101 protein-coding genes and 2 tRNA genes (2 of these 103 cut by a window edge) are annotated in these 115343 nt (G+C 63.9%); 73 read left to right on the top strand and 30 right to left on the bottom strand.

Annotated elements, in window-relative coordinates; genetic code table 11:
* The 5 genes from F2P46_RS04750 to F2P46_RS04730 all read right to left on the bottom strand — a co-directional run.
* A protein-coding gene (locus tag F2P46_RS04750) for an SDR family oxidoreductase (protein ID WP_166885704.1) crosses the window boundary here: on the bottom strand, positions 1-469 show its 5' portion. 200 nt of this gene lie to the left of the window's left edge; the window shows 469 of its 669 coding nt (coding positions 1-469); the start codon lies at positions 467-469; its stop codon lies off the left edge, out of view.
* Between the two features lie 127 nt (positions 470-596).
* Positions 597-1796 (bottom strand): acetyl-CoA C-acyltransferase, encoded by a 1200-nt coding sequence (locus tag F2P46_RS04745; RefSeq protein ID WP_166885702.1) that lies wholly within the window; start codon positions 1794-1796, stop codon positions 597-599.
* Positions 1789-3615 carry a bifunctional isocitrate dehydrogenase kinase/phosphatase gene (aceK, locus tag F2P46_RS04740; protein ID WP_166885700.1) on the bottom strand — a complete coding sequence of 609 codons (1827 nt, stop codon included), beginning with the start codon at positions 3613-3615 and terminating at the stop codon, positions 1789-1791. Before aceK ends, F2P46_RS04745 begins: the two co-directional genes overlap by 8 nt.
* Positions 3616-3757: 142 nt before the next feature.
* Positions 3758-4942 carry an isovaleryl-CoA dehydrogenase gene (locus tag F2P46_RS04735; protein WP_166885698.1) on the bottom strand — a complete coding sequence of 395 codons (1185 nt, stop codon included), beginning with the start codon at positions 4940-4942 and terminating at the stop codon, positions 3758-3760.
* A gap of 84 nt (positions 4943-5026) precedes the next feature.
* Positions 5027-5419 (bottom strand): MerR family DNA-binding transcriptional regulator, encoded by a 393-nt coding sequence (locus tag F2P46_RS04730; RefSeq protein ID WP_166885847.1) that lies wholly within the window; start codon positions 5417-5419, stop codon positions 5027-5029.
* A gap of 147 nt (positions 5420-5566) precedes the next feature.
* On the opposite strand from F2P46_RS04730, the gene F2P46_RS04725 reads away from it, so the two are divergent.
* The 3 genes from F2P46_RS04725 to F2P46_RS04715 all read left to right on the top strand — a co-directional run bounded on the left by F2P46_RS04725 (position 5567) and on the right by F2P46_RS04715 (position 7788).
* Entirely contained in the window at positions 5567-6619 is a 1053-nt protein-coding gene (locus tag F2P46_RS04725) for an MBL fold metallo-hydrolase (RefSeq protein WP_166885696.1), read from the top strand.
* A 256-nt stretch (positions 6620-6875) separates the two neighbouring features.
* The gene (locus tag F2P46_RS04720; RefSeq protein ID WP_166885694.1) at positions 6876-7283 is read left to right on the top strand and encodes a hypothetical protein; all 408 of its coding nucleotides are present in this window, start codon (positions 6876-6878) and stop codon (positions 7281-7283) included.
* A 334-nt stretch (positions 7284-7617) separates the two neighbouring features.
* Entirely contained in the window at positions 7618-7788 is a 171-nt protein-coding gene (locus F2P46_RS04715; RefSeq protein WP_166874768.1) for a hypothetical protein, read from the top strand.
* Positions 7789-7900: 112 nt separating this feature from the next.
* On the opposite strand, the gene F2P46_RS04710 is transcribed toward F2P46_RS04715, so the two are convergent.
* From F2P46_RS04710 to F2P46_RS04695, 4 genes are all read right to left on the bottom strand, one after another.
* Entirely contained in the window at positions 7901-8506 is a 606-nt protein-coding gene (locus F2P46_RS04710) for a UbiX family flavin prenyltransferase (protein WP_166885692.1), read from the bottom strand.
* Complete coding sequence (gene grxD, locus F2P46_RS04705; protein ID WP_166885690.1) at positions 8499-8810, bottom strand: Grx4 family monothiol glutaredoxin; 312 nt, start codon at positions 8808-8810, stop codon at positions 8499-8501. Before grxD ends, F2P46_RS04710 begins: the two co-directional genes overlap by 8 nt.
* A 131-nt stretch (positions 8811-8941) precedes the next feature.
* Positions 8942-9400 carry a GNAT family N-acetyltransferase gene (locus tag F2P46_RS04700; RefSeq protein ID WP_166885688.1) on the bottom strand — a complete coding sequence of 153 codons (459 nt, stop codon included), beginning with the start codon at positions 9398-9400 and terminating at the stop codon, positions 8942-8944.
* A gap of 7 nt (positions 9401-9407) precedes the next feature.
* Complete coding sequence (locus tag F2P46_RS04695; RefSeq protein ID WP_166885686.1) at positions 9408-11759, bottom strand: Tex family protein; 2352 nt, start codon at positions 11757-11759, stop codon at positions 9408-9410.
* A 160-nt stretch (positions 11760-11919) separates the two neighbouring features.
* Between F2P46_RS04695 and F2P46_RS04690 the strand changes: the two genes are divergently transcribed.
* Entirely contained in the window at positions 11920-12924 is a 1005-nt protein-coding gene (locus F2P46_RS04690) for a serine hydrolase domain-containing protein (protein ID WP_166885684.1), read from the top strand.
* Positions 12925-12975: 51 nt separating this feature from the next.
* Here F2P46_RS04690 and F2P46_RS04685 read toward each other — a convergent pair whose 3' ends face one another.
* Positions 12976-13569 carry a hypothetical protein gene (locus tag F2P46_RS04685; RefSeq protein ID WP_166885682.1) on the bottom strand — a complete coding sequence of 198 codons (594 nt, stop codon included), beginning with the start codon at positions 13567-13569 and terminating at the stop codon, positions 12976-12978.
* An 85-nt stretch (positions 13570-13654) separates the two neighbouring features.
* A complete protein-coding gene (locus tag F2P46_RS04680) occupies positions 13655-14257 on the bottom strand; it encodes a YegJ family protein (RefSeq protein WP_166885680.1) in 603 nt (200 codons plus the stop codon).
* Positions 14258-14423: 166 nt separating this feature from the next.
* Here F2P46_RS04680 and F2P46_RS04675 point away from each other — a divergent pair, with 166 nt between their 5' ends.
* The 32 genes from F2P46_RS04675 to F2P46_RS04520 all read left to right on the top strand — a co-directional run bounded on the left by F2P46_RS04675 (position 14424) and on the right by F2P46_RS04520 (position 46629).
* The gene (locus tag F2P46_RS04675) at positions 14424-17534 is read left to right on the top strand and encodes a DEAD/DEAH box helicase (RefSeq protein ID WP_166885678.1); all 3111 of its coding nucleotides are present in this window, start codon (positions 14424-14426) and stop codon (positions 17532-17534) included.
* 251 nt (positions 17535-17785) lie between these two features.
* The gene (locus F2P46_RS04670; RefSeq protein ID WP_229509060.1) at positions 17786-18967 is read left to right on the top strand and encodes a PAS domain-containing sensor histidine kinase; all 1182 of its coding nucleotides are present in this window, start codon (positions 17786-17788) and stop codon (positions 18965-18967) included.
* A gap of 44 nt (positions 18968-19011) precedes the next feature.
* Positions 19012-19695 (top strand): response regulator transcription factor, encoded by a 684-nt coding sequence (locus F2P46_RS04665; RefSeq protein WP_126074850.1) that lies wholly within the window; start codon positions 19012-19014, stop codon positions 19693-19695.
* A gap of 196 nt (positions 19696-19891) precedes the next feature.
* Entirely contained in the window at positions 19892-20593 is a 702-nt protein-coding gene (locus F2P46_RS04660; protein WP_166885676.1) for a transposase, read from the top strand.
* A 220-nt stretch (positions 20594-20813) separates the two neighbouring features.
* The gene (locus F2P46_RS04655; RefSeq protein WP_166885674.1) at positions 20814-25562 is read left to right on the top strand and encodes a glutamate synthase-related protein; all 4749 of its coding nucleotides are present in this window, start codon (positions 20814-20816) and stop codon (positions 25560-25562) included.
* 57 nt (positions 25563-25619) lie between these two features.
* A complete protein-coding gene (locus tag F2P46_RS04650) occupies positions 25620-27083 on the top strand; it encodes a glutamate synthase subunit beta (RefSeq protein ID WP_166885673.1) in 1464 nt (487 codons plus the stop codon).
* A 385-nt stretch (positions 27084-27468) separates the two neighbouring features.
* Entirely contained in the window at positions 27469-28272 is an 804-nt protein-coding gene (locus F2P46_RS04645; protein WP_166885671.1) for an ABC transporter ATP-binding protein, read from the top strand.
* Positions 28269-29048 carry a lipid asymmetry maintenance ABC transporter permease subunit MlaE gene (gene mlaE / locus F2P46_RS04640; protein ID WP_166885669.1) on the top strand — a complete coding sequence of 260 codons (780 nt, stop codon included), beginning with the start codon at positions 28269-28271 and terminating at the stop codon, positions 29046-29048. The genes F2P46_RS04645 and mlaE overlap by 4 nt, the downstream gene beginning before the upstream one ends.
* Before the next feature lie 51 nt (positions 29049-29099).
* A complete protein-coding gene (gene mlaD, locus F2P46_RS04635; protein ID WP_166885667.1) occupies positions 29100-29567 on the top strand; it encodes an outer membrane lipid asymmetry maintenance protein MlaD in 468 nt (155 codons plus the stop codon).
* A gap of 5 nt (positions 29568-29572) precedes the next feature.
* On the top strand, positions 29573-30481 hold the full coding sequence (locus F2P46_RS04630; RefSeq protein WP_166885665.1) for a VacJ family lipoprotein: 909 nt from the start codon (positions 29573-29575) through the stop codon (positions 30479-30481).
* Positions 30482-30550: 69 nt separating this feature from the next.
* On the top strand, positions 30551-31189 hold the full coding sequence (locus F2P46_RS04625) for a phospholipid-binding protein MlaC (protein WP_166885663.1): 639 nt from the start codon (positions 30551-30553) through the stop codon (positions 31187-31189).
* 1 nt (position 31190) lies between these two features.
* Complete coding sequence (locus F2P46_RS04620; RefSeq protein WP_166885661.1) at positions 31191-31487, top strand: lipid asymmetry maintenance protein MlaB; 297 nt, start codon at positions 31191-31193, stop codon at positions 31485-31487.
* A 149-nt stretch (positions 31488-31636) separates the two neighbouring features.
* The gene (locus tag F2P46_RS04615; protein ID WP_166885659.1) at positions 31637-32566 is read left to right on the top strand and encodes an ABC transporter ATP-binding protein; all 930 of its coding nucleotides are present in this window, start codon (positions 31637-31639) and stop codon (positions 32564-32566) included.
* On the top strand, positions 32563-33327 hold the full coding sequence (locus F2P46_RS04610) for an ABC transporter permease (RefSeq protein ID WP_166885658.1): 765 nt from the start codon (positions 32563-32565) through the stop codon (positions 33325-33327). Before F2P46_RS04615 ends, F2P46_RS04610 begins: the two co-directional genes overlap by 4 nt.
* 25 nt (positions 33328-33352) lie before the next feature.
* On the top strand, positions 33353-33589 hold the full coding sequence (locus tag F2P46_RS04605; RefSeq protein WP_166874824.1) for a BolA family protein: 237 nt from the start codon (positions 33353-33355) through the stop codon (positions 33587-33589).
* A gap of 14 nt (positions 33590-33603) precedes the next feature.
* Positions 33604-34854, top strand: a complete 1251-nt coding sequence (gene murA, locus F2P46_RS04600; RefSeq protein WP_166885656.1) for a UDP-N-acetylglucosamine 1-carboxyvinyltransferase — start codon at positions 33604-33606, stop codon at positions 34852-34854.
* A 10-nt stretch (positions 34855-34864) separates the two neighbouring features.
* Positions 34865-35539, top strand: coding sequence for an ATP phosphoribosyltransferase (gene hisG, locus F2P46_RS04595; protein ID WP_166874830.1), 675 nt, complete (start codon positions 34865-34867; stop codon positions 35537-35539).
* A gap of 19 nt (positions 35540-35558) precedes the next feature.
* Positions 35559-36881: a histidinol dehydrogenase gene (hisD, locus tag F2P46_RS04590; RefSeq protein ID WP_166885654.1), complete on the top strand. Its 1323-nt coding sequence runs from the start codon at positions 35559-35561 to the stop codon at positions 36879-36881.
* Positions 36878-37693, top strand: coding sequence for a site-specific DNA-methyltransferase (locus tag F2P46_RS04585; RefSeq protein ID WP_166885652.1), 816 nt, complete (start codon positions 36878-36880; stop codon positions 37691-37693). The genes hisD and F2P46_RS04585 overlap by 4 nt, the downstream gene beginning before the upstream one ends.
* 95 nt (positions 37694-37788) lie before the next feature.
* Positions 37789-38883 carry a histidinol-phosphate transaminase gene (gene hisC / locus F2P46_RS04580; protein ID WP_166885650.1) on the top strand — a complete coding sequence of 365 codons (1095 nt, stop codon included), beginning with the start codon at positions 37789-37791 and terminating at the stop codon, positions 38881-38883.
* Positions 38884-38895: 12 nt separating this feature from the next.
* Complete coding sequence (gene hisB, locus F2P46_RS04575) at positions 38896-39495, top strand: imidazoleglycerol-phosphate dehydratase HisB (protein ID WP_166885648.1); 600 nt, start codon at positions 38896-38898, stop codon at positions 39493-39495.
* Positions 39496-39606: 111 nt separating this feature from the next.
* Positions 39607-40245, top strand: a complete 639-nt coding sequence (gene hisH, locus F2P46_RS04570) for an imidazole glycerol phosphate synthase subunit HisH (protein WP_166885646.1) — start codon at positions 39607-39609, stop codon at positions 40243-40245.
* 46 nt (positions 40246-40291) lie between these two features.
* Positions 40292-41068, top strand: a complete 777-nt coding sequence (gene hisA / locus F2P46_RS04565) for a 1-(5-phosphoribosyl)-5-[(5-phosphoribosylamino)methylideneamino]imidazole-4-carboxamide isomerase (RefSeq protein WP_166885644.1) — start codon at positions 40292-40294, stop codon at positions 41066-41068.
* Positions 41069-41084: 16 nt separating this feature from the next.
* Complete coding sequence (hisF, locus tag F2P46_RS04560; protein WP_166885642.1) at positions 41085-41846, top strand: imidazole glycerol phosphate synthase subunit HisF; 762 nt, start codon at positions 41085-41087, stop codon at positions 41844-41846.
* 2 nt (positions 41847-41848) lie between these two features.
* Positions 41849-42295 (top strand): phosphoribosyl-AMP cyclohydrolase, encoded by a 447-nt coding sequence (gene hisI, locus F2P46_RS04555; protein WP_166885640.1) that lies wholly within the window; start codon positions 41849-41851, stop codon positions 42293-42295.
* Positions 42292-42630 carry a phosphoribosyl-ATP diphosphatase gene (locus tag F2P46_RS04550; RefSeq protein ID WP_166885639.1) on the top strand — a complete coding sequence of 113 codons (339 nt, stop codon included), beginning with the start codon at positions 42292-42294 and terminating at the stop codon, positions 42628-42630. The genes hisI and F2P46_RS04550 overlap by 4 nt, the downstream gene beginning before the upstream one ends.
* A 34-nt stretch (positions 42631-42664) precedes the next feature.
* Positions 42665-43036: a histidine triad nucleotide-binding protein gene (locus F2P46_RS04545; protein WP_166885637.1), complete on the top strand. Its 372-nt coding sequence runs from the start codon at positions 42665-42667 to the stop codon at positions 43034-43036.
* Positions 43037-43124: 88 nt separating this feature from the next.
* Positions 43125-43346, top strand: a complete 222-nt coding sequence (gene tatA / locus F2P46_RS04540) for a Sec-independent protein translocase subunit TatA (protein ID WP_166885635.1) — start codon at positions 43125-43127, stop codon at positions 43344-43346.
* A gap of 48 nt (positions 43347-43394) precedes the next feature.
* Entirely contained in the window at positions 43395-43880 is a 486-nt protein-coding gene (gene tatB, locus F2P46_RS04535) for a Sec-independent protein translocase protein TatB (protein ID WP_166885633.1), read from the top strand.
* Positions 43881-43898: 18 nt separating this feature from the next.
* Positions 43899-44654: a twin-arginine translocase subunit TatC gene (gene tatC, locus F2P46_RS04530; RefSeq protein ID WP_166885631.1), complete on the top strand. Its 756-nt coding sequence runs from the start codon at positions 43899-43901 to the stop codon at positions 44652-44654.
* Between the two features lie 38 nt (positions 44655-44692).
* On the top strand, positions 44693-45649 hold the full coding sequence (locus F2P46_RS04525) for a hypothetical protein (protein WP_166885629.1): 957 nt from the start codon (positions 44693-44695) through the stop codon (positions 45647-45649).
* 2 nt (positions 45650-45651) lie between these two features.
* Positions 45652-46629: a hypothetical protein gene (locus tag F2P46_RS04520; protein WP_166885628.1), complete on the top strand. Its 978-nt coding sequence runs from the start codon at positions 45652-45654 to the stop codon at positions 46627-46629.
* 94 nt (positions 46630-46723) lie between these two features.
* Here F2P46_RS04520 and F2P46_RS04515 read toward each other — a convergent pair whose 3' ends face one another.
* The 3 genes from F2P46_RS04515 to F2P46_RS04505 form a co-directional block, all read right to left on the bottom strand.
* Positions 46724-47371, bottom strand: coding sequence for a hypothetical protein (locus tag F2P46_RS04515; RefSeq protein ID WP_166885626.1), 648 nt, complete (start codon positions 47369-47371; stop codon positions 46724-46726).
* A 48-nt stretch (positions 47372-47419) separates the two neighbouring features.
* On the bottom strand, positions 47420-47977 hold the full coding sequence (locus F2P46_RS04510) for a hypothetical protein (RefSeq protein WP_166885624.1): 558 nt from the start codon (positions 47975-47977) through the stop codon (positions 47420-47422).
* 154 nt (positions 47978-48131) lie between these two features.
* Positions 48132-49865 carry a PHB depolymerase family esterase gene (locus tag F2P46_RS04505; RefSeq protein ID WP_166885622.1) on the bottom strand — a complete coding sequence of 578 codons (1734 nt, stop codon included), beginning with the start codon at positions 49863-49865 and terminating at the stop codon, positions 48132-48134.
* A 279-nt stretch (positions 49866-50144) separates the two neighbouring features.
* On the opposite strand from F2P46_RS04505, the gene F2P46_RS04500 reads away from it, so the two are divergent.
* Both F2P46_RS04500 and F2P46_RS04495 read left to right on the top strand, forming a co-directional pair.
* On the top strand, positions 50145-50630 hold the full coding sequence (locus F2P46_RS04500; protein ID WP_166885620.1) for a hypothetical protein: 486 nt from the start codon (positions 50145-50147) through the stop codon (positions 50628-50630).
* Positions 50623-51186 (top strand): DinB family protein, encoded by a 564-nt coding sequence (locus tag F2P46_RS04495; protein WP_368737878.1) that lies wholly within the window; start codon positions 50623-50625, stop codon positions 51184-51186. The genes F2P46_RS04500 and F2P46_RS04495 overlap by 8 nt, the downstream gene beginning before the upstream one ends.
* Here the strand turns inward: F2P46_RS04495 and F2P46_RS04490 are convergent.
* Positions 51140-51793 carry a hypothetical protein gene (locus tag F2P46_RS04490; RefSeq protein WP_166885618.1) on the bottom strand — a complete coding sequence of 218 codons (654 nt, stop codon included), beginning with the start codon at positions 51791-51793 and terminating at the stop codon, positions 51140-51142. The genes F2P46_RS04495 and F2P46_RS04490 overlap by 47 nt on opposite strands.
* Before the next feature lie 222 nt (positions 51794-52015).
* Here F2P46_RS04490 and F2P46_RS04485 point away from each other — a divergent pair, with 222 nt between their 5' ends.
* The 3 genes from F2P46_RS04485 to F2P46_RS04475 are packed head-to-tail and all read left to right on the top strand — an operon-like array spanning position 52016 to position 53563.
* Positions 52016-52267: an AbrB/MazE/SpoVT family DNA-binding domain-containing protein gene (locus F2P46_RS04485; protein ID WP_166885615.1), complete on the top strand. Its 252-nt coding sequence runs from the start codon at positions 52016-52018 to the stop codon at positions 52265-52267.
* Positions 52267-52632: a type II toxin-antitoxin system PemK/MazF family toxin gene (locus F2P46_RS04480; RefSeq protein ID WP_166885613.1), complete on the top strand. Its 366-nt coding sequence runs from the start codon at positions 52267-52269 to the stop codon at positions 52630-52632. Before F2P46_RS04485 ends, F2P46_RS04480 begins: the two co-directional genes overlap by 1 nt.
* A 19-nt stretch (positions 52633-52651) precedes the next feature.
* A complete protein-coding gene (locus tag F2P46_RS04475) occupies positions 52652-53563 on the top strand; it encodes a hypothetical protein (RefSeq protein WP_166885611.1) in 912 nt (303 codons plus the stop codon).
* Between the two features lie 42 nt (positions 53564-53605).
* On the opposite strand, the gene F2P46_RS04470 is transcribed toward F2P46_RS04475, so the two are convergent.
* The 5 genes from F2P46_RS04470 to F2P46_RS04450 form a co-directional block, all read right to left on the bottom strand.
* Positions 53606-54394 (bottom strand): alpha/beta hydrolase, encoded by a 789-nt coding sequence (locus tag F2P46_RS04470; protein WP_166885610.1) that lies wholly within the window; start codon positions 54392-54394, stop codon positions 53606-53608.
* A 10-nt stretch (positions 54395-54404) separates the two neighbouring features.
* Positions 54405-56309 carry a DUF885 domain-containing protein gene (locus F2P46_RS04465; protein WP_166885608.1) on the bottom strand — a complete coding sequence of 635 codons (1905 nt, stop codon included), beginning with the start codon at positions 56307-56309 and terminating at the stop codon, positions 54405-54407.
* Positions 56310-56421: 112 nt separating this feature from the next.
* Entirely contained in the window at positions 56422-56940 is a 519-nt protein-coding gene (locus F2P46_RS04460) for a hypothetical protein (RefSeq protein WP_229509058.1), read from the bottom strand.
* Between the two features lie 90 nt (positions 56941-57030).
* A complete protein-coding gene (locus F2P46_RS04455; protein ID WP_166885606.1) occupies positions 57031-61161 on the bottom strand; it encodes a DEAD/DEAH box helicase in 4131 nt (1376 codons plus the stop codon).
* A gap of 20 nt (positions 61162-61181) precedes the next feature.
* Positions 61182-63155 carry a prolyl oligopeptidase family serine peptidase gene (locus F2P46_RS04450; RefSeq protein ID WP_166885604.1) on the bottom strand — a complete coding sequence of 658 codons (1974 nt, stop codon included), beginning with the start codon at positions 63153-63155 and terminating at the stop codon, positions 61182-61184.
* A gap of 140 nt (positions 63156-63295) precedes the next feature.
* Here F2P46_RS04450 and hemE point away from each other — a divergent pair, with 140 nt between their 5' ends.
* Complete coding sequence (hemE, locus tag F2P46_RS04445; RefSeq protein WP_166885602.1) at positions 63296-64381, top strand: uroporphyrinogen decarboxylase; 1086 nt, start codon at positions 63296-63298, stop codon at positions 64379-64381.
* A 750-nt stretch (positions 64382-65131) separates the two neighbouring features.
* Complete coding sequence (locus F2P46_RS04440; RefSeq protein WP_166885840.1) at positions 65132-67153, top strand: primosomal protein N'; 2022 nt, start codon at positions 65132-65134, stop codon at positions 67151-67153.
* A 285-nt stretch (positions 67154-67438) separates the two neighbouring features.
* On the opposite strand, the gene F2P46_RS04435 is transcribed toward F2P46_RS04440, so the two are convergent.
* Entirely contained in the window at positions 67439-68362 is a 924-nt protein-coding gene (locus tag F2P46_RS04435; RefSeq protein ID WP_166885600.1) for an ArgP/LysG family DNA-binding transcriptional regulator, read from the bottom strand.
* Positions 68363-68533: 171 nt separating this feature from the next.
* Here F2P46_RS04435 and F2P46_RS04430 point away from each other — a divergent pair, with 171 nt between their 5' ends.
* Positions 68534-69976, top strand: a complete 1443-nt coding sequence (locus tag F2P46_RS04430) for a dihydrolipoyl dehydrogenase (RefSeq protein WP_166885598.1) — start codon at positions 68534-68536, stop codon at positions 69974-69976.
* Positions 69977-70019: 43 nt separating this feature from the next.
* Here the strand turns inward: F2P46_RS04430 and F2P46_RS04425 are convergent, their stop codons facing one another.
* Positions 70020-70505 carry an SRPBCC family protein gene (locus F2P46_RS04425; RefSeq protein WP_166885596.1) on the bottom strand — a complete coding sequence of 162 codons (486 nt, stop codon included), beginning with the start codon at positions 70503-70505 and terminating at the stop codon, positions 70020-70022.
* A gap of 143 nt (positions 70506-70648) precedes the next feature.
* On the opposite strand from F2P46_RS04425, the gene F2P46_RS04420 reads away from it, so the two are divergent.
* The gene (locus F2P46_RS04420; protein WP_166885595.1) at positions 70649-71185 is read left to right on the top strand and encodes a DUF1003 domain-containing protein; all 537 of its coding nucleotides are present in this window, start codon (positions 70649-70651) and stop codon (positions 71183-71185) included.
* On the opposite strand, the gene F2P46_RS04415 is transcribed toward F2P46_RS04420, so the two are convergent.
* A complete protein-coding gene (locus tag F2P46_RS04415) occupies positions 71182-72102 on the bottom strand; it encodes a LysR family transcriptional regulator (protein ID WP_166885593.1) in 921 nt (306 codons plus the stop codon). The two genes, F2P46_RS04420 and F2P46_RS04415, sit on opposite strands and share 4 nt — an antisense overlap.
* Before the next feature lie 100 nt (positions 72103-72202).
* On the opposite strand from F2P46_RS04415, the gene F2P46_RS04410 reads away from it, so the two are divergent.
* The 20 genes from F2P46_RS04410 (at position 72203) to F2P46_RS04315 (ending at position 99717) form a co-directional block, all read left to right on the top strand.
* On the top strand, positions 72203-73195 hold the full coding sequence (locus F2P46_RS04410) for a zinc-binding alcohol dehydrogenase family protein (RefSeq protein ID WP_166885591.1): 993 nt from the start codon (positions 72203-72205) through the stop codon (positions 73193-73195).
* Between the two features lie 90 nt (positions 73196-73285).
* Complete coding sequence (locus tag F2P46_RS04405; protein ID WP_166885589.1) at positions 73286-75346, top strand: UvrD-helicase domain-containing protein; 2061 nt, start codon at positions 73286-73288, stop codon at positions 75344-75346.
* Positions 75347-75521: 175 nt separating this feature from the next.
* A complete protein-coding gene (locus F2P46_RS38530) occupies positions 75522-75656 on the top strand; it encodes a hypothetical protein (protein ID WP_306667671.1) in 135 nt (44 codons plus the stop codon).
* Between the two features lie 167 nt (positions 75657-75823).
* Positions 75824-78265 carry an Ig-like domain-containing protein gene (locus F2P46_RS04395; RefSeq protein ID WP_166885587.1) on the top strand — a complete coding sequence of 814 codons (2442 nt, stop codon included), beginning with the start codon at positions 75824-75826 and terminating at the stop codon, positions 78263-78265.
* Between the two features lie 265 nt (positions 78266-78530).
* The gene (locus F2P46_RS04390) at positions 78531-81092 is read left to right on the top strand and encodes an Ig-like domain-containing protein (RefSeq protein ID WP_166885584.1); all 2562 of its coding nucleotides are present in this window, start codon (positions 78531-78533) and stop codon (positions 81090-81092) included.
* A 255-nt stretch (positions 81093-81347) separates the two neighbouring features.
* Positions 81348-82988, top strand: coding sequence for a DUF4214 domain-containing protein (locus F2P46_RS04385; protein WP_166885583.1), 1641 nt, complete (start codon positions 81348-81350; stop codon positions 82986-82988).
* A 59-nt stretch (positions 82989-83047) separates the two neighbouring features.
* Positions 83048-83926 carry a DUF4214 domain-containing protein gene (locus tag F2P46_RS04380; protein ID WP_166885581.1) on the top strand — a complete coding sequence of 293 codons (879 nt, stop codon included), beginning with the start codon at positions 83048-83050 and terminating at the stop codon, positions 83924-83926.
* A 239-nt stretch (positions 83927-84165) separates the two neighbouring features.
* The gene (locus F2P46_RS04375) at positions 84166-84369 is read left to right on the top strand and encodes a SlyX family protein (RefSeq protein WP_166881904.1); all 204 of its coding nucleotides are present in this window, start codon (positions 84166-84168) and stop codon (positions 84367-84369) included.
* Between the two features lie 156 nt (positions 84370-84525).
* Positions 84526-86664 carry a M3 family metallopeptidase gene (locus tag F2P46_RS04370; protein ID WP_229509054.1) on the top strand — a complete coding sequence of 713 codons (2139 nt, stop codon included), beginning with the start codon at positions 84526-84528 and terminating at the stop codon, positions 86662-86664.
* A 123-nt stretch (positions 86665-86787) separates the two neighbouring features.
* Positions 86788-88923, top strand: coding sequence for a M3 family metallopeptidase (locus F2P46_RS04365; RefSeq protein ID WP_166885578.1), 2136 nt, complete (start codon positions 86788-86790; stop codon positions 88921-88923).
* 105 nt (positions 88924-89028) lie between these two features.
* Complete coding sequence (locus F2P46_RS04360; protein ID WP_166885576.1) at positions 89029-90060, top strand: hypothetical protein; 1032 nt, start codon at positions 89029-89031, stop codon at positions 90058-90060.
* 61 nt (positions 90061-90121) lie between these two features.
* The gene (locus F2P46_RS04355) at positions 90122-91399 is read left to right on the top strand and encodes a tetratricopeptide repeat protein (protein WP_166885575.1); all 1278 of its coding nucleotides are present in this window, start codon (positions 90122-90124) and stop codon (positions 91397-91399) included.
* 25 nt (positions 91400-91424) lie between these two features.
* Positions 91425-91919, top strand: coding sequence for a hypothetical protein (locus tag F2P46_RS04350; protein ID WP_166885573.1), 495 nt, complete (start codon positions 91425-91427; stop codon positions 91917-91919).
* Positions 91920-91941: 22 nt separating this feature from the next.
* Entirely contained in the window at positions 91942-92598 is a 657-nt protein-coding gene (locus F2P46_RS04345; protein ID WP_166885571.1) for a hypothetical protein, read from the top strand.
* Positions 92599-92704: 106 nt separating this feature from the next.
* Complete coding sequence (locus F2P46_RS04340; RefSeq protein WP_166885570.1) at positions 92705-93130, top strand: hypothetical protein; 426 nt, start codon at positions 92705-92707, stop codon at positions 93128-93130.
* A gap of 31 nt (positions 93131-93161) precedes the next feature.
* Positions 93162-93533, top strand: a complete 372-nt coding sequence (locus tag F2P46_RS04335) for a DUF2493 domain-containing protein (protein WP_166885568.1) — start codon at positions 93162-93164, stop codon at positions 93531-93533.
* A 97-nt stretch (positions 93534-93630) separates the two neighbouring features.
* The gene (locus tag F2P46_RS04330) at positions 93631-93846 is read left to right on the top strand and encodes a VF530 family DNA-binding protein (RefSeq protein WP_166885566.1); all 216 of its coding nucleotides are present in this window, start codon (positions 93631-93633) and stop codon (positions 93844-93846) included.
* A gap of 7 nt (positions 93847-93853) precedes the next feature.
* Entirely contained in the window at positions 93854-94234 is a 381-nt protein-coding gene (locus F2P46_RS04325; protein WP_229509052.1) for a DUF4404 family protein, read from the top strand.
* Between the two features lie 237 nt (positions 94235-94471).
* On the top strand, positions 94472-96676 hold the full coding sequence (locus F2P46_RS04320) for a YgiQ family radical SAM protein (RefSeq protein WP_229476768.1): 2205 nt from the start codon (positions 94472-94474) through the stop codon (positions 96674-96676).
* Positions 96677-96894: 218 nt separating this feature from the next.
* The gene (locus F2P46_RS04315) at positions 96895-99717 is read left to right on the top strand and encodes an EAL domain-containing protein (protein WP_166885560.1); all 2823 of its coding nucleotides are present in this window, start codon (positions 96895-96897) and stop codon (positions 99715-99717) included.
* Here F2P46_RS04315 and F2P46_RS04310 read toward each other — a convergent pair.
* On the bottom strand, positions 99710-100828 hold the full coding sequence (locus F2P46_RS04310) for an AI-2E family transporter (protein ID WP_166885558.1): 1119 nt from the start codon (positions 100826-100828) through the stop codon (positions 99710-99712). The two genes, F2P46_RS04315 and F2P46_RS04310, sit on opposite strands and share 8 nt — an antisense overlap.
* On the bottom strand, positions 100825-101307 hold the full coding sequence (locus F2P46_RS04305) for a cyclic nucleotide-binding domain-containing protein (protein ID WP_166885557.1): 483 nt from the start codon (positions 101305-101307) through the stop codon (positions 100825-100827). The genes F2P46_RS04310 and F2P46_RS04305 overlap by 4 nt, the downstream gene beginning before the upstream one ends.
* A gap of 261 nt (positions 101308-101568) precedes the next feature.
* On the opposite strand from F2P46_RS04305, the gene F2P46_RS04300 reads away from it, so the two are divergent.
* Positions 101569-102717, top strand: coding sequence for a GGDEF domain-containing protein (locus tag F2P46_RS04300; protein WP_166885555.1), 1149 nt, complete (start codon positions 101569-101571; stop codon positions 102715-102717).
* Here the strand turns inward: F2P46_RS04300 and F2P46_RS04295 are convergent.
* The 5 genes from F2P46_RS04295 to F2P46_RS04275 all read right to left on the bottom strand — a co-directional run bounded on the left by F2P46_RS04295 (position 102714) and on the right by F2P46_RS04275 (position 107020).
* Positions 102714-103361 carry an ATP-binding cassette domain-containing protein gene (locus F2P46_RS04295; RefSeq protein ID WP_166885553.1) on the bottom strand — a complete coding sequence of 216 codons (648 nt, stop codon included), beginning with the start codon at positions 103359-103361 and terminating at the stop codon, positions 102714-102716. The two genes, F2P46_RS04300 and F2P46_RS04295, sit on opposite strands and share 4 nt — an antisense overlap.
* Positions 103352-104437: a hypothetical protein gene (locus tag F2P46_RS04290; RefSeq protein WP_166885551.1), complete on the bottom strand. Its 1086-nt coding sequence runs from the start codon at positions 104435-104437 to the stop codon at positions 103352-103354. Before F2P46_RS04290 ends, F2P46_RS04295 begins: the two co-directional genes overlap by 10 nt.
* Positions 104438-104514: 77 nt before the next feature.
* Positions 104515-104591, bottom strand: a tRNA-Asp gene (locus F2P46_RS04285).
* A 48-nt stretch (positions 104592-104639) separates the two neighbouring features.
* A tRNA-Val gene (locus tag F2P46_RS04280) sits at positions 104640-104715 on the bottom strand.
* A gap of 172 nt (positions 104716-104887) precedes the next feature.
* Positions 104888-107020 carry a S9 family peptidase gene (locus tag F2P46_RS04275; protein WP_368737877.1) on the bottom strand — a complete coding sequence of 711 codons (2133 nt, stop codon included), beginning with the start codon at positions 107018-107020 and terminating at the stop codon, positions 104888-104890.
* A gap of 102 nt (positions 107021-107122) precedes the next feature.
* Here F2P46_RS04275 and F2P46_RS04270 point away from each other — a divergent pair, with 102 nt between their 5' ends.
* The 7 genes from F2P46_RS04270 to F2P46_RS04245 form a co-directional block, all read left to right on the top strand.
* A complete protein-coding gene (locus F2P46_RS04270) occupies positions 107123-108427 on the top strand; it encodes a glycerate kinase (RefSeq protein WP_166885549.1) in 1305 nt (434 codons plus the stop codon).
* Between the two features lie 57 nt (positions 108428-108484).
* The gene (locus tag F2P46_RS04265) at positions 108485-109075 is read left to right on the top strand and encodes an alpha/beta fold hydrolase (RefSeq protein WP_229509050.1); all 591 of its coding nucleotides are present in this window, start codon (positions 108485-108487) and stop codon (positions 109073-109075) included.
* A complete protein-coding gene (locus F2P46_RS37475) occupies positions 109020-109340 on the top strand; it encodes an alpha/beta fold hydrolase (protein ID WP_229509048.1) in 321 nt (106 codons plus the stop codon). The genes F2P46_RS04265 and F2P46_RS37475 overlap by 56 nt, the downstream gene beginning before the upstream one ends.
* 85 nt (positions 109341-109425) lie before the next feature.
* Positions 109426-110283: a helix-turn-helix domain-containing protein gene (locus F2P46_RS04260; protein WP_166885546.1), complete on the top strand. Its 858-nt coding sequence runs from the start codon at positions 109426-109428 to the stop codon at positions 110281-110283.
* 216 nt (positions 110284-110499) lie between these two features.
* Positions 110500-112719: a TonB-dependent receptor gene (locus tag F2P46_RS04255; protein ID WP_166885544.1), complete on the top strand. Its 2220-nt coding sequence runs from the start codon at positions 110500-110502 to the stop codon at positions 112717-112719.
* Between the two features lie 180 nt (positions 112720-112899).
* Positions 112900-113811, top strand: coding sequence for a transposase (locus F2P46_RS04250; protein WP_166885542.1), 912 nt, complete (start codon positions 112900-112902; stop codon positions 113809-113811).
* Positions 113812-114597: 786 nt separating this feature from the next.
* On the top strand, positions 114598-115343 hold the 5' portion of the coding sequence (locus F2P46_RS04245; protein ID WP_166885540.1) for a S8 family serine peptidase. Its footprint extends 1075 nt past the window's final position; only the first 746 of its 1821 coding nucleotides appear in the window; its start codon is at positions 114598-114600; its stop codon lies off the right edge, out of view.

Below are 115343 nucleotides of genomic sequence, written 5' to 3'. Positions count from 1 at the left end.
CGACCAGCACCGAATTCAAGGCCGCCTTGCTGGCGCGGTACAGGGTGCCGGAGGCGCTGCCGCGCGCGCCCATCGAGGCCATGCGCGAGGAGATCACGGCCAGCTTGCCGCGCGCCTCGGCCACCATGGGGGCGATCACGGGCAGCAGGCGCAGGGCGGCCAGCACGTTGGTGTGCATGACGGTGTCGAAGTCGTCCTGGGTGGGAAAGCCGTCGTGGCGCGGGCCGTACACGCCGGCGTTGAGAATGGCGGTGTCGAGCAGTTCGCCGTCCAGGTTCCAGCCCAGGGCGGCGATGGAGTCGGCGCTGGTGACGTCGAGCTGGTACGGGTGTGCGCCGATGGCGCCCAAGGCAGCGCAGTCGTCACTGTTGCGGGCGGTGGCGATCACGCGCCAGCCGTCGGCCAGGTACTGGCGCACCAGTTCGCGGCCGATGCCGGGCGAGGCGCCGATGATGAGTGCAGTTGGCATAATTCCTTCTTGGCTGATAACCCTGGCGCCGTCGTCCCCGCGAAGGCGGGGACCCAAGTTCGCGCTGAAGCCACTGGCTAAGCGGCTCACTTGGGTTCCCGCCTTCGCGGGAACGACGGTGGTGGGGTTACATCATCTCAAACGCCATCGCCGTCGCTTCGCCGCCGCCGATGCACAGCGAGGCCACGCCGCGCTTGCCGCCGGTTTTCTTCAGCGCGCCGAGCAGGGTGACGATGATGCGCGCGCCCGACGCGCCGATCGGGTGGCCCAGCGCACAGGCGCCGCCGTGGATGTTGACCTTCTCGTGCGGGATGTTCAACTCGTGCATCGCCGCCATCGGCACCGCTGCAAACGCTTCGTTGATCTCGTACAGGTCCACTTGCGCCGGCGTCCAGCCGGTCTTGGCGAACAGCTTTTGCAGCGCGCCGATCGGGGCGGTGGTAAACAGGTTCGGTTCCTGCGCAAAGGTGGCGTGGGCGACGATGCGGGCGATCGGGGTCAATCCGAGTTCGCGCGCTTTCGATTCGCGCATCAGCACCAGGGCCGCCGCGCCATCGTTGATCGACGACGACGAAGCGGCGGTGATGGTACCGTCCTTTTTGAAAGCGGGCTTCAAGGCCGGGATTTTATCGAGCTTGGCCTTGGCCGGGCCTTCATCCTTGTCGATCACCGAGTCGCCCGCGCGCGTGGTCACGGTAACAGGCGCGATTTCCCACTTGAAGTAGCCTTCGTTGTTGGCTTCCTGCGCGCGCTTGACCGAGGCGATCGCAAACGCGTCCTGCGCTTCGCGCGTGAACGCATACTTGGCCACGCATTCTTCGGCAAAGGTGCCCATGGAACGGCCTTCGCCGGTTTTCTCGTTGCGCGAGTAGGCGTCTTCCAGGCCGTCGTACATCATGTGATCGAACATCATGCCGTGGCCGATGCGGTAGCCGCCGCGCGCCTTCGGAATCAGGTAGGGCGCATTGGTCATCGATTCCATGCCGCCGGCGACGACGATGTCGGCGCTGCCCGCGAGCAGGCTGTCATGCGCGAAAATGGCCGCTTGCATGGCCGAGCCGCACATCTTCGACAGGGTCACCGCGCCGGCGGACAAGGGCAAGCCGCCCTTGATGGCCGCCTGGCGCGCCGGAGCCTGGCCCTGGCCGGCCATCAGGCAGTTGCCGAAGTAAACGTGTTCGACCAGCTTGGCGTCAACGCCGGAACGCTCGACGGCGGCGGCGATGGCCACGGCGCCCAGGTCGCTGGCGGACTTGGAGGAAAAATCGCCCTGGAACGCGCCCATGGGTGTGCGGGCCGCGCCGACGATAACGACTGGATCATTCATTGTGTAAGTTCTCCAAATAGGACGGGGTATACACCGCCGGATTATCGGCGGCACTCTGGTTGCAAAAGCGGATTTGCTGCGGATACGGGAACACGTCTTCGATATGGCCGTCCATGATGCGCTGCTTGCGCGACTGCCAGAAATCCCTGGTCAACAGATCCGCGTGGTGCTTCATGAAATACAGGCGGATTTTTGCGTTACCCAGCAAAAATGCGCCGAACTGCTCGGGAAACACATCGTGCTTGCCGATCGAGTACCACGGCTCGGCCGACATTTCATCTTCTTCGTTGCGCGGTTCCGGGATATTCCGGAAATTGCAGTCGGTGATATATTCGATTTCGTCGTAATCGTAAAACACCACCCGGCCGTGGCGCGTCACGCCGAAGTTTTTGTACAGCATATCGCCGGGGAAGATATTCGCCGCCACCAGTTCCTTGATGGCGTTGCCGTATTCGAGCACGCCGTGTTCGATCAGCGCATCGTTGCCGGCCACTTCCGCCTGGTTCAGGAAGATATTGAGCGGCACCATGCGCCGTTCGATGTACAGGTGGCGGATGATGATGCGGTCGCCTTCATACTCGACCAGCGAGGGCGCGTGGTGCATCAGCTCGGCGATCAGTTCTTCCGAAAAGCGTTCCAATGGAAAGGCCACGTTCGAATATTCGAGCGTGTCGGCCATGCGGCCCACGCGGTCGTGGTTCTTGACCAGCAGGTATTTTTCCTTGATCTGGGCGCGCGTGGTTTCTTTCGGCGCCGGGAAGAAATCCTTGATCACCTTGAACACGTACGGGAACGAGGGCAGCGCGAACACCAGCATCACCAGGCCCTTGATGCCGGGCGCGATTTCGAAGCGGTCGGCGGTGTGTTTCAGGTGCTGCAGGTAATCGCGGTAGAACAGCGTCTTGCCCTGCTTTTGCAGGCCGAGGATGGTGTAGATCTCGCTCCGGGGTTTACGCGGCAGCAGGCTGCGCAGGAATTGCACGTAGGCCGAGGGCACTTCCATGTCCACCAGGAAGTAGGCGCGCGTAAACGAAAACAGGATCGTGATCTGTTCATGGTCGAACAGCACCGTGTCGAGGATCAGCTCGCCGTGACGGTTGTGCAGGATCGGCACGATGAACGGATATTCGCGGTTGCCGTTGATGCCCTTGCCGACGATGTAGGCGCCCTTGTTGCGGAAGAACAGGCTCGACAGCACCTGGATCTGGTGGTTCGGCTCGAGCGCTTCGCCGCCGAAGATGAGCTTGAGGCGCCCTTCGACCAGCGCGATGTCGCGGTCAAGGTTGGCGAACTTGCAGTTCAGCTGGAAATTGGTGACGATGCGCTTGAGCGCGAAGCGCAGGCCGTCCTTGGCCGGGTAGTACACGCGGTAGGTCGGCAGCAGCTCGTCGGTTTCAATGTACTCGGTGGACACCACCGGGCGCACGAAAATGAAATCGTTGTGGAAATAGGTACGGTGCAGAATGTTGCAGCAGACCGAGTTGAAGAAGGTTTCGGCCAGTTCGGGCTGCTTGTGGCCGGACAGCATGCCGATGTAGTGCAGTTTGAGTTCGCGCCAGACTTCGTCGGTCAGTTCGCCGTTATCGTATTCATCTTCGAGGATTTGCACGCATTCCTGCACGCGCTGGTCGTAGAAACCGATGCGCTCGCGCGCCGCCTGCTGGGCGGTGGCCCAGGAACCGGTTTCGAAATGGCGCTTGGCGACCTGGCTGGTCTGGCGGAACAGGCGGTAGTGCTTGTCGAAACCGTCGAGGATGGTGCGGGCGATGTCGAAAGCAATCTGCGAAGACAGCAGCTTGGGGAACGCAACTTGTGTCATCTGGCTTCTCGATCAGTCGGCTTGTGGGAAGACTATTCTATACGCCTTGCCTTCGTCGTTCCCGCCGAGTGCCGCCTTGGCGCGGGAACGACGGTTTTTCGTTTAGCGGTTCTTATCACCGCGCGACCTTTGCAATAAAGACTTACTTCGTCTCGGCAAACAACTCCCGCCCGATCAGCATGCGGCGGATTTCGCTGGTGCCAGCGCCGATTTCGTAGAGCTTCGCATCGCGCCAAAGACGTCCGACCGGATACTCGTTGATATAACCATTGCCACCCAGGGTCTGGATCGCTTCACCCGCCATCCAGGTCGCTTTTTCGGCGCTGTACAAAATCGCTCCCGCCGCATCCTTGCGCAGGTTGCGGATCGCTTCAGGCGTCTTGGCGCGGTCGCAGGCCTGGCCCACGGCATACACATACGCCTTGCACGCCATCATGGTCGAATACATATCGGCCAGTTTGCCCTGCATGAGCTGGAATTCGCCGATCGGCTGGCCGAACTGCTTGCGGTCGTGCACGTACGGCACTACCGCGTCCATGCACGCCGCCATGATGCCGAGCGGCCCGCCCGAGAGCACGGTGCGCTCGAAATCGAGGCCCGACATCAACACATTGACGCCCTTGCCCAAGCCACCGAGCACGTTTTCAAGCGGCACTTCGCAATCCTGGAACACCAGTTCGCCCGTGTGCGAGCCGCGCATGCCCAGCTTGTCGAGCTTTTGCGCGATCGAAAAACCCTTGTAGCCTTTTTCGATGATGAAGGCCGTCATGCCGCGCGGGCCGGCTTCCAGGTCGTTCTTGGCGTACACCACCAGCACGTCGGCGTCCGGGCCGTTGGTGATCCACATCTTGGTGCCGTTGAGCACCCAGCGGTCGCCTTTGAAATCGGCGCGCAGCTTCATGCTGACCACGTCCGAACCGGCATTCGGCTCGGACATGGCCAGTGCGCCGATGTATTCGCCGGAAATGAGCTTCGGCAGGTACTTCAGCTTCTGTTCTTCGCTGCCGTTGCGCTTGATCTGGTTGACGCACAGATTCGAGTGGGCGCCGTACGACAGGCCGACCGAGGCCGACGCGCGCGAGATTTCTTCCATCGCCACGATGTGCGCCAGGTAACCCATCTGGGCGCCGCCGTACTGCTCGTCGACAGTGATGCCCAGCACGCCCAGATCGCCCATCTTGCGCCACAGGTCCATCGGGAACTGGTCGCTGCGGTCGATTTCCGCCGCGCGGGGAGCGATCTCTACCGCGGCGAATTGTTGGACTGCTTCGCGCAGCGCGGCGATGTCTTCGCCATGGTCAAAGGTCAAGCCTGGAAGATGCAGCATTTGTCGTCCTCGCGGGGGTCGGAATGGGAAGAGTTCATCATACGCATGTTTGACGTTAACGTAAACGTCAAGCAGCGAGGCTGTTTACGCATTCGCCGTTTGTTCGGCCAGCATGCGGCGGCATTCCTCTTCATGGGCGGCAATTTCGGCCAGGGCCATGTCGATATCCTCGCGCTGGCGCTCGAGCGTTTCGCGCTGGTGGGCCAGCACGCCGAGGAAGCGGTTCATCTGCGCCGCGGTATCCTTGGGCGACTCGTACATGTCGACGATGCTCTTAATTTCCGACAAGGTCAGGCCGAGGCGCTTGCCGCGCAGGGTCAGCTTCAGATGGGTGCGGTCGCGCGCCGTGTAGACCCGGTTGCGCCCGCCCACGCCTTCGCGGCTGGGGCGCAGCAGACCCTGGTCTTCGTAGAAGCGGATGGCGCGCGCGGTAATGTCGAATTCGCGCGCCAGTTCGGCGATGGTGTAAGTACGTATGGACATCAGTGGCTCGGAGCTATTCTCAGGCGGCGGGTGGAAGGGGCCGCGCGCAATCGCTTAGAATTGGGGCGCAGCTTGCCGTTTACGTCAACGTCAACCTATTGTAGCGTGCCTGCCGTCCTCCTGAACACGAAAGAATGCGCCATGAATGCTCTCGAATCCGCGCTGTCCTACCCCTGCGGCGACGCCCTGCCCGCGCCCGGCGGCATGATGAGCCTGGCCGACGGCGTGCGCTGGCTGCGCATGCCGCTGCCGTTCGCGCTCGACCATATCAACCTGTGGCTGCTGGAAGACGAGCGCGACGCACGCAGCGGATTTACCGCCATCGATTGCGGCGTGGCCACGGACGCCACCCGCGCCGCCTGGGAGCAGGTATTCGCCGACGGCATGCGGGGCGCCCCGCTGCTGCGCGTGCTGGCCACCCATTGCCATCCGGACCATGTGGGGCTGGCCGACTGGCTGTGCACGCGCTTCGGCGCGCCTTTGTGGATGAGCACGGGCGAATACGGCTTCGCGCGCATGATGTCGGCGGCCCTGCCGGGCGTCGATGGCACGGCGGCGATTCCCCATTTCGAGCGGCACGGCCTGGTTGACGCGGCCCTGCGCGCGCAACTGGGCGAGCGCCGCAGTTATTATCCGACCCTGGTGCCGGCCGTGCCGGCCGCGTACACGCGCATCCAGGACGGGCAGCGCATCGCCATTGGCGGGCGCGACTGGCGCATGATCGCCGGCTTCGGCCATTCGCCCGAACATGCGGCTCTGTATTGCGAAGCCTTGAACGTGCTCATTTCGGGCGACATGGTGCTGCCGCGCATTTCGACCAATGTGTCGGTGTTCGCGGTCGAGCCGGAAGGCAATCCGCTGCAACAGTATCTCGATTCGCTCGCCCGCTTCGACGGCTTGCCGGCCGCTACACTGGTGCTGCCCTCGCACGGACGGCCGTTCACCGGCTTGCACACGCGTATTGCGCAGTTGCGCGCGCATCATGCAGCGCGCCTGGCCGAGGTGGTGCAGGCTTGCCGCACGCCGGCCTCGGCCGCCGACATGGTCCCGCTCATGTTCTGCCGTCCGCTCGACGCCCACCAGCTCACCTTTGCGCTGGGCGAGGCGCTGGCCCATTTGCACAAGCTCTGGTACGACGGTGTCTTGCGCCGCAGCCATGATGACGACGGCATCCTGCGCTTCCATCTGATCTAAGCCAAACCATCGGTTCGTGCGCGGGGGTGGCGCGGCGACGCTGCGCCTACACTGGTTTTTCCGACCAGTGACGGCCGATCAAGCGCGCCAGCCTGCTTAAAATTGCTGAAGAATTAACATTTCATCGTGGTTTGCGGTAATGCCGCGAGGGTGTACAATTCCCGCTTGATTGTTACATTGAAAACGTAGCTTGTCACAATTGGTCTCAACCGTGAAGAGACTGACTTTCATGCCGTTGCATGAAATAGTGCCACCCATGAATTCATCCAACGAACGCGAAAGCTTTAGTGAGCGCCTGCAGCAGGCACTGAAGAACGCCCACTACTCCCCCGACAGCCCCACCCGCCTGGCGCGGGAATTTAACATTCGCTTCGATGGACGGCCCATTACTGTGCATGCTGCCCGGAAATGGCTTGTTGGGGAGGCGATTCCCACCCAAGAGAAGCTGCGCATGATCGCGCAATGGTTGGGCGTGCCTGCGGAATGGTTACGCTTTGGCGGGGACGAAAGCGCCTCGGCAAATAGCGACAGCGCGGCCGGCTTGTCGCGTTTCGAGTCCGCCGATGTGAAATTAATTGCAGATTTACAGAGACTTGACGAACATCATCGTCAAATTGCACGCGAATTCATTCGCATGCTTGTACGCATTAATTACCAAAAGTAGTGATTTGGCACGAATATCGGCATTTTTTGTGTTGATATAAACCGAACTATTTTTACGCCAAGCACCCCAATATCGGCGGTTGCTTGCTCGCGCGCGCCTTCTGCGTCACATCAACGTCCAATCACGGCCCTGTCTTCTGCAAATTCGACGGGGCTTTATGATTTGTCATGGCGAAGCCATAAAATTCATGCACAATGGTCAGACCGTGACGAAGTTTCCCGGTTGCAAGGAATTGATATTGTGCCGCACAAACAGGGCATAGTGGATCATAATCACAACAGACATTGCAGTCTTGTCATCCCGTTATGCAACACGTCGAGGACCCAGCCGTCTTATGAAAAGTAACTACAGCAACACCGCGCAACTCAAGGACCTGATGACTGTTCCCCCGATGACTGCCGCGCAGCACGCAGAAGTCATGCGCAAGCGCATCGCCCATCGGCGGATGGTCGAGGAAGCAAAGGAACTGAAAAAGGCCGACAGCTGGCAGTTCGACAAGCGCTGATCGCGGCAAGCGCGCCAGGGCGGCGCCGGCACAGCTGGCGCGCTCGCTTGCCTGTCCGCTCGTTACGAAGATCATTGCCGCAGACCGCGGCGTAGCAGGGCGCCGGAGCGCCTCAGGTGTTCCGGGTGTCCATTCCCGGCTTCATGCCGGCCCAGCGCGGCGCCAGCGTGTGCGCCACGCCAAACAGGTCCATCACCCGCGCCACCGTATGATCGACCATGGCGTCGATGCTCTCCGGCTTGTGATAAAAGCTCGGCAGCGGTGGAAAGATCACTCCCCCCATTTCCGTCACCGCCGTCATATTGCGCAGGTGCGCCAAGTTGAACGGCGTTTCGCGCACCATCAGCACCAGCCGGCGGCGCTCCTTGAGCACCACGTCGGCCGCGCGCGCGATCAGGTTGTCGGACAGGCCCAGGGCCACGGAGGCCAGGGTTTTCATCGAGCAGGGGGCGATGATCATGCCATCGGACTGGAACGAGCCGCTGGCGATCGACGCGCCGACATCGCGGTTCTTGTGGACGACATGGGCCAGCGCCTCGACCTCGCGGCGCTGCATGCCCAGTTCCTGGTGCAGGGTCAGGACGGCGGCGTCAGAGACGATCAGATGCGTCTCGATGCCCGGCGTGGCGGCCAGTTGCTGGACCAGGCGCACGCCATACACGGCGCCGGTGGCGCCGGTGATGGCGACAACCAGGCGCTGCGGGGGAGAATCAGGCATCGAGCAGGGTTTTGAGTTCGCCCGACTCGAACATTTCGTTCATGATGTCGGAGCCGCCGATGAATTCGCCCTTGACGTAGAGCTGGGGAATGGTTGGCCAGTTCGAATAGTCCTTGATACCCTGGCGCACTTCCGGATCTTCCAGCACATTGACGGTGGCGATATTCTCGACGCCGCAGGCTTTCAGGATCTGGATGGCGCGGCCGGAAAAGCCGCATTGCGGGAACTGGGCGGTTCCTTTCATGAACAGCACCACAGGGGTGGCGGTTACGGTGTCTTTGATCCAGGTTTTTACGTCGCTCATGGCTTGCCTCGGTGGGAAATAGGTTAGATACCGTCATTTTATAAGAAAACGGCGGGGGATGGACGTTTGGGGGCTGGCGGCGTTGGGAGTAGGGAGGAAATAGTCAATTTGGGGTAGGCCGAAAGGAGGCGCTATTCCTCGCCCAGCAATTTACCCAGGCAAACCGCATCATCGCGCCCCACATACTTACCGTAGTTGGGAATCGTGCGGTAGCCGTGTTTTTCATAGAACGCCACCGCGCGCGTATTGACCTTGCGCGTTTCCAGCCACAGTTCCCGGTAGCCGAATCCGTGCGCCGACTGCTCCACGTGCGCCAGCAAGGCGGCGCCCGCGCCCCTGGTGCCGGGCCGCGCGAACATGCGCTTGACCTCGCCCACATCCCCGTCCAGCGGCCGCAACGCCGCGCAGCCGAGCAACTGCCCGGCCTCGCCCTTGGCCACCACGAACAGCGACCTCGCCACGCGTGCATCGTCGGCCGAAAACGAGGCCTTGCCGCTGTCGCCCGTAATCGCCGCCAGCGCCGCCGACAGTTCCTCGACCAGCACCCGCGCATCAAGGCTGTCCGGGTCGCAGGCGCTCATGGCGATCATGGCGGCGTTATCCGCGCAGCTTGGCGAACGCCGCCGCCATGCTGCCGCCGGCCGGCGCCGCTGCGCGCTCCTGCTTCTGCTGATGCTGCGCCAGGCGCTTGCCGTCGGTGCGGTCGCCCCGCTGCTCGGGCTTGGAGCCGGCCTGCGGCGCGCTGTCGGTCAGGCGCATGGTCAGGGCGATGCGCTTGCGCTTCTCGTCCACTTCCAGCACCTTCACGCGCACCACCTGGCCGGCCTTGACTACCGAGTGCGGGTCCTTCACGAAGGTGTTCGACAGCGCCGAAATATGCACCAGTCCATCCTGGTGCACGCCGATGTCGACAAACGCGCCGAAGGCCGCCACGTTGGTGACCACGCCCTCCAGAATCATGTCCGGGCGCAGGTCGCGGATTTCTTCCACGCCTTCCTTGAAGGTGGCGGTGGTGAACTCGGGGCGCGGATCGCGGCCCGGCTTTTCCAGCTCCTTGAGGATGTCGGTAATGGTCGGCACGCCGAATTTTTCATCCGCGTATTTGGCCGGATTGAGCGTCTTCAGAAGCGAGGCGTCGCCGATGACGGACTTCATCTCCTTCTTGATATCGGCCAGGATCTTTTCGACCAGCGGATACGATTCCGGGTGCACCGCCGAGGCGTCGAGCGGATTGGCGCCGCCCATCACGCGCAGGAAGCCGGCCGCCTGCTCAAACGTTTTGTCGCCCAGGCGCGGCACCGCTTTCAGGTCCGCGCGCGAGGTGAACGCGCCCTTCAGGTCGCGGTAGGTGACGATGGCCTGCGCCACGCTCGACGACAAACCGGATACGCGCGCCAGCAGCGGCGCCGAGGCGGTGTTGACGTCCACCCCGACCGCATTGACGCAATCTTCGACGACGGCGTCGAGCGAGCGCGCCAACTGGGTCTGGCTCACGTCGTGCTGGTACTGGCCCACGCCGATCGACTTGGGATCGATCTTCACCAGTTCGGCCAGCGGATCTTGCAGGCGGCGCGCGATCGACACCGCGCCGCGCAGCGACACGTCCATGTCGGGCAGCTCGCGCGAGGCGAATTCGGAGGCCGAGTACACCGACGCACCGGCTTCCGACACCACGATCTTGGTCAGCTTGAGTTCCGCGCGCTGCTTGATCAGGTCCTGCGCCAGCTTGTCGGTTTCGCGCGAGGCGGTGCCGTTGCCGATCGAGATCAAGGACACATTGTGTTTCGCGGCCAGCGCGCCGAGCACGTGCAGCGAGCCGTCCCAGTCGTTGCGCGGCTGGTGCGGATAGATGACGGCGGTGTCGACCACCTTGCCGGTGGCGTCGACCACCGCCACCTTGACGCCGGTGCGCAGGCCGGGGTCCAGCCCCATGGTGGCGCGCGGGCCGGCCGGCGCGGCCAGCAGCAGCGCTTTCAGGTTCAATGCGAACACGTTGATGGCATCGAGTTCGGCGCGCTCGCGCAGGGCGCCCATCAGCTCCGTCTCAAGGTGCATGAAGCTTTTCACGCGCCAGGTCCAGCGCGCCGTGTCGGCCAGCCACTTGTCGGCCGGGCGGCCCTGGTTCTTGATGCCGAAGCGCGCGGCGATGCGGCCTTCGCACGGGTTGTGCGGCGCGTCCCACTTCGGCTTTTCGGCTTCGGTGTCGAGCCGCAGGACGACGTCGAGAATGCCTTCGCGGCGCCCGCGCAACAGGGCCAGCGCGCGGTGCGACGGGACCGTCGAAATGGTTTCGGAATAGTCGAAGTAATCGGCGAATTTTTCGCCTTCATCCTGCTTGCCCTCGACCACTTTGGACTCGACGATGCCGTGTTCCTGCACGTATTCGCGCAGCGACTGCAACAGCGTCGCGTCTTCGGCGAAGCGCTCCATCAGGATCTGGCGCGCGCCGTCCAGCGCGGCCTTGGTGTCGGCCACGCCGGGGTTGTTGCCATCGTCGCTGGTGAAGGCCTCGCGCAGGTAGTTGGCCGCTTCTTCTTCGGGGGCGATGGTCGGGTCGCCCAGCAAGCCTTCGGCCAGGGGCGCCAGGCCCGCCTCAATCGCGATCTGCGCCTTGGTGCGGCGTTTCTGCTTGTACGGCAGGTACAGGTCTTCCAGGCGCGTCTTGTCTTCGGCGTGGGTGACGGCGTCGAGCAGGGCCGGCGTCATCTTGTTTTGTTCGGTGATCGACGAGATGATCGCGGCGCGCCGGTCTTCCAGCTCGCGCAGGTAGCGCAGGCGCTCTTCCAGCAGGCGCAACTGGATATCGTCCAGTCCGCCGGTCGCTTCCTTGCGGTAACGCGCGATAAAGGGAACGGTGGCGCCCTCGTCGAGCAGGGCAATGGCGGCGGCAACCTGGACAGGCTTGGCGGCAAGTTCAATGGCGAGACGTTGTTCGATAGTTGGGAGCATGGGGAACATCCTGATGAGTCAAGCACGGAATGATACGCAATCGCGGCGAATGCGCCAGTCTTGACAGTGCCTGGACGGTGTGTACGGCGAGCGCCGTCCTGGCTGTTTAAAAGCGGACAGTGTACATTGCCTCGGTCCTGTTGATTAGCATAAAAAAACGATGGAAAAATTGCGCCAGTATTTTCTTGAACTTCAATCGACATTACCGGCCGAGGGACCGGGTTTCAGTGCTGCCGTGCTGCAAGATAACGCGGTGACATGCGAGCTGCATCACGGCATGGCGTCGCTGGAACTGGCGGTGCCGCTGTCGGGAAAGTCGGCGTATTATCTGGCGTCGGAATCGAAGCAGTTTACGGCGGCCTGCATGCTGGCGCTGGTGCGCGCCGGGCGGATCGGCCTTGATGACGATGTGTGCATCCACTTGCCGGAACTTGCGCGAATGGAACAGGCGTTTTCCTTGCGCTCGCTGCTCAATCACACCAGCGGCATTCCCGATTATTTTCAGTTCTTGCAGTGCCAGCTGGGACGGCACGAGGCCGATTATTTCAACAATGCCTTGATTCTAAAAATGATCGCCGGGTTTGAGTCGCTTGCTTTTCCGAGCGGTACACAACATGGTTACAGCAACAGTAACTATATCTTGCTGGCGGCACTGATCGAGCGCCTGAGCGGCTACTCCGCAGCGCGCTTCGCACGCGAGACCTTGTTCCAGCCACTCGGTATCGAGCGCATGGGCTTTGACGATGACCGCAGCAATGTGATCATGCACCGCGTGCTCAGTTATGAGGCGGATGCGGCGCGCCCGCACGGAGTCAAACAGCATCTCGGCAACGCCAATACCGTGGGCGATGGCGGCGTGTATGCCAGCACCGATGAACTGGTGCTGTGGGAACGCGCATGGCATCGCCAGTGGGACGATAGCGGGAGTCTGTTGCAGGCGATGCTGCAGCCATCGCCGCTGGCCGATGGCACGGTGCCGCCGTATCGTTTTGGACTGGAGATCATCGAGCACGATGGCGCCCCTGTGGTGTTTCACAGTGGCGCGTTATGGGGATTTCATACCCTGCTGATGCGGCTGCCGGCGCGGCGTATGTCGGTGATCTTCCTGGCCAATTGCGACAGCGCCGAACCGGATAGGGAGCGGATGCTGGCGGCGCTTGGCTGATGTTCCCCCGCTCGCAAAGCTCCGGGGTGTCCGCCATGACAGCAACCGACCTTACATCGACGGCGGCTCACGAACGATCGCCGTGTCGGGACGGTCGACTCTGAACTTCGTTTCATCCTTTAACATGATCGCCTCAATCTCCAGGGCTTTGCCGCTGCGGTCTTTTACGCTATACCGGTAAGTAAAAAATTGGCGGGAACCGCCTTCGTAGTGCGCTTCCGGTGCGGATTCATTCAGGATGGCGCGAAGCTCTTGCTTCAGCTCGGGTTTCAAATACCAGATGTTCTCGTTATCAGGATTTTTCAACATGGTATTGACAGCGTTCTGCGCGTCACGCCGTGCTTTGAACACCCGTTTGCGTCCGTCTTCCGCGCAATAAGCAAAGAGCGCCGCCGCGCAAACGACAAACACGCAAAGGGCGCCGAATTTGCGCTGATAGCCCAGGGCGAAAGCACGGATGAAAAGGGTAATCACGCTTCCCGCGGCAAGCAGCACGCCGAATTGAGGCACCGGGATAATACCTAACAATATGGAATAGCCGCCCGACCATGCAATATTCATGTCGATGATGAGGAAGCCTGCAATGAACACAGCCGGCGTCATTGCCGCCGACAGTGCCATTTGCCGCTTGAATAGTTCAGCCATACGCATGCTCAAGTCAATTCCCTTGGCTTAAGCACGCGGGCTTTCTGCCAATACCAGGGGGCCCACCAGACAATAAGGGCTCAGATCAGCACTCAAAACCATACTGTTCACGATATTGCTTGACCACATTCTTCGGCATCGTCGGGAACAGGGCGCAGACGGTGTAGCTGCCTTTCTGCTTGCCGTTCACTGCATAACCCCAATCCGAAATATCGGAACGCTTGAAGGTGATTTCTTCGCCGTTTTCGACGCTTTCGACGATCTGCGGATCATTCGAGATGGTGCCGGTAAAGCCGGTTTTGGTCTGTTTGAACGGCATCACCCACATATGTTCGCTGCCATTTTCATCGGTGATTTTTACCTTGAGGCGGAACATATCGGCGCCTGCCGGTGGTTTGGCGTAGGTAGCCAGAAAGGTATCGAGCGAGCCTTGCGCTTTGGCGATAGCCGCAGCCATCGCCGGACTTTCATCCTTGGCCATGACCACGCGGTCGCCGATCTGGGCGTTGGCGGTGGCGGTAAACAACAGCAGGGCGAGGACGGCGGACAGTTTCATCATTTCTCCAGAAGGGGGGCGAGTGCGGCGACGATCACCGTGCGACTCGAAAGTTGCCATATTATCCATATTGTAAATAAATAGCAATATTCGAGTCATGCCGGCATCGGCATCGGGAATGCGGCGCCGCATTTTGCACCCGCGCTTACCCTTGCCGCATGAACGCCGTCGCACGCGCCCTGAGCGCGCATAAACCCGCCCCCTGCGTGTGAAAGAGAACAGAACACAAGCGTCTTTATGTCGGATAATATCGGGTGTTATCGTCTTCGATATTGCCCTTACAGAACACATGCACACGATGGATTTAACGCGCGACGAACCCCGCGAAGGACGCCCTGCCACCGCTGCGCCGCACGCCACCCCGGCGTCGGCCCTGCCGGCGCCGATCGCCAGCTGGCTGCAACGGGTCGAGGCCGCCGCCCACCCGCAGCCCAAGCTCGACCTGGAGGTCAAGGATCCCAAAGTCGCCCAGTACAAGTTCGTCTATGTTTTGGCGCCGACCAGCGGCGGGCGCCATGTGGCCCTGTGCCTGTGCAAGGCACGCCTGCGCCCGAACGGCGAAGTGGCCGCCGCCAGCCCGGTCAGCGAAGTGTTTTCCCTGCTCTCGGCCCCGCCCGCCTACCTGGAAGGCGACGATGAAGACCTGGTGCGTTTCTTCATCGCCATGCGCAGCGGCGCCGCCTCCCAGGGCGGCAGCGCGACCGAGCCGAAAGGCAAGGTCGGCGCCATCCTGCTGCAAATGTTGCTGGAACAAGACAAACTGCTGTGGGCGAATTCCTGGGCCGACATGGCCAACGGCCTGATCTATCCACTGCAGGCCGGTCCCGTGCGCGAAGCCAACCTGGTCTGGCGCGAGGAAGGCCGCACCGCGCGCCTCGGCTGGCAAGTCCAGCCCGCCAGCGGCGCGACCCATACCGCCGCCGACCAGATCGACTACATGCTGCCGACCGATCCGCCGTGGTACATCGACAACCTGTCTTGCGGCGCGCTCGCGCTCAACCGGGGCGGGGTCGACATTTCCCTGGCCGACTTGCAGGCGCTGGTGGCGCAAGCCCCGGCCCTGAGCGGCAACGATAAGAAGCGGGTGTCGCAACTCTTGCTGGCCCACGGCTTGCAGCAACTCATGCCGCTGCCGCAGCCGCTGACCCAGCGCCTGCGCGACGACGTCAAGCCGCGTCCGCACTTGCTGCTCGACAGTGTGCCGCTGGCCGATGGCGCGCACCAGCGCTGGCACGATTACGCCGTGCTCTCTTTCGACTACGACGGCGAGCGCGTGGCCTTCGATCCGGCCCAGCGCGTGGTGCGCCAGGTGGGCGACGTGACCGAAGTCATCGCCCGCGATAGCGCGGCCGAGGCCGCCGCACTGGAAGAACTCACCGCCCTCGGTTTCCGCAAGCCCGGCACGCCGCCGCTCAACGCCCTGGCCGGCGCCCAGCAACTGGAAAGCCAGGCGCACTGGCTGCGTTTTGCCGAAGGCGACCTGGCCGGCCTGGTCGACGCTGGCTGGCATGTGCAGAAATCCAACAAATACCGCTACGATGTCGTCGCCGTCGAAGACTGGTACGCCGAGATCGACGAGCCGGTCGAAGCGGGCAATGCCTGGTTCGAGCTGGAGCTGGGCATCGTGGTCAACCAGAAACGCGTGCCGCTCTTGCCGGTGCTGGTGCAACTGATCCGCAGCGCCCCGAGCGACTTCGATCCCGAGGTGCTGGCCGCCCACGCCGACGCCGACCAGATGCTGGCCACCTTGCCGGACGGCCTGCGCGTGGCGCTGCCCTGGGGGCGCTTGAAGCCAATTCTCAACACGCTCGGTGAACTTTACTTCAGTGACAAGATCAAAACCAAGGTCAGGCTTTCGACCCTGGATGCGGGCCGTCTCGAAGAACTGGCGCGCGGAACCGCTTTGCGCTGGTTCGGCGGCGAGCAGTTGCGCGAAACCGGCCGCAAGCTGAGCTTGTTCGGTTCGGTGCAAAAAGTGGCGCCCCCGGCAGGGCTGCAGGCCACCTTGCGCGACTACCAGGCAGATGGCCTGGCGTGGATGCAATTTTTGCGCGAGTACGACCTGGCTGGCATCCTGGCTGATGACATGGGCCTGGGCAAGACGGTGCAAACCCTGGCCCATATCTTGATCGAAAAAGAAGCCGGCCGCCTGACCCATCCGGCGCTGGTCATCGCGCCCACCAGCCTGATGACCAACTGGCAGGACGAGGCGGCCCGCTTCGCGCCCGACCTGCGCGTGCTGCTGCTGCAAGGCAAGGAGCGCCTGGAACAGTTCGACAAGATCGACGAAGTCGACCTGGTCCTGACCACCTACGCCCTGTTGCCGCGCGATGAAGAAAAGCTGCGCGAGCACGAGTTCCACCTCGTCATCCTCGACGAGTCGCACTACATCAAGAACAACCGCTCCAAGGCGGCCCAGAGCGCCGGCCTGCTCAAGTCGCGCCACCGCCTGTGCCTGACCGGCACGCCGCTCGAAAACCACCTGGGCGAGCTGTGGTCGCAATTCCATTTCTTGCTGCCGGGCTTGCTGGGCGATGAAAAAACCTTCAACAGCCAGTTCCGCCACCCGATCGAGCGCCAGGACGACCCGCTGCGGCGCGCGCTGCTGAACCGCCGCATCCGGCCTTTCCTGCTGCGCCGTACCAAGGATAATGTCGCCAAAGAACTGCCGCCGAAGACAGAAATGGTGCGCAAGGTGGAATTGTCGGGCGCCCAGCGCGACCTGTACGAAACCGTGCGCCTGGCGATGGACAAGAAAGTGCGCGACGAGATCGACAAAAAAGGCGTGGCGCGCAGCCAGATCGTCATCCTGGAAGCCTTGCTCAAGCTGCGCCAGGTCTGTTGCGATCCGCGCCTGGTCAAGGCATTGCCGGCCAAGAAGAAGGACAGCGGTTCCGCCAAGCTGATCGACCTGATGCAGATGGTCGACGATTTGCTCGAAGAAGGGCGCAAGATCCTGGTGTTCTCGCAATTTACCAGCATGCTGGCGCTGATCGAGGAAGAGCTCAACGCGCGCCGCATCCCGTACGCCTTGCTGACCGGCGACACCAAGGACCGCGCGGCCCAGGTCGCCGCCTTCCAGCAGGGGGCGGTGCCGATCTTCCTGATCAGCCTGAAAGCGGGCGGCGTCGGCCTGAACCTGACCGCGGCCGATACCGTGATCCACTACGATCCGTGGTGGAATCCGGCCGCCGAAAACCAGGCCACCGACCGCGCCTGGCGCATCGGGCAGGACAAGCCGGTCTTCGTGTACAAGCTGATCGCCAAGGGCACCCTGGAGGAAAAGATCCAGTTGCTGCAACAAAAAAAATCAGACCTGGCGCAGTCGATCCTGGCCGAAGGCGAGTCGCACAAAATGAGCCTGACGCAAGAAGACCTGCAAGCCATTTTTGCCCCGCTGGACGAATAGCGGTCTCACATTTGTGTTCATATACTTACTGCAATGTTGGCGATATACTAGCAGCCTGTCGGACTTGGGATCGTCGGCTGCAAAAATACCTGGGACGGTCCATATTTCGCCGCTTTCTCGGCCAATAGCTCGCTATTGGCACTGCGAAATCGTCAAAATCTGGCCTCGCCCAGCTATTTTTTCGCTTCGACTCCCCAAGTCCGACAGGCTGCTAGCGGAGTGTGATGTTGAACAGCTAAAGAAAGCATTCCATGAACGGTAATGTCAGCGAGGCAAGCCAAGGGTTGGTGCGCGACAACATGCTCGTGGAACAGTTTCGCGCCATCGCCGAGTTGCGCGGCGATGTTGCCTGGATCGTCGATGGCGCATCGGGCGCCCTGTCGTACATCAGTCCGTCGGTGCGGGACTTGCTCGGCTACGAGGCTGCGGATTTCATCAAGCAACTGTCCAGCCAGCAAGCCGATACGCCGCTGGCCGCCTTGTGCGCGGGCTTGCCCGATCGCCTAGCCCGTTTCAAGGGCGGCGACCAGAGCCGGCGCACCTTGTTGCGCCATGTTGATCAACTGCATGCGGATGGCAGCACGGTCCCGCTCGAGGTGCGCTCGACCTTGCTGACCGACGCCAGCGGCAAGCCATGCGCGCTGGTCGGCGTGCTGATCGACGCCAGTGGCGAGCGCGCCCGGGCCGAGGAAAAGCGCCGCTTTGCGAGCATGCTGAACCATGAGTTCCGCACGCCCTTGTCGACCATCGACGGCGCCATCCAGCGCCTGGAGGCGAGCGCAACGCACGCCGACGAGCCGACCCGCCAGCGCTATCGCAAGATCCAGGCGGCGGTGGACCGGCTGATCGGCATGCTCGACGAGTACCTGTCGCCCGATCGCATGGACGAGATCGGCAGCGCGCGCCAGCCCGACACCGTCGCGCCCGAGCTACTGTTGCAGGAAGCGGCGGCCCAGGTCAGCGCGGCAGGGGGCAGTGCGCGCATCGAATCGAGCGGCTTGCCGCCCTTGATCCGCGCCCAGCCGAGCGCCTTGCGCCTGGCGTTGAAAGTGCTGGTGGACAACGCGCTGCAATATTCGCCGCCGGGGCACGCCATCATCCTGGCCGGGCACGCCACGGCCGACGGCATCGAGCTGTCCGTGCGCGACCACGGCCAGGGCGTGCCGCCAGCCGAAATGGCCATGATTTTCGGCAAGGGTTGTCGTGGAAGTAACGCCGTGGGTGCGGGTTCCGGACTCGGCCTGTACATGGCGCGCTCCGTCGTCGAAGTGCATGGAGGCACGATCGACGTTCAAAACGTGCCAATGTCGGGCCCGGTGTTCAAAATCTGGCTCCCCGCGCAACGTGCGGCGGGGAAAAGAGTTGCGCCAGAAGGTAGCAGCAGTGATAATTCCGGTAATCAACACACTAGGGAAGGCACCGCGCGCAATTAGGGAAACTACGCACGGGGTAATGAAATGAAGAAAATGGCCAACCCATGACGCAAATATTGATTGTTGAGGACAACGGCGACTATGCCGGCGATATGGCGGAGTTTCTGACGGAACTCAACCACGAAGTAATGATTGCGACCACCGCCGCCGAGATGTGGGCGGCCCTCACCAAGACCCCGACCGCCGTGGTCGTGCTCGACCTCGGCTTGCCGGACGAAGACGGTTTCAATGTGATTCCGCGCATGCGCCAGCTGTATCCCGAAATCGGCCTGCTGGTGCTGACCGGAAGAGTCGCGTTCGACAACCGCATTCTGGGCTTGCGCCTGGGCGCCGACCATTACCTGACCAAGCCGATCAAGTTTCCGGAACTGGCAGCGCATATCGAGGCGCTCGACCGGCGCGTGCGTCCGCCCGAGCCGGCGGCCCAGCTGCCGAGCAAGTGGACCTTGCGCGTCAGTGCGCGCCAGCTCGAACTGATGGGCGCGGTGATCGACCTGACCGAAAAGGAATGCAACTTCCTGCACCTGCTCACGCTCAACACCCGTCCAGTGCCGCGCCAGGTGATCGTGGCCGGCATGGGCGGCGACGACCCGGACGCCAGCCGCCGGGTCGACATGCTCGTGTACCGCCTGCGCAAGAAGGCCCGCTCCGGCCTCGGCCAGGACCTGCCGCTGCGCAGCGCCTATGGCGAAGGCTACAGCCTGTCCGCCGGTTTCACACTCGCGTAACCGGTTACATTGCGGCGCGGCGGAGGATACCCGGCCGTTCGCCATGAGCGAACGGAGGCCTGAGCAGGGCGTAGGTCAAGCACGCATTGAAAATAGGGACACAGTCATGCGATCTGAGCATTGGCCTGTATTTAATTAGGGACAGGGCCATGCCTATTCAGTAAAATGGCGTGATCCCGTCGTTTTTCATACTGCCATGGCCCGCCTTCCCCGTCTCGTCCTCCCCAACCAGCCGCATCACATCATCCAGCACGGTAACGACCGCCAGCTGATTTTCCGCGAAGCTGAAGATTACCAGCGCTTCCTCGGCTGGCTGAAAGATAGCGCCAAGGAATTCAAGGTCGCCATCCACGCCTACGTGCTGATGCCCAACCACCTGCACCTGTTGGCATCGCCCTCGACCGTGGAAGGCCTGGCCCAGACCATGCAGCGCGTCGGCCGTTACTATGTGCCCTGGTTCAACGCCAAGTACGGCCGCAGCGGCAGCCTGTTCCAGGGCCGCTTCAAAACGTCCCTGATCGACGCCGCCGCCTACTTCCTGCTGTGCAGCCGCTATATAGAACACAAGCCGGTGCGCAACGAGCTCGTTGCCGATGCCCTGGACTACCCGTGGTCGAGCTACGCCCACCACGCCGGCGCCCAGCCCGACAACGTCATCACCGACCACGCCCTGTACTGGGCGCTGGGAAACACCCCCTTCCAGCGCGAAGCTGCCTACATCGAACTGAGCCGGCCAGCCCTGACGCGCGAGCAGCTCGACCAGATCAACGCCGCCGTGCTCAAGGGCTGGCCACTCGGTTCCGATGCCTTTAAGACAGAATTGCAACACCGCGCCAAACGCCAGGTACTTCCCGCCAAGCGTGGCAGACCGTTCAAAATCAAGCCTCCCGCCCCCTGAAAACGCCCGCCGGGCGTTTTTTTTCGGCGGTCCCCCCCAAACCCCTTTCCCAGCTAGCCGCACAGCATAAACCCGAAAATTGCATGACTGTGTCCCTACTTAATTTTCTGAGCGACGCCACGTGAATGAATGCGACTCTGACCCTAATTAATCCACTTGCCCATTCTGCTGCATTGCACTAATGTTGGTGTTCGATTTTAAAAAGCTGTGGAGAATGCGCATGATTGCCCAAGGAATGTACGATCCGTCCAATGAACACGATGCCTGCGGCGTCGGTTTCATCGCCCATATCAAGGGCAACAAGAGCCACTCCATCATCGAGCAGGGCCTGTTGATCCTGAAAAACCTCGATCACCGGGGCGCTGTCGGCGCCGACAAGCTGATGGGCGACGGCGCCGGCATCCTGATCCAGATCCCGGACCAATACTTCCGCGACGAAATGGCGAAGCAGGGCGTGGAACTGCCTCCGCCGGGCGAATACGGCGTCGGCATGGTTTTCCTGCCGAAAGAAAATGCTTCCCGTATCGCCTGCGAGCAAGAAATCGAGCGCGCCGTGCGCATCGAAGGCCAGGTCGTGCTCGGCTGGCGCAATGTGCCGCTGGACGACACCATGCCCATGTCGCCGACCGTGCGCGGCAAGGAACCGGTAATCCGCCAGATTTTCATCGGCCGCGGCCCGGACATCATGGTCACCGACGCGCTCGAACGAAAGCTGTACGTGATCCGCAAGTCGTCCGGACACGCGATCCAGGCCCTCAAACTGCTGCACGGCAAAGAATTTTTCGTGCCATCGATGTCGGCCCGCACCATCGTCTATAAAGGCTTGCTGCTGGCCGACCAGGTCGGCGTCTATTACAAGGACCTGCAAGATCCGCGTTGCATCTCGGCGCTGGCGCTGGTGCACCAGCGTTTTTCGACCAACACCTTCCCGGAATGGCCGCTGGCCCACCCCTACCGCCTGATCGCCCACAACGGCGAAATCAACACCGTCAAAGGCAACTTCAACTGGATGCGCGCGCGCGAAGGCGTGATGAAGTCGGCCGTGCTGGGCGAAGACCTGCAAAAGCTGTTTCCGCTGATCTATGAAGGTCAGTCCGACACCGCCTGTTTCGACAACGCCCTCGAACTGCTGATCATGGCCGGCTACCCGATCGCCCAGGCCATGATGATGATGATCCCGGAAGCCTGGGAAAATCACACCATGATGGACGACAACCGCCGCGCTTTCTACGAATACCATGCCGCCATGATGGAACCGTGGGACGGCCCGGCCGCCATGGCCTTTACCGACGGGCGCCACATCGGCGGCACCCTGGACCGCAACGGCTTGCGTCCGGCGCGCTACATTGTCACCGACGACGACCTGGTCGTGATGGCCTCCGAATCGGGCGTGCTGCCGATTCCGGAATCGAAAATCATCCAGAAATGGCGCCTCCAGCCGGGCAAGATGTTCCTGATCGACCTGGAAGCGGGCCGCATCATCGACGACAAGGAATTGAAAGACACCTACGCCAACGCCAAGCCTTACAAGGCGTGGATTAACTCGGTGCGCATCAAGCTGAACGAAATCAAGCTCAAGGAAAGCCAGCTCGGCCACAACCGCGCCAAGGATGGCACGCCGGCCCAGGGCGAAAAGACCCCGGCGTCCGTGCTCGACCGCCAGCAAGCCTTCGGCTATACCCAGGAAGACCTGAAATTCCTGATGGCCCCGATGGCCGTGCTCGGCGAAGAAGCCACCGGTTCGATGGGCAACGATTCGCCGCTGGCTGTCATGTCCAACAAGCTCAAGCCCCTGTACAACTATTTCAAGCAACTGTTCGCGCAAGTGACCAACCCGCCGATCGACCCGATCCGCGAAGCCATGGTCATGTCGCTGGTGTCGTTTATCGGTCCCAAGCCGAATTTGCTGGACACCAACAACGTCAATCCGCCGATGCGGCTTGAAGTGTCGCAGCCGGTGCTCGGCTTCGACGACATGGCGCGCCTGCGCACGATCAGCGCCCACACCGGCGGCAAGTTCAAGTCGTACGAACTGAACATTTGCTACCCGGTCGCCTGGGGCAAGGAAGGCATCGAAGCCTCGCTCGCCTCGCTGTGCGCCGAAGCGGTGGACGCGGTCAAGTCCGGCCACAACATCCTGATCGTTTCCGACCGCGCCGTCTCGGCCGAACAGGTCGCCATTCCGGCCCTGCTGGCCACCTCCACCGTCCACCAGCATCTGGTGGCGCGTGGCCTGCGCGCCTCCACCGGCCTGGTCGTGGAAACCGGCTCGGCCCGCGAAACCCATCACTTCGCCCTGCTGGCCGGCTACGGCGCCGAAGCCGTGCACCCCTACCTGGCCATGGAAACCCTGATCGAACTGGCCCAGGGCATGAGCGGCGAGATGTCCGGCGACACCGCCATCTATAACTACACCAAGGCCGTCGGCAAGGGCTTGATGAAGGTGATGTCCAAAATGGGCATCTCGACCTATATGTCGTACTGCGGCGCGCAGATCTTCGAAGTCATCGGCCTGAACAAGTCGCTGGTCGACAAGTACTTCAAAGGCACCTCGTCGAATGTCGAAGGCATCGGCGTGTTCGAAGTGGCCGAAGAAGCGCTGCGCCTGCACAACCTGGCCTTCGGCAACGATCCGCTGTTGGAGGACGCCCTCGACGCCGGCGGCGAATACGCTTTCCGCGTGCGTGGCGAAGAACACATGTGGACGCCTGACGCCATCGCGAAGCTGCAACACTCCACCCGCAGCAACAATTTTTCGAGCTACAAGGAATACGCGCAGATCATCAATGACCAGAGCCGTCGTCATTTGACACTGCGTGGCCTGTTCGAGTTCAAACTCGATCCGACCAAAGCCATTGCGCTCGATGAAGTCGAACCGGCCAAGGAAATCGTCAAGCGTTTCGCCACTGGCGCCATGTCGATGGGCTCGATCAGCACCGAAGCCCACGCCACGCTCGCCATCGCCCTGAACCGCATCGGCGGCAAGTCGAACACGGGCGAAGGCGGCGAAGATCCGTTCCGCTACACCAAGGAATTGAAAGGCATCAAGATCAAGCAGGGCGAAACGATGGCTTCCGTCATCGGCGAGCAGAACGTGGTGGTCGACATTCCTTTGCAGGAAGGCGATTCCCTGCGCTCGCGCATCAAGCAGGTGGCCTCGGGCCGCTTCGGCGTCACCGCCGAGTACCTGAACTCGGCCGACCAGATCCAGATCAAGATGGCGCAGGGCGCCAAACCGGGCGAGGGCGGCCAGCTGCCGGGTCACAAAGTGACCGAATACATCGCCAGCCTGCGCTTCTCGGTGCCGGGCGTGGGCCTCATTTCGCCGCCGCCGCACCACGATATTTATTCGATCGAAGACCTGGCGCAATTGATTCACGACCTGAAAAACGCCAATCCGCGCGCCTCGATCTCGGTCAAGCTGGTGTCGGAAGTGGGCATCGGCACGGTCGCGGCCGGCGTGACCAAGGCCAAGGCCGATCACGTGGTCGTTGCCGGCCATGACGGCGGCACGGGCGCCTCGCCCTTGTCGTCGGTCAAGCACGCCGGCACGCCGTGGGAGTTGGGTCTCGCGGAAACCCAGCAAACCCTGGTCTTGAATGGCTTGCGCAGCCGTATCCGCGTGCAGGCCGATGGCCAGATGAAAACCGGACGCGACGTGGTGATTGCCGCCATGCTCGGCGCCGACGAGATTGGTTTCGCCACGGCCCCGCTGGTGGTCGAAGGTTGCATCATGATGCGCAAATGCCACTTGAACACCTGCCCGGTCGGCGTGGCGACCCAGGACCCGATCCTGCGCGCCAAGTTCTCGGGTAAACCCGAGTATGTGGTGAACTATTTCTTCTTCGTGGCCGAAGAAGCGCGTCAATTGATGGCCCAACTCGGCATCCGCAGCTACGACGAACTGATCGGCCGGGTCGACCTGCTCGACAAATCGAAAGCCATCAGCCACTGGAAGGCCCGTGGCCTGGACTTCAGTAACATTTTCTACCAGCCGGAAGTGCCGGTCGGCGGCGCGGTGCGCCAGGTCGAAGAGCAGGATCACGGCCTGGAAAAAGCGCTCGACCACAAACTCATCGCCCAAGCCAAGGCGGCCCTGGAAAAAGGCGAGCGCGTCTCCTTTATCTCGCCGGTGCGCAACGTCAACCGCACCGTCGGCACCATGCTCTCGGGCGAAGTGGCCAAGCGCTACGGCCACGCCGGTTTGCCGGACGACACCATCCACATCCAGCTGCAAGGCACGGCCGGCCAGTCGGCCGCCGCCTTCCTGGCCGCCGGCATCACCCTGGACCTGGTGGGCGAGGGCAACGATTACGTCGGCAAGGGCTTGTCTGGCGGGCGCATCATCGTGCGTCCGAATACCGAGTTCCGGGGCTGGGCGGTGGATAATATCATCGTCGGCAACACGGTGCTGTACGGTGCGATTGCCGGCGAAGCCTTCTTCAATGGCGTGGCGGGCGAACGTTTTGCCGTGCGCAACTCCGGGGCGACGGCGATTGTCGAAGGCTGCGGCGATCACGGCTGCGAATACATGACTGGCGGCACGGTCGTGGTGCTGGGCGCCACGGGCCGCAACTTTGCGGCGGGCATGTCGGGCGGGGTGGCGTATGTCTACGATCCGCTGGGCGATTTCGAGAAGAAATGCAACACCGCCATGGTCAACCTGGAGCGCGTGCTCAGCACCAAGGAGCAGAGCGACCGCGCCGGCTGGCACAGCCAGAGCCGCGCCAGCAACCCGGAATCGGACGAAGCCATCCTCAAGCGCCTGATCGAACGCCACTTCAAGCACACGGGTTCGACCCGCGCGCGCAACCTGCTCGACGACTGGGCGACAGGACGCGCCAAGTTCGTCAAAGTCTTCCCGACCGAATACAAGCGGGCGCTGGAAGAACTGCACAACAGCAGCATGGAAGAAGCGAACGACAAGATCGACGCGGTTGGACAATCCGTCGCCAAGATCGCCGCTTAAGAGCGCAGCCCGGGCGGGCACCGTTTGCCCGCCGCATAGAACACAAGGAAAAACATCGTGGGTAAAATCACCGGCTTCATGGAATTCAAGCGTCAGGACGAGGGCTATCTCGAGCCTGCGGCGCGCGTCAAGAACTACAAGGAATTCGTCTTGCACCTGAGCGATCCGCAAGCGAAGGTGCAGGCGGCGCGCTGCATGGATTGCGGCATCCCTTTCTGCAATAGCGGCTGTCCCGTCAACAACATCATCCCCGACTGGAACGACCTGGTCTTTCACGGCAACTACCGCGCCGCGCTGGACAACCTGCACTCGACCAACAATTTCCCCGAGTTCACCGGCCGCGTCTGTCCCGCGCCGTGCGAGTCGGCCTGTACCCTGGGCATCATCAACGACCCGGTCGGCATCAAGTCGATCGAGCACAAGATCATCGACACCGGCTGGGAGCACGGCTGGGTGCTGCCGCAGCCGCCGGAAAAACTGACCGGCAAGAAAGTGGCCATCATCGGTTCCGGTCCGGCCGGCCTGGCGGCGGCGCAACAGTTGGCGCGCGTCGGCCATGCCGTCACCGTGTTTGAAAAGAGCGACCGGATCGGCGGCCTGTTGCGCTACGGCATTCCCGACTTCAAGATGGAAAAGACCCACATCGACCTGCGGGTCAAGCAGATGGAAGCCGAAGGCGTGACCTTCCGCACCAGCGTGCTGGTCGGCAAAGACTTCCCGGCCTCGGTCAACAACTGGGCCAAGGAAACGATTTTCCCGGAAGACCTGGCAAAAGACTTCGACGCCATCGTCATGGCGGGCGGCGCCGAGCAGCCGCGCGACTTGCCGGTGCCGGGGCGCGAGCTCAAGGGCGTGCATTTCGCCATGGATTTCCTGCCGCTGCAAAACAAGGTCAACGCCGGCGACAAGCTCAAGGACCAGATCAAGGCCAGCGGCAAGAACGTGGTCGTGATCGGTGGCGGCGATACCGGTTCCGATTGCGTGGGCACCTCGAACCGCCACGGCGCGACGTCGGTGGCCCAGTTCGAACTGATGCCGCAGCCGCCCGAGCAGGAAAACAAGCCGCTGGTGTGGCCGTACTGGCCGACCAAGTTGCGTACCTCGTCCTCGCACGAAGAAGGGTGCGACCGCGACTGGGCTGTGGCGACCAAGCGTTTCGAAGGCAAGGGCGGCAAGGTCGAGAAGCTGATCGCCTGCAGAGTCGAGTGGAAAGAGGGCAAGATGATCGAAGTGCCGAATTCGGAATTCGAGATGAAGGCCGACCTGGTGCTGCTGGCGATGGGTTTTGTGTCGCCGGTACAACAGGTGCTGGATGCGTTTGGCGTGGAAAAAGATGCGCGCGGCAATGCCAAGGCCACGACCGATGGCGACGGCTGCTATGCGACCTCGGTGCCGAAAGTGTTCGTGGCGGGCGATATGCGCCGCGGACAATCGCTGGTGGTGTGGGCGATCCGCGAAGGGCGCCAGTGCGCACGGGCGGTCGATGAGTTCCTGATGGGCGAATCGGTCCTCCCCCGCTAACAACCGGTGTCAGGTCTGACATTCGGACACGAGCCCAGCTGTAAAAATCGCATGGCGGTTTTTTACAGCTGGGCTCGTGTCCGAATGTCAGACCTGACCCCCAGCGAAGTGTCTCTTTTTTGACTTATTTCGCCTTCCTTGTATGCATGAAGTAATGTAAAGTTACATAAACGCATTGTTGGACATGAGTAATAAGTCCGCCTTCGAACCAATTCCTTCCGCCCCACTATCCCAGCAAAAACAAACACTTACCTTCAAAAATATCTGACCCGCCGTTCAGTAGTGTTGTATTCTGGCCGCGCGCACCCATTGTGGATCGGGGCCCTCTCAGCAGGGATTGCCCTTTCTGCACTACAATACGCCATTCCCAAATATGAACAGCGCCGTGTCTAATCTTGTCGAAATCCGCGATCTACATTTTTCTTACGGCGACCGTTCGATCTTGTCGAACCTCCGGATGGACTTCCCACGCGGTAAGGTCGTGGCCGTCATGGGCGGTTCCGGCTGTGGCAAGACTACGGTGCTGCGCCTGATCGGCGGCCAGATCCGCCCGCAAAAAGGCTTCGTCACCGTCGCCGGCGAAACCGTCCACGAACTCGATACCGATAATCTGTACCGCCTGCGCCGCAAGATGGGCATGCTGTTCCAGTTCGGCGCCCTGTTCACCGACCTGAGCGTCTTCGAAAACGTCGCCTTTCCGCTGCGCGAACATACCGACCTGCCCGAAGAGCTGATCCACGACCTGGTGCTCATGAAGCTCAACGCGGTCGGCCTGCGCAATGCCGCCAGGTTGAAACCTGCCGAAATTTCCGGCGGCATGGCGCGCCGCGTGGCCGTCGCCCGCGCCGTCGCGCTCGACCCGGAACTGATCATGTACGACGAACCGTTCGCCGGCCTCGATCCGATTTCGATGGGCGTTACCGCCAACCTGATCCGCAGGCTCAACGATGCGCTCGGCTCCACCTCGATCCTGGTGTCGCACGATGTGCATGAATGCTTTGCGATCGCCGATTATGTGTACTTTATGTCCGCCGGGAAGATTGTCGCCCAGGGTACGCCGGCCGATATGCGCGTCTCCGAGGATCCTTACGTGAAGCAGTTCGTCAACGCCGCGCCCGACGGCCCCGTGCCTTTCCATTACCCCGGCAAGTCGCTGGCCGAGGACCTGGGCCTGGGAGAGCGCAAGTGATCGCTAACTTCCTGGGCGCCATCGGCCAGTCCGTGCGCGAAAATATCGCCAGCGTCGGCTTCGCCACGCGCTCCTTCTTCACCCTGCTGGGCGTGACCCCGGGCGCGCTGCGCCGTCCCGGACTCATTTCCGAACAGATTCACTTCATCGGCAATTATTCGCTGGTGATCATCATCGTCTCCGGCTTGTTCGTCGGCATGGTGCTCGGCTTGCAGGGCTATATCACCCTCACGCCCTACGGCGCCGAACAAAAGCTCGGCCAGGTGGTCGCGCTGGCGCTGGTGCGCGAACTCGGGCCGGTCGTGACCGCCCTGCTGTTCGCCGGCCGCGCCGGTACCTCGCTGACCGCGCAGATCGGCTTGATGAAAGCTGGCGAGCAACTCTCGGCCATGGAAATGATGGCCATTAACCCGGTGCAGCGCGTGCTGGCGCCGCGTTTCTGGGCCGGCGTGATTGCCATGCCCATCCTCGGCACCATCTTCAGCGCCGTCGGCGTGCTCGGCGGCTACCTGGTCGGCGTGCAGCTGATCGGCGTCGACGAAGGCGCCTTCTGGTCGCAGATGCAAGCGAACGTGGATGTGCAGCACGATGTCGTCAACGGCATCATCAAGAGCTTCGTGTTCGGCATCGCCGTCACCTTCACCGCGCTGTTCCAGGGCTACCAGGCCCAGCCGACGCCGGAAGACGTGTCGCGCGCCACCACCCGTACTGTTGTGATCGCGTCGCTGACCGTCTGGGGTCTGGACTTCGTGATGACCGCGATGATGTTTAACTAAATATTGAATCTGGCGGCACACAGCGCCGCATAACACGAGTTAGGAAATCAAATGCATCGTAAATCCATCGACGTCTGGGTCGGCCTGTTTGTTCTGCTGGGCCTGGCAGCGCTGCTGTTCCTGGCCCTCAAGGCCGGTAACATGAGTACATTGTCGTTCGGCAAGACCTACCTGGTCCAGGCCAAGTTCGACAATATCGGCGGGCTCAAGCCGCAAGCGCCGGTGAAAAGCGCCGGCGTGGTGGTCGGGCGCGTGGGCGATATCAAGTTTGATGACAAGACTTATCAGGCGCTGGTAACCTTGGAACTGGAGACGGGCTATAACTTCCCGAAAGATAGCTCGCTCAAAATCCTCACTGCCGGCCTGCTCGGTGAACAGTACATCGGTATTCAGGCAGGTAACGACGATGCCAACAAGCTGGTCAATGGTGACCGGATTAACACGACCCAATCTGCCACCGTGCTGGAAGACCTGATTAATCAGTTCATCTACAGCAAGGCGGCTGACGGAAAGGAATAAGAGCAATGACATTCATGAAGCCGAACCGCGTCCCGACCTGGCGCGCCAGCGCTGCCGCCCTGGTGGCCATTGCCACCCTGAGCGGTTGCGCCACCAACAACCCGCGCGATCCGCTCGAGCCGTTCAACCGCACGATGTTCAAGTTTAACGACACCATCGACCAGGCCGCGCTCAAACCGGCCGCCACCGCCTACAAGAAGGTGCTGCCGAGCTTCGTGCAAACCGGCGTGAACAACTTCTTCGGCAACCTGTCCGATGTCTGGACCGGCGCTAACAACTTGATGCAAGGCAAGGGCGAGCAAGGCATGTCCGACTGGACCCGCGTTGCCCTCAATTCCACCTTCGGCATCGGCGGCCTGTTCGATATCGCTTCCGAAGCGGGCTTGAAAAAGCACAATGAAGACTTCGGCCAGACCCTCGGTTACTGGGGCGTGCCGAGCGGCCCCTACCTGATGCTGCCGCTGCTGGGACCGTCCACCGTGCGCGACACCTCCGGCTTGCCGGTTGACATGGCCGCCAATGGCTGGTCCTATGTCGATCCCTCGTCGACCCGCAACATCGGCACCGCGATTCGCGTGATCGACGCCCGCGCCAACATCCTGGACGCGTCGAACCTGATGGAAGAAGCCGCACTCGACCGTTACGAATTCATCCGCGACGGCTTCCTGCAGCGTCGCCAGGGCCAGGTCTTCGATGGCGAAACCTCGCGCAAGGCGCTGAAAGAAGCCAACCAAGGACCGGCCGACGCCAAGAGCATCCGCGCCGCCTACGCCGACGATGACAGCGCGTCGCCTAGCGCGTCGCCTAGCGCGTCGCCTGGCGCTGCGGCCACGGCGCCGGCGGCTACGCCGACCGCCCCTGCACCGACGCCGGCGGCAACACCGGCTGTGTCATCCGAAACGCCCTCGAAGTAGTTAACCGCTAAACTGGACCGTCAACGCACGGTCCAGCCGGTATCAACGCAACCTTTTCGAAAAGAGCTTATGAAACTGATCAAACACCTTATTGCCCTCGCGACAGTGACCATTGCCACCAGCGCCATCGCCGCCGCCCCTGCCGAAGCGCCGGACGCGCTCGTCAAGCGCATCAGCGCCGACGTCATCGACACCGCCAAAGCCGACAAGGATATCCAGGCCGGCAACCAGAAAAGGGTCATGGACCTGGTCGAAAGCAAGATCTTGCCGCACGTTGACTTCATGCGCATGACCCAGCTGGCCGCCGGCCGCGCCTGGCGCGATGCCTCGCCTGAACAGCAAAAGCAACTCTCGAACGAGTTCCGCACCCTGCTGATCTTTACGTACTCGGGCGCGCTGTCGCAGATCAAGAATGAAACCGTCGAGTTCAAGCCGCTGCGCGCCGCGCCGGAAGACAAGGAAGTCGAAGTGCGTTCGCAAGTGAACGTGGCCCGCGGCGAGCCTGTCACCCTGAACTATCGCCTGGCGCAAACCCCGAGCGGCTGGAAGATTTTCGACATCAACGTGCTCGGCGCGTGGTTGGTGGAAACCTACAAAGGCACCTTCGCATCCGAAATCAACAAGTCCGGCATCGATGGCCTGATCAAGACCCTGGCCGAGCGCAACAAGAAGCTGGCCGCCAAGCCGCTGGCCAAGCCCATCAAATAACATGGTTCAAACCAACAAGCTCGAGAACATCGATACCCTGACCGTGCACAACGCCAAGGCGGCACTGGTGCAGGGTTACGATGCGATCAAGGCGGGCCAGACCGTGTTCGATTTCGGCTCCGTCAAGGTCGCCGATTCGTCCGCCGTCGCGGTCCTGCTGGCCTGGCAGCGCGCCGCGCGCAGCGCCGGCGTGGTGCTGTCCTATGTCAATCTTCCGGACAGCCTGAAAAGCCTGGCCGCGCTGTACGGCGTCGATGCCTTCCTGGTGGACACCCCCGCCAACCTGCACCACCATTGATCCTGCCTTTGGGGAGGCGCCCGCGCCTCCCCACTCCCCCTGCCTGTAACCCTGGGCAACTCTGTTTCTCCCGATTTCCCCTATAATTGACGGCTCACCCCGCAATGTCTCTGCATGCTGTATAGACATTTGCTCACCCAAAAAGACGCATGACAGCGATTCAAATTACCAACGTCGAGAAAAGCTACAAGGCCCTCAAAGCCTTGGGTGGCGTCTCCCTGACGATTGAAGAAGGCGAGTTCTTTGGCCTGCTCGGCCCCAACGGCGCCGGCAAGACCACCCTGATCTCCACCATCGCCGGCCTGATCCGCCCCGATGCGGGCACGGTCGCCATTCACGGCCACGATGTCGTCACCGATTTCCGCGAAGCGCGCAAGAAGCTCGGCGTGGTGCCGCAGGAACTGGTGTTCGATCCCTTCTTCACGGTGCGCGAAACCTTGCGTCTGCAATCGGGCTACTTCGGCCTCAAAAACAACGACAAGTGGATCGATGAAGTCATGGGCAACCTCGACCTGACCAACAAGGCCGATGTGAACATGCGCGCGCTGTCGGGCGGCATGAAGCGGCGCGTGCTGGTGGCCCAGGCGCTGGTCCACAAGCCGCCCGTGATCGTGCTCGACGAGCCGACCGCCGGCGTCGATGTCGAACTGCGCCAGACGCTCTGGAAGTTCATCTCGCGTTTGAACAAGGAAGGCCACACGGTGGTCCTGACCACCCACTACCTGGAAGAAGCGCAAGCCATGTGCCAGCGCGTGGCCATGCTCAAGGGCGGCAAGGTGGTCGCGCTCGACACCATGTCGGCCCTGATCCGCCGCATCTCCGGTTCGCAGCTGATCGTGCACCTGGCCAGCGGCGGCCTGCCGGAAGACTTGCGCCACCTGGTCTCGCACGACGAACGCGATAATGACAACGGCAAGGGCAGCGGCATGAAATACAGCCTGCGCGTGAACGAATACGGCGAAGTCGAACAAATACTGGCGCGCCTGCGCGAAGCCGGCGCCGTCATCGACGAAATGCAGCTGCAGCAGGCCGACCTGGAAGACATCTTCCTGCAGATTATGGACAAGGGCACGCTATGAACATGTTCTCGGTGGGCTTCCAGACCCTGCTCTACAAGGAAATGCTGCGCTTCTGGAAGGTGGCCACGCAAACCGTGCTCGCGCCTGTGCTCACGGCCATGCTGTACCTGCTGATCTTCGGCCACGTGCTCGAAGGTCACGTCAACGTGCGCGGCGTGAACTACACCGCCTTCCTCATTCCCGGCCTGGTGATGATGAGCGTATTGCAGAATTCCTTCGCCAACTCCTCGTCCTCGCTGATCCAGTCCAAGATCACCGGCAACCTGGTGTTCATTTTGCTGCCGCCGCTGTCGCACTGGGAGATTTTATCGGCCTACGTGCTCGCTTCCGTGGTGCGCGGCCTGACCGTCGGCGCCGGCGTGTTCATCGCCACCGTGTGGTTCGCCAAGCTGTCGTTCGCCGCGCCCCTGTGGATCCTGGCGTTTGCGCTGCTGGGCGCGGCCATCCTCGGCACCATGGGCGTCATTGCCGGCATCTGGGCCGAAAAATTCGACCAGCTGGCCGCGTTCCAGAACTTTTTGATCATGCCCGCCACCTTCCTTTCCGGCGTGTTCTACTCGATTCACTCGCTGCCGCCGTTCTGGCTCACCGTGTCGCATTTCAATCCGTTTTTCTACATGATCGACGGCTTCCGTCACGGCTTCTTCGGCCAGTCCGACGTCTCGCCGTGGACCAGTCTTGCGATCGTGTCGGCCTTCTTCGCGGCCCTCGCGGGTATCGCCATCAACCTGCTCAAGCGCGGCTACAACCTGCGCCATTAATGCGTCATTCATCAGAGGAATCATCGTGGCTACCACACCAGAACTTATTCACGGCTACATCAGCGCCGGTCTCGAATGCACCCACCTCGAAGTGGACGGCGACGGCCAGCACTTCACCGCCGTCATCGTCTCGCCGGCGTTTGCCGGCAAGCGCCCGATCCAGCGTCACCAGATCGTCTATGCTGTGCTGGGCGAGCGCATGCGCGAAGAAATCCACGCGCTGTCGATGAAAACGCTCACCCCAGAAGAATACCAAGGTTAAAAGGATAAACAAGCATGGACAAGCTCCAAGTGGTCGGAGGCAAGCGCCTCCAAGGGGAAATCGTCATCTCGGGCGCCAAGAACGCGGCCCTGCCGATTCTGTGCGCCGGTTTGCTCACCTCGGGCGACCTTGAACTGTCGAACGTGCCGCGCCTGCACGACGTCAAGACCATCCTCAAGCTGCTGGCCCAGACCGGCCTGAAGGTGACCCAGGACGACGAGCGCGTGACCCTCAACGGCAGCGCCATCACCACCCTGGAAGCGCCGTATGAGCTGGTCAAGACCATGCGCGCCTCGATCCTGGTGCTCGGTCCCTTGCTGGCGCGCTTCGGCGAAGCCAAGGTCTCGCTGCCGGGCGGCTGCGCCATCGGTTCGCGTCCGGTCGACCAGCACATCAAGGGCTTGCAGGCGCTCGGCGCCGAGATCACCATCGAAGGCGGCTACATCTACGCCAAGTGCAAGAAGCTCAAGGGCGCCCGCATCCGCACCGACATGATCACCGTCACCGGCACCGAGAATCTGCTGATGGCGGCCACCCTGGCCGACGGCGAAACGATTTTGGAAAACGCCGCGCGCGAGCCGGAAGTGACCGACCTGGCCAACCTCTTGGTGGCCATGGGCGCCAAAATCGAGGGCATCGGCACCGACCGCCTGGTGATCCAGGGCGTGGCCGAACTGCACGGCGCCAAGCACGCGGTGATCTCCGACCGCATCGAAGCGGCTACTTTTCTGTGCGCGGTGGCGGCCACCGGCGGCGACATCCTGCTCAAGAACACCCGCACCGACTATTTTGACGTGGCGCTCGACAAGCTGCGCGAGATCGGCCTGGTCATGACCATGGGTTCCGATTCGATCCGCGCGCAGATGGGCGGCCGCCCGAAGCCGGTGTCGTTCCGCACCACGGAGTATCCGGGCTTCCCGACCGACATGCAGGCCCAGTTCATGGCCGTCAATACCATCGCCTCGGGCAGCAGCCGCATTACCGAAACGATCTTCGAAAACCGCTTCATGCACGTGCAGGAGATGAACCGTCTCGGCGCCTCGATCCAGACCGAGGGCAACACCGCCCACGTCAAGGGCGTCGACAAGCTGGTGGGCGCGCCTGTGATGGCGACCGACCTGCGCGCCTCGGCCTCGCTGGTGATCGCCGCCATGGCCGCGCAAGGCACCACCATCATCGACCGCATCTATCACCTCGACCGCGGCTACGACCGCATGGAAGTGAAGCTGTCGGCGGTGGGCGCCGATATCGTCCGCATCAAATAAAGAAGACACGATGAGCACATTCAGTAACCCGGCCAACTCCCAGCTGATCCTGGCGCTGTCGAAGGGCCGCATCTTCGACGACACCATGCCTTTGCTCGAAGCGGCCGGCATCACCGTCACCGAAAACCCGGAGACCTCGCGCAAGCTGATTTTGGCGACCAACGATCCGAACGTGCGCGTCATCATCGTGCGCGCGTCCGACGTGCCGACCTATGTGCAGTACGGCGCCGCCGATTTCGGCGTGGCCGGCAAGGACGTGCTGCTCGAGCACGGCGGCGAAGGCCTGTACCAGCCGATCGACCTGAACATCGCCAAATGCCGCATGTCGGTGGCGGTGAACGCCGGCTTCGACTACGACAAGGCGGTGCGCCAGGGCGCGCGCCTGCGCGTGGCCACCAAGTTCGTCCAGACCGCGCGCGAGCACTTCGCCGCCAAGGGCGTGCACGTCGACCTGATCAAGCTGTATGGCTCGATGGAACTGGCGCCCCTGGTCGGCCTGTCGGACGCGATCGTCGACGTGGTCTCCACCGGCAGCACCCTGCGCGCCAACAACCTGGTCGAAGTCGAAGAGATCATGGACATTTCATCGCGCCTGGTGGTGAACCAGGCCGCGCTCAAACTCAAGCGCGAGCGCCTGCAACCGATTCTCGACGCCTTCGAACGCGCGTCGCGCCTGAACAACTAAAGATTTAGAAACGACTATCATGACCATCCAGATCCGCCACCTCGATTCGGCCCAGCCGGACTTCAAACAACGCCTCGATACCCTGCTGGCCTTCGAAGCGTCCACCGATGAAGCGATTGAAAAATCGGTGGCGGCGATCCTGCATGACGTTAAACATCGTGGCGACGCCGCCGTCCTTGAGTACACCAACAAATTCGACCGCATTCCCGGCGGCGCCGCCAGCATGGCCGCCTTCGACGTGCCGCAAGCCGAACTGCAGGCTGCACTCGATGCGCTGCCGGCAGCCCAGCGCGCGGCGCTGGAAACGGCCGCCGAACGGATTCGCGTCTTCCACGAGCGGCAAAAAGAAGAACTGCGCGGCTTCACCTACACCGAGCCCGATGGCACAGTGCTGGGCCAGAAAATCACCCCGCTCGACCGGGTCGGCATCTACGTCCCGGGCGGCAAGGCGGCGTATCCATCGTCGGTGCTGATGAACGCCGTGCCGGCCAAGGTGGCCGGCGTGGCGGAGATCATCATGGTGGTGCCGACCCCGGACGGCGTGAAAAACCAGATGGTGCTGGCCGCCGCCGCCATTGCGGGCGTGACGCGCGTGATCACCATCGGCGGCGCCCAGGCTGTCGGCGCGCTGGCCTACGGCACCGCCACCATCGCCCCGGTCGACAAGATCGTCGGCCCCGGCAACGCCTACGTGGCGGCGGCCAAGCGGCGCGTGTTCGGCACCGTCGGCATCGACATGATCGCCGGCCCGTCCGAAATCCTGGTCCTGTGCGACGGCAGCACCGACCCGGACTGGGTCGCGATGGACCTGTTCTCGCAGGCCGAGCACGACGAACTGGCGCAGGCCATCATGCTGTGCCCCGACGCCGACTACATCGCACGGGTGGAGGCGAGCATCCACAAGCTGCTGCCGAGCATGCCGCGCGCGGACACCATCCGCACCTCCATGACCGACCGTGGCGCCCTGGTCAAGGTGCGCGACATGCAGGAAGCGTGCGACATCGCCAACGCCATCGCCGCCGAGCACCTGGAAATTTCGGCCGAGGACCCGCAGCAGTGGGCCGATAAAATCCGCCATGCCGGCGCCATGTTCCTCGGGCGTTTTTCGTCCGAGTCGCTGGGCGACTACTGCTGTGGCCCGAACCACGTGCTGCCAACGTCCCGCACCGCGCGCTTTTCGTCGCCGCTGGGCGTGTACGACTTCCAGAAGCGTTCGTCGGTGATTTTCGTGAGCGAAGCCGGTGCGCAAACCCTGGGCAAGGTCGCGGCCGAACTGGCCTACGGCGAAGGCTTGCAGGCGCATGCGCGCAGCGCCGAACTGCGATTGCGACCGGCGCCATGAGCGACTGGCTCAATCAGGTATTTTGCGAGGATGCGCTGGTTGGACTGGCGCGCATCCCGGACGGTTCCATCGACCTGATTCTGACCGACCCGCCGTACAACCTGGGCAAGGACTACGGCAACGACTCCGACCAGCAAAGCGTGGCCGATTACCTGGCCTGGACCGAGCAATGGATTTCGAAGGCGCTGCCCAAGCTCAAACCCAACGGTAGTTTGTACGTCTTCCTGACGTGGCGCTTTTCGCCCGAGATTTTCGTCATGCTCAAGCAGCGCATGACGATGATGAACGAGATTATCTGGGACCGCCGGGTGCCGTCGATGGGCGGCAGCGTGAGGAGTTTCAGTTCGGTGCACGACACGATCGGCTTCTTTGTGAACCGCAAGGATTACTATTTCGACCTGGACGCGGTGAGGATTGCGTACGACGCGGCGACCAAGAAGGCCCGTTCGCGTTCGATTTTCGTCGGCGCCAAGTGGCTCGAAGTGGGCTACAACCCCAAGGATCTGTGGAGCGTGTCGCGCCTGCACAAGGAACATCCGGAGCGCGCCGATCACCCGACCCAAAAACCCCTCGAGATCATCGAGCGCATGGTCAAGGCCTCGTGCCCGCCGGACGGCGTGGTGATGGACTTGTTCATGGGCAGCGGCACCACGGCCATGGCGGCCAAGCGCTGCGGACGCAATTTTGTCGGCTTCGAGCTCAATGCCGCGTACTGCGAGATCATCGCCGCGCGCCTGGCTTCGCCGCCGGAGCAGGAAATGGTCAAGAAGCGCAAGCCGCCCAAGAAGACTGTGCAGGCTGAAAATGCTTAGAACTGTCATTCCCACCACCACCGCCAGCGCCGTCGTTCCCGCCGAGGGCCGCCTTGGCGCGGGAACGACGGTACACACTTAAGGAGCAAAGCAGCATGAGTTTCATCGACACGCTGATCGCCAACACGATCCGTCCCGAGGTCCAGGCCGACCACGCCTACGTCGTCGCCGACGCCGACGGCTTCATCAAACTCGACGCGATGGAGAACCCGTACTCGCTGCCTGCCCACCTGCGCGAAGAACTGGGCCAGCGCCTGGCTGCCGCGGTCCTGAACCGCTATCCGCTGGCCAGCAACGCCACGCTCAAACATAAAATCTGCACGCGCCTGGGCGTACCAGGCGGTTACGACGTCATCCTCGGCAACGGCTCCGATGAACTGATCTCGATCATGGCCACCGCCGTCTCGGGCGGCGCGCGCCGCCCGGTGATCCTGGCGCCGACGCCCGGCTTCGTGATGTTTTCGCGTTCGGCCATGCTGGCCGGCGCCACGTTCGTGGGCGTGCCGCTGCGCGCCGACATGACGCTCGACAAAGCGACCATGCTCGCCAAGATCGCCGAGCACAAGCCGGCGCTGGTGTTCCTGGCCTACCCGAACAACCCGACCGGCAACCTGTTCGACCCGGCCGAGATGGTCGAGATCATCCACGCCGTCGGCGACACCGGAATCGTCGTCGTCGACGAAGCCTACGGCCCGTTTGCGCGCACCTCCTTCATGGATCGCCTGCCCGAGTTCGAGAACCTGGTGGTCATGCGTACCGTCTCGAAACTGGGCCTGGCCGGCATCCGCCTCGGCTACATGACCGCCGCGCCCAAGCTGCTGGCGCAGTTCGAAAAGGTACGCCCGCCGTATAACATCAATGTGCTGACCCAGACCGCCGCCGAATTCGCGCTCGATCATATCGAGGTGCTGAACGACCAGGCCACCTTGCTGATCGAAGCGCGCGAACACATGGCGACCGACCTGGCCGCGCTGCCCGGCGTGACCGTGTTCCCGTCGGCCGCCAATTTCCTGCTGGTGCGCCTGCCGGACGCCGACGCCACCGTCGCACGGCTCGACGCGGCCAAGGTACTGATCAAAAATGTGAGTAAAATGAACGGATTGGGCGGGTGCATCCGCGTGACCGTGAGCACACCTGAAGAAAATGCTGTTTTCCTGGATGCCGTCAAGGCATCGCTGACTTCGCACTAACCGAGCCTCCCCATGAACATCGCAGACCGCACCGCAAACATAACGCGCAACACCAACGAGACGCAAATCCGGGTCGCCATCAACCTCGATGGCACCGGCCAGCAAAAGCTCAACACGGGCGTGCCTTTTCTGGACCACATGCTCGACCAGATCGCCCGCCACGGCCTGATCGACCTCGATATCGAATGCGTGGGCGACCTGCATATCGACGCCCACCACACGGTGGAAGATACCGGCATCACGCTCGGCATGGCGGTGGCCAAGGCGATCGGCGACAAGAAGGGCATCCGCCGTTACGGCCACGCCTACGTGCCGCTGGACGAAGCGCTCTCGCGCGTGGTGATCGATTTTTCCGGTCGTCCGGGGCTGGAGATGCACGTACCCTGGAAGCGTTCGATGATCGGCAACTTTGACGTCGACCTGGCGCACGAGTTTTTCCAGGGTTTTGTGAATCACGCGCTGGTCTCGCTGCACATCGATAACCTGCGCGGCGAGAACGCGCATCATCAGTGCGAGACTGTGTTCAAGGCTTTCGGGCGGGCGCTGCGCATGGCCGCAGAGCTTGACGCGCGTTCGGCCGGCACGATTCCGTCTACTAAGGGAAGTCTGTAACCGTCATCCTTATCGCGTCGTCCCCGCGCAGGCGGGGACCCAAGTTGGTTGGCTGAGCGCGCAAAACTTGGGTTCCCGCCTGCGCGGGAACGACGACACATTTGAATTGCTATGAATAAAATTGTTGTGGTCGACTACGGCATGGGCAACCTGCGCTCGGTGGCGCAAGCCCTGCGTGCCGTCGCTCCTGAAGCCGACGTACTTATCTCCGGCGACGTCGCCGATATCGATTCGGCCGACCGGATCGTCTTGCCCGGCCAGGGCGCCATGCGCGACTGCATGGCCAGCCTGCGCCAGTCCGGCGTCGAGGAAGCCTTGCTGCGCGCCGCCAAGACCCGTCCCATCATGGGCGTGTGCGTCGGCGAGCAAATGCTGTTCGACGTGAGCGAGGAGGGCGATACGCCCGGCCTGGCCCTGTTGCCCGGCAAAGTGGTGCGCTTCCGGCTCGATGGCCGCCTGCAGCCGGACGGCTCGCGCTTCAAAGTGCCGCAGATGGGCTGGAACCGCGTCAAACAAGTGCGCCAGCATCCGCTGTGGCAGGGTATCCTCGACGATAGCTACTTCTATTTCGTGCACAGCTACTATGTCCAGCCTGACGATACCAGCCTCACCGCCGGCGAAACCGATTACGGCGCGCCGTTCTGTTGCGCGGTCGCCCGCGATAATATTTTCGCGACCCAGTTCCACCCGGAGAAAAGCGCCGGCGCGGGCCTGCAGCTGTACAAGAACTTCGTCCACTGGAATCCCTGATTGTCATCCGGTCACCCAATCACCCAACTACCTAAGATAACCGATCATGCTGCTCATTCCTGCCATCGACCTCAAAGACGGTCACTGCGTTCGCCTCAAACAGGGCGATATGGAACTTGCCACCGTCTTCTCCGAAGACCCCGCCGAAATGGCGCTGCACTGGCTCAAGCAGGGCGCGCGCCGCCTGCACCTGGTGGACCTGAACGGCGCCTTCGCCGGCAAGCCGAAAAACGAAGCCGCCGTCAAGTCGATCCTGCAGGTGGTGCAGGAGTTCGCCGTCGATAACGATATCGACGAGATCCCCGTCCAGCTGGGCGGCGGCATCCGCGATCTCGACACCATCGAGCGCTATCTCGACGACGGCATCACCTACATCATCGTCGGCACCGCCGCCGTCAAGAACCCGGGCTTTTTGCACGACGCCTGCGGCGCCTTCCCCGGCCACATCATCGTCGGCCTTGACGCCAAGGATGGCAAGGTCGCAACAGACGGCTGGAGCAAGATGAGCGGCCACGAAGTGATCGACCTGGCCACCAAGTTCGAAGCCTATGGCGTCGAATCGATCATCTACACCGACATCGGCCGCGACGGCATGATGGGCGGGATTAACATCGAAGCGACCGTCAAGCTGGCCCAGGCCGTGCGCATTCCGATCATCGCTTCAGGCGGCCTGCACAACCTGGGCGATGTCGAGGCCCTGTGCGCGGTGCAGGAAGAAGGCATCGAAGGCGTGATCTGCGGCCGCTCGATCTACGAGGGCACGATCAACCTGGGCCAGGCCCAGGCACGCGCCGACGAACTCACCGAAGGCGACCCGGCGTAAGCCGGACGGACACACCATGCTCGCAAAACGCATCATTCCCTGCCTCGACGTGACCGGCGGGCGCGTCGTCAAGGGCGTCAATTTCACCGAACTGCGCGACGCCGGCGACCCGGTCGAAATCGCGCGCCGCTACGATGAGCAGGGCGCCGACGAAATCACTTTCCTCGACATCACGGCGTCCTCGGACGAGCGCGACCTGATCCTGCACATCATCGAAGCGGTGGCCTCCACCGTGTTCATCCCGCTCACCGTCGGTGGCGGCGTGCGCAAGGTCGACGACGTGCGCCGCCTGCTCAACGCCGGCGCCGACAAGGTCAGCATGAACACCTCGGCCGTGACCAATCCCGAGCTGGTGTTCGAGGCCTCGCAAAAGCACGGTTCGCAGTGCATCGTGGTGGCCATCGACGCCAAGCAGAGCGCGCCCGGCAAGTGGGAAGTGTTCACCCACGGCGGACGGCGCGCCACCGGCCTCGATGCGGTTGAATGGGCGATGAACATGGAGCGCCTCGGCGCCGGCGAAATCCTCCTCACCAGCATGGACCGCGACGGCACCAAGATCGGTTTCGACCTCGGCCTGACGGCCGCCGTGTCGAACGCGATCGGCATTCCCGTCATCGCCTCGGGCGGCGTGGGCGGCCTGCAAGACCTGGCCGACGGCGTCAAGATCGGCAAGGCCGACGCGGTGCTGGCGGCGAGTATTTTTCACTACGGCCAGCACACGGTCGGCGAAGCGAAGCGCTTCATGGCCGCGCAGGGCATTCCCATGCGTCTGGATTGAACATGACACCAACGATAACGAGTAGCGCGGCCAATTTCAGCTGGCTGAAAAAAGTCCGGTGGGACGAGAACGGGCTGGTGCCGGTGATCGCCCAGGAAGCCGGTTCGAACGATGTGCTGATGTTCGCCTGGATGAACCGCGACGCGCTGGCGCGCACGGTGGAACTGGGCGAGGCGGTGTACTGGAGCCGCTCGCGCAAGAAGCTGTGGCACAAGGGCGAAGAGTCGGGCCATACCCAGAAGGTGCTGGAAATCCGTCTCGACTGCGATGAAGACGTAATCCTGCTCAAGATCGAGCAGGCCGGCTCCATCGCCTGCCATACCGGCCGCCATTCCTGCTTCTATCAAAAGTTCGGCGGCGACGCCAAAAGCGGCGACTGGCAGGTGGTCGAACCGGTGCTGCAGGATCCGGAAACGATTTACACCAATCCCAAGAAGAGCACCCCATGAGCCAGACCCTCGCCCGCGTGGCGCAAACGATCGAATCGCGCAAGCTGGAAAATGGCGGCGACCCCGCCACCTCCTACGTGTCGCGCCTGTTTTCCAAGGGCGACGATGCGATCCTGAAAAAAATCGGCGAAGAAGCCACCGAGCTGGTGATGGCCGCCAAGGATGCGCGCGTCGATGGCGATGCTGCCAAGGTGCTGTACGAATGCGCCGACCTGTGGTTCCATTCAATGGTGCTGCTGGCCAAATTCGACCTCTCCCCGCAACAGGTGCTCGACGAGCTGGCGCGCCGCGAAGGCCTGTCGGGCCTGGACGAAAAAGCCGCCCGCCCGGCTTGAAGAACCCTGCCTTTCAACACTACGGAACCTGTCCATGACCGACTGCCTGTTTTGCAAAATCGCCGCCAAGCAAATTCCTTCGAGCATAGTCTACGAAGATGAAGAATTGCTGGCGTTCAAGGATATCCACCCGGCCGCGCCGGTGCACCTGCTGGTCATTCCCAAGGTGCACGTTGCGACCTTGTCAGAATGCAACGAATCGCACGGCGCGCTGCTCGGCAAGCTGCTGGCGCTGGCGCCAAAACTTGCCAAAGAGCATGGTTGCGAAGTCAGCTACGATGCCGACGGCAAGCCGGCCGGCGGTTACAAGACACTCATCAACAGCGGTCCGGACGGCGGCCAGGAAGTTTATCACCTGCACCTGCACCTGATCGGCGGCGCCCGTCCGTGGGCCGGCCAACGCTGACAAAGCGGCAGGAATGCCCGGCATCGCGTAGAATACGCGGCGTAAGCTTTCGCGAATTCGGGCGCGTGCGCCTCGACAGGAGAAAATGATGGGTGGACTGAGTGTTTGGCATTGGCTGATCGTGTTGCTTGTCGTTGTGTTGGTTTTCGGAACCAAAAAACTCGGCAACATGGGTGGCGATATTGGCAAGGCTGTCAAAGGCTTCAAGGATGGCGTGCGCGGCGACGAGGACGGCAAGCCTGTGGCTCCTTCGCAGGTGACGGACAAGACCACCATCGATGGCGAAGCGAAAGAGAAAACGAAGTTCTGATGACCGTGCGTGCCCCGGCACGCGCCTTGTCCGATACTTCCAGACGCCATGATCGATCTTGGACTCTCTAAACTCGCCATCATTGGCGTGGTTGCACTCATTGTCATCGGCCCTGAAAAGCTGCCCAAGGTGGCGCGCATGGCGGGCACCCTGTATGGACGCGCCCAGCGCTACCTGCATGAGGTCAAGTCCGAGGTGAGCCGCGAGATCGAACTCGATGAACTGCGCAACCTGCAAAAGGAAGTGCAGGAAACAGCCCAGTCGATCAAGGACAGCGTCGAAAACACCATCGCCCAGAACATCGACGATGTCGACGCCGCCTGGCGCGACCTGCCCTCCTCAAACGCGCCCAGCGCGACCATGAGCGACCTGGAACGCAAGGCGCGCGATTTCCGCCGCAAGAAGCTGGTGCGCAATTCGGCGGTGCCGGGCTGGTACAAGCAGCGCCACGGGGGCAAGGCCCACATCATGTCGGGCGCCGCGCGCGTGAAAAAATTCCGCCCGCGCTCGTCGTCCACCTCGTCCTTCTTCTAAACACTCTTTGAATCCTCAATGACAGATAAAGCAGCGGGCGAAGAGACCTTTATCTCTCATCTGGTCGAATTGCGCAACCGCCTGGTCAAGGCCAGCGTCGGCATCGTCGTCGTGTGCGCCTTGCTGATGCTCGGGCCCGGACCGGCCCAGATTTACGACATCATCGCCCAGCCGATGATCGCTTCGCTGCCGGTCGGCTCGAAGATGATCGCCACCGGCGTCATCTCGCCGTTCCTGGTGCCGATGAAAGTGACCCTGGTGCTGTCGATTATCCTGGCGCTGCCGTGGGTGTTCTACCAGATGTGGGCCTTCATCGCGCCCGGCCTGTACCAGCACGAAAAACGCCTGGTGCTGCCGCTGGTGGTGTCGTCCTCGTTCCTGTTCATGAGCGGCGTGGCGTTCTGCTACTTCTTCGTGTTCGGGCGCGTGTTCAAGTTCATTTCCGACTTTTCTCCGACCTCGATCGCGGTCACGCCGGACATCGAAAACTATCTCGATTTCGTCATGTCGATGTGCCTGGCCTTCGGCGCCACCTTCGAGGTGCCGGTGGTGGTGGTGATCCTGGTGCGCATGGGGATCGTCAGCGTGGCCAAGCTCAAGGAAATTCGTCCCTACGTGATCGTGGGCGCGTTTGTGATCGCCGCCATCGTCACCCCGCCCGACATCGTCAGCCAGTTTGCGCTGGCCCTGCCGATGTGCGTGCTGTTCGAACTCGGCCTGCTGGTCGCCCCGGCCTTCGTGCGCGCCACCCAGGCGCCGGAAGAATCGGCGTAAACACGCCGCCCCCTCAGGGTGTCTGACGGATCGAGCCGATGCGTTCAACTGTTTTGTTTGCGAGTGTCCTTCTTCCGCTGCTGTTGGCATCCTGCGGCGAACGCAAGCCGGCCACGAGCGCGGCCAGGCCGGCGCTTGCCGCCGCGCCGCATGCCGGCGCCAGCGCAGCCGACCCGGTCGCGCTCGCAGCCAGGCCGCCGGCCCCGACGCCGGAGCAACTGGAAGCCGGGGCCGCCGCCGTGCGCGAGCGCGCGGTGCTGATGCACGCCATCTTCGGCGACCTGTTCAACTCCGCCAGCAACGACGCCCCGATGAAGCTCGCCGATCCGGACCAGCCGGGCGAGCGCATGTACGCCATCGAACCGGTGGCCCATACCTTCCTGCCCAACGGCGACGCCGTGCTGGTGGCCAAGGCGCTGGTCGAGCAGCCGGACCGCGACGGCAACCGTATCCATACCGAAGGCGGGCTGCTCAACATCTTCATCGTGCGCAAGACGGACGGCCGCTGGACCTTGCTCAAGCACCACGCCAACATCGCGCGCATGGGCAGTTGGGAGCGTATCGGCAAGGCCGAATTCGTCAACCTCGCCGCCGGCAAGCCCGGACTGGCCATGCGCTTCGGCAGCGGCTTCCAGCAAATGTCGGAGAGCGCGATCGGCTTGTTCGACCTTGGCGCCGACCCGATCCACGCGCTGACCGGCGAGGGCGTCGCGGTCGCCGCCAGCAGTCCCGGCTGCGTTCCGGAAGAGCTGGAAACCTGCTACGAGATCGCCGCCAACTGGCGCTTCGCCGCCTCCGCCAGCGGGGCCGCGTATGACGACCTGGTGTTCACCTTCACGGGCCAGGACGACGGCAAGAAAGACGGGCGCAGGAAGGGCGAGCAAGGCCCGGTCCTGGCGGCGGACATGACCGGCCACAAGGGATCGGCGCGCTATGCCTACGACGGCAAGCGCTATGTGCTGGTCGAGGGCAAGAATCCGGCGCAGGAGTACTGACCATGGATTCCCTTCGCCTGGTTCGCATGCGCTCTGGCATCCTGCTGGCCGGCCTCCTGTGTGCCGCGTCTTTAAGCGCCGGCAAGGAACAACCGCCGCAAGTGCCGCCCGCGCGCATGGCGCCCCCGCCGCTTGCGCAAGCGGCCATGCCGGCGCCGCTTGCACCGATGACGCCGCAGGAACGGGAACGCGTGGTGCTGATGCAAGCCGTCTTCGGCGAGCACTATCGCCCCGCCACGCGCGATGCCCTGGTCGGCATGCCGCTGCGGCGCAACAAGGTCGACACCAGCGGCCGTTTTTTCATCGATGCGGTCAGCCATTCCCGGCTGGCCAATGGCGACACGGTACTGGTGGCGAACGGGGTCGAAATGGGCAAAGGCGGGGTTCGCCTCGACGGCGTTGCGTCGCCGGGATTCCTGAATGTTTTCATCCTGCGCCAGGAAGACGGCAAGTGGAACGTGCTCAAGCGTCACGAGAACATTGCACAGCTGGGCAGCTTCGGTTCGTTCGGCGAGGTCCAGTGGGTCACGCTGGGGGCCGGCAAGCCGGGGATGGCCGTGCTGACGGACGGTGCCTGGGACGGCTACTTCATGCACTGGCTGGCCTTGTTCGACCCTGCGGACGAGGTCATGCACAAGCTCGGCAGCATGCGGGCGGCCTCGGGCGGGCAGGATGACTGTGCGCATGAACCGGTACACCCCTGCTGGATCATTCGGGGCAAGTGGCGCTTCGCGCCGCCGACCAGGCAGGCCGCCTATGACGACCTGGTGTTCGAGTTTAGCGGCATACACGTCAGGCAAAGGAAACCGCGCAATCGGGCCCTTCGCAAGGGCGTCCCGGACCCCATCATCACCCCGGTCAAGGCATCCGCGCGCTACGCTTTCGACGGCAAGCGCTACCGGCTGGTCGAGGGCAAGAATCCGGTGCCGGGCCTGGGACGGCGCCTGAAGCGCCCTTACGGACAAGTGCTGACGATGTAATCTCCTGCTGCCGCGCAGACGCCTGGCACGCGGCTTGTTGCTGAACCAGAACGTCATCGCAAAGGCCGAAGCGGGCGTGCCGCCCGCCGCCCCCTCAGGGCGTCTGACGGGCCAGGTACAGCACCGTGGCCTCGCTGCCGTCATCGCTCCCCACCTGCGTTGCCGTCATGTTCGGCAGCGTTGCCCCGAGATTTAACAGCACGGCCGGCGTGGCGCTTTCGAGCAGGTCGGCGCTGGCCGGATTGACCTCGACGCGGCAGGTTTTCGTGCGGCATTCGAGCCGCCTGACCTGCGATTCAAGCCCGCCATTGGCACGCGCCAGCGCGGCGCGCACGGCCGCCGACGCCTGGCCGCTCCACACATGGTCCACCTGTTCGGCGCGAAACATGGTCTCGGCCGGCGCCACCGCCGCCGTCTCCGCCGGCAGCGCAACCGCGCTCTGTGCGGGGGGAGGCGCGCGCGTCAATATCATGCGCAGCTCGGCCACTTCACGCCGCAGGCTGGCGACTTCTTGCCTCAGCTGCGCGATGTCGTTCGACGGCGCCGTGCCTGGCGGCGCCGGCGCGCTCTGCGGCGTCGGCGCGGCGCGCACCGGCGCGCGCGGCGCCGGTGCGGGCGCAGCGGCGGCGACTTGCACTGGCGGCGCCTGCGCCGGTGCGGCGGGCGGGTCGTCGTCGCCGCCGCAGGCGCCCAGCATGACGATCACGGCCAGCAGCGCGGTGTCGGGAATCAGTCGCATCATTGCTCTCCCTTGGGGCATTGGCGGTGCGGTACAGGTGGGCGCATGGCCTTACTGGCAGCGCAGCAGGCGCAGTTGTCCCAGCACGGGCAAGCCGGGAATCGCGCCGACGGGCGAGGCGGTGCGCACCAGGTCGACCTCGATGAAGTAGCTGTTGGCGTTGAAGTTCAGCGCCACGCAGTTGCTCAGGTAGCGCGTTTGCGGGGTGGCCGCCGGCGCATAGCTGTTGCTCGACAGGGTTGCCAGCGTGCTCAAGGCGCCGGTGGCGGTATTGTGCGAACGCAGGCGCGTGCGCACTTCGGAATAGATACCGTTGTCGGTAAACCGCGCGCCCGAATACACGCTCAAGATGCCGTTGCCGTCCCAGGTATCGTGCACCTGGTAACGGATGGTGCAGGTCAGGGCCGTGGCGCCGCTGACGAGGCCGGCATCGTTATTGTTGAACGACACCCGGCCGCTGCACGACTCATCGGGCGTGCCGGTCGATCCCACGGACGACCAGTTGCTGCCGGCCAGCGCCAGGCCGGGAAGCGCCAGCGCGATCACGGCGAGCGCCGCTCCCACCCGGGCAGGACGGGTGGTGCGCAAAGTTGGCAGATGGATAGACATGGCGGCTCCTTGACAGTGAAGCCAGGCGCGGCCGTCATCGCCATGATGACCGCCCGCCTGGCACCTCCACATTAGGAGCCGCAGCGATCGCCCGCGTGAGGTACGTCAACCATCGCGGTGCGATAATCGCGGCCGGGCGCTGTCCGCGCCGGTCTTACGGGCAGTTGCCGACCACGTAATGGCCGGCCGAGGTCTGCGCCAGGGTCTGGATGTAGAACAGGTTGTCCAGGCCCATGTTCTGGTTCGACCCGTTGGCCAGCGCAAAGCCGCCGCTGTCGTGCGCTCGCCCAGCCTGCACGTGGGCAAAGTTGCTGGCCGTGACCGTGCTGCAGCTAAAGCCGCTGCTGGTGCTGGCGCGCACGCCGGCCGACAAGCCGCTTTCCAGCGCGCCCGCCACCGACGATGCCTGATAGGTGTAGCTGGTGGACGGCGCCAGCCCGGTATCGGTGTAGGAGGTGCCCGTGACCGGGGTCGGCGTGACCTTGCCGCCGTTGCGGTAGACGTTGTAGCCGCTGGCGCCGGGGGCCGCGCTCCACGACAGGGCGATGGTGCTGGCGCTGGCGCTGCCGGCCTTCAAGCCGGCGGGCGGCTGCACGGCCGGCACCGGTCCCACCAGGAACTGGGGCAGGGTGCATGGCGCCGACGTCTGGCCGGTGTTTGCGCTGGTGGCCGTGACCGTGCCGCTGTAGTAGCCGTTGGCCAGCGCGTAAGCGATGCTGAAAGCGGCGCCGCTGCCGGCTTGCCCGTCATTGACCGGGGTGGCGCCGGAGAGCGCCACCCGGTAGCTGCCGATGGTCCCGGCCGCATCCACGGCGGCGCCGCCGATGGTGGCGGTGTTGCCCGACACGCTGGCCGCGCAGGCCGTCATCAGCGGCGCCGCAATGGCGCTCGCACGCAGGTTGTTCCTGAACCAGAAATCCATCACAAAGGCCGGGTAATCGACCTTGGTGGCGTCGACGAAGTGGTTGTTCTGTCCGCCGGGACCGGCCGGCCACGCGTGGCCCATGCCGGTCACCGCGATTTCCGAGGTGCGCAGCTTGCCGTTGCCGTCGGTGTAGGGCGTGTTGTTGCCCCCGCCAGGCACCAGCACTTGCGCGCCCTTGGTGAACACGCCGCCATAGGCGATGCGCATGGCCGCCGCATCGATCGGTCCGTAGGCGGGCGCCACCGTGTAATCGCTGGTGCCCCAGATGACGCTGGCGATCTGGGTGGCGAACTTGCCTTGCTGGGCGCCGGCCATGGTCGTGCACTTGTTGCCGGCCGTGTTCGCATTGAACCCGGACGGCACGCTGCCGATCTGCATGATGGTGGTGCCCGGCGGCGGCCCCGCGTTGATGCCGATGCCGGCAAACACATCCGGCGCGAGGCAGCCCAGCACCATGGTCTGGCCGCCGCCCGAGGACAGGCCCGTCACGTACACCTGGTTCGGATCGATGGCGTAGCGCGCATCGGCCAGGAAACGGCTGACCAGGTTCAGCAGCACGCCATCGTGCCCGCTGGCGCGGTTGTGGTTGCTGAGGCTGTAGTCCCAGCAATGGCTGCCGGAGACATTGCCGGTGGCGTTAGGCGCCAGCACCACGGCGCCGTACCGGTCGGCCACGCCCTTCCAGTTAAAGCCCTTGTCCGCGCCGGAATCGATGACGTCGCCGGCCGCCGTTTGCTGGCAGCCATGCAGCACCATCACCAGCGCGCGCTTGCCGCCCAGCACCGGTTGAGTGGCGGGCCAGTAAAAGTAGCCGCTCAGGTTGCCGCCGTTGACGCTGTCCGCGCCCCAGGTCTGGTTGCCGCTCCAGGCACCGGGACCGGCCTGGACCTGGGCCAGCGCGCACACTGGCAGGCACAGCAGTAAGGAAGCCGCGCGGCGGCCGAGAAAGTGCTTGATGTCCATGATGTCTCCATTTTTTTGTCTTAAAAATACGGGAAGGCTGCGAGTGCTTGCAGGGAAGAGCTCGGTGGGGGCGTAGAGGGGGTACCGCGCTGGGCGGCCAGCCTTCGGGACGGTTCACGGGAAGTAACAGCCGGAAATAATTCTACCGGACGGGCATCAATTATCTTCCTGGTGCAGCTGAGCGTACCGGCACGATGCTTGTGCGTAATTGCACAGGGCCACAGCAGGCGCGCGCGATGTGAGGCACAATGACACGCTGCGTTTCCTGGAGGAGTGATTGTGTCGGTGCTTGCCGCAGGTCTGTTCGGTGCCTTTGCCGCCTGGTTCGCCGTGCGCTGGATCGGCGCGCGCCTGCGCACCGGCGCCGGCGACGGCTCCCTGGTGTTCGCGCCTTTCCTGGAACGGCTCGGCATCCTGCAATTGTTGGGCGTGGCTGTGCTGGCCTGGGTGGCGTTCTCGCGCGAGCACGACAATTACCCGGCCTTGATCGCGCTGGCGCTCGCGCTGGCCATCGGCGGCGTCTATTGCCTGTGCGAAGGCATCATGACGCGCGGCAAGGTTGACGATAGCGGCATCGTGTTCATCACGCCGTGGGGCGGCCGGCGCAACGAGGCGTGGCGCGACCTGCGCAGCGTGCGCTACCGTTCGTACTGCGCCATGTATGTGCTGACATTTCGCAGCGGCAGCGTGATTCGCCTGTCGGTGCTGCTCAGCGGCCACGGCGCCGTCCTCCAACAAGTGCGTGAGAGGGGTTACCGTGTCTGAACTGAGTCACCTTCGATTGATGGCCAGCTACAACAGCTGGATGAACCAGAAGATCGTCGACGCCGCGGCCACGCTGCCCGCGCACGAACTGGCGGCCGAGCGTGGCGCGTTCTTCGGTTCCTTGCTTGGCACGCTCAACCACCTGGTGGCGGCCGATACCATCTGGCTGCGGCGTTTCGCTACCCACCCGGCGCGCTTTGGCGCGCTCGATGCGGTGCTGGCGCTGCCCGCACCAGGCGCGCTCGACGCCGTCTACAGCGACGACCTGGCCGTGCTGGCCGCGCACCGGCGCTGGCTCGACGGGCTGATCGAAAAATGGCTCGCGCAGCTGGCCGAGGCCGACCTCGACCATGTGCTGCATTACGCCAGCACCAAAGGGATTCGCTCGCAAAAGCGCTTCGGCGACCTGTTGCTGCATTTTTTCAATCACCAGACCCACCATCGGGGGCAAGCGAGCACCTTGCTGTCGCAGGCGGGCGTCGACCTCGGCGTGACCGACTTGTTGATGCTTATTGAGAACGTGGCGGATCATGCCGCGCCACCTGCGCCGGCCTGAGCGCGTCGGCGTCGGCGTGCGCCGCGTGGCGCTTGAGCGAGCGCACCACTTGATTGTATGAATCGACCATGGCGGCCACCAGCACCTTGCCCTGCGGCGTGCCGGTGTAGCTGTCGGCGCCTGCGAAGCCCCCATTGAAAAAGCCGCCCGCCGCGCCGAAACGCCAGTGGCTGGCGCTGCCCTGCGCCACGGCCAGTGCGGCGCCCGAGCGGTTGTCGGTCAGCGTGAGCAGGGTGGACGGTTGCAGGGCGACATCGTGCAGGGAACCGAGGCGCCCGACAGCGGCGCCGTCGCCGAAGCTCAGCGAGGGCGTGGCCGTGTAATCGGATGATGCGAATGTGCGCCTGCCGGGCTTGGGAGCCGCATCGGCCAGCGTGAAACAGTTCGACGCCCGCACCATCAGGCGCAGCAGCGGCAGCGTGCCGGACTGCTCGGCATCTTTGCCGAAAGACAGGGTTCCCAAGGCGCCAGGGCAGTGTTCGAGCTGGCTGTTGGGCGGTTTGATGCCGGCAGGCGGCGCTGCGGCCGGAGGCGGTTTGCTGGCGCAGCCGGCCAGGGCCATGGCTGTCAGCGCGATGAGCAGGGCAGGGTTTGGGCCTGGCGTCATGGCGTATCCTTTGCGTGGAGTTGAACAAGAACTTCACACATTCTAACGATGCAATATGGCAAGTAACTTGCACGTAGTCAACTTAAGCGGAAGGTGCGCGAAATACCACAGTGCTTGTTGATAGCCAGCCGGCAGGGGCAGGAAGCGTCATCGTGGTCAAGTTGACACATTGGCTTCTATGTATATACTTGTATCTACATTATTTGCCCAGGGAGCATTGAGATGGCCAAAGCAATTCTTACCGTTCAGCAGTGGGGCAATAGTCTTGCTGTGCGGATTCCCGCCGCTATCGCCAGGTCGGCACGCTTTACCGTTGGGCAGCCTGTCGAGGTGTCGCTCCAGGATGAGGGGGTCGTCGTGAAATGTATCGGTGCCCCGAAATTGTCTCTCGCCCAGAAGCTGGATGCATTCGATCCGGCCAGGCACGGCGGTGAGGCAATGGCGACCGGCCCTGTCGGCGTCGAGGTCGTTTGATGGCTGCGGGTAAATTTTGGGTGCCTGAGCGTCGCGACGTTATCTGGATCGACTGCAATCGACAAATCGGCAAAGAAATGCGTGACGTCCACCCGCTGCTGGTCCTGTCGCCGAAGGCGTTTAATGAGCGGACCGGCATCGTGATAGGACTACCAATGACGACTGCCGCATCCAACGAAACGAATCCATTTGCGATTAAATTCTCGGGAATGAAAGGCGTCGCCAGTTACATCCTGACGCATCAGCCAAAATCGTTTGATTGGAAGATGCGCGGTGCGAAGCCGCATCCGATGAAGCAAGCGCCTGAAGAGGTTTTTGCGCTGGCGTGCGACTCTCTCAATCAGATCATTGCGATCTGTGGATAACGCAACAACCGGGAACCATGTGAAAAAAGCTGTATTGGCAATATGTGTCACCGTCGGTGTGATGTCCCTGGCTGCGTGCAAGCTCGACAAGGGTGAGCTCCAGCCTGGCGAGAGCAAGACGGAAAAACGCTCGCAGGATGGGCGATGGCGGACATGTTCTTTACCGGACGGCTCCGCATTTGTCTTGACCGCCGACGCCCCCGACCTCGGCAAGCACGATGCGTTTCACAGCGGCAGGGTCCGGGATTCGTTCGCTGCCGCGTTTTACGTCAAATACCAGGGCAAGAATGTCTCCACCACCCTGACCTCATTTAACGACGATCACCCCGATTGCGTCAATTACGCCATCAGCGAACATACCCTCTACGCGCTGACCGATGAAGCCATCTTTCGTTTCATGGCGGCCAACGGCAAGCGCGGGGGCTCGGTGCTGGTCGTCAGCGGAGACGGTGGCCATACCTTCAGCGAGAACATTCATCCCAATGCGCTTGAAAAGGCCGGCGGAAACCAGCAGATCCATGCGGCTTTCCAAGCGTTCGGTTACTACCGATCGCGCTTCCGGGTCGTGGGCAGCCAATATCAGCTGGAGATCACGGACCCGCTCCGTTTCGACAAATTTCTCTTGTTTGTCTCGGCCGATGGCGGAAAGGCATGGACCGGGCCAAGCGGCAGCGTCGATCCCACCGTCTTTTCCAGTACCGGGGTGGACGGCAAACGCGCCCAGTTCGCATCGAATGAATGGGGCAACAAGGTATTCGAAGCGACCACGAAGGCGTGCAAGCAACGGCCCGGACCTGGCTGCGCAAGCGCCACCGGCGCCTACTGGGACACGCAGTGGCGCACGTGCCTGAGCGAGCGTCCGGCTCCGGCGTGCCTGAAGACCCTGCCCGATCCCACGCCTCGCTTCCCCGAAAACGAAGCGGGCACATAGCGGCGCGCTCCCGACGAGCTCACGCTGCCCATCGAACGCACACTAGTTCGCCGTCAGCGCAGGCTGGCGCACCGTCTCACCGGCCAGCCCCGGCCCGTACAGCGGGCTGTCCGAAATCGAGTTATGCCCCGTCTCCGGCACATTGATATAGCGCGCCACGCCGGGTTTAAAGCGCGTCATTAACAGTTCCGAACTGGCGCGCGGGATCATCTCGTCGTTCCCGGCGACGATCAGCGTGGTGGGGGCATTGACCCTGGTGGCGTACACGCCCGACTCGAATTTATCCCTCAAGAGCAGCGTCACCGGAAACCACGGAAACTGCAGTTCGGCGATGCCGACGATGCTGTCGTAGGGCGTCACCAGCACCAGCCGGTCCACCGGCCGCATGCTCGCCAGATGCACCGCCACGCCGCTGCCCAGGCTGCGCCCGATCACGGTCACCTGCCGATGGCGCGCCCGCACCATGTCGAACAGGGCCAGCGCATCGGCGAACAGCGCCGCCTCGGTCGGCTTGCCGGTACTGCCGCCGTAGCCCCGGTAATGCAGCAGATAGACCGCCTGTCCGGGAAAGGTCTGGCCCAGGAAGGGCAGGCTGGCCGAGACATCCTCGGCGTTCCCGCCCAGGTAAATGAGCGCGCGCGGCCCGCTTTCAGGCCGCACCGACACGTCCAGCACGGCGCCGTCCACGGGCAGCTTGATGAGCGAGTCGGGCGTGCCGAAACGGCGCGGCTGCGGGAAGTAGATCAAGGAACGCTGCGCGAGAAACAGGCCGACGCAGGCGACGACATACAAGGCAAGCGCCGCAAGCATCACACCTATTACTATGCGCATCGCGCTCTCCTTATTGCATCAACTCTTTGATCATCTTCACCGGCGCGCTGCCGTAACCGAGAAACTGCTCGTGGAACTGCTTCAGGTCGAAGCGCGCGCCGAGCGCCTGCTTGCGCTGCTCGCGCAGGTCCATGATCTCGCTGTAGCCGCTGAAGTAGCTGGTCAACTGCACCGAGCTCACTTTGGCGCGGTGCCACTTCTCGCTCGCCTCGCTGCGCGTCTGGAAGGCCTGGCGCGTGAGCATGTCCATCGCATCGGCTTCGCTCATGCCCAGCACGTGCACACTGTAGTCGAGGATGGTGTTGGTGACCACGCGCAGGTTCCACTTCGAGTACATCAGCCACATTTCCGGCGTATTGTCGCCATAGCCCGATTCGAGCATCATGCGCTCGCCGTACACCGCCCAGCCTTCGATCATGGCGCCGTTGCCGAACAACGACTTGATCAACGATGGCGACTTGTTCGCATACACCAGTTGCGCGTAATGGCCCGGAATGGCTTCGTGGATGTTCAGGATCTGCAAAATCCAGTGGTTGTATTCGCGCAGGGTGCTCTCGGCCTGTTCGGGCGAGAGGCCGTCGAGCGGCGTTACATTGTAGAAGGTGCGGTCCTGCGGGCGATACGGCCCCGGCGCATCGATGCTGGCGCCCGCCACGCCGCGCTGGTAGAGCGGCGTTTCGCGCACCACCAGCGGCTTTTTCGGATCGAGCGTGAGCAGCTTGTTCTTCACCACCCAGTCCTGCAGCAGCGGGATCTGGCGCCGGATCTCCGGGAAGAACTCCTCGCGCGAGACGTGTTTGGCCGACAGCTTGTCGATCACCATGCCGATTTTTTTGGTGCGGTCGGCCGGCCTGGCGGCGCCGCCCATGGTCTTGGTCCACAGCTCGTCGGACAGGGTATCCATGCGCGCGAGCAGCTGCTCGCGCGCGCCGAGCGCCTTCTGGTACATCTGCTCCGCGCTCACGCCGGCCTGGATGTCATGGCCGAATTTTTGTTCGTACAGCGCCTTGCCGATCCGGAACGAGCGCGCGCTGTTGTTGGCCTGCTGCGTTTTATCGAGATCGGTGAGGAAGTTGACGTAGCCGATCAGGGCGTCGCCGGCGGCCGCGATGCGGCGCGCGAACAAGTCTTTTTCGGCCTGGTTCAGGATCGATTCCTGCGCCGCCTTGCCCAGGTCCGCCAGCACCGTCATGGTGCCGGGCGCCTGCTGCAAGGCCAGTTGCGTGTGTTCGTGGGTCGGGTTGACGATGCTCGCCTGGGCCGCCTGGTAATAGGCCGGCACATTGGTCAGGCGCTTGAGCAGGGTGCGCAGGCGCTGCGGCTTGGCCGCGTACTCGGAACCCATGATCAAGTCGATCGGAGCGGCGATGTTATACAGCGCCGGATTCCATTCGAACTCGCGCAGGGTGGTCAGGTAGAAGCGGTCGGCATTGAGCTTGTTGACCAGCAGGACGTGGTCGGTACGCTGCTTGACCGACAACTGGCGCGTATCGAGCTTGGCCAGCTTTTGCAGCCATTCGTCGGCGAACGCCAGTTGCGCGGCGCGCGTGGCGGCGCTCGGGATGGTCAGGTTGGCCGCGCCGTCGTATTTGCCGGAATAGATCGCGCTTTCCGGATCGATGCGCCACAGCGCGCCGAGGAACTGCATGCTGACCGTATTGAAGCGCCGGTCCTGCGAGCGTTCGGCGCCGGCGGCGGGCGCGCTGGCGACAACGGCGGCGGCGACCGGCGCGGCGATGGCCGCGGCCTTGGCAGGCTTGGCGGCCTTGCCCGATTTGGTTGGCTTGCCTGGCTTGGCGGCTTTCACCGTCTTGGTGCTGTGTGCTTGGGACTGTTTTTTCGGCTTGGCAGCGCCTGCGGGCGCCAGCGCGAAGCACGTCATTAAAACAGCCAGCGCAATTTTCGTTTTCAACATTGTGTTGGGCCTTGTAGTGACAGGGACAGGAGCAGCCGCACGCATGCGGCGGGGCGTCAGATTAGCATCAATCGCGCCGCTTGCGCGCTTTTGTCGGGTTGAAGAGGGGAGATCAGTCGATGGCGCCGGCGCGGATCATTTCCTGCTGCCGCGCGTTGAGGGTGGCGACCGTGTGTTTGCCGTTGGCGATATTGGTCAGGACAATCTCGCTCGACTTGGTGAAACGGTGGCCGATGCGGACGGTGTAAGAGCGCGTGACCCAGCTCCAGAAGCCCTGCGCGAAGCTGGCGTCTTCCATGTCGCGCCATTTGACGCCGGTGACGCCTTTTTTCCAGGGCAGCACGCCGGAGTAGAGCCACACGCCCACGTCATCGTAATACAGCTGGATACTGCGCAGCAGCAGGAAGCGGTAGCCGACCACGATCGCCGAGATGGCGAAGACGACGGCGGCGGCGATCTCGTTGCCGTAGCTGAACGCCAGCGGCAGCGCGACGCCGAACAGCAGGGCCGCGAGGATCACGACGCCGGTGTAGGCCAGCCATGACTTCACGCCGATCACGTGAGCGTCGGGGGAGCTTTTCGATGCGTTGTCTTCTTCCATGGATTTTGGCGCCGCTTGATAAAAACGCATGATGTCATGGAATGGCGCAGGGCGCTACTCCGACCGCTACCACGTCGTTCCCGGCCTTGGCGGCCCCCTTCGCGGGAACGACGTGGCGGCCTACCGCAAGCCCTCCTGCAGCATGCGCAGCATATCCCCCGGCGACATGCGCGCCGAGACGTCGCTGCCTTCGAGCAGGCTGTCGGCCAGGTCGCGCTTGTGCTTGTGCAGGTCGACGATGCCTTCCTCGATCGTATGCCGTGCCACCAGCCGGTAAATGGTCACCGGCCGCTGCTGCCCCATGCGGTGCGCGCGGTCCGACGCCTGGTCTTCCACCGCCGGATTCCACCACGGGTCCATATGGATCACATAGTCCGCCGCCGTCAGGTTGATCCCGACCCCGCCCGCCTTGAGCGAAATGAGGAACACATCGCCCTCGCCGGCCTGGAACGCATCGACCCGCTTTTTACGCTCCTGCATCGGGGTCGAGCCATCGAGGTACTGATACTTGATCCCGCGCTCATCCAAATGCTTGCGGATCAGGGTCAGGTGGTCGACGAACTGGCTGAACACCAGCACCTTGTGGCGGTTGTCGAGCAGGTCGTCGAGCAGGCGCGCGAACACGGTGAGCTTGCTGCTTTGCAGGCCCAGCTCGGGCGCCACCAGCGCCGGATTGCAGCAGGCGCGCCGCAACTTCATCATCTCGGCCAGGATCTGGATCGACTTCTGGCTCTCGGGCGCTTCCAGCGCGGCCAGCTTGGCGATCGCATCGCGCCGCAGCGATTCGTACAGCGCCGTTTCTTCTTCGGTCAAATCGACCGGCAGCACGATCTCGGTGCGCGGCGGCAGTTCGGAGAGCACCTGCGCCTTGGTGCGGCGTAGGATGAACGGCTGGATCAAACGGCGCAGGCGCAGGCGCGCCCCGGCGTCAGCGCGCGTTGATGTCTTTGTTGCAGTCTGCGCCCGCTCGATCGGCCCGGCGAAGCGCAGGTTGAACTGGTCGCTGGTGCCGAGCAGGCCCGGATTAATGAAGCGGAACAGGTTCCACAACTCGCCCAGGTGATTTTCCAGCGGCGTGCCGGTGGCCACCATGCGGAACTCGCCCTGCAGCGCCATCACGGCCTGCGAGCGCTTGGTCGCGGTGTTCTTGATCGCCTGCGCTTCATCGAGCACGATGCTGTTCCAGCGCACCCTGGCAAACGCCGGCGCTTCCAGTTGCAGCAGGCCGTAGCTGGCGACCACCAGGTCGAACGGCCCCGCCTCATCGAGCATGGCGGCGCGGTCGCCGCTGCCGAACAGCTTCACGTTCAGGGTCGGCGCAAAGCGCGCCGCCTCGCTGATCCAGTTCATGCACACCGAGGTCGGCGCGATCACCAGCGCCGGCCCTTGCGGCGCGCGCGAGAGCAGCAGCGCCAGCGCCTGCAAGGTTTTACCGAGCCCCATGTCGTCCGCCAGGCAGGCGCCCACGCCCCAGTGGGCCAGGCGCGCCAGCCATTCGAAGCCCTCGACCTGGTAGTCGCGCAACTCGGCTTGCAGGGTACTCGGCAGCTGCGGCACGAAGGCCGCGTTGCGCTCCATGTGCGCCAGGTGGGCGATCCAGGCTTTGTCGGTGGTGACGCTGCCGGCGTCCTGCGCCAGGTCTTCCAGCGCGAAGCTGGCCAGCGCATGCACCTTGACCCCGTCCGCGCTCGGCGTACCAAAAGCCGACAGCTCCATCAGGCGCCGGTGCAGTTCGGACGTGAGGGCCATGAACTGGTTGTCGCCCAGCGCCACGAAGCGGCTGCCGTTCTCGCGCAGCATATCGAGCAGGGTGCGCAGGTCCATGATGCGGTTCTCGTCGATCTGCACTTCGCCGCTGGCCGCGAACCAGTCCTTGTCGCGCTTGATCGACAGGCGCACCGACGCCGAATCGGCCTTTTTGGCCAGCCGGAACGGCTCGCCCTCGGGCCAGGCCAGCAGCACGTTCGCCGGGTCGAGTTCCTGCAATTCGGCCAGCAGTTCCAGGCACGCGATCGGATTGGCCAGCAGCCATTCGCCGTGGTCGGCTTCGGATTGCTCCAGCACGTGCAGCGAGCCGACCAACTGGCGTTCGGCTTCGCGTTCGGCGTTCAGGTTGCGGCGCGCTTCGACCCGCGCGCCCTTCAGATCGGCGATCACGCTCTCGGCGCCCGAACCGGGCGGGTAATAGGCGCCGGCGTCCGGCAAGGGGCGCACCAGCACCTGCATTTTCAGACCCTGCTGATAGGGCAGCAGGTGCACGTGCAGGCGGCTGTCGGCTTCCACCCGGGCGATGTCGGCCGCGCTGCCGCCGATGTCCGATTGCACCGTGACGATCGACGAAATCGCGCCAATCGCCTTGAGCACCTGCTTTTCCGCGTGCAGCGGCACCACCAGGCCATTGCCGACGATGGCGCCGATGCGGCGGTGCTCGTCGCTGATGCGCACCACCCGCAGGCGGGTCGGCGTTTCACGCGTCACGCACACGTCGTCGGTATTGTCCACAATGGACGGTTGCAGGGTGATGGTCACATTCCCGGCGCGCGCCTTGATCATCAGTTCCGGTTCGCCCGGCAGCAGTTCCACGCGCGTGCCGGGCGCATCGATCCAGAACAGCAGCGGGTGGCCGATCAGCGCGGCCACCGCCTTGTCCATGTCGAATTCGTAACGCACCCCGCCGCCGCTGTAGTATTTATAGGCGTTCAGGGTCGCCACCACGTGCAGGTCTTGCGACGTCAAGAAGTCGAAGCTGGCCGCGTCCTCCGACAGGCGCTTGAGGCCCATGGCGCGGCCGCGGCTCCAGCCGCCCTGGGCGTCGCGCTTCTGTTCGCGCGCTTCGATGTCCTGCACGCCGTACAGCGGATCGAAGCGCAGGCCCCACACCAGGCGCGCTTCTTTCACGACTTCGACATTCACCGCCGGCTGCAGGTTGATCAGCGCATTGAGCTGGCGTTCCCACGGCTCCTCGCGCTCGAACCAGACGCTCATGTCGGCAAAGCGCAGGCGCTGGCGCAGGGCGGTCGCTTGCTGGTCGCACGAGACGGCGCCGATGCGGCCCAGCAGTGCGCCCAATTGCGCCGCCACCAGGTCAAAACCACCTTCGCACGCCTGCGTCATCATCTGTTCGAGCTGCGCGCGCTTGTCGTCGAGCTGCGGCAACGCCAGCCAGTAGTGCAGCAACGCGCGGAACATGAACGGTTGCAGCGCGCTTTCCCAGCTGCGCGTGGGCAGTACCGCGGCGTCGACCGTGCCGCCGCGGATCTGGCGCAGCAGGTTCAGTTGCTGGTAGACCGCCGTGTCGTGGCTTTGCGCGGTGCGCGTGACGATGTCGAGATAGGCCTCGGCCGCCTTGGCATGCTTCGGGTCAAGACTGCGCAGCAGCGCCAGCACGTACAGGTGGCCGCCGATGCCGGGAAAGGCCATCTTGCGCTTGCCGGTTTCGCGCCGCAGCGCCTTGAGCGCCTGCTCGAACCCGGTGAGCGCCTCCATGTGGTGCTCGCGCAGCAGCAGGATCACGCTGCGGTAGAACAGCGCCATCGAGTCGTCCAGCTCGGCCAGCAGGTTCGAGGCGTCGTCCAGGCGGCCGCATAAAATCAGGTGTTCGGCCATGACGATGCGCAGCGCCATCGATGGCGCTCCTTTAGCCAGGTGGCGTTCGGCGAAGCCGCGCAACTGCGCCGCGCTGCCCGGTTCGCGCTGGGCATTTTCCAGCAGCACCGTCAGCACCTCGTCGCGCACCAGCGGGTGGATGCGCGCAAACAGCGCCGGCTCGAACGGGCGCGCGCAGATATCGACCAGCGGATGCAGGTAGCCCGCCTCGTGGCAGTTCATGCAGGCCGCCAGCAGCGGCGCCACCTGGGCCGGGCCCTGGCCGCTGGCCAGCGCGATGCGCAGCAGCGCCACCCCCTGGCGGTAGCTGCGCAGGATCGCAAAGCCTTCCCAGTTGCGGCGCAGCGGGGTCAGCTTGTCGTAGGCGAGGGCCAGCGCGCCGAAGGTGCCGGCGTCGAGCGCGGCGCTCAATGCCAGCCAGGTGATCTCGGGCGTGATGATCCAGCCGCGGTGCTGCAACTCGCTCGCCATGCCGGCGCCGCGCAGCGCATCCATCGCCGCCACCATGCGCTCGTTGTCGAGCGCGACACCGGCGGCGGCGAGGTGTTCCTGGAGGCGGATGCGGCCCATCGGCTCGCCCGCCATCGCCAGCATGGCGACGATATGTTGCTCGACCGTGTCCATGTGCGTGAATTGCTCGCGCATGGTCGCTGTTTCCTGTTGGTTCATGCAGCGCCGGGCAGATTCTCGATCGCCACCACCGCCGGCTGGCCTTGTGTGGTCAAACCGAAGATGCGCAGGTAGAAATACAGCTCCGCTTCGAGCGTGCGCACGATGCTGTCGGCCTTGCGAAAGCCATGGCCTTCGCCCTCCAGGGTCATGTAGGCCACCGGCACGCCGGACGCGCGCAGCGCCGTGACCATCACTTCCGACTGCTGCGGCGGCACGACCTTGTCGTCCAGGCCCTGGAAGAAGATCATCGGGCGCGTCAGCTTGTCGGCGTGGTTGATCGGTGAGCGCAGCAGGTACAGGCTTTCCGACTGCGCTTTTGGTGCGATCAGGTACTCGTTGTAGTGCGACTCGAACTTGTGCGAGTCGTCGTCCAGGCCCTTCAGGTCCGACACGCCGTAGTAGCTGGCGCCGGCCTTGAACACATCATGGAAGGTGAGGGCGCACAGGGTGGTCAGGCCGCCGGCGCTGCCGCCGCGGATGACCAGCCGTTCCGGATCGGCCAGGCCGCGCGTGGCCACGTAGCGCGCGCCGGCGACGCAATCGTCGACGTCGACCACGCCCCACTGGCCCTTGAGCGCATCGCGGTAGGCGCGTCCGAAGCCGCTGCTGCCGCCGTAGTTCACATCGAGCACCGCGAACCCGCGGCTGGTCCAGTACTGGGTGGCCAGCTTGAGGGTGTTGGTGGCCATGCCGGTCGGGCCGCCGTGGCTGATCACCATCAGCGGCGGCCTGGCGCTGGGGTCCGGCCTCACGTCGGCGTTGCAGGGCGGGTAGTAGAACGCGTGCGCGCTGCGCTGGCCGTTGGCGCCGCTGGCGTAGGTGACGCTCTCGGGGACCGACAGGTAGCCGTCGGCCGGCAGCGCGCTGATCGAGCGCGCCAGCACGTGGGGCGTGGCGCTGGCCAGCTCGAAACGCGCCAGCTCCAGCGGGATGTGCGGCGAGCCGCCCAGGATCAGCGCCACGCCGCCGCCCACGCGCAGCTCGCGGATTTCTTCGTAGGGATTGGTGATCGGCGCCAGTTTGCCGGTGTCGGGCGAGAGTTGCGCCAGGCGGGAGACGCCATTTTCGATGTAGGTGCAGATAATCTCGCCGTCGCCGCCGTTTCCCTGGCTGAAGCCGTACATCGACACCGCGAACGTCCAGTGGGGCGAGCCGAATTCGGCGGCGCGCTCGCACAGCGGCTGCACCTCGCCCTCGGCCAGGCGGTACAGGTTCCACCAGCCGCTGCGGTCCGACACAAAGTGCAGCACGCCGGCCGGCGACCATTCGGGCTGGCAGAGCGCTTCTTCAGGCCCGCCCGCGACCAGCGTCGGCCTGCCAAGCGAGCCGTCCGGATTGACCTGCGCCAGCCACAGTTCGGTGCCCTGCCACGGCATGCGCGGATGGTCCCAGCTCAGCCATGCCAGCGACTGGCCGTCCGGCGACAGGCGCGGCGCGGCGTAAAAGTCGCTGCCTTGGGCCAGCACGGTTTCGCTGCCGTCGGCGTCGATCGCGCACAGCGTATTGACTGGCTGCATATCCGATGCACTGCTGGCGCCCGCGTGGTCCTCGCGCACCACCACCAGGCGGCCGCGCGCCGCATCGTGGGCAAAGTCGGCGTAGCGCGCGCTGCCCGCACGCGTGAGCGCGCGCGGCGCCGCGCCGGGAGCGATTTCGTAAATACAGTTATCGGCAAAATGCGAGAAGTACACCGTGCCCGCCGCCACCAGGTAGGCGCCGCCGCCGTATTCGTGCACGCGGCTGCGCACATTGAACGGGGCCGGGGTCAGCTCGACCAGGTCGGCGCCGCGCTGGCGCAGCAGGGTGGTGCGCCCGCCTTCGCTGGCGCGTCCGGCCAGCCAGTAAGCGTCGCCGCCATCGGCCTGCGGCTGCGACAGCGGGGTGGCGCCGGCCGCCACGACGGCGGCGCTGATCGGGGAAGGCCAGAGGCCGAAAGCGGCGTTCTGTTCGCTGGTGGAGGCTGTCATGGGGGATTCTCTGGGTTGGCGGCGGTATGGCATGATAGTTAATACCCCGCGCCCGTGCAAATGCGCTCGCGCGGGGCAGGGGGTGAGAATGCGGGAGAATGCGATAATAGCGCCTTTCTCCAAGCTTTCGACGGTTCCCCATGCCCCAATTCGCCCCGCTCCAGAACGATACATTCCTGCGCGCGCTGCTGCGCCAACCGACCGATTACACGCCTGTGTGGCTGATGCGTCAGGCGGGGCGCTACCTGCCCGAATACCGCGCCACGCGCGAGCGGGCCGGCTCCTTCCTGGGCCTGGCCAAGAATCCCGATTACGCCACCGAAGTGACCCTGCAGCCGATCGACCGCTACCCGCTGGACGCCTCGATCCTGTTTTCCGACATCCTCACCGTGCCCGACGCGATGGGCCTGGGCCTGTATTTCGTCGATGGCGAAGGTCCCAAGTTCGAGCGTCCGCTGCGCACCGAAGCCGACGTCATGGCCCTGCGCGCGCCCGACCTGGACTCGCTCGACTACGTCTTCAAGGCGGTCACCCAGATCCGCGGCGCCCTGAACGGGCGCGTGCCGCTGATCGGTTTTTCGGGCAGCCCGTGGACCCTGGCCTGCTATATGGTCGAAGGCGGCGGCTCCAAGGAATTCCACACCATCAAAAAGATGCTGTACAACCGCCCCGACCTGATGCACCACATCCTGTCGACCAACGCGGCGGCGGTGGCGGCCTACCTGAACGCCCAGATCGACGCCGGCGCCCAGGCCGTGATGATGTTCGACTCGTGGGGCGGCGCGCTGGCCGACGGCGCCTACCAAACCTTCTCGCTGGAGTACATGCGCCAGGTGATGAGCCAGCTCAAGCGCGAAAAAGACGGCGTGCGCATCCCGGCGGTGGTCTTCACCAAGGGCGGCGGCCTGTGGCTCGACCAGATCGCCGACATCGGCGCCGATGCGGTCGGGCTGGACTGGACCGTCAACCTGGGCCGCGCGCGCGCGCTGGTCGGCCACAAGGTTGCCCTGCAGGGCAACCTGGACCCGGCCATCCTGTTCGCCAGCCCGGAACAGATCCGCGCTGAAGTCGAGCGTACCCTGACCAGCTACGGCAAGCCGCTAGAGGGCTCAGGTCACGTGTTCAACCTGGGGCATGGCATCTCGCAATTCACCCCGCCCGAGTCGGTCAGCGCCATGGTCGAGGCAGTGCATAGCTTCAGCCGCCAGCAACGCGCCGGCCTGTAGTCTGGCTACAGCGATGCCCCCTTGCCCGGGTGGTGGCGCTGCGCTGCGGAAGACGTTTTCTGAGTGACAATATCCCACTTATTCACAATTTTTCTGAACATCACTGATTAAAAATAAGGCGGCCAAGAAAAGTTTCTTGAACTTTTAAGTCGTTGATTTAAAACAGTTTATAAAATTTGCCTGTCGAGATGGGTGGCGAAAATGTGGACAAGGTACAGAGGGAAAGCGCGGGTTTTCAAGCATTGTCCACAAAGTTATCAACAGGCAGTGTGGATAAAAATGAAAAGTCTCGCGTTTACCGCGACTTAGCGCAATTGTTAAGGTTTTACCTGAGGATTTGCTGTGCTGCATGATGGTGCCGGACTGTGTCGGCGGCAACCAGCCGCAGGTGCGCGCCGGGTCCCGCAGCGGCCCGGCCAGCCGGCTGCGTGAGCTGTTTATCCACAGCCGCAAGCGGCCAATCCGACTACATTTTTAGTGCTCCACGCCCTACTTATGCACAGAACGGCGGTAAAACCTGGTTTTCCCGCCTTCCCAAGGCTGTTTTCGCAAGTGATTGATTCTTAAGGATTAAATTTCTTTGATTTTCAGTTGTTAGGCTCATCTATTGTGCAAGCACAAAGCTTTTGGCCTCGCACAAATTGTTTGTCCACAAAGTTGTCCACAAGCTGAGCGTGCTTGAAACGATGTCCTGGACATCCATGGCGATGGGCTTTGCGTGCCTCCTTCAACCTGACCGAACCGACCCAGATGGCGTACTGCATCCTCAACATCGCGCTCGACACGCCGCTCACCAGCTGCTTCGATTACCGCTGGCCGTGCGCGCCCGGCGACGAGCCGCGCGTGGGCCAGCTGGCGCTGGTCAGCTTCGGGCGCCGCGAGGTAGTCGGGCTCATCGTCGCCATCAAGCACGACACCGAGGTCCCGGCCGACAAGCTCAAAGACGCGCTGGCCGTGCGCAGCCAGCTCTCGCCCCTGTCGCCGCAATGGATCGCGCTGGCCGCGTTTGCGGCCGACTACTATCAGCGTCCGCTCGGCGAAGTGGCCTTGCCCGGGCTGCCCAAGAACCTGCGCGTGCTCACCACCGTGGCGCTCGACCGCGCGCTGAAAAAGCTGGCCAAGAGCGCGCCCGCGCACGACCACACGCCGCTCGACATGCCGCTCCTGAACGAGGCGCAGCAGCAAGCGGCCGACGCCATCGGGCTCGCCCAGGGTTTTACGCCGATCCTGCTGTACGGCGTGACCGGCAGCGGCAAGACCGAAGTGTACCTGCAGGCCTGCGCCCAGGTGCTGGCGCGCGAAGAGGGAGGGCAGATCCTGATCCTGGTCCCCGAGATCAACCTCACCCCGCAGCTGGAAGGGAACATCCGCGCCCGCTTTCCGGGCGTGATGCTGGCCACCTTGCATAGCAGCCTGTCGGAGGGCGAACGCATGCTGCACTGGCTGGCCGCGCACCAGGGGCAGGCCCGCATCATCCTCGGCACCCGGCTGGCGATCCTGGCCTCGCTGCCGAACCTGAAGCTGATCGTCATCGACGAAGAGCACGACCCCTCGTACAAACAGCAGGAAGGGCTGCGCTACTCTGCGCGCGACCTGGCGGTGTGGCGCGCGCGCCAGCTCGGCATTCCGATCGTGCTCGGATCGGCCACGCCATCGCTCGAGAGCTGGCACCATGCCGGCTCCGGGCGCTATCGCAAGCTCGAACTGCGCGAGCGCGCCGTCAAGGACGCGGTGCTGCCGCGCGTGAAGCTGCTCGACATGGAGCGCGACAAGCCGGTCGACGGAATCACCTCGCACCTGATGGCGGCGCTGCGCCAGCGCCTCGAGCGCGGCGAACAATCGCTGCTGTTTTTGAACCGGCGTGGGTATGCGCCCGTGATCTGCTGCGAATCGTGCGGCTGGATCAGCAACTGCACCCGCTGCACCTCGTTCATGGTGCTGCACAAGCCCGAGCACCGGCTGCGCTGCCACCACTGCAGCCTGGAGCTGCGCATACCCCGGCATTGTCCGGACTGCGGCAATGTCGACCTGCAGCCGCTCGGGCGCGGCACCCAGCGCGTGGAAGAAGGCTTGCAGCAGGTTTTTCCCGAGGCGCGCATCCTGCGCATCGACGCCGACTCCACGCGCCTGAAGGGCAGTGCGCAAGCCGCGTTCGACACGGTGCACCGGGGCGAAGTCGATATCCTGATCGGCACCCAGATGGTCGCCAAGGGGCACGACTTCAAGAGACTGACCCTGGTGGGGATTTTGAATCCCGACACCGCGCTGTTCTCGCAGGATTACCGCGCCAGCGAGCGCCTGTTCGCGCAGTTGATGCAAGTGGCGGGGCGCGCGGGCAGGGCGGCGCGCACGGAAGGCGGCAGCGTGAGCGAAGTGCTGATCCAGACGCGTTACGCCAGCCATCCGCTGTACACGGCGGTGGTGAACCATGACTACGACCGTTTCGCCACCGATTTGCTGGAAGAGCGACGCGCTGCCGCGCTGCCGCCGTACCTGTACCAGGCGCTGTTGCGGGCCGAAGCGCCGGAGCTCGAAACGGCGATTAGCTTCTTGGAGAGTGCGCGTGACGCGCTGGTATTCGACGGCATCACCTTGAATGACCCGATCCCGATGACGATGACGCGGGTGCACAACGTCGACCGTGCGCAGCTGCTGGTGGAAAGTCCCTCGCGGCCGGCGCTGCAAGCCTTCCTCAAAGAATGGCTGGCCCTGTTGCGCGCCATGAAAAGCCGGGTCAAATGGTCGCTCGAAGTCGACCCCCTCGACATCTGAAGCAACAGTTCCCCTCCACCGGGGTCTGACCTCTGATTAGCAATAAAAATCCAGTCGGCAACAAACCCCACACCGGGGTCAGAGCTTTAACTAGCAACAAACAGCTTGGCCGCAACCGTTTTGTGGGCTTATCACGACGGCTTCGGTGGTTCTCCACGCCGTTTGCCACAACTGAACCGGCATTCGTCCGTTTTCTCTGTAACGTTGATCCGTTCAGCAACTATTGCAAGTTAAAGCTCTGACCCCGGTGTGGGGGGGTAGGGCTTTTGGGCAAGTAATTGCTAATCAGAGGTCAGACCCCGGTTGAGACCCCGGTTGCGGGAGGTAGCGGCGGGCGCTGGTGACGATGTGCTCGGTCAGGGCGCGCGTGAAGGGGGTGTCGATGTTCCAGGCGTGCCACGATAAGGCCGTGTTCCAGGTGCGGCCCGGTGCGAGGTCGACCAATTGGCCGGCGGCAATCAGGCTCAGCGCGCTCAGTTCCGGCATCAGGCCGTACGCCACGCCGTGCAAAATGCAGTTCTCCAGCGCCGCCGAGACCGGCATGGTGTGGTGCGGGAAGGCCACCTCGCCGTCGAACTGGCGCGCCAGGAAGCGCGCCAGTTGCTTGCGCTCGCTGACCACCGCCGGCGCCAGCGCCACCGCCTCGGCAATGAAGCCGTCGCCGAACCAGTGCCCCGCAAACGCGGGCGTGGCTACGCAGGTGTAGCGCAGCAATCCCAGCGCCGTGGCGGTGGTGCCGACCGCCGCTTCGCCGGCGCCGCCGCCATCGGCCTCGGCCACGCAGGCGAACGCCGCGCCTTCGCGCACCAGCCGCAGCGCACGCTCGCCGTCGGCCAGTTCGATGTTGAACTGGCAGCGCGGCGGTGACAGCAGCGCCGGCAGCGCTTGCGCGAACCAGGTCGCCAGGCTGTCGGCGTCGAGCGCCAGGGCCAGGGTCGGCAGGCTGGTGTCGCGCCCGAGGTCGATGTCGAGCGCCGCTTCCATCAGCTTCACATGGCGGAAATGCAGCACCAGCCGCTGCCCCAGCCCGGTCGGCGCCGAGGGCGCGCCGCGTACCACCAGCAGGCGGCCGCAGCTGTCTTCGAGCGCCTTGATGCGCTGCGATACGGCCGACTGGCTCATTCCCAGCAGCAGCGCCGCCTTGTCGAAACTGCCGCTCGCCGCCACCGCGTCGAGTACGGCCAGGCCGCGATAGTCGAGATTACTCATCAGCTAAGCTTATCCATGGTGAAATTGATTAGCGATACTAATACGCTTCGCCTCAGGCTGCCAACGCGCAACAGCCGCAGCCCACGGAAAACCGAAAATTGGCGTATCGTTGACGCCTGAAAACGGCACCCGCCCGCATCCTTTGTACGTCCAGTTGAAAAAGAGTCCGCCATGAACAAGTTACACGTCGACGTCGCCGTCATCGGCACCGGAACCGCAGGTCTCGCCGCTTACCGCGCCGCCCGCGCCCAAGGGAAAACCGCGCTCCTCATCGAGAGCGGCCCCTACGGCACCACCTGCGCCCGCGTCGGCTGCATGCCCAGCAAATTGCTGATCGCCGCCAGCGAGGCGGCCCACATGCTGGCGCTGGCGCCGCAATTCGGGGTCCATCCCGATGGCGTGCGCATCGACGGCAAGGCCGTGATGGCGCGCGTGCGCAGCGAACGCGACCGTTTCGTCGGCTTCGTGCTCGAGAGCGTTGACAACATCCCGGACCAGGACAAGCTGCGCGGCCACGCCCGCTTCACCGGCCCGCAGTCGCTGCAGGTCGGCGAGCACACCACGGTCGAGGCGTCGCGGGTGGTCATCGCCAGCGGTTCCACCCCGGTCATGCTGCCCCAGCTCAAGGAGGTGGGCACGCGCGTCATCGTCAGCGATGATGTGTTCGACTGGACCGACCTGCCGGCATCGGTGGCGGTGATCGGCACCGGCGTGATCGGCCTGGAACTGGGCCAGGCCCTGCATCGCCTGGGGGTGCGCGTGAGCGTGTTCGCGCGCGGCGGCAGCGTGGCCCAGCTGAGCGACCCGGAAGTGCTGCACGTGGCCGGCAAGGCCCTCGGGCGCGAACTCGACCTGCGCTTCCAGCAACGGATCATCGGCGCCGAGCAGCAGGGAGAGGAAGTCGTCTTGACAACGCGTAACGCCGCCGGCGCCGAGCATACCGACCGCTTTTCGTATGTGCTGGTGGCGGCCGGGCGCACGCCGAATGTGGACCAGATCGGCATCGAGCACACCGGCCTGGCGCTGGACGAGCGCGGCATTCCCTTGTTCGACGCCACCACCATGCAGTGCGGCACCAGCCACATTTTCATCGCCGGCGACGCCAACAACGAGCGCCCGGTGCTGCCGGAGGCGGCCGACCACGGCAAGATCGCGGGCGACAACGCCGGCCGCTATCCCGACGTGCGCCCGGGCCTGCGCCGCACGCCGCTCACGATTGCGTTTACCGAGCCGCAGATCGCGACCCTGGGCGAGAGCTACAAGGAGTTGTGTGCTGAAGGCAAGCCCAAGTTTGCGCTCGGCAAGGTGTCCTTCGAGAACCAGGGGCGCAGCCGGGTGATGCTGCAGAACCACGGCATGCTGCGCGTGTATGGGGAGTACGGCACCGGCCGCTTTTTGGGCGCCGAGATGATCGGGCCGCGCGCGGAGAACCTGGGGCACCTGCTGGCCTGGGCCTGCCAGGCGCGCATGACGGTGGCGCAGATGCTCGACATGCCGTTCTACCATCCGGTGATCGAGGAGGGCGTGCGCACCGCGCTGCGCGACTTGGCGCTGGAGCTGGAAAAAGGCGCGCCGAAGGCGAGTGGCGCGCCGGACACGACGCCGGGCGTGTGAGCCTGGGGGTGGCCAGGCGCCCGTCGCCGGCCGCCCGTCGCCCCTAGTTCAAATAACTGGCATCGAGCCGTCCCGCCCCCGCCATCTCGCGCACGATCCGGATGGTGTCGATATCGGCTTCCTGGTACGCCGACTTCTTGTACTCGTCATACATGGCATTGACCTTGTCGGTTTCGGCATCATGCCCGTCGTCGTACTTGAAGCGCACGAACAGGGTGTGCTCGGCCGGCGTTTCGATCGTCACGGTCAGGCTTGAGGCGGCGATCTCGCCCTGTTCCGGCACCTCGTAGCGTACTTCCTGCAGCGGCGTGAGCAGCACGCGGTCGAGCACCACCAGCTCGCCGAAACGCCGGCTGCGCCGGAAACTGCCGCTCTCGCGCTCGTCGATCGTGCACTCGTCCAGATGCGGCACGAACAGCTTGGGCATTTCGGCGCACAGCACCAGTCCACGCCACAGTTGCTCGCGCGTCAGGGTGTCGATCAGCGGGTTCAAGGGATCGTTAATTTCAATTAAGTGTTCAAATTTCATGGTGCTCTGACTCGTCGGTAAAGGGCATGGCAGCCCGGATAGTGCGATGGTAACGCAAGCGATCTGTGCGCGCTGAAAAGTGACTTGCGGATACACTGTTATCGAGCAGACAACCGGTCTGCACCACCAGCGAAGAACACAGCATGAGGACCACCCGCAAAGACTATCTGGCGCATATCGAAGAGCTGCAAAAACGCAGCGACGATACCGTGGCCAAGCACATCGCCGAACGGCGCGCGCTCACCCCCAGCCAGCCCGATCCGGAAGACGACCCCACCTTCGGCCAGCGCGCGGCCGACGCCGTGGCCCGCTTCGGCGGTTCCTGGACCTTCATCATGCTGTTCGCGCTGGTGCTGGTGTGCTGGGTGGTGCTCAATTCCTTCCTGCTTACGCGCGGCGGCGCCAAACCCTTCGATCCCTATCCCTACATCCTGCTGAACCTGTTTTTGTCGATGCTGGCCTCGATCCAGGCGCCGGTGATCCTGATGTCGCAGAACCGCCAGGGCGAAATCGACCGCCTCAACGCCCAGAACGATTACGAGATCAACCTCAAGGCCGAGCTCGAAATCATGGCCCTGCACGAAAAGATGGATGGCTTCAAGCAGCAACTGCTCGACATGCAGCATGAACAGCTGCGCCTGCTCAACGCCCTGTGCGCGGACAACAAGGTCGCCACCTAATTGCCGATCCCGGGCAAGCCCTCGTCCCAATACGGGGTCGGTCCGAAGCGGGCGGCAAAATAATCGATGAACGCTTGCGTCTTGGGCGGCAAAAAATTGCGGTTCAGGTACTGGGCCGAGACCACCGAATTCAACGCCATCGGATACGCCGCCAGCAGGGGCACCAGCGCGCCACTCTTGAGCTGCTGGTACACCGCCCAGGTCGATTGCAGCGCGATGCCCAGCCCGGCCAGGGCGGCGTCGCGCATCGCTTCGCCGTTATCGCTGCGCATCCGCCCGCCCACCCGCACGCTGATCAGGCTGCCGTCAGTATCCCTGAAATTCCATGGATTAAGGCCTTCCAGCACCAGGCACTGGTGCTCGCTTAGCTCCTGCGGGCGCTGCGGCGTGCCGTGCCGCGCCAGGTAATCGGGCGCGGCCACCAGCAGCAGGCGGCTGGGCGCCAGCACGCGCGCGATCAGGGCCGAATCGTGCAGCGGCCCGTTGCGGATGGTCACGTCGATGCCGTTGGCGGCCAGGTCGATCACCCGGTCCGACAGGCGCAGGTCGAGTTGCAGGCCCGGATAGCGTTCCAGGAATTGCGGCAGCCATGGCATCAGGTGCAGGCGTCCGAACGAGACCGAGGCCGCCACCCGTAGCAAGCCCTGCGGTTCTCGCCCGGCGCCGACCGAGGCGCGCGCCTGTTCGGCGGCGTCGAGCAGGGCCACGGCGCGCTCGAGAAAGACTTCGCCATCCTGCGACAGGGCGATCTGGCGCGTGGTCCGGTGCAGCAGGCGCGCGCCGAGCTGGCGTTCGAGCTGGGCCATGCGCGCGCTCGAGGCCGCCGGCGACAGCCCGAACTCGCGCCCGGCGGCCGACAGGTTGCGGGTGGCGCAGACCCGCACGAACAGCGCCACATCGGTCAGGTCGAGGTGCATTTTTTTGTTTTGGTGAAGAGATATTCAATCATTATGCCAATTATAAATCGAATCGGGGCGGTCTACACTGGCTCTTCTCGCAACCAGACAAGGAAACAACATGAAAGCCATCGCCGTCATTAACGGAGCCCTGCACGACGTCAACCTGCCCCAGCCGCAGTCGCAAGGGCGCGACCTGGTGGTCAAGGTCGAGGCGATCTCGGTCAACCCGGTCGACTACAAGCAGCGCCAGGGGGCCGCCCACGATGGCGAACCGCAGCTGCTCGGCTGGGACGTGGCCGGCACCGTCAGCGCCGTCGGTCCGCAGGCCAGCCTGTTCAAGGTGGGCGATGCGGTCTATTACGCGGGCAGCGTGGTGCGTCCGGGCGCCAACAGCGAGTTCCATGCGGTCGACGAGCGCATCGTCGGGCGCAAGCCGGCCAGCCTCGGCATGGAGCAGGCCGCCGCCTTGCCGCTGACCAGCATCACTGCCTGGGAAGCGCTGTTCGAGCGCCTGGGCGTCTCGCGCAGCGGGGCCGACGCGGGCAAGTCGGTCTTGATTATCGGCGGCGCCGGCGGGGTGGGCTCGATTGCGATCCAGCTGGCCAAAAAACTGGCCAGGCTGACCGTGGTGGCGACGGCCTCGCGCCCGGCCTCAAGCCAGTGGTGCACGGCGCTGGGGGCGGACCATGTGATCGATCACCACGGCGACATGCCGGCGCAACTGGCCGCGCTGGGGCTGGCGCAAGTCGATTACATTTTGTGCCTGAACGATATCGACCTGCATTTCGCGGCCATGGCGACGGCGATCGCGCCACAGGGCAAGATTTGCGCGATCGTGCGCAATGAACGGCCGCTGCCGATGGACCTGGTGTTCGGCAAAAGCGTCACCGTGGTGTTCGAGATGATGTTTACGCGCTCGATGTTCGGCACGGCCGACATGATCGAGCAGCACCACTTGCTGGGCGAGGTGGCGGCGCTGGTCGACGCCGGTGTCTTGCAAACCACCGTGGGCCAAAGCGGCGGCAAGATCGACGCCGCCAATCTGGCGCGCGCCCACGCGGCGCTGGAGGCGGGAAGCACGATCGGGAAGATTGTCTTGTCGGGCTTCTGAGACGCCTGGGACGGTCGCGCCCGGGGCGACGGAAACGGCGGTGGGGTGCGTTACAATGCCCGGTCGTCCCCCACCTGATTGCCCCGCCCGATGTCCACCACTCCCAGTTTCGGCCTGAACGTTCCGCAGAGCGAGGCGGTCATGTACCTCGACGGCCCCTGCCTGGTGCTGGCCGGCGCCGGCTCGGGCAAGACGCGCGTCATCACCCAGAAAATCGCGCACCTGATCGAGGACCGGGGCTACGATCCGCGCACCATCGCCGCCCTGACCTTCACCAACAAGGCCGCGCTGGAAATGCAGGAGCGCATCGCCAAGCTGCTCAAGCAACCGCGCCAGGCCAAGCAGCTCACCGTGTCCACCTTCCACTCGCTCGGCGTGAAAATCCTGCGCCAGGAAGCGGCCGGCGTGGGCTTGAAGGACCGCTTCTCGATCATGGACAGCGACGACTGCTTCGGCCTGGTCCAGGATCTGGCCATTACCACCGACAAGCAATTGATCCGCAGCATACAGAATTCAATTTCGCTGTGGAAAAACGCCCTGATCGACCCGGAAGACGCCGTCAACAACGCCAAGGATGAGGACGAAGCCCAGGCCGCGCGCGTGTTCCGCAGCTACGTGGCGACCCTGGCGGCCTACCAGGCGGTCGACTTCGACGACCTGATCCGCCTGCCGGTGGAATTGTTCCGCAACAACGATCCGATCCGCGACAAATGGCAGCGCCGCCTGCGCTACCTGCTCATGGACGAGTATCAGGACACCAACACTTGCCAGTACGAGCTGGTCAAACTGCTGGTCACCGGCATCGGCAAGAAACCGATGTTTACCGCCGTGGGCGACGACGACCAGGCCATCTACGCCTGGCGCGGCGCCTCGGTGGAAAACCTGAAAACCCTGGGCGACGATTTCCCGGACTTGCGCGTCATCAAGCTCGAACAGAATTACCGTTCCACCACGCGCATCTTGCAGGCGGCCAACGCGGTCATTTCGAACAATCCCAAGCTGTTCGAAAAAGCCCTGTGGTCCGAGCACGGCCTGGGCGAGCCGATCTCGGTGCTGGGCATGCAGAGCGACGACCAGGAAGCCGAGCAGGTGGCGATCATGATCTCAAGCGACCGCTTCCAGCGCAAGAACAAGTGGTCCGATTACGCCATTTTGTATCGCGGCAACCACCAGGCGCGCGTGATCGAGCAATGCCTGCGCAAGGAGCGCATTCCCTACACGATTTCGGGCGGCCAGAGCTTTTTCGACAAGGCCGAAATCAAGGACATCATCAGCTACCTGCGCCTGATCGCCAACGATGGCGACGACCCGGCCTTCATCCGCGCCGTCACCACGCCCAAGCGCGGGGTCGGCATGGCCACCCTGGAAGTGCTGGGCGCGTTTTCCAAGCAGTGGAACTGTTCCCTGTTTGAAGCGACCTTCAAGGGCGGCATCGAAGCGAAGTTGCCGGACCGGCAGTTGTTGCCTTTGCGATCCTTTTGCAACTTCATCAACCAGCTCGAAGCGCGCGCCAGCCGTCCCGGTCCGTCCGGCAGCGGCGAGAACGCGGCCGCCGTGCTCGACGACATGATGAAAGAGATCGCGTACGAGAGTTATCTGTACGATACCTTCGACGACCGCGCGGCGCAAAGCAAGTGGCAAAACGTGCTCGAATTTACCAACTGGCTCAAGGAGCGCGGCTGTGGCGGCAAGGATAAATCCGGCGAGGAAAAAAACCTGCTGGAACTGACCCAGATGGTGGCCTTGATGAGCATGTTGGAAGGCAAGGACGAAGAGCCGGACGCGGTGCGCATGTCGACCCTGCACGCGTCCAAGGGACTGGAATTTCCGCACGTCTTCCTGGTCGGCGTGGAGGAGGGCATCCTGCCGCACAAGGGCGATCCGGACGCGTCGGTGGAAACCATCGGCGCGCGCATCCAGGAAGAACGGCGCCTGATGTACGTGGGCATCACGCGCGCCCAGCGCACCTTGCACATTACCTGGTGCAAGAAACGCAAGCGCGCCGGCGAACAAGTCCATTGCGACGTCTCTCGTTTCATCAAGGAAATGGCGCTCGACGTCGGCGACGCTCCGCCCACCGAAGCCGAAACGATCTCGCCCAAGGACCGCCTGGCCAGCCTGAAGGCGCTGCTTGCAACACCGAAAACTTAACACTCGGCAGCACCTCACAGAAGTGCTAGGATGGCCCGACGCGCCGCCCTGGCGCGCTTGTCCGAACTTCGATGGCGTGGTGCGCGCGCATGGCGCCAATCCGAAAATGCTGAACAAGAATCTGATGGAGTGAAAGGATATCGACGGCAAGGTGTTCGTGAAAGAACGGGTCGAGATGGCTGAAAAGAATCCTTCTTTTTGGCAAGAATATAAGTTCACTAATCCTGTGAGCGGTAAGATTGAACCAAAGGCAATGTATTGCCAGCCGAGCGAGGATGTGATCATCTGCGGTGGTGTTTATTTGCGATAAATTGCACGCACGATTCAAATTTTGTTTGACGGTAACTTCCGAGTTTGAAATACTGAATTCACCGCCGGCGCATGCGCCCGCCACTTTCCAAATCGCCTGCCGGGGCTTGTCAGCGCACCGGTCGCGCGTCATTTGGACCCTTCACTTCCAATGACGAGCACACAAGCATGGCGACCGTATCCGACATCACCGTTACCCCCACCTCCGGCCTGATCCACATCGACGCCCTGCTCGACTCGGGGCCGGACTGGAACTACCTCACGCCGGCCGGTAATACCATCCTGTACACCTTCTCTGTCACGACCGGCAATGAAGCGACGCAGAGCGGCCAGAGCGCGTTTTCCGCGTCCCAGCAAACCGGGGTGCGCGCGGCGTTTGCCACCCTGGCCGCGCTGACCGGCATCACGTTTACCGAAACGGCGAACGGCCTGGCGGCCGATGTGCACCTGGCCTCGGTCAATATCAGCGGCGTCAACACGAGCGGTTTGTGCAGCTGGAGTTCGAGCTATAACTACAGCGGCAGCACCGTGACCGCGTACGATGCGCAAGCCTATGTCTATCTCGATAACGTCGAGTTCGGAGCCGCCAACGCCAGCCTCGCGCCCGGCACCGGCGGCTACCAGACCCTGCTGCATGAACTGGGCCATATGATGGGCCTGAAGCATCCCTTCGAAGGCAGCACCCATCTCCCGGTGGGCGACGACAATACCTCGAACACATTGCTCTCGTACACCAACGTGGGCGGCCCCTACGCCGACTTCAGCCCGTACGACGTGGCGGCCCTGAAGTGGCTGTACGGCGGCGACGGCCTGGGCGGCGCGCTCGGCATCAATTCGACCGGCGGCGGGCGCTACCTGGTCGGCACCAGCCTGCCCGACACCCTCACCGGCGGCACGGGCGCCGACCGGTTCGAGGGCGACGGCGGCGACGATATTGTCAACGGCGGCGGCGGCACCGATACCGCCGTGTTCCGCGGCAATTACGGCTCGTACACCGTGCTGGACCTCGGCGGCGGCAGCGTGCGCGTGACCGGGGCCGACGGCACCGATACCCTGAACTCGGTGGAACTGCTCAAGTTCGACGACCAGAGCGTGCCGTCGCCGCAGGTGGGGACGCCGCCCGGCGGCGACATCACCGCGCCGGGCGCGCCGATTGCCAGCCTGGTCAAGAACGCCAATGGTTTCGTGTCCGGCAACAAGCCGCTGGTCAGCGGCAGCGCCGAAGCCAACGCCAAGATCGACATCTACAGCGCGGTCGGCCTGGTCGCCAGCACCACGGCGGCGGCCAACGGCACGTATGCGGTTGCCACCTCGGCCCTGGCCGATGGGCTCGACCTGGCGCTGACCGTGCGCGCTACCGACGCCGCCGGCAATGTCTCGCTCCCCAGCGTGGCGCTGCAGTTCAGCGTGGACACCGTGGCGCCGACGGCGCCGACGGCGAGCGTGAATGTCTCGGCCAATGGGGCAGTGCTGTTCAGCGGTAACGGCGAAGCCGGCAGCACCATCCGCCTGACCAACGCCAGCGCCATCATCGCCGAAGGCACGGTTGGCGCCGGCGGCAGCTGGAGCCTGGGCGGCAGCACCCTGGCCAACGGCAATTACGATGTCACCGTGAGCGCGCTCGACAAGGCCGACAACAACACCACGTCCACCAAGCACCTGTTGTTTACGGTCGGGGCCAGCAGCACCATCGGTGGCAGCGCCGGCAACGATACCCTGCAGCCGACCGCGGGCAACAACGTCATCGACGGCGGCGCCGGCACCGACACGGTCAACTACACCGGCCCGCGCGGCAACTACGACGTGGTGCGCGACAACAGCGGTTTCGTGCTCACCGCCCGCAGCGGCACCGACGGCGTCGACTTGCTGCGCAATATAGAAGCGGTCAAGTTCAGCGACAGCACCCTCAAGCTCGAATACGACGACGTGGTGCAGGCCCTGTACCTGGCCTACTTCGGGCGCGCGGCCGATTCGGGCGGCTTGTCGTCCTTCCAGTCGCAGCTGGTCGACCTGCAGGCGCCCGTGTCGTTTTCGGGCGTGAGCGCGGCCTACGCCAACAATGCCGGCCTGCACAATCTGATCGACAGCTTCGGCGCCAGCGCCGAATCGGCGGCCCTGTATCCGGGCAGCACCGCCAGCTTCATCGCCGCCGTCTACCAGAACATCTTCAACCGCGCCCCCGACGCCGGCGGCGCGGCGTTCTGGACCAACGCGATCGACAGCGGCAACCTGTCGCGCGCCAACGCCTCGCTCTCGATCATGGCCGGGGCGCTGGAAAACACCACGGCCCAGGGCATTCTCGACGGCAAGCTGGTCAACAACAAGATCACCATCGCTTCCGACTTCACCCTGGCCATCGATACCCCAGCCGAGCTGGGCAGCTATGTCGGCAACACGGCGGCCGCCACGGTGCGCAGCATGCTCGCCACGGTCACGGCCACGACCGATATCGCGGCCTTCCAGGCCACCATCGCCAGCACCTTGCTGAAGATGAGCGGGGCCGGGGTGCAGGGGTCGGCTTCCTCGTCCTACTACGAAGCCGACCTGCCGGCCCAGCCCATCGCCCTGGTCGGCGTCAACCACACGTCCCTGGTCGACCTGCCGCTGTAAGCGCACCGGCTTGCCGCGCCAGATTGCCGGGCTCGCGGCCGGCGTCGCCCTTCTCGGGCGACGCCGGCTTTTTGCCATGCGCGGGCAGCGGCGCGTCGTGCACAGCCGAAGATGCACATTTCATAATTTAATTGACGTCATTACATAAATTTGGAATACTGCGGCGCTTGTCGAGTAAAACGCGGCAATATTCCATATCTGTTTGCCGGACGTTCAAGGTCGGTTCGCGGTTGGAAACCTTTCCACATCCAACACTAGCCACTGCATGCCCAATATCTCCGATCTCGATACCGTCCTCTCCGGCCTGAACCACATCGACGCCCTGCTCGGTGGCGGCCCCGACTGGAACTATGTGACGCCTGTCGGCAACACCATCCGCTACACCTTTTCGATTGCCGCCAATAACGAGGGCGCCAACAGCGCCGCCAACGGCCTGTTGGCCTTTAGCGCCGGCCAGCAAGCCGGTACGCGCGCGGCCCTGTCCTACCTCGGTACGATCACCGGCATCGTGTTCGCCGAAACGGCCGATACCGCCATCGCCGACGTGCACCTGGCCTCGAAGGACCTGGGCGGCGGCACGGCCGGCCTGGCCAGTTGGAAATCGAGCATGTCGTACTCGGGCGAAACGCTGCTCGGTTACAGCGCCAAAGCCTATGTGTATCTGGACGACGTCGCCGCCGCCCTGCCCGAGAACGCCACCCTGGCCCCCGGCTCGGGCGGTTTGCAGATCCTGCTGCACGAACTCGGTCATATGCTGGGCCTGAAGCACCCGTTCGACGACGCGATCCGCTTGCCGGCCGCCGAGGACAACACCAGCAACACGCTGCTCTCGTACACCACCAAGGGCGGTCCGTACGCCACCTTCAGCCAGTATGACGTCGCGGCCCTCAACTGGCTGTACGGCGGCGACGGCCTGGGCGGCGCACTCGGCATCAACTCGACCGACGGCGCGCGCTACGTCACCGGCACCAACGGGGCCGACACCCTGACCGGCAGCGCCGCCAACGACCGCCTCGAAGGCGACGGCGGCAACGATACGCTCAACGGCGGCAACGGCACCGACACCGCCGTCTTTCGCGGCAAGTTCTCCGCGTATGCCTTCACCGACCTGGGCGGCGGCAAGCTGCGCGTGAGCGGCGCCGACGGCGTCGACACCCTGAGCTCGGTCGAAGTGCTGAAGTTCGACGACCGCAGCGTACAGTCGACCCAGGTGGTGCAGCCGCCGGTAGTCATCCCGCCGCCAGTCGTCACGCCACCGCCGGTCGTCACGCCACCGCCGGTGGTCACGCCACCGCCGGTGGTCACACCGCCGCCAGTCGTCACCCCGCCGCCGGTGGTCACGCCTCCGGCGGCCGACAGCACCGCGCCGGCCGCGCCGACTGCCAGCCTGGCCAAGAATCCCAACGGTTTCGTGTCCGGCAACAAACCCATGGTGAGCGGCAGCGCCGAAGCCAATGCCAGGATCGATGTGTACAGCGGCGCCACGCTGGTGGCCAGCACCAAGGCTGGCGCAGGCGGCGACTGGGCGGTCGCCACCTCGGTCCTGGCCGATGGCCCCAACCTGGCGCTCACGGTGCGCGCCACCGACGCCGCCGGCAATGTCTCGGTCCCGAGCGCGGCGCTGGTGTTCGGCGTCGATACCGTAGCGCCGGCGGCGCCCTCGGGCAGCGTGCTGGTGGCCGCCGGCAGCGTGGTCCGCTTCAGTGGCAACGGCGAAGCCGGCAGCACGATCCGCCTGAGCAATGCCGGCGCCACCCTTGCCGAAGGCACGGTCGGCGCCGATGGCAACTGGAGCCTGGGCGGCAGCGCCCTGGCCGACGGCAATTACGACGTCCTGGTCAGCGCGCTCGACAAGGCCGGCAACACCAGCACGGCCGCCAAGCACCTGCTGTTCGCGCTGGGCGGATCGACCACGCTCACGGGCACGCCCGGCAACGACCTGTTGCTGTCGGCCAGCGGCAATCATCTCATCGATGGCCTCGCCGGCGCCGACTCGGTCAGCTACGACGGCCCGCGCGGCAATTATTACGTGGTGCGCGACGACAGCGGTTTCGTCGTCACCGACAAAGCCGGCAACGGCGGCGTGGACGTGCTGCGCAATGTGGAATCCATTCGCTTCAACGGCGGCGTTCTCCAGCTCGACTACGACGAGGTGGTGCAGGCGCTGTACCTGGCCTACTTCGGACGCGCGGCCGATTCGGGCGGACTGGCATCGTTCCAGTCGCAGCTGACCGACCTGAAGGCGCCGCTGACGTTTTCGGCCATCAGCGCGGCCTACGCCGGCAATGCCGGCCTGCACAGCCTGATCGACAGCTTCGGCGGCAGCGCCGAATCGGCCGCCATGTATCCGGGCAGCACCAACAGCTTCATCGCCGCCGTCTACCAGAATATTTTCAACCGCGCCCCCGACGCCGACGGCCTGGCGTTCTGGACCAACGCGATCGACAGCGGCAACCTGTCGCGCGCCAACGCCTCGCTCTCGATCATGGCCGGCGCGCTGGAAAATACCACGGCCCAGGGCCTGCTCGACGGCAAGCTGGTCAACAACAAGATCACCATCGCTTCCGACTTCACCCTGGCCATCGACAACTCGGCTGAAGTGAACGGCTATGTCGGCGCCGGCGCGGCGGCCACGGTGCGCGCCATGCTCGGCACGGTGACGGCCGCGACCGATATCGCGGCCTTCCAGGGCACCATCGCCGGCACCTTGCAGGAGATGGTCAATGGCAGGGGGCAAAGCGGCGCTTCCTGGGCTGCTTATGAGGCCGCGCTGCCAGACCAGCATATCGCGCTGGTCGGACTGAACGACCTGGTCGATCTGGCGTAGTCGGCCAAGGCAGGGGTCACCCGCTGCGGGTGGCGCCTGCCTGTTGCCTTGGTTTGATTGGGGAAATGTGGTTTTTTGAACAAAATGCGGCTTTGGCTGCCTATTTTGTAAGCAAATATTTGACGTCAATACTTTCCTTTGAGATACTAATGGTATCTGCCGGTAAGGTCTCCGGCCCATGCCCTCGCCAGTCTTCCGGTCCGCGCCCGTGCGCGGCGCTGCGCGTTCCCGGCTCGTCTTTACGAATTGCGTTTCATGCCCTTTACCTTTCTCTCCGACATCAAGAACCTGCGCCTGTCCGGCGCCAACCATATCGACGCCTTGATCAGCGAAGGCCCCGACTGGAATTTTATCGGCATCAGCCCGCCGACCGATTTGCGCTACACCTTTTCCGTCGCCACCGGCAATGAAGACGGACAACGCGGGCAAACCGCGTTTTCCGCAGCGCAGCAAGCGGCCACCCGCACCGCCTTTAGCTACCTGCAGCAGGTGACCGGCATCCGCTTTGTCGAAACCCAATTTGGCACGAGCGCCGACATTCACCTGGCGTCGATCGATATTCCCGCCGCCGACGTCACTGGCCTGTCGAGCTGGCACACCAGTTATACGCCCCCGACCAGCAAGTACCTCAATTACGTGCTCGATTACAGCGCCGAGGCGTATGTCTACATCGACAACGTGGAATTTCGCGCCGAAAATGCCGACCTCACCCCGGGCGGCGCCGGCTACGAAACCTTGCTGCACGAGCTAGGGCACATGCTCGGCCTGAAGCACCCCTTCGAAGGCGGCATCAAGCTGCCTTACGAAGACGACCATACCGACAATACGCTGATGTCCTACGATGCCATCAGCCCGACTTACCACAGCACCTACGGGCAGTACGACCTGGCTGCGCTGAACTGGATCTACGGCGGCGACGGCCTGGGCGGCAAGTATGGCGCCCACGGCGCGATGGATTACCTCACCGGCACCGACGCCGACGAAGTCATCAAAGGCGACGCCGACAATGAACGGCTGGAAGGGGCCGGCGGCAACGACGTCATCAACGGCTACGGCGGGGTCGACGAAGCCAGCTACAAAGGGCTGCGCGCCGATTACGATATCACCAAGATCGCGGAAGGCTATGTGGTCATCGACCAGGTCGGCAACGACGGCCAGGACGTGCTGGTCAACGTCGAAAAAGTGGTGTTTGCCGACCGTACCGTGAACTTCGCCTACGAGGCGGTGGTGCAAGCCTTGTACGTCGGCTATTTCGGCCGCGCGGCCGATTACAGCGGCATGCAGAGCTTCCAGCAGCAGCTGGGCGCCCTGAACGCGCCCGACAACCTGCGCGACCTGGCGAGCGCCTACAGCAAGGATGCCGGCCTGCATAAGCTGATCGACAGCTTCGCCAGCAGCGCCGAGTCGGCCGCCCTGTATCCGGGCAATACCGCCACCTTTATCCAGGCGCTCTACCAGAACGTGTTCGGGCGCGCTGCGGACGCCGCCGGCCTGGGCTTCTGGAGCAAGGCGATCGACAGCGGCGGCTTGTCGCGCGCCAACGCGTCGCTCTCGATCATGGCTGGGGCCTTCGATAACAAGACCGCCCAGGGCGTGCTCGACGCCAAGCTGGTCAACAACAAGCTGACCGTCGCCTCCGGCTTCACCCTGCTCATCGATACCCCGCAGGAAGTGCAAGGCTATGGCGGCGCGGCCGCCGCCGCCAAGGTGCGCGGCATGCTCGGCGGCGTGACCGCGAGCACCGACCTGGTCGATTACCAGGCCACCATCGTCGCCACCCTCAACGGGATGACGGGGCCGGCCCGGGCCGCCGCCAGCGTCGGGCATGACCTGCCTGTGAGCCATGCGGAACTGATTGGCGTCGGCTACCAGTCGTGGGAGCCGACGCTGGTATAGTGAGGGCAGGCGCCGGCCGTGGTGGTGGCGCCGTCGTGTTCGGATCGAAGGGACTTTCCATGCAAGCTCATGTTAACGGCGGCGCCGGTGTCGACCTGTTCGGCTTTGCCGGCGTGCGCGCCGATTACAACATCACCAGCACCGCCGGCGGCGGCTATGCGGTCTTGCCCAAGAACGGTGCGGCCAGCGCCATGCCGCAGTTGGTCAACTTCGAGCTGTTCAAGTTTTCCGACACCACCGTCAACGTCGAATACGACGAGGTGGTGCAAGCGCTGTACGTGGCCTATTTCGGCCGCGCCGCCGACGCCGGCGGCATGCGCAACTTCCAGGAACAGCTGTCCAGGCTCGACGCGCCGCACGATATCGTCGGCATCAACAGCGCCTACGGCAGCAATCCGGCCCTGCGCCAGCTGATCGACAGTTTCGGCAAGAGCGCCGAATCGGACGCGCTGTATCCGGACGGCGTGGGCGCCTTTGTCAGCGCCGTGTACAAGAACGTGCTCGGGCGCAGCGCCGACGCCGAGGGCCTGGCGTTCTGGAGCCGCGCGATCGACAGCGGCGCGCTCTCGCAAGCCAATGCCGCCCTGTCGATCATGGCCGGGGCGCTGGAAAACACCAGCCCGCAGGGTTTGCTCGACGCCAAACGCATCGACAACACCCTGGCGGTGGCGTCCGACTTCACCCTGGCGCTCGACCGGCCCACCGAGATCGCCGGCTACGCGGGCAAGCTGGCCGCATCGATGGTGCGCGCCATGCTCGCTACCGTGAACGCCGACAGCGACCTCGGGCCGTTCCAGGCGGTCATCAAGCAGATGCTGGCGGTGATGGCCGGCGAACTGAACGCCGTGTTCGGCGCGCCGCCCCCGGAGCATGACATGGCGGCGCCGCTGCAACTGCTCGGCCTGGCCCCGGCCGGTTGGGGCGACGGCCTGGCCTAGGGTGTGTCTGACTGAATCGAAGAGAAAACCGCAACTGTTCCGTCGTTCCCGCGCAGGCGGGAACCCAAGTTCGTCGAGCCGCCATAGGCTATTGCTCGAAATTGGGTTCCCGCCTGCGCGGGAACGACGTTCAACGCGATCAAAATAGAATCTGTTCGCGTTGATTAGTCAGATACACCTAGCGCGGCCCGGCTTGGCGCGGCTGGCATAATGGCGGCTTTGCCCCCAAGGACGCCGCCGTGAGCCAGGAAGACCGTTTTGTCGATATCGAGATCAAGCTCGCGCACCAGGAAGACCTGGTCGAATCCCTGAACCAGATGGTGTACCAGCAAGGCCGTCGCATCGACCAGCTCGAAGCGATGGTCAACAAGTTGGCCGAACACATCCGCAACAATGCCCAGTCGGGACCGAACATGGTCAACGACCGCCCGCCGCATTACTGATTTTTCCTGTCCATCCGTCCGTCAATACGGATATCGTTGCCGGAACATGCATATCTCGTTGCGGATGACAGGCGTGTGACCATGCTGCTATGATCGTGCGCTGATGCGCTGCCGGCTATCCGTCGGCAGCTTTACTTAGCGCCCGTGAAAGATGCCATGAACCGTCCAAACATGCTTATCGTTGCCGCCAGCCTGGCGCTGGTCAATGTCGCCGCCGTTGCCGCGCCTGTCGCACCCGCGACCTCGCTGGCCGCGACCAACCCCTTCGCCAAACTGAGCACCTTGCCGTTCCACTACCCGGCCTTCGACAAGATCAAGGACGAGCACTTCCTGCCCGCCTATGCGGCCGGCATGAGCGACCACCTGCGCGAAGTCGACGCCATCGCCAACAACCGCAAGGCGCCTACTTTTGATAACACCGTGGTGGCGCTGGAACGCTCGGGCCAGCTGCTCACGCGCGTGGCGACCACCTTTTCGGCCCTGCAGGGCGCCAACACCAACGATACGCTCGATTCCATCGACCGCGAAATGTCGCCCAAGCTGGCCGCGCACAACGACGCCGTGTTCCTCAACGCCAAGCTGTACCAGCGCGTGAAGACCCTGTTCGACAAGCGCGCCAAGCTCGGCCTGGATGCCGAATCCAAATACCTGCTCGAGCGCTACCACAAGGATTTCGTGCGCGCCGGCGCCAACTTGTCGGCTGAAGACAAAGAAAAGCTGAAAGCCTTCAACAGCGAAATCGCCACCATGCAGACCACGTTCACCCAGAACGTGCTCAAGGAAACCAACGCCTCGGCGCTGATCGTCGACACTCGCGCCGAACTGGCCGGCATGAGCGAGGCGGCCATCGACGCCGCCGCCGCCGCCGCCAAGACGCGCGGCCAGGAAGGCAAGTTCGCCATCGCCCTGGTCAACACCAGCGGCCAGCCGCCGCTGGCGGTGCTGACCCACCGCGCCGTGCGCGAACGCCTGATGACCGCCTCGCTGACGCGCGGCAGCCGTGGCGGCGAGTTCGACAACCGTGGCGTTGTCATCAAGCTGGCCAAGCTGCGCGCCGAACGCGCGGCCCTGCTCGGCTACCCGAACTTCGCGGCCTACTCGCTGGAAGACCAGACCGCCAAGGATACGGGCGCGGTCAACAAGCTGCTGTCGGAACTGGCCAAGCCGGCCGTGACCAATGCACGCAAGGAAGCGGAGGATATCCAGAAAGTCATCGACGCTGAAAAAGGCGGTTTCAAGGTCGGCGCGGCCGACTGGGCCTTCTACACCGACAAGGTGCGCGCCCAGCGCTTCAATTTCGACGAGAACCAGCTCAAGCCGTATTTCGAGCTCGACAACGTGCTCGTCAACGGCGTGTTCTTCGCCGCCGAAAAGCTGTACGGCCTGAAATTCAAGGAACGCAAGGACCTGCCGGTGTACAACCCGGACGTGCGTGTGTTCGACGTGTTCGACGCCAACGGCAAGCAACTGGCCATCTTCCTGGCCGACATGTACGCGCGCAGCAACAAGCAGGGTGGGGCGTGGATGAACGAATACGTGTCGCAGTCGGGCCTGATGGGCACGCGTTCGGTGGTGGCCAACCACCTCAACATTCCCAAGCCGCCGGCGGGCGAGCCGACCTTGCTGACGGTCGATGAAGTCAAGACCACTTTCCACGAATTCGGTCACGCGCTGCACGGCATGTTCTCGAACGTAAAGTATCCGCGTTTCTCGGGCACCAATGTTCCGCGCGACTTCGTCGAGTATCCATCGCAGGTCAATGAAATGTGGATGATCGCGCCGGAAGTGCTGGCCAACTACGCCAAGCACTACAAGACCGGCGAAGCGATGCCGAAGGAATTGCTGGACAAGGTCATTGCGTCGAAAAAATTCAACCAGGGTTTCCTGACCACCGAGTATCTGGCGGCGTCGCTGGTGGACCAGCGCTGGCACCAGTTGGGCGCGGCGCAAGTGCCGACCGACGTGCTTGGTTTCGAAGCGGCCGCGCTGAAGGAAGCGGGCGTCGATTTCGCGCCGGTGCCGCCGCGCTACCGCACGACGTACTTCTCGCATAGTTTCTCGGGCGGCTACTCGGCCGGTTACTACGCTTACCTGTGGAGCGAGAAGCTGGATGCCGACACGGTGGAATGGTTCAAGGAAAATGGCGGATTGCAGCGCAAGAACGGCGACCATTTCCGCAAGACCTTGCTCTCGCGCGGCGGCACGGCCGATGCGCTTGACCTGTTCCGCAACTTCCGCGGCCGCGAGCCGAAAATCGAACCGCTGCTGAACCGCCGTGGGTTGACTGGTAACTAAGCCTGCGCACGTAGGGTTAACCGCTTAACCAGTTCGCTACACTCAAAACCGTCGTTCCCGCGCCAAGTGCCGCCTTGGCGCGGGAACGACGGTGGACTTCTCGCATCTCTCAAAGAAAACACCATGACCCGTCCCCAACTCATGATCATCGCGGCCAGCCTGGCCGTCGCCAACTTCGCCTTCGCCGCCCCTGCGCCGGGCGCCGCCGCGCTCGACGCCGCCAATCCGTTCGCCAAAATCAGCACCTTGCCGTTCAACTACCCGGCCTTCGACAAGATCAAGAACGAGCACTTCGCCCTGGCCTTTGCCGAAGGCATGCGCCAGCACGCCGCTGAAATCGAGGCCATCGCCAACAACCGCAAAGCGGCCACGTTCGAGAACACCATCGTCGCCATGGAACGCTCGGGCAAGCTGCTCGCGCGCACCGGCGGCGCCTTCGGCATCTTCGCCGGTGGCAACACCAACGACACCATCAAGGGCCTGGAACGCGAGTTGGCGCCCAAGCTGGCCGCCCACCGCGACGCCATGCTGCTGAACCAGAAACTGTTCGACCGCATCGACACCCTGTACGCCAAACGCGCCAAACTGGGCCTCGATGCCGAATCGGCCTTCCTGCTGGAACGCTACCGCAAGGACTTCGTGCGCGCCGGCGCCAAGCTCAACGCCGCCGACAAGGACAAGCTCAAAGGCTACAACGCCGAACTGGCCAGCCTGCAAACCACCTTTAGCCAGAACGTGCTGAGCGAAGCGAACGCGGCCGCGCTGGTGGTCGATACCCGCGCCGAACTGGCCGGCATGTCCGAAGCCGCCATCGTGGTCGCCGCCGACGTCGCCAAGAAACGCGGCCTGGAAGGCAAGTTCGCCATTCCCGTCACCAACACCACCGGCCAGGCGCCGCTGTCGGTATTGACCAACCGCAGCGTGCGCGAACGCCTGCTGGCGGCCTCGCTGGCGCGCGGCAGCCGTGGCGGCGAGTTCGACAACACGGGCGTCGTGCTCAAGATCGCGACACTGCGTGCGCAACGCGCCGAACTGCTCGGCTACGCCAACCACGCCGCCTACATGCTCGAAGACCAGACCGCCAAGGATACCGGCGCCGTCAACAAGCTGCTGGGCGAGCTGGCCAAGCCGGCCGTGGCCAACGCGCGTAAGGAAGCGGCCGACATCCAGAAAGTCATCGATGCGGAAAAAGGCGGCTTCCAGCTGGCCGCCCACGACTGGGCCTTCTACAGCGACAAGGTGCGCGCCGAGCGCTTCAATTTCGACCAGAGCCAGCTGCGCCCCTACTTTGAACTGAACAACGTGCTGACCAACGGCGTGTTCTACGCCGCCGGCAAGGTGTATGGCCTGACCTTCAAGGAACGCAAGGACTTGCCGGTGTACGACCCCGACATGCGCGTGTTCGACGTGATCGACGCCAACGGCAAGCCGCTGGCGATCTTCGTGGCCGACTTCTACGCGCGCGGAAACAAGCGCGGCGGTGCATGGGCCAACGCCTACGTGCCACAGTCGCAGCTGATGGGCACGCGCCCGGTGATCGGCAACCACCTGAACATTCCGAAACCGGCCGCCGGCGAGCCGACCCTGCTCACCTACGACGAACTGCGCACCCTGTTCCACGAATTCGGCCACGCCCTGCACGGCATGTTCTCGGACGTCAAATACCCGCGCTTCGCCGGCACCGGCGTGCCGCGCGACTTCGTCGAGTTCCCGTCGCAGGTCAACGAAATGTGGGCGGTCTGGCCTGAAGTGCTGGGCAACTACGCCAAGCACTACAAGACCGGCGAACCAATGCCGAAGGAATTGCTCGACAAGGTGATCGCCTCGAAACAGTTCAACGAAGGCTACCGCACCACCGAGTACCTGGCCTCGTCGATCCTGGACCAGCGCTGGCACCAGTTGAGCGCCGCGCAGATCCCGACCGACGTGGTCGCTTTTGAGGCGGCCGCGCTGAAAGACGCCGGCGTCGACTTTGCGCCGGTGCCGCCACGCTATCGCACCACCTACTTCTCGCACGTGTTCTCGGGCGGTTATTCGGCCGGTTACTACGGTTACCTGTGGAGTGAAAAGCTGGACGCCGATACCGTCGAATGGTTCAATGAAAACGGCGGCCTGTCGCGCAAGAACGGCGACCATTTCCGCAAGATGCTGCTGTCCAAAGGCGGCACGCTCGACGCCATGCAGATGTACCGCAACTTCCGCGGCCGCGACGCGAAAATCGAACCGCTGCTGGAACGCCGTGGCCTGAACGCCAAGTAAGCCTGCAGCACCCAAACAATGCCGTTCAGCGCGAACGGCATTTTTTTCGTCCGCAGATTTGCCGTGCGCGATAATGGGTGCGCCGATTTCCCCCATGGAGCCAGTGTGACCGACATCGCGGACCTTTCGACACTTCTGCAAAACCGCCTGCGGGCGGCCTTGACGCCGGGCGAGCGCCTGGTGTGGGTCGGCCAGCCGATCGCAGCGCATTACATGAAACTGGCCTATGGTTACCCGGCCTTGCCTGGCTCGACGGTGTACGCCATCACCAGCGCGCGCGTGCTCCTGCTCGGCGGCGGCGACCAACCCGACAGCGTCAGGTCGTACGCCCCGGCGCAACTGCAGCAACTCGAACGCAGCGAGCACGAGGGCGGCTGGGGCGACCTGATACTCGAGACCGACTATGTCTCCGACGGCGACGGCGGCTACACCACCGAGCGCCACGGCCTGCTTGCGGTGGCCGATGTGCGGCGCGCGCACGGGCTGGTTGCGGCGCTGGCGGCCACCCTGCCGCTGGCCCCAGGCACCCCGCATCCCAGCTTCTTCAGCGCGCTCGCGGCGCCCGTCATCTCCGCCTTGCCCGCGAGGCTGCGCCAGGCGCTGCGCGACGAACTGGGGCCGGACGAGCGCCTGGTGTGGGCGGCGCAGCCGATCCCGGCCAGTTATCTGAAAAAGGGATATCGCAAGTGGTTCTTCTATATTCCATGGACGCTGTTTGCGCTGATCATCGGCGTACTGAGCGCCATGGCCGTGTGGAATGTGCCGGTGCGGGGATGGGACCTGCTGCTGGTGGTGGGCGTGCCCTCGCTATTGCTGTGGATCGGCATTTACCACCTGGTGCAGCCATTGCGCATGCGCAGGGACGCGCTCGGCGTGGTGCACGCCATCACGACCGCGCGCGCCCTGACCATCGCCATGAATGGCGCGCTGGTCGTGCGCACCTATGCACCGGCCGGCCTGGTGCATGCCCTGTGTGCCGACGGCGCGCACGACAGCGGCGACCTGCTGCTTGAAGCCGGCTTCGACGATACCACCCCGATCGAGACGCAACTGCACCGCCACGGTTTCATGGGTATCGACGAGGTGCGCCATGTCGAGCGCCTGATCGGCCATCTGAAGCAAACGCCAGCGATGTAAAATTAGCATAGGAACAATGCTTTATAATATGGCACGTCCCTCATTCCGAACGTTGCCCCCTATGCTCACACCTCGCCTTCTCCCCCTCGTTTCCGTCCTGTTGTGCGCCCTTGGCCTGGCGGCCTGTACTACCGAACCGGTAGGGCCGCGCGAAGTCCAACTGACCGAAGAGCCGGGCGAGTCCGGCCCGCGCTGCAGCGGCGCCGACTGCTGCGCCGATGCCGAAGCGCTCGAATTCGCGCCGCAGCGCCAGTATTGCAGCGCGCTGGCGCTGGACAACGAAGGCAAGGCCCCTGCCTCGGCCAGCGCCCTGAAAGACGCCATCGCCGGCGCCCGCGCCGAAAAAATCCGCACCCACGACGCCTCCGGCGTGCTGTGCCACGCGTATGCGCTGGACGCCCAGCGCGCCGGCGACCGTGGCGAGGCCGCCGCCGCCCGCACCGGGCTGGCCGCCGCCGTGCAAGCCTGCCGCGCCGGCTTCGGCAAGGAATCGAACCAGGCCGCGCAAGCCATGCTCGACAGCGCGGAACAACGCCTGCAGAGCAAGGAAGAGTCGGCCAAAATCGGCGAGGAGCTCGCTGCGGTGCTGGTGCTGGCGCGCAAAAACGCCAATGCCCAGATCGAAGCCGACGCCACCGACGCACTCGGGCGCCTGATGGGCATCGGCGGCGACGTGAGCGCCGAGCGCCGCCTGCTGACCGAGGGCATGGAGATGCGGCGCAAAGCCTACGGCGAGAACAGTTACCAGACCGGCATGAGTTACGTGAACCTCGGCGGCAGTTACATGCGCGTGAACGACAACGCGGCCGGGCGCGCGTGGTACGAACGCGCCATCGCGGTGTACGGCGCCACGCTCGGCATGGCCGATCCGGTGACGCTGGAAGTGCGCGCCGCGCATGCGATGAGCTACAGCGCCGAGCGCAACCACAAGCGCGCCCAGGAACTGCTCGAGGCGATGCTGCCGCAGGCGCTGCAAACCTTCGGCCCGCAGTCCGAAGAAACGGTGGCCATCCTCAACGACATCGGCAATATGCAGCAGCACCAGGGCCAGTCGCAGGCGGCCTTGCTGCGCTTCGAGGAAGTGCTGGCGATCCGGCGCGTGAGCATGCCCAATACGGTCAAGCACGGCCGCTCGGCCCTGCTGGCGGCCACGCTCAAGCGCAAGATCGCCGGTTGCGCCGGCAGCAGCGCGCTCGACGCCGAAGTGCGGCGCATCGCCGCGCAACTGGAGCCGTCCAGCGCCAAGGATGACGACGCCAAACTGTACGTGCTCGACGCGCATGACGCCGCCCAGCAGTGCGCCACGCCGGCGCCGCGCGGTGCGCGCAAGAAGAAGTAAGCCGGGCCGCGACGGAAGGGACATCGTGCAGCACACCAATGAATTTGCCGAGCAATACACGCGCGCCGAGCGCCGGCGCCTGGCGCTGCTGATCCTGACCGCCGGGGCCGCCCTGCTGGTGGTGACGAAGCTGTGGTTCTTCCCCTGGCTGGCGGCGTTCGCGGCATCGGCCGAGTGCCGCGAGATCGGCGGCGTGAATGGCGTCAAGCTGGTTTTTTATGGCGTGTTCGTCGGCATGCCGCTGCTGCTGGCGCTGGTGCTCGGCGCGATCCTGGGCGTACCCGGCTACAAGAGCCTGCGCAGCGGACAATTTCCCGCCGCTGGCGTTAAAGTGTGGCGGCCCATGCGTATCCGGCGCGGCCGGCGCGCCACCCTGATCGGCGCCGCCTGCCTGCTGCTGACGCTGCTCCCTTTGGTGCTGGCCGCGTGGGGCTGGTTCCAGGCCGGCGCGATGCTGGCCGGCGCGGGGGGCACGCCGCTCGACTGCGCGGCCATCCGGGCGGCATCGTCCACGCCTTGACCCATCTCGTCCGAAAGCACCAATGAAAACTTTTATCGCGCGCGCCGCCTGCCTGCTGGTCTGTTCCGGGGCGGCATGGGCCTGCGGCCGTGACGGCGCGGTACCGGTGCCGCTGACACAGGTGTCGCTGCAGAAAGTCGCGTTCAGTCCGTCCGACGACGGGCGCAAGCTGCTCGTGTTCGGCATACTGAAAAACGCGTCCGCCCACAGGGTCAGGAATGTGATGCTGGAGCTGCGTTTCTTCAATGACAAGCATGTGCTGGTCGACACCTTTACGCGTTGTGTCGAGAATGTGATTGCACCGCCTGCCGGCGAGGTGGGATGGCGCATCCGCGAAAATATCTACGATCAGATGGCGCCTTACGCTTCGCAGGAGGTGCGCATTGTCTCCGCCGAGGCGATCAAGCCTGGCGCGGACGAAGCAGGGGTCAATCCGTTGATGCGGGAATTGCTGGTCCTCGGGATTCCCTTGCTGGGGATGGCTGGCGTGTTGATGTACGGGCTGAAAAAGTTGGTCGGCAAGGAATCGAGCAGCAGCAAGGCCGTGCTGCTCATGGAAGCGCAGATAAGCTACTTCGAAAAAAATCTGGGCCTGCTTGAGCGGCTGGTGCTGGCCAGCGAAGCGCGGGCGCGCGGCGTCGTCCTGCCGGCGGACGACGATGCCCGTCCCCCTGGCTAGAGTAAGGCTGCACTGTCCTGCCGGCCTTGCTGGCGCGCTGGTCGGGGCCTTCCTGATTCATGGTTTAATGTGATTCCGATTCGCAATCAATTTTTCGAGGAGCCTTATGAGCACAGTGTTGTGGGCCAATTACCTGGTCGATGGCGTCGTCAGTTCCGACGAGTCCGACAAATACGCCTTGCACGAACATATCGACCAATTGGATGAGCTCTGCCGCGACGCCGGCCTGGCGCCGCTGTCCGACTGGTGCGACTCCACCGACCTGGCGTTCAACATCGGTGACGAGGACGAACTTCCCGACGGCATCGAATCGACCGACGAGCTGATGGCTGCCGACGGCGTCTGGACCGACGCCGGCGTGGCCGTCGACGCCCTCGAACAATTGCTGGCGCTGATCCGGGACAAGAACATCGCCTTTGGCGACGAAGACAATGCGCACGACGACATCGTGCAGGAACTCGAAGAGAGCATTGCCTACGCCCAGGAAGCGGCGGCGGTCAACGGCAAGTTCAATTTTTCGGTGGTGATGTAAATGGACGTGGCGCTGGCCGATGCGTGACAACATGCCGCGCTGTGTCCTGGTCACGGGCTCGACCACCTGGGACAATCCCGAGCCGATCCGGCGCGCCTTGTCGGCGCTGCCGCCGGGCAGCAAGATCGTGACCGGCGACACGCCGGGCGCCGACGCCTGCGCGGTGACGGTGGCCGCCGAACTGGGCCTGGAGGTGAAACGCATGAAAAAGAACCGTGCCGATCACCGGGCCTTTCCCAGTGAAGCCTGGCGCGGATTGAACGAGCGCATGTTGGCCACCGGCGTCGATCTGGTGCTGGCCTTCCACGCCGATTACGGCAAGCCCGGCTGCGCGCGCGGCACCGTCCACATGGTCGAGCACGCCAAGACGTGCTGGACCGAGGTGCAGGTTTTCCGCGAGTAGGCGGGCCGCGCTGCGCTGCGCCATGGATCGCGCCGCGATTTGGGTGTATAAGGACGGTATCAGCTTCCCTTCACCCGCCATAGGATCGACCGCAGCAATGAGTGTTCACGACTTACACGGTATTACCTTAGAATCGCTGTTGACCAGGCTGGTCGCGCATTACGGCTGGGACGAGCTCGGCAAGCGGATCGATATCAATTGCTTCATCAGCGATCCGAGCATCAAGTCGAGCCTCAAATTCCTGCGCAAGACCCCGTGGGCGCGTACCAAGGTCGAAGAACTGTTCCTGGAAACACAATTTACCGATGAATGAGGATGACATGTTGAACGACGACACAGCGAACCTGAAGTCGCACCTGAAAACCCTGCATGCCAACCTGGCGCAGACGGAACAGGTCGATGAAGAACTGCAAGGCTTGCTGATGCAGCTCGACGGCGACATCCAGGCCCTGCTCGACAAGCGCGCCGCCGCCGCCCAGGCTGCCCTGAGCGACGAAGCGCTGGCCGAGCAGGCCAAGGTGGCCGAACTGGCCGAGCTGGCCGACCCGGCCGCCCATCTGCTGGCCGAACCGCCCGAGACCACCACCTACGGCCTGGCCGAGCGGACCCAGGAAATCACGGCCAAATTCGCCGCCGAACACCCGCGCCTGGAGCCGGCGTTGCGCGAGCTGGGCCGCATGCTGTCGAACATGGGTATTTGAACACCGGGGCGCCGGCAGTTCCCGCGCGCCCCGCCAGCTGCCTGTTTATGTAGCAGAAACGTCACAAGTTATTGAAACATAAGACGTTTTTTCGTTGTAATCGGCTTTGAAAAAAGCGCGGCACACCTTGCTCCGGGAGGTTTTCCGGTACAATACCGCCCAATGAGCTCCCCAACCAACCTGTTTGCGACCGTCCCGAAACGGTCTAGCCGCGCTCCCGCTGCGCCTTTCCTTCCCATGTCCCGCGCCGAAATGGCTGCCCTGGGCTGGGATTCGTGCGACGTCATCCTCGTGACGGGCGACGCCTACATCGATCATCCGAGTTTCGGCATGGCCCTGGTCGGCCGCCTGCTGGAGGCGCAAGGCTTCCGCGTCGGCATCATCGCCCAGCCGGACTGGCTGTCGGCCGACGCCTTCCGCGTGCTTGGCAAACCCAATCTGTACTTCGGCGTTACCGCCGGCAACATGGATTCGATGGTCAACCGCTACACGGCCGACCGCAAGATCCGCTCCGACGATGCCTACACGCCCAACGGCGAGCCGAACAAGCGCCCGGACCGCACCGTGACCGTGTACGCCCAGCGCGCGCGCGAAGCGTTTCCGGACGTGCCGGTCATTATCGGCAGTATCGAAGCGTCGCTGCGCCGTATCGCCCACTACGATTACTGGTCCGACAAGGTGCGGCGCTCGGTGCTGCCCGATTCCAAGGCCGACATGCTGCTGTTCGGTAACGCCGAACGCGCCCTGGTCGACCTGACCCACCGTCTGGCCGCCGGTGAAAACATCAAGGATATCCGCAACCTGCGCGGCACCGCCTTCATGGCGCCGGCGGGCTGGCTGCCGGGCGACGACTGGGGCGTGCACAATTCGACCCGGGTCGATGTGCCCGGCAAGGTCGACGCCCACCACGATCCGTACGCGATGGCCCAGGAAGACAAGTCCGCCTGCGCCACCGACAACGCCCAGCCGAAGGAAGTGATCAAGCCGATCCGCATCATGTCGCGCGAAGAACGCCTGGCCATGGCCAAGGAAAAGCACGACAAGACCGTGGTCCGCCTGCCGTCCTACGAAACAGTGAGCATCGACCCGGTGATGTACGCGCACACCTCGCGCGTGTTCCACCTCGAATCGAACCCCGGCAATGCGCGCGCGATGGTGCAGGCGCACGGCGAACGCGATGTCTGGCTCAATCCGCCGCCGCTGCCGCTGGCCATGGACGAGATGGACGGCGTGTACGACATGAACTACGCGCGCGCTCCGCACCCGAGCTACGGCAAGGCCAAGATTCCGGCCTGGGACATGATCCGCTTTTCGGTCAACATCATGCGCGGCTGCTTCGGCGGTTGCACCTTTTGCTCGATCACCGAGCACGAGGGGCGCATCATCCAGAGCCGTTCGGAACCGTCGATCCTGCGCGAAATCGAGCACATCCGCGACAAGACCAAGGGTTTCACCGGCACCATCTCGGACATGGGCGGCCCGACCGCCAATATGTACCGCCTGGCCTGCAAGGACAAAAGCATCGAGGAATCGTGCCGCCGCCTGTCGTGCGTGTACCCGACCATCTGCGTCAACCTCGGCACCGACCACAGCAAGCTGATTTCGCTGTACCGCAAGGCGCGCGCGATTCCGGGCATCAAGAAAGTACTGATCAGTTCGGGCCTGCGCTACGACCTGGCGGTGCGCTCGCCGGAATACGTCAAGGAATTGGTGACCCACCACGTGGGCGGCTTGCTCAAGATTGCGCCTGAGCACACCGAAGAAGGCACCTTGTCGAAGATGATGAAGCCGGGCATCGGCGCCTACGACGAATTCAAGGAAATGTTCGACCGTTTCTCGCTGGAAGCTGGCAAGAAGCAGTACCTGATTCCTTACTTCATCGCGGCGCATCCGGGCACGACGGATGAAGACATGCTCAACCTGGCTTTGTGGCTGAAGAAAAACAACTTCAAGCTCGACCAGGTGCAGACCTTCATGCCGACGCCGATGGCGATGGCCACCACCATGTACCACTCGCGCAAGAATCCGCTGAAAAAAGTGACGGCCGACTCCGAAATCGTGGAAACGGCCAAGAGCGGCAAGGTACGCCGCTCGCACAAGGCCTTCCTGCGTTACCAGGACCCGGCCAACTGGCCGATCCTGCGCGAAACCCTGGTCAAGATGGGCCGGGGCGACCTGATCGGTAATGGCGACAAGCACCTGGTGCCGAGCTGGCAGGCGTCGGAAGACGGCGGCCTGGCGGCGGGCGAGCGCAAGCGGCAGACCTCGGGCGCCGGTACGCTCGACAAGTTCGTGGCCGCGCCCAAGCGCAAGACCGAACGCGCGCTGGCGCCGTCGCCCTTCATTGCGCCAGAGTCAAAAGTGCGCCCGTCGATCCTGGCCACCATCAAGAGCAAGCCGAAGGCGGCGCCGGCGGCAAAAGCTGGGGCGCGGCGCAAGTAGGTGAGGGGTCAGACCCCGGTTTTTCCCTTGGGGGTCTGACCCCGGTGTTTCCGCCGACCCCAAACCGGGAAAGACGGTTTTGCAGTTAACGCCCGCTTTTGCAACACCGATTGTTGTACCACGCACACAGTCCGCATTTTCCGCCGTCCTGGCCGGGAAGGTCAGTACAATCGTATCCATACGTTGCTTTAGTGCACACCTAGCCGTGTGACCGACTGATGATCCGATTTCCCCTGGCCTGCCGCGCGTCGACGGCGAGCGCCTTGGCGTTCGCTTTCGCCTTGGCGCTCGCCATGGGCATCGTCGCGCCCGCCCATGCGCGCGACAAGGTCACGCTCCAGCTCAAGCACACCCACCAGTTCCAGTTCGCCGGCTACTACGCCGCTCTCGAAAAAGGCTATTACCGCGATGCCGGCCTCGACGTCCACATCGCCGAAGGCACCGACGGCAACGAACCGGAGCGCAATGTCAGCGCCGGCAAGGCCGAATTCGGCGTCGGCAGCAGCAGCCTGTTGCTGGCACGCCTGGCCGGCAAGCCGCTGGTGGTGCTGGGCGTGGTGTTCCAGCATTCCCCCTATGTTCTGCTGGTCCGGAAAAGCGCGGGGATCCCCGACATTCGCGACCTCAAGGGCAAGCGCGTCATGATCGGCTCGCTCATCGACGAACTCACCCAGGCCGACGAGCTGATCGCTTACCTGAACAAGGAAGGCGTCCCCCTTAAAAGCCTGCTGCGCGTCGAGCACAGCTTCAATCCGGACGACCTGGTCAAGGGCAAGGTGGACGCCTATTCGGCCTACATCACCAACGAGCCCGATTACCTGGACCGCCTCGGCTTCGACTACGATGTGCACAGCCCGCGCGAGGCCGGCATCGATTTTTACGGCGACAACCTGTTCACCAACGAGCGCCAGATCGCGGCCCACCCGGAAAGGGTGCGCGCCTTTCGCGCGGCCAGCATGAAGGGCTGGGCCTATGCCATGGCCAACCAGGAAGAAATCGCCGACCTGATCCTGTCCAAATACACCCGCCGCCACGACCGCGAGCACCTGCTGTTCGAGGCGCATCAGATGGAGCCGCTGGTGCAGCCGGTATTGGTCGAAATCGGCTACATGAACCCGGACCGCTGGCGCCACATCGCCGATATCTACGCCGACCTGGGCATGCTTCCACGCGGCGCGGCCTTCGACGGCTTCATGTACAGCAGCGACCCGGCGGCCAGCTCCCTGACCTGGCTGTACCGCTCGCTGCTGGCGGCCGGCCTGCTGCTGGTCGGCGGCGCCATCGTGCACGTGTCGCTGCTGGCGCGCGAACGGCGCCGTGCCGAAGAAAGCATCCGCCAGGGCGAACTGCGTTTTCGCACCATGTTCGAAGAAGCGCCGATGGGCATCGCCCTGATCGATTCGGCCAGCGGCCAGTTCAAGGACATCAACCCGCGCTTTGCCAAGATCACCGGGCGCTCGTCGGAAGAGCTCAAGCGCGGGCGCTGCGACGACATCACCCACCCCGACGACGTGGCAAGCGAAGCGGCGCGCATGGCGCAGCTGGGCGCCGGCGCCATCGCCAGCTTCAAGAGCGCGCGCCGCCTGCTGCGTCCCGACGGCAGCGTGGTCTGGGTCGACATGTCGATCGCCGCCATCGACGCCCCCGACGACGCCGCGCACCACCTGTGCATGATCGAAGACGTGACCGAGAAAAAAACCTCGGAAGCGCTGATCTGGCAGCAGGCCAATTTCGACCCGCTCACGCACCTCCCCAACCGGCGCATGTTCCACGACCGCCTCGAGCACGACATCCTGCGCTGCCGGCGCGAGGGCACGCGCGTGGCGATCCTGTTCATCGATCTCGATCAGTTCAAGGAAGTCAACGACACGCTCGGCCACCAGCAGGGCGACGTGCTGCTGGTCGACGCCGCGCGCCGCATCAGCGCCTGCGTGCGCGACTCGGACACGGTGGCGCGCCTGGGCGGCGACGAATTCACGGTGATCCTGCCGCAACTGAATGAAACCGGCAGCGTGGGCGCGATCGCGCAAAAGATCCTCGACGTGCTGCAGGCGCCGTTCGCACTCGGCCAGGAGCAGGCCTATATATCGGCCAGCGTGGGCATTACCCTGTATCCGGACGACGCGCGCGACATCGACGACCTGCTCAAGCACGCCGACCAGGCCATGTACGCGGCCAAGAACGCGGGCCGCAACCGCTTCAGCTACTTCACGCCGGCGCTGCAGGTGGCGGCGATCAACCGCATGCGCATGACGAACGACTTGCGCAGCGCCCTCAAGGGCGGCCAGTTCCGCGTGTACTTCCAGCCGATCGTGCATCTGCGCAGCGGCAAGATCCACAAGGCCGAAGCGCTGATCCGCTGGGAGCATCCGCAGCGCGGGCTGGTGAGCCCTCTGGAATTCATTCCGCTGGCCGAGTCGAGCGGCCTGATTATCGATATCGGCGAGTGGGTGTTCAAGGAATCGGCGCGCTGGGCCAGCCGCTGGCGGCGCGCGCACCATCCCGAGTTCCAGGTCAGCGTGAACCAGTCGCCGCTCGAATTCCAGCGCGAAGGCAAGGGCTACGAAGGCTGGCTGGCGCACCTGCGCGAGCTGGGCTTGTCGGGCCAGGCGGTGGTGGTGGAGATTACCGAAGGCTTGCTGCTCGACGCCAGCAGCGGCGTGACCGACAAGCTGCTGCAACTGCGCGACGCCGGCATCCAGGTGGCGCTGGACGATTTCGGCACCGGTTACTCGTCGCTGTCGTACCTGAAAAAATTCGACATCGACTACCTGAAAATCGACCGCTCCTTCACGCGCAACCTGGCACCCGAGTCGAGCGACATGGCGCTGTCGGAAGCGATCATCGTCATGGCCCACAAGCTGGGCCTGCGCGTGATCGCCGAAGGGGTCGAGACGCACGAACAGCGCGACCTGCTGCTGGCCGCCGGCTGCGACTACGGCCAGGGCTACCTGTTCGCGCGCCCGCTGCCGGCCGAGGAATTCGACGCCTTGCTGGTCGCCCAATCGCGCGCGCCGGCCGTCGCCGGCGAGCCTATTTAGCCAATCCCACGCTGGCCTGCCTGACCCGCAGCGCCATGGCATTGCGGTGACGCGCGCGCAGGCGCGCATTGGTCACCAGGCAGCCGAGCGTCTCGCCGACCACCATCACCACGCCGAGCAGCGGCAGCACCAGCATCAGGCCGGCCACGCCGGCCAGCGAGCCGCCCACGAAGATCATCAGCACCGTCATGAGCGGATGGATCTGCAGGCTGCGCCCGAGCGTGAGCGGCATGAAGATGAAGTCGTCGAGCAGGCGTACCGCCACGAACACCCCGATGGCGCCGTAGCCGATCACCGGATTGGAGGGCGCGTCGGTCGCCGCCACCACCACCACCAGAATGCAGCCGACCACGGAGCCGACGAACGGCACCCACGCCAGGATCGCCGAAATGAGCGCCAGCGCCAGCGGCGAGGACACGCCGATCATCCACAGCCCGAGCGCCAGCATGATGGTGTCGATCACGGTCAGCTTGATCAGTCCCTGGAAGTAGCGGCGCGCGGTCTGGTCGACTTCGTGCAGCAGAAACAGGGTTTTTTCGAAAAACGCATTCGGCACCGCGCGCGCCAGAAAGCGCTTGAAGCTGGCGCCGTCGCGCAGGAAGAAGAAGGTCAGGAAGGGCGCCAGCAGCAGCGATGGCAGCCAGCCGGCGATCACCACCAACAGGCCGGCCAGGTGCTGTTGCGCGAAGTTGTCGGTGAAGGACTTGAAGCGCCGGTTCACCAGGCGCGTGAGCTTCATCTGTTCGAGCACCGGGAATTTTTGCTCCAGCAGCTGCATCGTGTTGCGCACGAACGTGACGCCGCCTTCCAGGTAATGTCCGAGCAGCGCCTGCCACGATTCTTCCGGCACGGCCACGTACGAAAACACCAGCACCAGCACCAGCGAGATGGCCGCGACGAAGCCGCCGCCGACGGTCAGCGCGGCCAGGTCCTGGCCGACGCCGGCGCGGATCAGGCGCTGCATGGGCGCGAGCAGGATGTAGTACAGGACCGTGCCGAAGATGAAGGGAATGGCCAGCCACAGCATGTGCTCGAGCAGGATCAGGAGCAGGCAGGTCACGGCGATGATGCCGCACCAGACCACCGGTCCCGCGCGCTCGCGCGAGGTCATAAGGCTTCCACCTGCGGACTGCCGCCCATCCAGTCGCGCAGGCGCTGGCCGACCAGGCGCGCCAGGGTCAGCGAAATTTTATAGCCGATGATGGCGTCGGTCTCCATCAGGCCCAGGAAATCGGCGCGGAAGAATACCGCCAGCTCGCAATTCTCCATCGCACGCGCCTGCGCGGTGCGCGGCGAGTCGTCCAGCAGCGCCATGTCGCCGAACACGCTGCCCGGCCCCAGTTCCGACACCACCATGAAGGCGCCGCCCTGGGCGCGGCTGATGGCCACCTTGCCCGACGTGACCAGGTACAGGGCCTGGCCTTCCTCGCCCTGGTCGAACACGATTTCGTCGAGCAGGTAGCGGCGCTCGTGCATCAGGCCATCGACAATTTTCAGCTCGAGCGGGGTCAGGGAATTGAACAGGACCGAACTCTTGAGGCGGTGCAGGCGGGGCGACAGCGGCGGCGATTTCAGAAAACCAAAGATCAAATTAACTCCAGAGGGGGAATGTCACGCACGATGTCGATTATGCGCCATGCAACCGGGCCGTGCAGCAGATTTGCCGCCCGCGCCGCTGTCGTCCGTGTTCACCATTATTTTGCCACAGCAAGAAGCGAGTCGATAACTAGTGTAATATGATGCCTCGCGGTAATAGTTGTTATCATTTCTTTACCTAATTCCCTTCCCGGCGCCAGCGACATACTTGCATGCGTTGCGGACAGGCCGTGTTTGATCCACAAGGAACGTGCAGTGATCGATATCAAGACCTTCATGTTGGTACTGGCGGTAGGCAATATTGCCTTCGCCATGCTGATGGCGGGTTACGCGCGTTCGGGCGCCGTGCATCCGGCCATGCGGATGTGGAAGTGGGCCAAGCTGGTGCAGGGCGTCGCCAACCTGCTGGCCTATCTGCAGAGCGCCGGCGCGCCGCTGTGGATGGGGGTGGCCACGGCCTCGGTGCTGGTGCTGGGGATCACGCTCGAAGCGGCCGCCTACTGCACCTTCCTGGGTTACGAGCGCTGGCGCCGTTTGCTCTATCCGCTGACGGTGCTGGCGCTGCTGCTGTATTACCTGGCGCCGCTGGCCGGCGCCAGCGCGCGCGACCTGGGCATGATGCTGTCGCTGATGATCGCCCTGTTCAGCGGCGCCATGGCGGGGGCGCTGCTGCGTCCCGGACGCGCGGCGTCGGCCCTGCAGCGCATCATCGGCGTCAATAACCTGGTGTTCGCGGCGGCGATGGCGCTGCGCGCCTGCTTCAGCCATGCCAGCCTGGGCGTGGTCGGCGGCGCGCCGGGGGTGGTGCAAAGCGTCGCCTATATCGCCGGCTACCTGTTGATGATCGTGAACGGCTTCGGCTTTCTGCTGCTGTGCAAGGAAAAGGACGACCGCGCGATGGCGCTGCTGGCGACCATCGACAGCCTCACTGGCCTGGTCAACCGGCGCGCGTTCTTCGAGCGCACCGAGAGCGCGCGCATGCTCGCGGCGCGCCTGCGCAGCCCGGTGTCGCTGATGATGCTCGACCTGGACCACTTCAAGAGCCTGAACGACCGCTTTGGCCACGCCGCCGGCGACGAGGCGCTGTGCGTGTTCAGCGCCACGGCGCAGGCCAGCTTGCGCGAGCATGACATCATGGGCCGGCTCGGTGGCGAGGAATTCGCGCTGGTGATGCCGGGGACCGACCTGGCGGGCGCGCTGCAGGCGGCCGAGCGGTTGCGCCTGGCCGTGCTGGCGGCGCGCTTGCCGGCGCTGCGGGACAAGCATGCGATGTCGGTCAGTATCGGCGTGGTGACGATCGAGCCGGGCGAGCATATCAACGCCGCGCTGGCCCGCGCCGATCACGCGCTGTACGTGGCCAAGAGCGCGGGACGCAACCGGGTCGAGGCGGGGCAGGCCAATTAGGCTTGCTGCGGGCGATCGAGGTCCAGCATGCGCCGCACCGCCACCAGCGGTTCCAGGTGACTGGTCAGCAGCACGCACACATCCTGGCGCGCCCCCAGTTCCGCCAGCTGCCCGCGCAAATACTCCACCGCCGCCGCATCGAGCCCGTTGAACGGCTCGTCGAGCAGCAGCAGGCGCACCGGCAGGGCCAGCGCCAACGACAGCTGCACCTTCTTGTGCTGCCCCAGCGACAGGGTCGACAGCGCCTGCCCCAGCGTCCCGGTCACGCCGAACGCGTCGAGCTGGCGCTCGACCAGGCGTGCCTGGGCGGCCGGATACAGCGCCAGGTGCAGGTCGAGGAACTCCTGCACCGTCAGCCACGGTAAATCCGGCAGGTCGCCGCCGCAGTAAAACGCCGCCAGCCGGTAGGCCAGCGGCTGCGCCGCGCAATCGATGCCGTCCAATGCGATGGTGCCGCGGTTGGCCGTGAGCGCGCCGGCCACTAGCTTGAGCAAGGTGGTCTTGCCCATGCCGTTGGCGCCGCGCAGCCAGGTGATGCCCGGCTCGATCTGCGCACAGAAATCGACGAATACCGGGCGCGTATCGAAATGAAAATGCAGGCCCCGGACGCGCAACACCGGGCCGTCCTTCTGTTCTACTGCCATATTTCGCTCCCCACCGCCGTCAACACCAGAATCTGCACCACCACCAGGCCCACCCGCGCGCGTGCCGTAAAGCGCGGAATCGCCACCAGCAGCACCTGCGCCACGCAGCCAAGCACCAGATAAGCGCGGCCGGCCGGACGCGCCCACACGCCATGCGCCAGGCCACCGGCGAACACCATCGCCAGCACCAGCAGCGCGGGCAGCGGCGCAAACGCGCGCGCCGCCAGTTCCACCGAACGCGCTTGCAGCGGCCAGGCCGCCATGACAGGGCGCAGCGCGGCGATCTGCTCGCGCACGGCCTTGTCGCCACGGTCGGTGAGCAGCACCATCAGCGCGCTGGTGACCAGCGCCAGGACCGCGCGCGCGATGCCGGGCGGCGCCTGCATCCACGGCAGCGCCGCGCCCACGGCCGCCGCCAGCATCAGGCTTTGCTGGCGGCCCACCATGTTCTCGTTGCGCCAGAAGGGCAGCCAGAACAAACGATGCCACAGCATGAGCACGCGCGAGCGCCATTGGCGCGCCGCATAGCGCACCGGCGGCGGCGCCAGGCGGCGCTGCCAGCGCGCGCTGGACGGCACGCGGCGCGCGCGCAGCGCCAGCACGGCGATGGTGCAGACATACGTCAGCATCAGCGAGAACAGCGTGCCAAGCACGCCGCGCAGCGGCAGCAGCCAGTCGGGGCGCTGAACCACCCAGACCGTCGCCGAGACCGCGTACAGCAGCGCCAGCGGCCCGACCATCATGGCCGCGACCAGCGCATCGGCCGCCAGTTGGGTGGCCGGCGGCACCGGCAGGCGGCGCAGCCAGTACACCACGTCGAGCGGCAGCACGCGCTTGCGCACCAGGAGCGCCGGCAGCGCCATCGCCAGGCCGTGCGCAAGCAGCAGGCCAATGGCTTGCAAGGCCGGTTGCGAGGCGGCGTACATGGGGGGCAGGGCGACCAGCGCGAACAGGCCGATCAGAACCTGGGCGAACACCAGCAGCACGATTTCGGCCGAACCTTTCAGGCTGGCGGCAAAGCGCTGGAACGCGTGCAGGGCGAGACGGCGGCGAAACGTAACGTAGGCGTGGGCCAAGGCGGTTCCGGAAGTGAGGGAGAAAACAAAAAGGGAAATAGAAAAAGGGCCCGACGAATCGGGCCCTTTCTTGATGCTGGCGGAGCGGACGGGACTCGAACCCGCGACCCCCGACGTGACAGGCCGGTATTCTAACCAACTGAACTACCACTCCGTGTTACTCTGATCGGTACTGCTGATCATGATGCCCCGTCTCTGATGGTGGTGGGTGCTGAGAGGCTCGAACTCCCGACCCGCGCCTTGTAAGGGCGCTGCTCTACCAACTGAGCTAAGCACCCAAAAACTTCGCTTACCTCAGAGACTGCATCCGACGTTTGTCACCACGTCTGAAGAGGCACGAATCATATCCAGAGATCGGAAAGTGCGCAAGGGTTTTTGCGAAAAAAATGAAAATTCCCGCAAAATTCCCGGCGCCGGTTGCTCGTACCGGTCGCCGGCCCCAGTCTCCTGTTACTCCTTGATGCCCCACTGCGACAGCATCCACGCCATGTTGAAAGCGCTTTCCTTGACCGCGTTGTAACGCCCGGACGCGCCACCGTGGCCGGCGCCCATGTTCGTCTTGAGCAGCAGGTCGTTGTTGTCGGTCTTGTGCGCGCGCAGCTTGGCGACGTACTTGGCCGGCTCCCAGTACATCACCTGGCTGTCGTTCAGGCCCGTGGTCACCAGCATGGCCGGATAGGCCTTGCGCTCGATGTTATCGTATGGCGAATAGCTGCGCATGTAGTCGTAGGCCGCTTTTTCGGTCGGGTTGCCCCATTCGAGGTACTCGCCGGTGGTCAGGGGCAGGGTGGCGTCCATCATGGTGTTCATCACGTCGACGAACGGCACGGCCGCGTGCACGCCGCGAAACAGCTCCGGGCGCATGTTGGCCACGGCGCCCATCAACAGGCCGCCGGCGCTGCCGCCCTGGATGACCAGGCGACTCGGGCTGGTCCACTTTTCCTTGACCAGGAAATCGGCGGCGTCGATGAAGTCGTAGAAGGTGTTCTTCTTTTTCATCAGCATGCCGTCGTCATGCCAGGCCTCGCCCATGTCGGTGCCGCCGCGAATGTGCGCCTGCACCACGATCACGCCGCGCTCGAGCAGGCTCAGACGCCCGATCGAAAAATTCGCTTCCGTCGCAATCCCGTACGAGCCGTAGGACGTGAGCAGCATCGGCGCGCTGCCGTCGAACTTCACGCCCTTTTTGTAGACGGCCGACAGCGGCACCCTGGCGCCGTCGCGCGCGCTTACCCACAGGCGGCGGCTTTCGAAGCGGCTGGCATCGTAGCCGCCCACTACCTCGACCCGCTTGAGGACCGTGCGCGCGCCGCTGGCCATGTCCACATCGAGCACGGTCGATGGCGTCACCGGCGACTGGTAGGCCATGCGGTAGCTGGTGGCGTCGAAGGCGGGGGTGCGCATGCGCGTGGCCATGTAGACCGGGTCGTCGAACTGCACCGTCTTCCACGATTTGTTCTTGAAGTTGTAGATGCGCGCGCGATTGAGCGCATTCGATTTTTCCATCACCACCAGAAAATCGCGGAAGGCGTCGACTTCGCGCACCATGACCGCCTTGTCGTGCTTGACCAGCTCTTTCCAGAACTTGGGGCCAGGCGTGGTCAATGGCGCGCGCACCAGGCGGAAGTTTTTTGCATCCTTGTTGGTCGTGATGAACAACTCGCCCTTGCGGTGTTCGACGCTGTAGCGATGGCCTTTTTCGCGTCCCAGCACCGGGCGGAAGGTGCCCAGCGGCTTGTCCGCCGCCAGCATGCGCGTCTCAGTGGTGTCGGTCGCGATCATATCGAGCAGGATGAACTTGCCGTCGCGCGAGGCTTCCACCTGCACGCTGAACTGCTCCACCGGCTCGTGATACACCTCGACCGGCGCGCTGCCGGGCGTCATGCGGAACACCCGGTCGGAGCGTTTGGTGGTGGCGTCTTCCTGCACGAAGAAGATGGTCTTGTTATCAAGCGCCCAGGCCACCGAGGTCACGCGCGGTACGCTGTCGGGCAGCAGCTTGCCGGTCTTGAGGTCCTTGACGTGCAGCTCGAACTGGCGGTAGCCGGTGGTGTCGGTCAGGTACACCAGCAGCGCATCGTCGGGGCTCACAAAAGTGCCGGCGACGGCGAAGAATTTCTGGCCTTCGGCCATCTCGTTCTGGTTCAGCAGGATTTCTTCCGGCGCCTTGTCGTCGTAGGCCAGGTTGGCGCCGGCCAGGCGGCGGCAGTTGATCGGGTACTGCTTGCCCGCTTCAAAGCGCGTGTAGTAGTAGTATTTACCGGTGCGCGCCGGCGCCGACAGGTCCACTTCCTGCATGCGGCCCTTGATCTCGGCGAACAATTTGTCGGCCAGCGGCGCGATATCGCGCGTCATCGCCTCGGTGTAGGCGTTTTCGGCCTCAAGATGGGCGATCACCTTCGGGTCTTCCTTCTTTTGCAGCCAGCGGTAGTCGTCGGTGACGACTTCGCCGTGGCGCGTTTCCTGCCACGCGGCCTTGGCTGCGATGGGCGGCGCCGCGCTGTCGGCGGCGAAGGCGGGGAGGGTACTGGTCATGGCGATCATCAGCGCGGTGAGGATGGCGGGGATTTTTTGGGAAGGCACGAACACTCCTGGAAGATATTTTTGTGTCAATATCATAGGCCGGGCAGCGCGAAAAAAGATAGCGCTTTCGCGCCGGCCTTCAACCCAATTAACGAGGACGACATGAACCCTGCAAGCGCGCCGCGCAGTCCGGCGCATCAGCTGCTCATGCACCTGTTCGACAGTGCGCTGGCGGCGGTCGACCCCCTGGCGGTGCTGGCGCCGCACCTGCCCGCCGCGCCCAAGGGGCGCACCATCGTCATCGGCGCCGGCAAGGCGGCGGCGCGCATGGCGCAGGCGGTCGAGCGGCACTGGCAGGGCGAGATCAACGGCCTGGTGGTCACGCGCTACGGCCATGGCGCGCCGACCCGGCATATCGAGGTGATCGAGGCGGGCCATCCGGTGCCCGATGACGCCAGCAGCACGGCGGCGCAGCGCATGCTGGCGCTGGTGCGCGGCCTCAATGAGGACGACCTGGTGCTATGCCTGATGTCGGGCGGCGGCTCGGCGCTGCTGTCGCTGCCCGCGCCAGGCATCTCGCTCGACCAAAAGCGCGAACTCACGCGCCGCCTGCTGGCCAGCGGCGCGCCGATCGGCGAGATCAATTGCGTGCGGCGGCATCTGTCCGCGATCAAGGGCGGGCGCCTGGCGCTGGCCTGCCATCCGGCGCGCGTGCTAACCCTGGTGGTGTCCGATGTGCCGGGCGACGATCCGGCGGTGGTGGCGTCCGGGCCGACCATCCCGGATGGCAGTTGCGCGGCCGATGCGCTGGCGCTGCTCGCCAAATACGGCATCGCGGCGCCGCCGGCGGTGCGCGCGGTGCTGGCCGATGCGGCGCTGGCCGCACCGGCCATCGACGATGCGCGCCTGGCCGGCAATCGGGCGGTGGTCATCGCCAGCGCCCAGCATGCGCTCGACGCCGCTGCCGCTGCCGCGCGCGCGGCCGGCTGCACGCCGCTGATCCTGAGCGGATGCATGGAGGGCGAGGCGCGCGAGGTGGCCATCGTCCACGCTGGCATTGTGCGCCAGGTGGTGGGCTACGGGCAGCCGGTGGCAGCGCCGTGCGTGATTTTGTCGGGTGGCGAAACCACGGTCACCTTGCGCGGCCAGGGGCGGGGCGGGCGCAATGCCGAATTTTTGCTGGCGCTGGCCATCGCGCTCAAAGGCATGCCAGGCGTGCATGCGATTGCCTGCGATACCGACGGCATCGACGGCACCGAGGACAACGCCGGCGCGCTGCTCGATCCCGGCTCGCTGGCGCGCGCCGCGCTGGCCGGCGTCGATGCGGCGGCGCGCCTGCGCGATAACGACGGCTACAGCGTCTTTGCGGCGCTGGACGACCTGGTGTTGACGGGGCCGACGCGCACCAACGTCAACGATTTCCGCGCGATCCTGGTGGAGGCGGCGGATCGATTACCTGGGAGGTAATCGCCAGGCCGGCAAGGGTGCGTGAAAATGGGGTCAAGCCAAGCAAGGAGAACTGCCATGACCCATTCCCCCGCCCGCGGTTTTATCCGTACCAATGATGGCGTCGACCTGTTCTACCGCGACTGGGGCAGCGGTGCGCCGGTGCTGTTCGTGGGCGGCTGGTCGCTGCCGTCGGATGCGTGGAACTACCAGATGATGGCCCTGTCGCGGCAAGGGCTGCGCTGTATCGCCTTCGACCGGCGCGGGCATGGGCGCTCCAGCGATCCGGGGCGGGGTTACGACTTCGACACCCTGGCCGGCGATGTGGCCGCAGTGATCGGCACGCTCGACCTGCGCGGCGTGACCCTGGTCGCGCATTCGATGGGCTGCAACGAGGTGGTGCGCTACCTGGGCCGGCATGGCAGCGCACGGGTGGCGCGGCTTGTGTTGATAGGACCGATGACGCCGATGATCATGCGCGCCGACGACAACCCGGAGGGCATCGATGGCACGCTGTTCGAGGCGTTTCGGGAGCAGCAGCTGGACCGCGATTTCCCGCGCTGGATCGACGAGAACGCGCTGCCGTTCCTGACGCCCGATGCGTCGCCGGGGGATGATCGGGTGGCTGCGCCAGATGGCGCTGGCGTGCTCGCACAAGGCGCTGCATGATTGCCACGTGGCGGTCCAGCATGCGGACATGCGTGCCGACCTGGCGAAGGTGGACGTGCCGGCCCTGGTGATCGCCGGCGCGCTGGACGTGAGCGCGCCCCTGGCGCTGACGGCGCGGCGGACCGCGGCCATGATCGCGGGCGCACGGCTGACGGTGTACGATGACGCGGCGCACGGGATGTTCGTGACGCATGCGCAGCGGGTCAATGCGGACCTGATGGCGTTTATCGGGTCGGGTCCGGCGCAAGCAGCCGCCGTGACGTAGTCCCCCCGGGGTGGCAGTCGTACATGACCCGCCGCGCATGGCGGCATGCGAATCCGTATGAACAGGAACGATGAAGGAGCGCGCAATGACAGCAGCAAACCAATCGTCCCCCTCGCGCGACCAGTACTTCGGCGACTTTTCGGCCGCGCTGCGCTACTGGCGCGGCAAGCGCGGGTACAGCCAGCTGCATCTTTCCACCGTCAGCGCGGTCTCGCAGCGCCATATCAGCTTCCTCGAAAGCGGCCGCGCCCAGCCCAGCAAGGAACTGATCCTCAAGCTTGGCGTGGCGCTCGACGTGCCGCTCAGGCAGCGCAACATCATGCTGCTGGCCGCCGGTTTCGCGCCTGCCTACCAGGAGCGCACCCTGTCCGACCCGGAACTGGGCGCGGTGCGCCAGGCGCTCGACTTCATGCTGGCCCAACAGGCGCCATACCCGGCGCTGGTGGTCGACCGCCTGTGGAACCTGCAACTCCACAACGCCCCCGCCGCCCGCCTGTTCGGCTGGCTGCTCGACTTGCCTGCCGGCCAGCCGATTCCCGGCAATGGGGTTCTCAACGTCCTCAAGCTCATGCTCGACCCTGACGGCCTGCGCCAGTACCTCGTCAACTGGGAGGCGGTATGCGCCGACGCCCTGCACTGGATCCAGCGCGAAGCCATGGGCGACGGACCCGGCAGCGAAGCGACGACCCTGCTGGCCGAACTGGCGGCCTTGCCCGGCATCGACGCCATCGGCGTGGCGGCCCACGCACCCAACCTCGACCGGCGCTCGCTGCCGTTTTTGCCGCTGGCCATCCGCAAGGACGGCGTCGAACTGAACGTGTTTACGACCATCACCACCATGGGTACGCCGCACGATGTAACGGTGCATGAATTGCGTCTCGAATCGTTCTTTCCCGCCGACGAGCACAGCAAACAGTGGTTTATTGCAAAAAATGTTGCGTGAAGATCACGCTGCAAGTGAACTTCCTTGCCATTCACAGCAGTGATGGCAGAAAATACCGCCTCATATAAGGTCGGCAACACAGACATCGACAAGATGCAGTGCCGACGGCGTCCATCGCCGCGCGTTTGCATGCGAGTACGTCCAGAAAAAGAGCAAAAGCAGGAGACAAGAATACCTTCGTCGTACGCTTCATCAACTTTTTCCAGGGGAACTCGAATGATCAAGATGTCCAAGATGCACAAGCGCGTTATCGGCGCGCATGGCGCCGTGCTGGCCCTGTCCGCACTGCTGCCGATCGGGTCGGCCATGGCCCAGGCCCAAGTCCAGGCCCAGGCTGCTCCGGAACTGCAAACCGTGACCGTGACCGCCCAGCGCCGCACCGAGAACATCAAGGAAGTGCCAGTCTCGGTCACCCTGCTCAAAGATGAGAAGCTCGACGTGCTCGTGTCCGGCGGACAGGACATTCGCGTGCTGGCCGGCAAAGTGCCGAGCCTGAACGTGGAATCGTCGAACGGCCGCACCTTCCCGCGCTTTTACATCCGCGGCTACGGCAACACCGACTTCAACACCTTCGCCTCGCAACCTGTATCGCTGATCTACGACGACGTGGTGCAAGAGAACCCGATCCTGAAGGGCTTCCCGATTTTCGACCTGGCCGGCGTGGAAGTGCTGCGCGGCCCGCAGGGCACCCTGTTCGGCCGCAACACCCCGGCTGGCGTGGTCAAGTTCGAATCCGAAAAACCGAAGCTCGACAGCTTCGGCGGCTACTACAACGCCTCCGTCGCGACCCACAACACGGTCAACGTTGACGGCGCCGTGAATATTCCGCTGAGCAAAGAATGGGCGGCGCGCTTCTCGACCCTGCGCCAGCACCGCGACGATTTCGTCGACAACAGCTTCACCGGCCAGGACGACGCGCTGGAAGGCTACAACGAGCACGCCGAACGCCTGCAAGTGCTGTACAAGCCAGGCACGACGTTCAATGCCCTGTTCAATGTACACCAGCGTTCGACCACGGGCAGCTCGCGTTTGTTCCGCGCGAATATCATCAAAAAAGGCACGAACGAGCTGGTCGACGGTTTCGACGCCGGCAAGATCGCCAACAACGGCCTGAACTTCCAGGCCCTGCGCACCAACGGCGCCAACGTGCGCCTGTCGTGGGACCTCGGTGCGCTCAAGCTGTATTCGATCACCGGCTACGAAGGCGTGGACCATTACCTGAGCCGCGGCGACATCGACGGCGGCGTGCCGACCGGCCCGGGCGTGATCCCGTTCCAGGTTGAAACCGCCGGCGGCATCGGCGACGTCAAGCAATACAGCCAGGAAGTGCGGGTCGAATCGAAGAACAGCGGCCCGATGAACTGGCAGGCCGGCCTGTACTACTTCAACGAAGACGCCACCGGCTCGAGCGACAATTACAACAGCACCAGCGGCGCCCAAACGTCGCGCCTGGTGAGCCACCAGAAGAATACCGCCTGGGCGGCGTTCGGCTCGGTCAACTACGTCATCAGCGATGCCTTCAACGTGCGCGGCGGTTTGCGCTACACCAACGACAAGAAGGATTTCAATACAGTCACGGCGTGGAACGTGGCGCAGATCGGCCCGGGTTCGGTGGGCGAGAGCAGCAACAAGGCCAACTGGGACCTGAGCGGTACCTACAAGCTGAACAAGGATGTCAACGTGTATGCCCGCGTGGCGACCGGCTTCCGCGCGCCGAGTATCGCGGCGGCCTCGGCTTCGGTACCGATCACCGTGGCCGACGCCGAAACCATCACCTCGGTCGAAGCCGGCGTGAAAGCCGACCTGTGGAACCGGCGCGCGCGCGTGGCCTTCAGCGTGTACGACTACCAGGTCAAGAACCAGCAGCTGACCGTGGTCGGCGGCAACTCGAACGTCAACCGCCTGATCAACGCGGCCAAGACCAACGGCCGTGGCGCCGAGCTGGACTTCGAAGGCTTTGTCACCAGCAGCTTCAAGGTATCGGCGGGCGGCAGCTACAACTTCACCGAAATCCGCGATGGCGGCATCTCGGTCAACAAATGCGCGCAATGCACGATCACCAATCCGATCAATGCCGCCGGCCGGGTCGTCATCGACGGCAATCCCTTGCCGCAGGCGCCGAAGTGGATCATCAACGGCACTGCGCGTTACTCGATGGACCTGGCCGAAGGTCAACTGTTCGTGTTCACCGACTGGGCGTACCGCAGCAAGATCAATTTCTTCCTGTACGAAGCGAAGGAATTTACCGGCAAGCCGCTGGTGGAAGGCGGCCTGCGCGTCGGCTACACCTGGGATAGCGGCAAGTACGAAGTGGCCGCGTACGGTCGCAACATCACCGGCACCGAACGGCTTGTGGGCGGGATCGACTTCAACAACCTGACCGGCTTCACCAACGAGCCGCGTCAGTGGGGGATGCAGTTCAAGGGCAACTTCTAAGCCCGTCCCGCTGTCAGCAAAGCCGCGAGCGATCGCGGCTTTTTTACGTCCATCAATCTGGTGTCAGGTCTGACATTCAGACACGGCCTCATCCGCTCGAACCGCTCGTCATCAGAAAAATGTGGCTGGACCCTGCGAGTGCTCATGCATTGTGCAAAAAACCGCTGTTAGAGTCTTTGCATGACCAGACCGCTCAGACTCGAATTTCCTGGTGCCCTCTATCACGTGACTGCACGGGGAAATCGGCGCCATCCCATCTATCTGGATGACGCTGACCGCCGTGCGTGGTTCGGCGCGTTGCGCGACGCCTGTGCACGCAGCAACTGCGTGGTGCATGCCTACTGCCAGATGAACAATCACTTTCATCTGCTTATCGAAACGATTGACGGCAATCTTTCTGCAGCGATGCGCCAGCTCAACGGCAATTTTTCGCGTGGCTTCAACCGGCGCCATAATACTGTAGGGCATTTGTTCCAAGGACGTTATCACGCTGTTCTGGTTCAAAAGGAAAGCTACTTACTGGAGCTTGCACGCTATATCGTGCTCAACCCGGTGCGCGCGGGACTTGTTGCCTTGCCTCAGGATTGGGAGTGGAGCAGCTATCGTTGGATGCGCGCCGATGCTGATGCGCCATCCTGGCTCGACACGCAGTGGCTGCTGAACCAGTTCGGCTCGACGCCGGAGATGGCGGTTGCAGCGTACCGCGACTTTGTCGCACGCGGAATGGGCGCGGAGAATCCGCTGAAAAGTGCGCGGCATGCCTTGCTTTTAGGTGAGTCTTTATCGATGGAAAATTTTCATAGTGCGGCACATAGCGTGCCGTCGGAAATAGTCAGATTGCAGCGCGGTATTTCGTCGATGTCACTAACGCAATACCAGAGCCAATTTGCCGAGCGCGACGAGGCTATGGCGCGAGCGTTTTGGAGCACCGTGTTTACGATGAAGCAGATCGGTGTACATTTCGGGGTGTCGTACAAGACCGTTAGCCGGGCGGTGCAGCGATATGAGGCGCAGTTGCAGTCGGAAGTTTGCAAGGGCAACGAAATGGTAATGCCACACGTACAAGCGACTCGTTCCACTGAGGATGATTGATGAGAAATCGGATCAGCCCGTGTCCGAATGTCAGACCTGACACCGGGGTAAGCCCAAAGCCGCGAGCGATCGCGGCTTTTTTACGTCCATGGAGTAAGAATTCGCCGAAGGTCGTAGGATAAATACGTGCCCATCTGTCAGAGCGGGGATCAGTTTTAGGTAAGCCAACATCGTATCGGCCTGTCGGACCGGACGCCGGGCGCTCTCCTCGGGGGACCCTTGTTTTCCGCAGCGCAGCGGCCTTCCCATAGAGGGAAAAGCGCCGGCTTGGGCCCTGCGGCCCCCACTTTCCAGGCGCATCGCCGCCATTGTTATCCGGTGATAAAACCGTCCTCGTCCGTATGAGCCTGCCTGAACTTTTGGCAGGCTTCAGCGGTCTACTGCATATTCACGGTAGCACAGGAAATTGTTCTGAATCATTCATCCGACCTCGGCCTTACGGCGTGAGCTGCAATGTTCATTGCTTGTCAAAAACTGTTCATTTTTAGACAATTATCAGTCGAATGTTCAGAAATAGACAAAAATGAACAAGTTTGCATTTGGGAAAAAGCAAAGATTGCCAAATTAACTTTGCCGGCAGAAATTTTTTTGGCTTTTTGTGTTGCGAAACAGCCGAATCCTGTTAGAAATTTCCAAAAATCGACATGAATCCAAGTAAGGTACAACGCTCGCTGACAAAAGGCGGGGCTACGTTGCAGAACAACGTGGAGACAATGGGACGGCGACGGCTACGCGCTGCCGACGATCCCTTTATAAAATGTTCATCGGAAAACTTAAGGAACGACAATGAAGCATTCGCAATCGAAGTACCCATCCTTTCTGACATTCTGCGCCGCCGCCGTGATCACGGTCGGCCCCGTGTTTGCCCACGCCAGCGTGCTCGATATTGAGTCGAACGCGAAGATCGCCCCGGCAGCGACGAGCACCGACCGCATGATCGTCAAGTACAAGGAAACCGGCCCTGTCGTGCCGGGCGCAGCCCTCCGGGCCGCGCCGAGCAAGGAACGCCTGGCGATCGTCCAGCGTTCGGGCCAGCAGTTCGGCCTGACCATGCAAGCGTTGCACACCACCGCCAATGGCGCCCAGATTCTCAAGCTCGACAAGAAGATGGACGTCAAGGACGTGGCAGCCATCGCCAAGGACCTGATGGAGCGTGACGCCAGCATCGAGTACGCTGAGCCGGACCGCATCATGCAGCCGCTGTACACCCCGAACGATCCGCGCTACGCGGAGCAGTGGCACTACGGCGACACCACCGGCGGCCTGCGCCTGCCGGCGGCCTGGGACCTGGCGACCGGCTCCGGCGTCGTCGTTGCCGTCATCGATACGGGCTTCCGTCCGCACGCCGACCTCGCCGGCCAGTTTGTCCAGGGTTACGACTTCATCACCGACACCACCATCGCCAACGACGGCAATGGCCGTGACAGCGATGCCAGCGATCCGGGCGACGCAGTCGCCGCCGGCGCGTGCGGCAACGGCCGTCCGCTGCAGGCGCAAACTTCGAGCTGGCACGGCACCCACGTGGCCGGCAC

This window comes from Massilia sp. CCM 8734 (assembly GCF_011682155.1).
Taxonomy (GTDB): domain Bacteria; phylum Pseudomonadota; class Gammaproteobacteria; order Burkholderiales; family Burkholderiaceae_D; genus Telluria_A; species Telluria_A rubra.
This window is presented reverse-complemented; position numbering and strand designations above follow the sequence as displayed.

Coding starts and splice junctions, on each gene's coding strand:
- F2P46_RS04655 (WP_166885674.1), top strand. CDS start 20,814: ATGATTGCCCAAGGAATGTACGATCCGTCCAATGAACACGATGCCTGC.
- F2P46_RS04395 (WP_166885587.1), top strand. CDS start 75,824: ATGGCGACCGTATCCGACATCACCGTTACCCCCACCTCCGGCCTGATC.
- F2P46_RS04365 (WP_166885578.1), top strand. CDS start 86,788: ATGACCCGTCCCCAACTCATGATCATCGCGGCCAGCCTGGCCGTCGCC.
- F2P46_RS04415 (WP_166885593.1), bottom strand. CDS start 72,102: ATGCACCTCGACCTGACCGATGTGGCGCTGTTCGTGCGGGTCTGCGCC.
- tatC (WP_166885631.1), top strand. CDS start 43,899: ATGACAGATAAAGCAGCGGGCGAAGAGACCTTTATCTCTCATCTGGTC.
- F2P46_RS04685 (WP_166885682.1), bottom strand. CDS start 13,569: ATGGCTGAACTATTCAAGCGGCAAATGGCACTGTCGGCGGCAATGACG.
- F2P46_RS04485 (WP_166885615.1), top strand. CDS start 52,016: ATGGCCAAAGCAATTCTTACCGTTCAGCAGTGGGGCAATAGTCTTGCT.
- F2P46_RS04710 (WP_166885692.1), bottom strand. CDS start 8,506: ATGCCTGATTCTCCCCCGCAGCGCCTGGTTGTCGCCATCACCGGCGCC.
- F2P46_RS04330 (WP_166885566.1), top strand. CDS start 93,631: ATGAGTGTTCACGACTTACACGGTATTACCTTAGAATCGCTGTTGACC.
- F2P46_RS04460 (WP_229509058.1), bottom strand. CDS start 56,940: ATGCGTTTTTATCAAGCGGCGCCAAAATCCATGGAAGAAGACAACGCA.
- F2P46_RS04715 (WP_166874768.1), top strand. CDS start 7,618: ATGAAAAGTAACTACAGCAACACCGCGCAACTCAAGGACCTGATGACT.
- F2P46_RS04385 (WP_166885583.1), top strand. CDS start 81,348: ATGCCCTTTACCTTTCTCTCCGACATCAAGAACCTGCGCCTGTCCGGC.
- F2P46_RS04335 (WP_166885568.1), top strand. CDS start 93,162: ATGCCGCGCTGTGTCCTGGTCACGGGCTCGACCACCTGGGACAATCCC.
- F2P46_RS04435 (WP_166885600.1), bottom strand. CDS start 68,362: ATGAGTAATCTCGACTATCGCGGCCTGGCCGTACTCGACGCGGTGGCG.
- F2P46_RS04265 (WP_229509050.1), top strand. CDS start 108,485: ATGACCCATTCCCCCGCCCGCGGTTTTATCCGTACCAATGATGGCGTC.
- F2P46_RS04680 (WP_166885680.1), bottom strand. CDS start 14,257: ATGCGGCGCCGCATTCCCGATGCCGATGCCGGCATGACTCGAATATTG.
- hisB (WP_166885648.1), top strand. CDS start 38,896: ATGAACATCGCAGACCGCACCGCAAACATAACGCGCAACACCAACGAG.
- mlaD (WP_166885667.1), top strand. CDS start 29,100: ATGCATCGTAAATCCATCGACGTCTGGGTCGGCCTGTTTGTTCTGCTG.
- hisA (WP_166885644.1), top strand. CDS start 40,292: ATGCTGCTCATTCCTGCCATCGACCTCAAAGACGGTCACTGCGTTCGC.
- murA (WP_166885656.1), top strand. CDS start 33,604: ATGGACAAGCTCCAAGTGGTCGGAGGCAAGCGCCTCCAAGGGGAAATC.
- F2P46_RS04480 (WP_166885613.1), top strand. CDS start 52,267: ATGGCTGCGGGTAAATTTTGGGTGCCTGAGCGTCGCGACGTTATCTGG.
- F2P46_RS04345 (WP_166885571.1), top strand. CDS start 91,942: ATGAAAACTTTTATCGCGCGCGCCGCCTGCCTGCTGGTCTGTTCCGGG.
- F2P46_RS04510 (WP_166885624.1), bottom strand. CDS start 47,977: ATGTCTATCCATCTGCCAACTTTGCGCACCACCCGTCCTGCCCGGGTG.
- F2P46_RS04695 (WP_166885686.1), bottom strand. CDS start 11,759: ATGCTCCCAACTATCGAACAACGTCTCGCCATTGAACTTGCCGCCAAG.
- F2P46_RS04390 (WP_166885584.1), top strand. CDS start 78,531: ATGCCCAATATCTCCGATCTCGATACCGTCCTCTCCGGCCTGAACCAC.
- F2P46_RS04370 (WP_229509054.1), top strand. CDS start 84,526: ATGAACCGTCCAAACATGCTTATCGTTGCCGCCAGCCTGGCGCTGGTC.
- hisC (WP_166885650.1), top strand. CDS start 37,789: ATGAGTTTCATCGACACGCTGATCGCCAACACGATCCGTCCCGAGGTC.
- hisG (WP_166874830.1), top strand. CDS start 34,865: ATGAGCACATTCAGTAACCCGGCCAACTCCCAGCTGATCCTGGCGCTG.
- F2P46_RS04630 (WP_166885665.1), top strand. CDS start 29,573: ATGACATTCATGAAGCCGAACCGCGTCCCGACCTGGCGCGCCAGCGCT.
- F2P46_RS04455 (WP_166885606.1), bottom strand. CDS start 61,161: ATGCGCGAGCAATTCACGCACATGGACACGGTCGAGCAACATATCGTC.
- F2P46_RS04550 (WP_166885639.1), top strand. CDS start 42,292: ATGAGCCAGACCCTCGCCCGCGTGGCGCAAACGATCGAATCGCGCAAG.
- F2P46_RS04420 (WP_166885595.1), top strand. CDS start 70,649: ATGAGGACCACCCGCAAAGACTATCTGGCGCATATCGAAGAGCTGCAA.
- F2P46_RS04745 (WP_166885702.1), bottom strand. CDS start 1,796: ATGAATGATCCAGTCGTTATCGTCGGCGCGGCCCGCACACCCATGGGC.
- F2P46_RS04440 (WP_166885840.1), top strand. CDS start 65,132: ATGGCGTACTGCATCCTCAACATCGCGCTCGACACGCCGCTCACCAGC.
- hisD (WP_166885654.1), top strand. CDS start 35,559: ATGACCATCCAGATCCGCCACCTCGATTCGGCCCAGCCGGACTTCAAA.
- F2P46_RS04585 (WP_166885652.1), top strand. CDS start 36,878: ATGAGCGACTGGCTCAATCAGGTATTTTGCGAGGATGCGCTGGTTGGA.
- F2P46_RS04260 (WP_166885546.1), top strand. CDS start 109,426: ATGACAGCAGCAAACCAATCGTCCCCCTCGCGCGACCAGTACTTCGGC.
- aceK (WP_166885700.1), bottom strand. CDS start 3,615: ATGACACAAGTTGCGTTCCCCAAGCTGCTGTCTTCGCAGATTGCTTTC.
- tatA (WP_166885635.1), top strand. CDS start 43,125: ATGGGTGGACTGAGTGTTTGGCATTGGCTGATCGTGTTGCTTGTCGTT.
- hisI (WP_166885640.1), top strand. CDS start 41,849: ATGACACCAACGATAACGAGTAGCGCGGCCAATTTCAGCTGGCTGAAA.
- F2P46_RS04320 (WP_229476768.1), top strand. CDS start 94,472: ATGTCCCGCGCCGAAATGGCTGCCCTGGGCTGGGATTCGTGCGACGTC.
- F2P46_RS04425 (WP_166885596.1), bottom strand. CDS start 70,505: ATGAAATTTGAACACTTAATTGAAATTAACGATCCCTTGAACCCGCTG.
- F2P46_RS04505 (WP_166885622.1), bottom strand. CDS start 49,865: ATGGACATCAAGCACTTTCTCGGCCGCCGCGCGGCTTCCTTACTGCTG.
- F2P46_RS04690 (WP_166885684.1), top strand. CDS start 11,920: ATGGAAAAATTGCGCCAGTATTTTCTTGAACTTCAATCGACATTACCG.
- F2P46_RS04325 (WP_229509052.1), top strand. CDS start 93,854: ATGTTGAACGACGACACAGCGAACCTGAAGTCGCACCTGAAAACCCTG.
- F2P46_RS04465 (WP_166885608.1), bottom strand. CDS start 56,309: ATGTTGAAAACGAAAATTGCGCTGGCTGTTTTAATGACGTGCTTCGCG.
- F2P46_RS04405 (WP_166885589.1), top strand. CDS start 73,286: ATGTCCACCACTCCCAGTTTCGGCCTGAACGTTCCGCAGAGCGAGGCG.
- F2P46_RS04615 (WP_166885659.1), top strand. CDS start 31,637: ATGACAGCGATTCAAATTACCAACGTCGAGAAAAGCTACAAGGCCCTC.
- F2P46_RS04310 (WP_166885558.1), bottom strand. CDS start 100,828: ATGACCTCGCGCGAGCGCGCGGGACCGGTGGTCTGGTGCGGCATCATC.
- F2P46_RS04660 (WP_166885676.1), top strand. CDS start 19,892: ATGGCCCGCCTTCCCCGTCTCGTCCTCCCCAACCAGCCGCATCACATC.
- F2P46_RS04735 (WP_166885698.1), bottom strand. CDS start 4,942: ATGCTGCATCTTCCAGGCTTGACCTTTGACCATGGCGAAGACATCGCC.
- F2P46_RS04430 (WP_166885598.1), top strand. CDS start 68,534: ATGAACAAGTTACACGTCGACGTCGCCGTCATCGGCACCGGAACCGCA.
- F2P46_RS04490 (WP_166885618.1), bottom strand. CDS start 51,793: ATGACGCCAGGCCCAAACCCTGCCCTGCTCATCGCGCTGACAGCCATG.
- F2P46_RS04625 (WP_166885663.1), top strand. CDS start 30,551: ATGAAACTGATCAAACACCTTATTGCCCTCGCGACAGTGACCATTGCC.
- F2P46_RS04620 (WP_166885661.1), top strand. CDS start 31,191: ATGGTTCAAACCAACAAGCTCGAGAACATCGATACCCTGACCGTGCAC.
- F2P46_RS04250 (WP_166885542.1), top strand. CDS start 112,900: ATGACCAGACCGCTCAGACTCGAATTTCCTGGTGCCCTCTATCACGTG.
- tatB (WP_166885633.1), top strand. CDS start 43,395: ATGATCGATCTTGGACTCTCTAAACTCGCCATCATTGGCGTGGTTGCA.
- F2P46_RS04340 (WP_166885570.1), top strand. CDS start 92,705: ATGAGCACAGTGTTGTGGGCCAATTACCTGGTCGATGGCGTCGTCAGT.
- F2P46_RS04675 (WP_166885678.1), top strand. CDS start 14,424: ATGGATTTAACGCGCGACGAACCCCGCGAAGGACGCCCTGCCACCGCT.
- F2P46_RS04720 (WP_166885694.1), top strand. CDS start 6,876: ATGAATTCATCCAACGAACGCGAAAGCTTTAGTGAGCGCCTGCAGCAG.
- F2P46_RS37475 (WP_229509048.1), top strand. CDS start 109,020: ATGATCGGGTGGCTGCGCCAGATGGCGCTGGCGTGCTCGCACAAGGCG.
- F2P46_RS04665 (WP_126074850.1), top strand. CDS start 19,012: ATGACGCAAATATTGATTGTTGAGGACAACGGCGACTATGCCGGCGAT.
- hisF (WP_166885642.1), top strand. CDS start 41,085: ATGCTCGCAAAACGCATCATTCCCTGCCTCGACGTGACCGGCGGGCGC.
- F2P46_RS04520 (WP_166885628.1), top strand. CDS start 45,652: ATGGATTCCCTTCGCCTGGTTCGCATGCGCTCTGGCATCCTGCTGGCC.
- F2P46_RS04470 (WP_166885610.1), bottom strand. CDS start 54,394: ATGCGCATAGTAATAGGTGTGATGCTTGCGGCGCTTGCCTTGTATGTC.
- F2P46_RS04355 (WP_166885575.1), top strand. CDS start 90,122: ATGCTCACACCTCGCCTTCTCCCCCTCGTTTCCGTCCTGTTGTGCGCC.
- F2P46_RS38530 (WP_306667671.1), top strand. CDS start 75,522: ATGGCTGAAAAGAATCCTTCTTTTTGGCAAGAATATAAGTTCACTAAT.
- F2P46_RS04315 (WP_166885560.1), top strand. CDS start 96,895: ATGATCCGATTTCCCCTGGCCTGCCGCGCGTCGACGGCGAGCGCCTTG.
- F2P46_RS04725 (WP_166885696.1), top strand. CDS start 5,567: ATGAATGCTCTCGAATCCGCGCTGTCCTACCCCTGCGGCGACGCCCTG.
- F2P46_RS04515 (WP_166885626.1), bottom strand. CDS start 47,371: ATGATGCGACTGATTCCCGACACCGCGCTGCTGGCCGTGATCGTCATG.
- F2P46_RS04525 (WP_166885629.1), top strand. CDS start 44,693: ATGCGTTCAACTGTTTTGTTTGCGAGTGTCCTTCTTCCGCTGCTGTTG.
- F2P46_RS04410 (WP_166885591.1), top strand. CDS start 72,203: ATGAAAGCCATCGCCGTCATTAACGGAGCCCTGCACGACGTCAACCTG.
- F2P46_RS04450 (WP_166885604.1), bottom strand. CDS start 63,155: ATGACAGCCTCCACCAGCGAACAGAACGCCGCTTTCGGCCTCTGGCCT.
- F2P46_RS04270 (WP_166885549.1), top strand. CDS start 107,123: ATGAACCCTGCAAGCGCGCCGCGCAGTCCGGCGCATCAGCTGCTCATG.
- F2P46_RS04670 (WP_229509060.1), top strand. CDS start 17,786: ATGAACGGTAATGTCAGCGAGGCAAGCCAAGGGTTGGTGCGCGACAAC.
- F2P46_RS04610 (WP_166885658.1), top strand. CDS start 32,563: ATGAACATGTTCTCGGTGGGCTTCCAGACCCTGCTCTACAAGGAAATG.
- F2P46_RS04545 (WP_166885637.1), top strand. CDS start 42,665: ATGACCGACTGCCTGTTTTGCAAAATCGCCGCCAAGCAAATTCCTTCG.
- F2P46_RS04700 (WP_166885688.1), bottom strand. CDS start 9,400: ATGATCGCCATGAGCGCCTGCGACCCGGACAGCCTTGATGCGCGGGTG.
- hemE (WP_166885602.1), top strand. CDS start 63,296: ATGCCCCAATTCGCCCCGCTCCAGAACGATACATTCCTGCGCGCGCTG.
- hisH (WP_166885646.1), top strand. CDS start 39,607: ATGAATAAAATTGTTGTGGTCGACTACGGCATGGGCAACCTGCGCTCG.
- F2P46_RS04295 (WP_166885553.1), bottom strand. CDS start 103,361: ATGGCAGTAGAACAGAAGGACGGCCCGGTGTTGCGCGTCCGGGGCCTG.
- grxD (WP_166885690.1), bottom strand. CDS start 8,810: ATGAGCGACGTAAAAACCTGGATCAAAGACACCGTAACCGCCACCCCT.
- F2P46_RS04380 (WP_166885581.1), top strand. CDS start 83,048: ATGCAAGCTCATGTTAACGGCGGCGCCGGTGTCGACCTGTTCGGCTTT.
- F2P46_RS04255 (WP_166885544.1), top strand. CDS start 110,500: ATGATCAAGATGTCCAAGATGCACAAGCGCGTTATCGGCGCGCATGGC.